Genomic DNA, 110,310 nt, shown 5'->3' with positions numbered 1-110,310 from the left:
GATCACAGTGAGCAGGGCCATGGACAGGTTGCCATCCAGCGCGCCGCGCTCTGGGTCAGCTTCGCCGGTGATGTCGCCAACGGTGAAGACCGGATTGCCTGCCTCGTCACAGATGCTCACAGCGATGCGGCCGGCCACACCATCCTGCTTGCCCACACCCGACATCAGATCGCTTACGGCAGATTGATAGCCCAGCGGCCGGACATACACGGTGGCCGTATGCTCGGTATCACCCTGCTTCCAGGTGATTTCCTTCATGACGGGGCGGCCCGTGAACGAGCCTTGCTCCATCAGAGATTTGATACTCAGCTGCATGATTGATCCTTACGGAGTGATGGTCTTGCGGATCCAGGCGGAACCGCCCGAACGCTGAATGGTTGCCGAGGTAACCACCACCGTGTTTGCCGCGAAGTCGAACGGGAAGTCGCTGACATAGCCGTCGAACAAAAACCAGGTGCGCGTGGTAGGCAATTGGAAATCATCACCAGCGACGTTGAGCGTCGGTGGTGCGGTGCCATCAGACCAGCCCACTACCCAACTGACATTGCCGATGTCGTCGTCTTCCGACAGCTGATGCAGGCGCACGTGAGAAGCGTTGCGCGGGTCGGCGTTCAGCGTCAGGGTTGCCTGGCCCGGGGTACGCAAGCCGCGCAAGTACTTGCGAACCTTGTCGCTGAGGCAGGTATCTTCAATTTGGTCAGCGGGGTTACCGCCTGGATTGAATGCTGTCGCGCACTGGATCTCGATTACTTCGAGATCAGATGGGTCGGCAACAGATGGCACCAGTGCAAAGATCTGCGTGCCTTGGGTCAAAATCGACATGGCATGTCTCCAAGTTTCGGGAAAAAGAAAGCCCGCACAAGGCGGGCTGGGGTGAATCAGCGCTGGACTATCCAGTCAACGTCGAAGCTGTAGCGGTAGATCTTGGTGGTTGGGTCTTTCGACTCGCCGCCCCAGCGCAYGATGTTCGCCTTTAGCTCAATCGCGTTACGCAGAGCCTTGGCGATGTCCCGCACGGCCGTACCCGTCGCTGCGTAAACGTCGACCTGCAGCGTGAAACCATCAATGTCCGGACGTCCCGCCAAGTAATTCTCGGGACTACCGGTGATCATCTGCCAAACCGCGTATGGCTTGACCGTGTCCTGCGGGGCTTCGCCAAACGGATAAAGCCTGGTCGGGTTCGTGCCGAGCAGCGCGACGACTCCCGCGTCAGCAGCACATACCGCGAAAATGGGTGCAAACATCAACCACCTCCGGAGGCGCGGGCCGCACGCTTGATCGCACGATCAATAGTTTTTTCGTACCCAGTCACGAAAACGTTGGTCGCTTCGCTGATGCTTTCTTCCAATGCTGGACGCATGAATGGATCAGCGGCCATGTACTGGGTGCCGAATTCCAGAAGACGCCAGTGAGGAGTTGGGGAGTTGGCCGATAACTCACCGCCATCCTTGAGGACCGCGCCGTGTTTAACACCAATGCGAAACCCGAGGTCACCGGTTCGTTTGAACAGCCGACCATTCCATCGCAACACAATGTTGTCCGCGATCGAGCGCCCCGTCTCAGCGTCGTCCAGAAGCATGGCACGGGCCTTTGCATTCTCTGCAATTACGGCAGCAGCACGGCGCAACGCCGAGCGACCACCTTTTCGCTTCATGTCATAGGTGACCGACTCAAGCTTTGCCGTCAGCGAGTCAAGGCCAAGGATGCTGAACTCCACTGTCTCAGCCATCATTCAACCCCTTCGCCACCAAAATGGTGAGGTACTCAAGGCCCGATACCGGATCCGGCATCGGCGGCCCCTGAATGTTGTAGATGTCGCCACGGTGCAGAATGCGCATCGTCGGCAGAACGCCCGCGCGGTAGCGGATCACCATGCGGCCTGAGGCTTCTGACTGGCCCGCCTGAGCTGCGATCAAATCGCGAGCGCTGAGCGGCTCAACCGAGGCTGGCACCTTCTCCCAGACGGTTTCCCATCCCGGCAACATCTCGCCCGTTTCGGGATCTTGAGTCAGGCCCGGGGCCTGGAACGTGATGCGATGCCGCAGTGCGCCGGCTCTCACGGTGCCACCACTGGATCAGGTGGACCTGACCAATTACGAGAGGACCACAACAATGACTCAACGGCCATCGGCACTTCCGCAGTAATCGTACCGATCACGACTGCCTCCCGATTAGCGTAGGAATGCCCAATCAGCAGCAACAGTGCCGCTTTGAAACTTGCCGGGAAGTCGTCGACGGCAACGAGCTTTGGGTTGTCACAAAACCAGAGAGCCCACGCCAGTGCTGACTCGGCGTACAGGTCTATGAGTTCGTCTTCGTCCTCATAGTCCAGACGCAAGTGCTTGCGAATCAGCTCGATGGGGAGCAGATCAGCAGCGGCGATAGTCATTTTTTAGCGCCTTTCTTTTGGCCTGGCTCTGGCTCTGGCTCCTGGATTGGCTCAACCTTTTCTGCCAAGTCCATTCCGATCAATGCTTCGGCATATTCTTCCCTTACCTCGCGAACTTCGTACTGGTCAAAGCTACCAGCGTGATAGTGGGAGAACTGCCGTAATGCGCGAATTTTGATCATGACGACGTTGAAGGGGCAGTTGCCTGCCCCAGCCCTTTTATGGAGTAGGTACGGTGAAGGTGCCTTTGATGATTGCGGTCGGACGGTAGTGAGTCACCGCCAGTCGCTCTTCGCAGAGGATGGTCAGCATGTTCTTCACGAAGTTGTCGCGGTCCTGGTTGCTGATTTCAATGGTCGCATCCATGCGGTCCCAGATCTGCGAGGCCAGGTCGAAACCACCTACGGTGAAGGTGCCCTGAGCCTGAGCCTTGGTGGCCACTACTGGCAGGCCCCACATGACCTTGGCGGCAAATGCTGCAGGACCGCCGAAGATGTAGCGACCTTCTGCGTCCTTCAACAGAGCAATGGCATGCCAGTCACGCGGGTTGAGGATCAGGCCAGATGCCTCGAACTCGGACTCGCTGGTCTGAAAGATCGCGTGAGCAATCTGGTCGGCGCGGGTATCGCCGGTAGCGTTGAGCCCTGTGTCATAGGCGCTCGCCACATGGTTGAGACCGATCAGGTTGTCGCCGGTACCGTCACCGTTGAGCAGCTGACCTTCTTCTACCAGGTCCAGACCGAACAGCAGGCGACCATTCACGTACGACTCCAGCATCGGCGCGTCGTCCATGATCTGGCGAGAAGCCTGAATCCAGTGCGCGATGGTTCTGACGTTGGCTGTTTCCTTGGTGAAGGTCAGTTGCGACTCAGGTTTTTGCGCACCCTCGGCGACTGGAGCCGCGCTGTTGGTGAACACGTTCTCGCGCACGTATTCGATGGCGTTCGATGTGGTCCGGCCTTGGGCGAGCAGGTCGCGAATAGTCAAGCGACGCAGGCCGGGCATCAGGATGCCGGGATTCTGTTGAGGCTGAACCAGAGTGCCAGCTGAAGCCGCACCGGACCCCAGGGCCTTGCTGAAACTTTTCACGTCAACCTTGCCAGTGCTGGAACCGTTCCAACCTTTCTTCAGGTCTTCGGCGGCGCGCTCAGCAAAGGTTTTTTTGGTTTCTGGGTTGTCGAGACCGCCGGCGGCAAGTTTCGATTCCAGGTCAAACAGTCGGGTGCCGGCTGTCTTCAGTTCATCCTGGACGGTCTGCAGATCAGATTGCAGCTTTTTGCTGACCTCACCGGTGCTGGTGATTTCTTTCTTCTGCGCATCGAACAGATCGGTCATGTTCTTTTGCGCGTCTTCGATCGCCTTTTGGATCTGGGCCAATTCGGACATGGTTTATTTTCCTACAGATGGGAAGGACTTGATGCGCTCCAGGAGCGCGGTGATTTCGCCACCTTCGGAATCACTCCGAACTGCGGACTTGAACCGGGCAATGAAGCCCAGTGCTTGCGACTTAGAAAGGCCAGCCGAATCCCTCAGCCAGTGTTCTACATCGCGAATTGTTGCGATCGACTCCATGCTTTTCATGGACTCAATGGTCGCCTGCTCATTGGCGGGGAAGGTGCAGATGCTGATCTCGCGGAGCGCTTGTACGTTCTTGAAGGCGCGCCCGGTGTCGATAAGTGCGTAATCGTCCTTCGTCACCGTGAACCCAACCGACATCCCCTCGACCGTCTTGTGCTCCATAGCGGCGCGAAGGTCATTGGACACTGACAAGCCGGGAGTCAACTCACCGATAACGATGAGCCCCTTGCTGTCCTCTTCAAGGTTCTGCCACTTCCCTACTGGTAACTCCCAGGTCTGGTGATTGAAGAACATGCCGACCTGTCGGCTTTGCGTGGCCAGGGCCTTCTTGTAAGCGCCAGGCAGGATGATGTCGCCGTCCGAATCGATGACGTCAAAGACACTGGCGTATCCCTCGAAAACCCCAACCTTGCCGTCAGAGGAAAACTTGATTTCGGTCTCGGTAAAGGCCAGGGTCTTTTGGATGTTTGACATTGGGTGGCTCCATAAAAACTAAACCCCGCTCGGGGCGGGGTTCGTTTTGCCAAGTTGATCAAGCGGCACGTTCTGTGACTGTCGCGTCGCGACATCGCCACCAGGCAGCTTGGGCCGGTTGTTGACGCGGCGGCCTTCGTTCGGCGTCAGCAGGCCTGTATCGATCAGAGTTTTCAGGTAGTTCGCCCGGGCAGTTGAATCGCCACTCAATAGGCCATCGCGATTGTGCTCTGCGTGGATTCGGCCAAGGTCTGCGGGCTTCACAAGCCAGCGCAGGATGCACCCCTCCCAAATCTCTAGGTACGGATCAAGCGCGTACTGAAGAAACCCCAGGTTCTGCTGCTCGATGCCGGAACCCCAACTGGTGGACTTCTCAACGTCTCCCACCAGGTGCGGCGGTACACCAAAGAAACGGGACAACTCACTGACCTGGAACTTTCGGGCAGCCATTGTTTCTGCGTCCTGCGGGCTCACGCCGATGGCTTGAGTGGTGAAGCCTCCCTCAAGAATCCACAAGCGCTTCTTCACCGGGCCGCCGGAGATCTCCTTGAAGTTCTCCTCCACCTGGGCGCGCTGCTCCTTGTTAAGGACCTTGCCCTCGCCAGTCATAAGTAGCTGGGGAGACTTCGCACCGTTGGCATAGAAGTCGCGCTGCTGGTCCTCCATGGCGACAGCAACGCTCGCTGTTTTAGCAGCGAAGGCGATCGGGGAAAGCCCGACAAGCCCGTTGAAGCCGAAGCCTTTGAGGTGGAATATTTCGCTTTGCTTAAAATCTGCGTACTCGGTGTCTCGGCGATATCGGTAGATTATTCGCTTCCCTTCGAGGCGAACGTCCATGTTGACCGACATCAGTGGCACAAGACTGATGACATCGCCGGCGCTGTTGCGCTCAATGAGGGCGTAGGCGTTTCCGTAGTAACAAAGCTGCATCGTCATCGCGACGCGGAAGTCAAAGGCCGTCATGAAGTCGTTTGGCCGATACTTCAAGAGCCGGGCCAGCGGGTTGTCCAGCCCAACCTTTGACCGGTCCTCACCCTTTGTTTCGAACACGTCCAGTGGCATGCAGGCCGTTACGCTCGAGATAAGCCGCACGCAAGCGAACACCGTGGAGATTTGCAATGAGCGCTCGTCTGTTACAACCGAGTCGCCAACCTGGCCGGTGGCGGAGACCGGCCCCGTCTGCGACCCATTGTTTGGCGTCGACAAGCGTCCGCCGACAAAGAAGCTCGCCATACGCGCCCAGAAGGGACTGCGCGTGCGCAGGTCGATGCTGTAGTCGGTATCTGCCATTACATGCTCATCGGTCTGGATAGGAAGTCGTCAACAGAACCTTGCACCTCAGCATTCGCCAGGACTCGGCCTATTGCCATAATCAGCGCAACAGCGCCGTCGATCTTGTTGTCATCGCCCTGCTTGATCGGGCGCACCACGTCATCGTTGCCCGGCAAGTTCTTGCCAATCACGTTACCGATACACCAGGTCATGATTGGGTTTCCGTCATGATGGAACCGGCCAGCCTCAATGGCGGCTTCGAGCTCTTTCATTGGGTCCGACATGTTGGTGTAGTTCTGCGTGATCGTAATGGGGTTGAACCCTTGGTCATCCAGGTCATGACTGAGACCAGTTGCGCCGTGGGGGTCAATCGGACACTCGCGCACAGGGGCGTGATGGTTCGCCTCCTTGGTGTCTTCGAGGATCTCGCGGTAATCGATCTCAGCACCATCAGTTACTTCCAGGTGCTTGGAGTGAATCCAGGCCTGATACCGCTCAGCCATCCGCTTGTTGTCGGTGTTGAAGGCGGTGTCGTATGGCACCCAAAACTTGGGGGCCACGCTGTAGTAATGGATCTTTCCGTCGATCTCACGCCAGAACAGACGAGACCTTGAGTTCATGTCGAGCTTGCGCGCCAAGTCAAAGCCCGCGTTCCATTCTTGGCCTTCGAACTGTTCGAGGGTCAGCGTGGTGTCCTCGCAGGCCTTCCAGCTTTCCATGTTGTAGTAGCCAGACTTGGCGCTCACCCACAGATTCAAGTGCTTTGTCTTGAACGTGTTGGTGAACCTGGCCGAACGAATCGCCCGGGCCTGCTGGCTTTCCAGGTACTCCTGGAATACTGAGACCCCGTGGTTCGGGTTGGCCTTGGCCAACATCTTCGGATCTGTCCAGTCGTCACCCTCATCGAGCGTCCAGATCCAGCCGAACAATTCCTCGTCGGGCACGGTGCCCTCGAGCATCTCGATCACCTGACGGCGCTTGTCGTAGCAAGGGCCCTCGATGTCGGCACCGGCGGTGGTGATGATGAACATCAACGGCTGACGCCGGGCGCCCATACCGGTCAGCATGGTGTCGTACTGAGCTGAGGTTGGGTGCTCGTGATATTCATCGACGATCGCGCAGCTCGGTGACGCGCCGTCGCCCGGGTTACCTATCAGCGGCTCGAAGCGGCTGAAGTCGGACGGGATGTTCATGTTCGAGGCATTGACCTCGATRCCAGCCGCCTCAATGAGGTGAGGCGACTTGCTGACCATCAGCTTCGCCGGTCGGAAAACCTCCCACGCCTGTTTCTCCGTGGTCGCGCCGGAATAGACCTCTGCGCCGAACTCACCGTCGGCAACGAACATGCTGATGCCCACACCGCCCGCGACCACGGACTTACCGTTCTTGCGCGGCACTTCCCAGTAGCTTTCGCGGAACCGGCGGTGCCCGCCCTTCTTCTTGACCCAACCAAAGGTGACGGCGAGGCCGAACAACTGCCACGGTTCCAAGGTGATGAGCTGACGTTTAAAGGCCCACTCACCTTTTGTGTGCGGCAGCAACTGGATCAGCTTTAACTTTTTCTCGGCTTTGACCGGGTCGAACTTGAAACGAAAGCCGCGCTTACGACTGGCGGCCAGGTCGTCGAAGTGCCGCTGCACTGCCTGATGGATGTAGCGGCACGCGGGCACCTTCCCGCGCAACACGGAACGCCCCCAAGCCATTGCCTTATCGACATTGGCGTGCAGGGCTTTAGTCATCAGGAACTCAGTAGTTTGGCGAATTCGTTGGTGGACGATTGTTTGTTGCCGCCAATGATCCGCGTCCGGCTGGCCGGATCGAGGCCCAGCAGTGAGCCAAAGGTGACCAACTGGCGCATGGACTCATTCGCCGCGGTGAGTGCGGGGTTCTTCATCGGGCTGCCCTGGGACGACTCGACAACGATGCCGAACTTCTGGACCGCTTCTTCGGACATCCGCCACTTGTCATAGGCGGTGCAGAACGCTTCGACGTTGTGCAGATCAGTCAGCGCAACAACTTTTTCCCGGAGTAATTCAGGGATAAGCATCTTCCACATGGTGGCTGCGCGCTCGCTCAACCACTCCGGCGGATCAATATTTGTGACGGTGGTGAACTGAGGCTCATCGTTGTTCAGTGCCCGCTTTCCGGGGTTCCCAGCAAGTTTCTTCTGAGCCGTCGGCTTGGGTTTGCGACCACGGCCGGCGACCGTGGCGGTGCCTCCCATCGCGCAACTCCTGATTTTTTAATTTCGCGGGCGTAAGAAAACGATTGAGGGCGCGGTCTAGAAGCAAAAAGGCCCAGACTTTCGACCCTCCCCCTCCCATAGACGCGAATCCGTCTCATTTGGTCCGTTTTTTCTGCTTTTTCCGGGGTTTTTCTGCTTTCAGCGCCTCGCATTGCCGAATCCGCCGTCTTCGGCGGCCGTTTTGGCCGAATGGCACGGACCGCACAGGCTCTGCCAGTTGGTCTTGTCCCAGAACAGGGCCATGTCGTTCTTGTGAGGGATGATGTGGTCGACATCGGTGGCCACGACCACAAGCCCGCGGGCCGAGCAATGAAGGCAGAGCGGATGCTTGGCAAGGAACCCCGCACGCGCCTGCTGCCACTTGTAGTTGTAGTGTCGCTTGGTGCTGCTCTCCCGTGGCTTGGCCCGGGCTGCGCTCTTCAGTAGGTGAGCATGGTCATCACAGTAGCGAGGGTTGCGGGTGAGCACATTGCAACCCTGGGCATTGCACGGCTTCTGCGGCCTCAGCGGCATGGTGTGCCATCCATATAGGTCGATGGCATGGCATCAGGGTCTTCATCATCCTCATCGGCCAGCGCCTGAATCAGGAGCAGTTGCTGCTCGGCCATCCTGTTGAGAATCGCTGTCTGCTGCTTCTGCTCGGTCAGGACTTGGGTCAGGAGGCTTTCCAAGTAACTGAGCTGCTCGCTCATACGCAATGCCACTCCACTTCTTGAGCCACTCACGCCGTGCGGTACATCCACCGCAAGACATCAGCCCGTTCGCTCGACGGTGACAGCGCCGCGAAGTCGTCGGGTGTAGACCTTCATGGTCAGCCCGCAACCACGAATACGGCTACGATCAGCACAACCAGAACAAGGCCGACAACGCCCAGCACGGATACCGCGTTCGATGAATTGGTGTTCGATGACATGTCCGTTGCTCCTTGTATCAGTTGAGGTTTCGTTATTTGCTCAGCTTCGGCTGAAGGATCACCCGGGCAACCATCACCAGGAGGCCCAGCACGCCATAGGCAATCGGTGGCAACACTGCCTGAAGCGAGGGCATCAGTTGTTCAGCCACGCCAAGGGCAGCGATTGCACCACCAGCCTGAACGCTGGTCATGCTCAGCGCCTGTTTCCAGTTGTCGATCAGTTGCATGGTCGTACCCTCAGATGCTTTCGGATTTACGTTTGGCCCAGCTCGTACCCAGTTGCCGAACCTGCTCAACGCCCAGCACGCCGACGAAGCCCGCGGTGGCGAATGACCAGGCAATGCTTAAGCCGAACTCCTTCACGGTCAGGCCGACCACCATAACGATCAGGGCGCCGAGACTGGCCTCGATGAGCTTTCGCCACGGACTCGGCTCTTTGCCGTCGTACTGCACGCGCAGCCAGGTCAGGGCGAAGGTCAGCGTCATGGCGAGGCCGTTCTCTTTCAGGGCGAGCAGGACCAATGCCCAAAACGTCGGGTCTTTTTCGGGCATCTTCATGTCTCGTTGTCCCGGTGTCGGGCAGTTGAACAGGTCCGGCAATCCACGCCTTCCTCATCCGCTCGGAGCAAAGACGGGGGCATGGGTGCCAGATACGAAAAAGCCCCAGCGAATGCAGAGGCCTGAATAAAAAGGCCGTCAGGTGGCGGCCAAAGGAGCAGCGAGGGGAAATCTGCACATCCGGGAAAGCATCCACTCGGGTAGCTGCTTTCCTCGGTGGTACAAAAAAGCCCGCGGCATGTGCGCGGGCTTTTCCCATTGCAACCAGGCGTATTCAGCAGGGGGACAGACCGACACCGTCAGGGGCAGGCTTGGCCGAGGTCATCACGAAGTGGTTGCTGGATGCGCGCAGGTTACTTTTCAGGCCCTGTTCATCGGACTGACTGCCCGTTCGCCACATGGCCAGGGTCAGATCCAGTCGCTGCATGGCGACACCTTGCGGCTCGGACATGGCAGTCAGGTATCGCTCGACCATGCGGATCGGCTCAGCGATCGCGCCAATCGAGAAACAGGACAGGCAGGCGGCGAACGCCAACCCCAGGTACATCGTGAGTCGCTTCATCATTCGGTATTCCTCGTGGGCTGGCTTTTCTTCGGGCAATAAAAAACCCCGCAACGGTGGCGGGGTTTCTGGTGTCTCTCTCATAACGCGCAAGATCGACATGATGGGGTTAATTTACGGCCAGTCGGCCATCACGGTCAAGCGGCATCTAGAAAGATTTGTTCCTGATCGAAGATCTCGGTCGCGTGTATCACAGCGGCCTCTTCCAGCTGCTCAAGACGCTTGTGGATTCCCCCGCGCCAGTTACGACGGGTGCGCTCTGGCGAACCCTCAAGGTCCCAGGTGTTCATGTCGTAGAACTCGGCAGGCAACACGATCATGTCGGTGGAGCGCTTGTCGGTCTGGACTCCCTTGAGCTTCGGTATCGCCCAGGCAGTGAGCGCCTTATAGATGAACAGTTGTGGGGCCGGGGAAACCATACGAGCCACCAGGCGGCCGATGGCGGCGACCTTGTTGGCCTTGTGCGTGGAGTACTTGGCGACCAGCACATCCCACTGTGCCGGTTCAAGCTGGCGATGCAGGAGCGCATACAGGCAGCAGTCGTAATCGAACTTGTCGCGCACGGACAGCGAACTGCCCGTGCCGCCTTGGCGAAGGTCGGCGTCGATCAGCTTCTGCCATGACTGCTTGGTGCTGTTGTCGATGTTGTCGGCGGCCAGTACGCGCACCAAGGTGCCCATCACGTCTTTATAGATGCCCATCGCTCAATCCCCTGTGTAGTTCGATCCGCCGGCGCCGCGGCGGTTGTTCCGTTCGTATTGGTCCTGGGCCCCACCAACGGCCGGCGAACTGCTCAGTCGGTTCCGTGCTCGGCGGATCTCCAGCCCAAGCTGAATCACCAGGTCTTGCATTGGCAACGGCTCGAGCGTTTCGGAATGGACGAACCCAGACGAGTGACAGCCGATGCATTCAAGCTGATGAAACACGCCCTGTATGAGACCGGCGCCACAGCAGGATGGGCACTCGGTGAGCGGTATCAAGCAACGCACAAAGGCGGGGCCACTGCTCTTTTTCATCATTTTTAAACCTCGCCTATGGTTGATTCTTGAATGGCCTTGCAGGCCTTGTCCTGCGTGGCTTCCAGCGGATTACCGGAATCTTCAAATCTAAAGCCGGTCAATCCGTGAATGACTGCAAACCCTTTCTGATCTAGATGCGCGTGCCACTGCTCCAGCGCGTCACGCTTGCGAGCCATGACGTCGGACTGGATGTACACCTTCACGTTGTGGCCCATCGCGTGGTTGATCAGCAGCTCGCCAATGAGGTGGTCAACGCCGAGGTCTGCCCAGCCGGTGCGGGCCACCTTGCGCAGGTCGTGGCTGGTCCACTCGCCCTGCCCCAACCGACGGAACACGGCGCAACCCTGAGCCTCACCGAGTGCCTTGCCGTTGCGCGCCGGGAACAGGAACTGACCGTCATAGCCTCGGGCATACTGACCATCGCGGTACTTGATCAGCAGCGCACAGACCTGCTCGGTCAGTGGCAGGTGATGCTCGACGCCGGTCTTGGTGTGCTCGGCCGGGATGAACCACTCGCGCTCGGCCAGGCTGATGTGCGACCAACGCGCCATGCGGGTTTCGCCGATCCGCGTGCCGTGGCACAGCATCATCAGGGCCAGCATCGAATCCAGCGGCGCAGCGGCCATGACCTCAGCCAATTGCGCCAGCAGGCCCTCCAGTTGAACGCCGCGCAGACGAGCCGGTTTGATCCCGACCTTCGCCTTGGAGAAGTCGTTGAACTTGATCGCCGCCATTGGATTGGCAGTGATCAGGCCCAACTTGAAGGCCTGCCGGAAAGCCAGGGCCAGCAGCTGGAACACCGACCGCACATAGTCGATGGAGATGCTTTCTTGCAGCGGCCACATGAGCAGGTTGTCCAGCGCGGCCTTGTCGAGACTGATCAGCGGCAGGTCGCCAAGGCGCGGCGCCAGGTGGCATTTGATCATCGAGGCGCCGGTCTTCTTGCGCTTGGCCGACAGGTTGCGGTCACGCGACATGCGATCGGCGTACCAGTCCAGCAGCTCGCCGACGGTGTCCCACTTCGACAGACTCGCACCTTCACCGGCCGCCAGGCGCAAGCGGATCGACGGCAGCGCCGCAACCACCTGCGTGTGAAAGAGCTCTGGGTATTTGCCGATGGGGTTCCATTTGCCCTTGAGCACCAGGAACCACGAACCACCGGTGCGCGCCTTGTTGAATCGCAGATACAGGCCCTTGTTCTCAAGGTCGCGCAGGTCCTGCACAGTGCCCGCGGCCTGCCGTTTGATTTCGGCCTGGCTGATCTTCACGGCAGCGGTACTGGTCATGCCGGTACCGCCTTGGACTTCTGCCCTGTGGGAGCGAAACCGTCTCGCAGTGGCATCAGGTGCCGCGGCTCGTGGATACCAAAGCCAAGTTGCACGACTTCATCCTCAACAACCGCAACGAGACCGTCACCGACAAGCGTCCAGCAGGGGACATCATCGTGCCGGTACACCACGCCATTCGGCGCCACGTAACAGTCACCGCTCACTACGTACTCGCGAAGCTCGCACTGCTTGCCGATATTCTGTGTTAGCGAGTTGGCCCCAACGATGATTGCCAGATCACCCGGTTTGAATTGATGGGTCATGCGGCCACCACTGTGGGAGCGAGCCGAAGGTAGGCGCGGATCTGCTCCATCGCGTCGAAGTGCCCACGGCAGACCACCGCGAGGTAGCCCTGCTCATTCAGGCGCCGAATACAGGCCGCCTGGCTAGCCGACACGGCCGCAGGATCGATAGTGGCCTTGAATTCGATGTACAGGCCGAAGTAACCCCCGCGAGCCATTGGCAGAACTAGATCAGGAATACCCGCCTTCACGCCTTGCTGCTTCAACTTCAAGGCCACCAACTTGTGACGGTGACCGCCATTCGGAACGTGGTAGATCAGCTCGAACACTTGCGGATAACGCAGCTCGATCTCGGACAGCAACGCGGCTTGCTCCTGGCCTTCACGGTCGACTGACTTGGCGCGCACCGGCTTCTGCTTGAACTGCTTCATGGCGACCGGCGTCAGCAGAATGTCGTTCATGCCTTCTCTCCTGTGGTGATGTCGATTACTTCGAAAGTGCTAGGCCACATCAGGCTGCCGAACTTCTCGGCGGCCGAGTGATGCTCGAACAGCGCTACAGCGCGATCTGGTTTATCGGTGAGATCCCACTTGTAGGCGCAGCAATGCACTGCGTACCGGTACTCGGCCGGGTCAGTTGGTGCGAGATACGGGTTAGGCACGGGCACCTCCCAGCGTGGCGCGCAGTTGAGCAAGTGCGCCCTTGCCGATTTCCGGCGTCACCCTCGCTTCGGCCCGCGCCGGTAGCGCCTTGGGCATCGACTGAAGCGGCAGGCCGGCCAGCAATCGGCGAATGGTGATGGTGTAATTGCGATCGAACAGTTTCAGGCTGAGCGCCGTGTCCAGCTTGTTCAGGCTCTCGAACCCGCACTCCTTGGCGGTGTGCCACACCGCGTCATGCGACCACTTGCCTTGCCCAGCCATGCCCGGGTGCGCGTTACGGCAAGCCTCCCGGTGGGCGGCGGCAAGCGGGGGTAATCCCAGCATTTCGGGGGTTGGCTTGCACCATTCGATGAACTGGCCAGGGCTTGGAATGAAGTCGCCGGKCTGTTTGCGAACCTGGGTCATGCCGAAATCGATCTGACCCTGAGTGCAGACGCCTTCCTCGAGAAAGGCTTGAAACCATTGACGCTTCGACGCCTGGTAGGTTTCTTTGTCTGGCCACGCTTGGCGCCAGGCCGAGCGGATCGAGCGCAGCTCCTTGAACAGTTCGTTGATGGCCGTGACCAGTGTGTTGTTGGTTTCAGTGGCTACTGGTGAAGCGTCTTCGGCGGCGATGAACTCACCGGACTGGGCTTTGGTCCACAGGCCTTGGGCAATCACGGAAACGGCTTTCATGGCTTCACCCCGTTCTGCCATTCGGTGTCGGTATCGTCGAAGTCAGAGGCCGGAGCCTGTTTCGGCTTGATCGGCGTCACATTCGAAGCCGCTGCCCGTGCTTTGTCATTCGCAACCCACTTGACCAACATGCTCACCCACTCTGCCTGGGTGTTGACCTGGCGCTGAGGCTCGTAATGACCCGTGAATGCAACACGAACCTCTTCGGTGAACAGATCCAGTGACAGACCGCGATGGAGCGCATAGGTCTTCAGGGTCTTTTCGTCCGGCACCCAGTCGAGGGTCATTTCGCTGGGCATTCGAGGGTCAACCGACTCACGCGCAGAGAGAGGTTCTTTATTCTTCTCTAAATCTTCTTTAGGTAACGCACCGCTAACGTTCGCAGCGTTACTTTTACCGTTACCGGCCTTATGGTTTGCCACGCGCTTTGCCGTGAGAAGCCTGTTTTTAGCGGTCTTGCCGTTGTGACGGTCGAAGTGCGGCAGGCTGATCACACCCTCAGCCTCGATCATCCATGCCACTGATTTCATGTGTTCGCAAAAACCGGTAACGCCGACAAGACGATCCAGTAACTTTTTGCTAACGCTCGGAGCGTTACCTTTTTCGGTCTGCTGATCGAACCACCCCCACACGCGCATCAACTTGCCGACCACTGCGTCGGGATCGATATCGGCCAAGTCCGCGATCTGGCAGACCTCGGGCTTGTCCAGGGTGGTGAGTTCAAACTTGATCCAATCGCCGGCCATTACGCGGCCTCCTGCAGAAGTTCAGCAAGGCGGGTAAGGCCTTTCGGGGTGACCATTGGGTCGAATGCAGCTCGCTCGATGCCGGTTTCCGGATCAGGCTTCAGGGCTGTTACTTTGTGGGTCATGTGACCGGAGGAAATGCGCGGCTGATAGGCAACCCAGCGCTTGCAGCCGTGGCGGCGGAAGATCCACCGATGCTGCTCCAGCCATGCAAACAAACGTGCCGGAGCCATTCCAAGCTGCTTCGCTGCGTCTGAGATGCAGATGGCACCACCGGCAGCTGCGAGCCGATTGATGGCGGCGACCTTCGGGGCCTGAACAGAAATCAGACGCTGTAGCTCACCGTTCTTGTCTGCGAGATCGGCGGCAAGTCGGAGGGCTTCGGGAAGGGATTGCGGAATCGAGACAACCTGTCGTGACACGTTTTCTAGTTCGCTCAAACGTGTCACGACACGATGACGAAGCGGGATGCTGTAGCCGGTCAAAAGGGTTTCGGTCAGGATCCGGTCGAGGCGAAACTCGGCCGTGTAATCCCGTCCATCCTTGACCTCGTGGAGATGGCGCAGATCTGCGCCATCATCAGCCAGGGCCTTGCACATCACACGGATATCGCGAATGACATCCTTGTGTTGCTTGCCGGTGAGTTCGGCAATCTCCCGGCTCGACATGGTGACCGTATTGCTTGGAGCGACGATCGTGTTCATAATGGTCCCTCAAGTGTTTTGTGTTTTGAAGAAGCCGGGTTGCAGCCCGGTTTTTTTGTGCCTGCGATTCAGGCTGCCTTGAGCGACTCGCGCAGTACCTGCAGCGCTTCAATCGCTTCAAGAATTGCTTTCTCGCCCTGGGCTTTTTCGTGCTGGCTAATGTGGTTGTCCGCCGTGGCATCGAAGATCAAACGGCCTACGTCACCGCACTCAGCCGAAAGGTGACCGAGCGCTACCATCAGCGGCTTGGCGTTAGGTTTCTCGCGAGCAACCAGGTCGAACCCGAACGGATCAGCCAGCGCCGACAGAGGGCGCATGTCACCGGTGTGCAACAAGATCCCGAACAGATGTTCGATGGTCAGGTGGTGAGCGTCGTTATCCGGGTTTGAGCGTTGGAGCAGGCTCACATGCGGAACACCCATCTTGGCGCTCAGCGACTTAGCTTCGTTGTCCTTGACCGCGTCGTGGCAGGCCCGCAAGAACTTGTCCATTCGTAAAACCTCGTTTCTGTTTCCGTGGTGGCGTTATGCCAACCAGGAGATCATTCGTTCATCAACTGATCAGGGACGAGCCCATGACCATTTCTTCTTCCAGTCCCGAAACAGGGACCAGCGCCAATCTTGAAATCTGCAACCTGCCTACCTTCCCTGCCGTGCGGTCCCTAATGAGGGCCGTTGCTCATCGCTTGGGAGCGAAGGCAATCACGTTGCTGTCGAGCGGGATGTTGTCGCTTGCCGCCTTCTTGAGCCCCGGCATAGCCAGTCGCAAAATCTGCGAGGCCAGCTCGTCCGGGGTAATGCCGATCTCCGACGCCCATCGCGCCAGGTCTTCCGTGTCGCCCTTCCGTAAGTCAACTACTGCACTGGGCATGAATCCCTCCTCTGCGGCCTGCTCAGGCCCGCCTTTTCTCCAGCTCAAACGGCAGCTCTCCGAGCGTTCGCTTGACCTCAAGCGCGGCCTCGATGATTTCTCGGCTAAGCACGCTGTGTTGCAGCTTCATGTCGCGGGCAACGTCCTTCAGCTCCTGAAATACTTCATCATCAAGGCGCACCTTCACCTGGTGCTCGTGCCGGTGGGCTTTATCGTCGTAGGCCATAGGGTTACTTCCGCATTCGGTCTTGTATCGGGAGTCAGGGTTAAGCGGCGTGACTTGCATTTCGGGGACGCGCCGGAATCGGGCGGATTTCATTCGCCTCGATGCGACCGTTATCAAGCAGCGAGATTTCGATGTTTCTTCCCGACCTAACCATCTGGGAAATCGCGCTCTGATTAACCCCGAGAGCAGCAGCCAGCGCCGCTTGGGTGCCGTGCTTTTCGAGATATTCATTCAAAGGAATTTTTTTCATGGAATTTCCACGGTTCGGTATCTGCCATGGATAGTAGCAGTGCTACTTATCGCGAGCAACAAAATACTAGCACCGCTATTTGTGATTTAAGCAGCGGTGCTAATACTCTTATCGGTATGAATAAACGACGCCCTTTGACCCCCGAAGAAAGTGCTGAGAGCGCCAGGCTCAAGGCTATCTACGAAGAACGAAAATCTGCAGCAAAGGCATCTGGAAGAAGCCTTACACAGGCCGATGTTGCCGAGGCGTGCGGCTGGTCAGGGCAAAGCGCCTTTAGTCAGTACGCGACTGGCAAGGTGCCGCTGAATGTTGAGGCGCTGCTGAAGCTGGCGAAGGTCCTTGAATTCAATCCAGAGCAAGTCAGCCCACGCCTTCTCTCTCTTGTGAGTCTCAATTCGGCACCGAGTGATGCTGTTGTCGGCAGATCTGCCGAGCTCGTCCCAATGAGTATTTGGGATGAAAGCACACCGCTTGACGACGATGAGGTTGAGGTTCCGTACTTTGCTGAAGTCCAATTAGCCGCCGGAAGTGGTATGACACATGTTGTAGAGGTTCCAGGAAGGAAGCTGCGCTTCTCCAAATCAACGCTGCGTGAGGCTGGGGTCAACATCAATGACGCCATGTGTGCAAGGGTTCACGGCCGAAGCATGGAGAGGATGATTTTAGATGGGGCGGCGGTCGGCGTTGATCGTGGCCAAACAGACATCATTGATGGCGAAATTTATGCCTTTGACCACGAAGGCATGCTGCGAACTAAGTATCTCTACAAGCTCCCAGGCGGCAATGTTAGAGCTCGCAGCGAGAACCATGAGGAGTATCCGGACGAGATATTCACCGCGGAGCAAATGGCAGAAATCCGGATTCTAGGGCGCGTTTTCTGGTGGTCTACAGTCCGGCGAGCGCCTCGAAGGAGCTAGTACCAATTCCGGTGATCCGCAGGCTTTACCGCATTCGCGATAAGCCACGTCTGCCGGGATGGCCAATGGTGGCCGCGTGCCGCAAATGGTAGATTTGTGGCTAAATTTTGGAGGGATACCATGAAGCTAAAAAGCATTGGACTGTTCTTGCTTGCCGCCACAGCACTATCAGGTTGCGTTTCGCAGCCCGTGGAACCGCCGCCAAAAATTCTCCCTGTGCCTACATGCTCTTCAAAAGATCAGTGTGATGCAATGTGGACAAAAGCCATCGAAGAGGTTCAAAACCTTAGCGGGATGAAAGCTCAGATTGCGACAGACTCCTTTGTGCAAACGTTTAACGGAACTGGCAGCAGGCTAACCGGGACAGTAAAGCGAGTGCCTCAGCCTGATGGAACAACTGCTATCGAAGCGAGCTTTTCGTGCCGCTATACCTGCGGAAACCTACCTTATTCCGCACTGAATCTGTTTATTGTCAACGTCAACAGCGCAGGCGCGGGGTTCAAAAACTCCAAACCCGACGCTCGTGACAACCCAGCCATTGCGGAGGCGCCCATGACAAAAGAGGCGTACCAAAAGGCACAGATTCAAAAGCTTACTGATCTTAATCTTCCCTATGCGGAGTACCAGAAAAGGTACAAAAAGATTATGAGCGAATAACCGTTCATTTCAGAGCGAGCCCGCCGAGTGCGGGCTTTTTTACGCCTCAACAAAAATATATTAGCAGTGCTATTTACATCAAATAGCAGCAGTGCTACTTTTGCTTCGTCGCAACGCAGTCCCCACATCGGGACCAGCGAGCAGACAGGGTCAAGTGGCCTGCCGCTCTTTAACAGCCAGCGCAATAAACAACAGACCGCACTGCCTCTACCGGCGACCGGCGAGCAGACAGGCCCGAAAGCCTGCCAACGACAGGAACAACCTGGACGGCTGCTCGATGGTGAAACGCCTTAACCGAGTGAATGACCCGGCAAGCAATGCGCCCCGCCCCTCCGGCGGCAGTAGGACGGACAGCATCACTGAGCAGCCTTCTCGCGAGGGCTGCTTGGGATGACAACCGACAGGTAACAAACCATGAAGCACCCATCTGCAGTGTCCCTGCTCGAAAGCTGCGCCACCAACTACGAACGCAACGCGGTCATTCAGGAAAAGGAAGGACGGTACGACGACGCGTCAAACAGCAGGACGATCGCTGCCGATTACCGGCAGGCAATCGAAGCGCTCCAGGCTGAATAAGCATCACTGCTGCACCTTGGCGACAGGGTGCATCGGGATGTAACCCAACCCAGAGGAATCACCATGTTCGGCAAACTGTTTGGCAAGAAATCCGGCGAAGCCCGCCAGGCCCTGGCGGTGATGACTAACCGCGATCTGATGCAGGCTTCGGTCTACGGCGTGTTCTACGTCGCTTCCGCCGATGGCGACATCGAAAAGGACGAGCTGGAGAAGATCGAGAAGCTGATCAACAACTCCCCCGCCTTGAAAGGCTTCGGCGCCGAGCTGAGCAATACCATCGACCGCGCCAAGGCCGACTTCAACGACGGCGGCCCACGCATCATTCGCCAGAACGCCGAGAAGGAACTGAAGGACCTGGCCCACAGCGTCGATGACGCGGCCACGGTGCTGAACTTCATGCTGACCGTGGCCGAGGCTGATGGTGACATCGAGGACGCCGAAATGGTGGTGCTGGAGAAGGCCGCCAAGATCATGAACCTCAACCTCAAAGACTACCTGTAGTCATGTTCGCCAGGCTCAGCAACAAAGCGCGCTCGCTGGCTGCCTACGGGCTCGCCGGTGGGGTCGTCTTCGTCGACTCGGCCAGTCGCATCCTTTCAATGGTTGGCGACCTGGTACTGGTCGCGCTGCTCTTGATGGTGCTGATGGTCGGCAAGGCGAAAGACAAACCGTAGGCATCACTTCTGCCCATTCACTGAGTGGGCAGCGGGATGCGGACGAACACCCGGCAACGTGCCGGCCACCTGCATCGCAGATGAACCGCCGAGCGCGGGAATTGCCCATTCGTCCCCGGATACCTGATCGCGGCTGTAGAGCTGAAAGCGCGGCGAGGTGATAACGCCGGGAGCAGGAACGGTTCGCCTATCCTGCCATCTGCAACAACCCTTGAGAGCGGTGGCCACTGCCAACCCAGTGAGTGAACAAATGGAGGTTTGGCAGCCATGTAACCGACAGATATCGAAGCCCGCCCAATGGCGGCACCTGCGATCACGTAGGGAGGTCTTCGTGACGCAAACAAAAGCCCGGTTCCGATCGGGCTTTTTTACGCCTGCCTTTATCCGTCAGCACTCTCCCCTGCGCCCAACGGCAACCAGCAGGCGGCCGAGTGCTGACGAATACACGCAACCCACACCGAGGGATCAGCCATGCAAATGCACCCACTGATGCAAGCGCGAGTCGACGGCAACATTGCCCTGCACATACGCGCCACGGCGGCCACCGCCGAGTTCTACGCAATGATCGGCAAGGAAGCACCGGTAAGTGCGGTTCGCTTCCAGGTCGTCACCAAGGGCGACAACGCCTACCACGTCATTGAGCGCGCCACCGGCAAAGTGAAGGGTTTCCGCTTCACCTGGAAGGCAGCGATTAACCTGGCCCAAGTACTGGAAGCACGCGCTGACGGCAAGAAAGTGAACATCGATGGGTGGGATAAATGATCGGCGTACCAATGCCCAACCCGAGAGACTCGATCATCGAGGACCTCAACCGAAAGCTGGATCAGTTCTTCGGCTCTGGCAAGACAGCGCAGCAGATCGCCTCAGGCGTCAGCGCTGAAGCGCCCCACTTCGGCACCACGCCGCACAGCAACAAGCTGCGCGCCGAGCGGGACAAGATCGCGCCCAGGCTAAAGGAGTTGGCCGAGGCCGGCACGCCCGTCGCCAAGGCCGCCAGAGAGTGCGGCATGGAAGCCAAGCGCGCCCGCCTGATCGCCCGGGAAAACAACTTCAAGTTCGCCTCGTGAGGCGCATCAGCAACCAGGTGCGCCAGCGCCGACGACAGACATGGCTGGATCTACCGGCCCACGAAATTGAAGAGGCAGGCCATGGCCGAAGAACAGGAGCTGACGGCGGAAGCCAAGAAGCAGCTCAGGAAGCGCGAGAAGGCGGCAGCCAAGAACGCTGCGCTGGGCGTCGAGAAGTTTACGGTTGAGGTGGCCGGTGTGTTCAAGCCAGACCTCAAGCGGGTCATGGCCGCCCACGGAATAAACAATCAGCAAGAGGTTTACCAGCTGCTGCTGATGAACCTGATCGCCGCCGACTTTGAAGCCCAAGCCAAGATGCTTAGCTGTGTCACGACACCTTTTGTTGTTAGTGAAAAGGTGTCGCGACTCATCAGGGCGGCCGGCATGAAGTCGCTCGCCGACGACCCGCCAGAGTCTGACGACGAAATCGACATCCCGAAATAAACCCCTACCCACGATGTCGCATCCGGTCACGGAGGGCGGCGCCTACCCGAGGTAACCGCAATGCCTGTTCTCCACAGCATCATCCACAGGATCGACAAGAAACCCGACGGCAGCCCGGCCATTCTGCATTACGGTAACGCTGAGCTGGCCGAAAGCCAGGCTAGGGACGATCTGATGCACCAGCTCAACGAAAGCTACAACGCCAAGCAAGGTAAGGCCTGGGGCTTTTTCCACGCTGAATCTGGCGCCTTCCCTCTCAGTGGCTGGCTCAGTAAGTACATGGCCGGCACCGATAACTTTGTGAGTTTCAGCGGCGACGCCGTCGAGCATCTGACAAGGCTCATGGAAGAATCCAATCTGTCGATTGGCGGGAGCGCCCTCTTCTGCCACTACTTGCAAGGCATGACCGACTATTTGGTCATTGCTCTGCTGCAGGAAACCGAAGCGGTGATCATGACCGAAGGGCTGACACTGATGCCTATTCGACGCTTGGATCTCGATCACATCCATCTGGCCGCGCGGATCAACCTAAGTGAGTGGAAGAGCAATCCGGCATCACGCCAGTACATCTCGTTCATCAAGGGCAAGAACGGCCGAAAGGCAACCGATTACTTCCGCGACTTCATTGGCTGCCAGGAAGGTGTCGACGGCCCGGGCGAGACCCGCACCTTGCTCAAGGCGTTCAGCGACTTCATTGAAAGCGAAGATCTGGCTGAAGATTCTGCCCGCGAGAAGACCAACACGCTGGTCAGTTACGCGATGGCCCAGGCAAAGATGGGCGAGGCGATCACCCTCGACGAGTTGTCGGAACTGATCGATGAAGATCAGCCGAAAAACTTCGCAGACTTCATCCAGGCCAAAGACTACGGGCTTTCCGCCTCTCTGCCGCCGGACAAGAAGACCCTCAACAAATTCCGGCGCTTCACTGGTCGCATCGATGGTTTGTCGATCAGCTTCGAACAGCACCTGCTTGGTTCGAAGATCGAGTTCGACGAAGCCGGCGGAACGCTGACGCTTCGCAGCCTGCCGACCCAGCTAACCGAGCAACTCAAGCGCGCAGCCGCCTAAAGGACACTGTAACGCCGCACTTCCAGCAGAGGGCGGCGCCTGACTGGAGACAACCCATGCAAGCAGTCATCTATGCGGGCCTGCGTAATGGCGCCCGAGATCAGCAGATCCACGATGCGCTCATTTACAAGCACGTTGCCGAGGTCGCACAGGACTTCAAACTCTCGCCGAATACCATTCGGGCTGCCGCAAAGCGCATTCAAAAAGCTGTTGTGTTTGAACTCAGTCTGCTAGGGGGGGGGGGGGCAGCCAATGCCGATCGGCAAAGTCGCGGCTGACTGCTTCCGCAAGGCCGCCCTCGGCGCGTACCGCAACTATCACGGCACCTTCCGCAATCTTGAGCTGTCCTGCTGGGTGATCACCGACGGCATCCAGAAAATCGAGGTAACTGAGCTTCGCAAGATCGATACCGGCGAAGCATCTCTGTAGTCAACTTCGAATCACCTACAACTCCATCGAATCACGCCAGTCGGCGAGGATCAGCCATGCTCATAGAACATCCAACGGCCTCCCGCGACGAGCGACTGGTCACCCTCCCAATGTGGATCATCGAGGCCGTGCGCGCAGAGGTTAGACTCGAGCTGCACGTCTGGTCAGAGATGGCGCGGCACGTTGAAGAGTCGCTGGCCAGTGGCGAACAGGCACTGCCCTGCGACGTGAAGCTGCCGCCGGCCTCGCTGTTCCGCAAAGGCACCAAGGCAAGCACGCTGATGCTTGGCATTCAGCAGCGACTGACCTTCCCTGCGCACGCTCGTGAATTCGAGAAAATCTGAGCCCACCCTCCACCTCCCACCGGGCATGACCCGGCATAGGACGCCCCATGCCCACAGAAAACAAACCGGCAGGCACGTTCATCGTGCTCAGCCTGAAGCATACGCACCGCCGCCACAAAGCAATCACCCTCTGGCGGTCAGATGACAGCGGCTATTGCTGGATGCTGCGCAGCGCCGGCCACTACGAAGAGCCTCGAGTGCTCGAACACCTTGGCTACTACAACAGCGGCTGCTCAAACGTCGCGGTGCCTACTGACCTAGTGGAACGGCTTTCCTGTGAAGTCGAGTACGACACCAAGGAGTTCGGGATTTGCCTGCCGAACAACGCCGACACCTGGGCGCAACTGCTGGCCTGCCTGATCCGCCCCACCGATTACGAGCCGAAACCGGAGTATCGCGGCTGCCGCTATTCGGAAAACAGCATGTGGATGAAGCGTAAGCGTTGCGATGAGGTCAACCAGGCGATCCGCATCATCGCCGACCACGGCCGCCGGTTCTTCTACAGCCAGACGGTGAATCGCTACGCCAGCATGGAAGTCGACGCCCGCGGCAAGGTCTGGTTCATCGACGACTACAGCGACAAGCGTGTATTCACCCATGAAACGGTGTGGGGTGGCCGGTGGCGCGGCTTCACCCATGGCGGCACGCTGAAGGATGTGGTTAAAGCATTCCGGGATTACATCTGCACCGGCAAGCAGCTGCACCCAGGCTATCTGGGGCCTGAACGGTTCAACGACAGCAACATCTGGGGTTACGACGAGGAAGGCATGCGCGCTGTGCGCGAGCAGGCAGGTGCCCTCCCGGTATTTCGCCAGCCAGTTGCGGAGGCAGCATGAAGCGCATCTACCTCAGCGGGCCGATGACTGGCCTTCCCGCCCTTAACTTCCCCGCCTTCGCCGCAATGACCGCCAACCTTCGCGCCGACGGCCACACCGTCACCAACCCCGCCGAGCTCAACCCTGACGGCGGTTCCTGGAACGACTGCATGCGCCGCGACATCGCCGCCCTGATGTACTGCGACACGGTGGCCACGCTCCCTGGCTGGGAGCATTCAAAGGGCGCCCGCCTCGAAGTGCTGATCGCTGAACGCCTCGGTATGACGGTTGTGAATGCCCATGATCTGGTATCGATGGAGAGAGCAGGATGAGCGAGTTCAAGAGAGAGGACCGTTACATCGTCATCAAGCGCAGCGACGTCGACAACTTCTGGCGTGACGATGTGCGGGAACAGTTCATGTCAGCGCTTGAGCGCCTGAACGAACATCACGTACGTGTCCCGCAACGCCAGTTTTTGGTCATCGAAAGCGACTGGCCCGAATACGAGCCGGCCTGGCACATGATCGAGCGGCGTGTAAACGGTGTCACTGGCAGGCTTCCTGAAGTGGTCGCCGTGATCAATGAGGAAGGCGAGCACTTCAAGGAAACAGTTGTTGAGCATCGGCCGGGAATTGACCGGCTTCCCGTGGGAACTGAGCTGGTGGACCGCGCCCACGTCAATCGGTTGGAAGCCGAGCGTGACGCCCTGCAGCTGCGCCTGAACGCAGCGGATCAGCGGATTGATGAGTTGACCCAGCACCAGGGCGAGCCGGTGAGTTGGGGTGCACCGAAGACGGTGCACCAATTGATTCGGCAACTCCAGACCCTGGACCCGGAACTCGAAACCCACGCAATGCTCCGCATTCCAGACTTCAAGGATGGCAAACAGGTCCGTTCATGCCCGCTCAGCATTTCGTATGAGCGTATGGAAGGCCCATGGCTTTCGAGCTACAAGGGCGACGGCCGCAAGGTCATTGCCTTCTGGGCGAAGCCTGACCCGCGAGAGTTGCAGGACCAGGGTGAAACGCTGACCGAGTTTGCCAAATTCTGACAGGAGTACATCTGTACTCCACCCTCAAAATTACTCCCTCCCCCTTCAAAGTCAGCCGTTATAGCGGCAAGGACGAAGTCATGCCTGAAGAAATTGCAATCAGCCTCAATAGTGCGGCGCGGGATGTCATCGCCGAGCGCCAGCGCCAAGTATCAGCCGAAGGATATTCGCTGCATCGTGATGACCTCTATGTGAAGGGCGAGCTCGCCGAGGCTGGTGCGACTTACGCAAGTCTTGCCGGGAGGCCGCGCAGCCTGAGCACGGCATGGTCCTGGGGCAGCGGGACGTTTAAGCCAAGTGCCGATCGACGCCGTGACATGGTCAAGGCTGCCGCGCTGCTTCTGGCAGAGATAGAGCGTCTGGATCGTGTCGGCCTGATAAATTCCTGGCCGGTCAGGCGGGATGAAAACGGAATGTTCCAACACCCCGACATGCCGGATTTCGAAGAGGGTGACGGCGACAAGTGCAAGGCCTGGATCGCTGAACAGGGCCTAGCCGTGGCAATGGTTAGCCTTGAATATGCAGACGAAGCGATTGCCAACCGCTACTTCGAATCCAACGACCCTGATTGCAGCTACTGGGAGCCGGATCGCCCCGATGGTGAGGGCTGGTTCTGCCTTGCAATTCACGATGCCGATGACGGGCCAGTCTGCTGGTGGGCCCGACGCGAGGTGACGCCATGATCTTCGCCCCGTTCTACATGCTCTGGCTCATTTACAAGGGGCCGCGGCGATGAGAGCTGTCCGCCGGTTCGTTGATGACTCCTCAGCCAAATACGGCTTTCGCTCGGTGCCCGCCACCTACGAAGAGGCCGAGAAGATCACCGGCTTCCGGYTTGACCGCCGTGTCAACTATTCCATCAGCCTCGAAGGGGAAGTTGAGCAGGAAAGCTGGTGCACCCTGGATTGCTCCGGGTGCGGCTGTGGTTGCGAAGGTGGCTGTGGCTGTGGTCCGTCCACCGGATGCAGCGAGTGCGGCTACACCGGCAAACGGAGGCATCACTTCGGCTTCCCGCCAGCGCCGCCTACCCGCAAGAAACCCTAATCCCATCTTCCACCTACCAGCCTGCCGGTGAGCGGCGGGCGAGGAATCGTTATGTCCGATTTTCAAACGGAATCCACGCCCACCGCGCGCAAGCAACATCAATGCGGCGAGTGTTATGGCGTCATTGAGTCCGGCCGGCAATACCAACTTGTGTCGGGTAGTTGGGATGGTTGCATGGGCTCATTCAAAACCTGCATGCCCTGCGTCGAAGCTCGTACCTGGGCCATTGCTCAGCCTGAATGGATGGGTGATGGCGAACATCTCTATTACTTCGGGCGACTCGATGAGGACCTGGCAGACCTTGCTCCAGAGATCAGGTCGCAGGATGGCCGCCGATTCCACACGTACCGCGTGCAGTCGCTCATGGCGCGGCGCCGGAAGTCAGCTCAGGCTCTGCGAAAAGCCGCATAACCCCATTACCACCTTCTGCCGCCACGCGGCGCGGAGCATCATCATGGCAAAAGTCACCCTGGATGAATGGGCGGCGGCCGAGTTCAAGACGCCGCCAAGTCCCAACACCCTGCGCAAATGGGCGCGAGAAGGCCGTATCGCTCCGGTACCGGTCAAGCACGGGCGCAACTACTATGTAGAGTCTGACGCCCACTACCAAGAACCTGACCAGCAGCCCGTCCGGATCGTCGGCGGCAGCCTGATCAACAGAATAGAGAGAGCACGCAATGGCGCCCAGGCCGCGTAATACCGGGTCAAAGGATCTTCCGCCCAATCTCTACCGCAAGACTGACGCCCGCAATGGCGTCACCTATTACACCTACCGCGACCCGATCAGTGGTCGCGTGTTCGGTCTGGGCAAGGACAAGGAGGCGGCCATTCGCGAGGCCGTCGCCGCCAACCATGCCGAAGCACTCAAGCCAACCCTAACGGAACGCATCAGCACCCCGGCGCCATCGCCGGGCAAGCTGTTCTCGGATTGGCTGGTGGAATACCGTGAGCTGTTTGCCGAGCGCAAGCTGTCCGCCAGCAGCAACAAAAACGTGGGCATGCGGATCAACCGCCTTGATGCGGTATTCGGTTCGAAGGGAATCAAGGACATCACAACGATGGATGTGGCCGATTACCTGACAGGCATGGCCAAAGAAGGAAAGGCGCAGATGGCCCGAGCGATGCGCTCGCTTTTGCGAGACGTGTTCGCCGAGGCCATGGCCAGGGGATGGGTCGGCGCCAACCCGGTCGAAGTGACGAAGGCAGCTCGAGTGAATATCAAGCGCGAGCGGCTGACACTGGATCTGTGGAAGGCAATATACGAAGAAGCCGAGAAGCCGTGGCTGCGCCGTGCAATGGAACTGGCGGTACTAACCGGCCAGCGCCGCGACGACATTGCATCGATGCTGTTCAAGGACGTTCACGACGGTTTCCTGCACGTTGTGCAGTCAAAGACCGGCGCCCGTCTTCGAATCAGTACCGAGATTCGCCTGGAGTCTGTCGGTCTGGACTTGAACCAAGTGGTCAAGCAGTGCCGCGATCGCGTTCTGTCACAACACCTGGTGCATCATGCCCAGGCACCGGGCCGGGCTAAGGCTGGCCAGCCAGTGGTGCTGGACACCTTGAGCTCTGCGTTTGCGGAAGCTCGCGACAAGGCAGGCGTTAAGCTGGGGATAACTTTCGGGCGGCAGCCACCATCCTTTCATGAACAGCGCTCGCTGGCAGCACGCCTCCATGAGGCTGAAGGCCGGGACGCCCAGAAACTGCTCGGTCACCGCTCAGCCACAATGACCGACCTGTACCGCGACAGTCGAGGCGCTGAGTGGATCGACGTGGCATAATCGATGGCTGAATTTTTGGGCGATATTGGGGAAGTTTTGGGGAAGAATTTATGCCCAATGAAATCAAGCACTTAGAGCTTTTCGGCATCAAAGCCTGCGACACCATGAAAAAGGCGCGCACCTGGCTCGATGAACACGCTGTCAGCTATGACTTTCATGATTACAAGGCGGTCGGTATCGACCGTGAACACCTGACCCAATGGTGCAGCGAGCACGGCTGGGAAGTGGTGTTGAACCGTGCAGGCACGACCTTTCGCAAGCTCGACGACGAACGCAAAGCCGATCTCGACCAGACGAAAGCCATCGAACTGATGCTCGCACAACCCTCGATGATCAAGCGCCCGGTGCTCGATCTCGGTGACCGAACCCTGATTGGCTTCAAGCCAGATATCTACGCGGCCGCGCTCAAGTAAGCAGCCCGTTCAATTTTGTTAGAGGTAAACACATGTCCACTACCCTGTTCAGCCTGGCCTTCGGCGTCGGCACTCAAAACCGTCAAGGCGCATGGCTGGAAGTGTTCTACGCCGCCCCGGTACTCAAGCCATCGGCTGAAGTCCTCGCCGCTATCGCACCGATCCTGGGCTACACCGAAGGCAATCAGGCCATCGCGTTCAGCACCGCCCAGGCCTCGCAATTGGCTGAAGCGCTGAAAAGCGTCGACGCTGCCCAGGCTGCCCTGCTGACCCGCCTGGCCGAGAGCCACAAGCCGCTGGTTGCCACCTTGCTGGCTGAAGACGCCCAACTGTCGTCCACCCCTGAGGCCTACCTCAAGCTGCACCTGCTGAGCCATCGCCTGGTCAAGCCACACGGCCTTAACCTGGCCGGGATCTTCCCGTTGCTGCCAAACGTGGCCTGGACCAGCCAGGGCGCGGTCGACCTGAGCGAACTGGCCGAACTGCAACTCGAAGCCCGCCTGCGCGGCGAGCTGCTGGAAGTGTTCTCGGTGGACAAGTTCCCGAAAATGACCGACTACGTGGTTCCGGCCGGCGTGCGTATCGCTGACGCTGCGCGTCTGCGCCTGGGCGCTTACGTGGGCGAAGGCACCACCGTGATGCACGAAGGCTTCATCAACTTCAACGCCGGCACCGAAGGCCCGGGCATGATCGAAGGCCGCGTATCCGCTGGCGTATTCGTCGGCAAGGGTTCGGACCTGGGCGGCGGTTGCTCGACCATGGGCACCCTGTCGGGCGGCGGCAACATCGTGATCAAGGTCGGCGAAGGCTGCCTGATCGGCGCCAACGCCGGTATCGGCATTCCGTTGGGCGACCGCAACACCGTCGAGTCGGGCCTGTACGTGACTGCCGGCACCAAGGTCGCACTGCTGGACGAAAACAATCAACTGGTCAAAGTGGTCAAGGCCCGTGAACTGGCTGGCCAGCCGGACCTGCTGTTCCGTCGCAATTCGGAAACCGGTGCCGTGGAATGCAAAACCCACAAATCGGCCATCGAACTGAACGAAGCGCTGCACGCTCATAACTAAGTGCCGCACATCCACCTGTAGGAGCGAGCCTGCTCGCGAAAAACGTAAGGGCAACGCGGTTATTCAGACAATGCGCGTTATCGTTCACGTCCATCGCGAGCAAGCTCGCGCCTACAGGGGTCAGGCGTAAACCCTCCAGGGCCCGATAGCATGATGATCCTCTCTCCCTGGCGCGCCGATTTTCCGGCCATCGCCGCCCTGCAACGGCAAGGCCAGACCTATCTGGACAACGCCGCCACCACGCAAAAACCTCAAGCCCTGCTGGATGCCCTGGCGCATTACTACGCCAACGGCGCGGCCAACGTGCATCGGGCGCAGCATTTGCCCGGCGCCCACGCCACCCAGGCGTTCGAGGACAGCCGCCGCAAAATCGCGCAATGGCTCAATACTGGCGATTGCGGGCAGATCATCTTTACCCACGGCGCGACGTCCGCGCTGAATCTCCTGGCCTACGGCCTGGAACATCTTTTCAATCCGGGCGACGAGATTGTCATCAGCGCCCTGGAGCATCACGCCAACCTGCTGCCGTGGCAGCAACTGGCGCACCGTCGCGAGCTGAAACTGGTGATCCTGCCGCTGGATGCCGACGGTGTGATCGACCTTGAAGCCGCGACCGGTTTGATAGGCTCGCGCACACGTCTGTTGGCGGTCAGCCAATTGTCCAATGTGATTGGCGCGTGGCAGCCGCTGCCTGAATTACTGGCACTGGCCAAGGCGCACAACGCCATGACGGTGATCGACGGCGCCCAGGGCGTGGTCCATGGCCGCCACGACGTGCAAGCGCTGGGCTGCGATTTTTATGTGTTCTCCAGCCATAAACTCTACGGCCCCGATGGCCTGGGCGTGCTGTTCGGGCGCAATACAGCGCTGCAACAACTGCGTCCCTGGCAGTTCGGCGGCGAAATGGTGCTGGATGCCAATTATCACGACGCACGCTTTCGCCCGGCACCGCTGGGTTTCGAGGCCGGGACGCCGCCGATTGCCGGTGTGATCGGCCTGGGAGCGACCCTGGATTACCTCGCCGGGCTCGATCAGAACGCCCTGTCCGCCCATGAAGCAGCGCTGCATGCCTGTCTGCTCAAGGGCCTGGAGGCGCGCAATGGCATTCGCCTGTTAGGCAAACCGCAAGTGGCGCTGGCCAGTTTCACCGTCGACGGTGTGCATAACTCCGATCTCGCGCATTTGCTGACCGAACAAGGGATAGCGGTGCGGGCCGGCCATCACTGCGCCATGCCGCTGCTTAAACGCTTTGAACTGGCCGGGGCGATTCGGGTGTCGTTGGCGCTGTACAACGATTCCGAAGACCTGGAGCGGTTCTTTGAAGCCCTGGATCAGGCGCTGGAGCTATTGCGATGAACCTGCCCGCCGATGCCGTAACGGCACTCGAGACCTTTCAGAAAACGGCCGGCTGGGAACAACGCGCACGCCTGCTGATGCAATGGGGCGAGCGTCTGCCGGCCTTGAGTGATGCGCAGATGTGCGATGCCAACCGGGTGCACGGCTGTGAAAGCCAGGTGTGGCTGGTGGGCGAATTGCGCGATGATCATTGGCTGTTCAGCGCCAACAGCGACGCGCGTTTGATTCGCGGGTTGGTGGCGTTGCTGCTGGCGCGGGTCAATGGATTATCGGCGGCCGAGTTGCAGCAGGTGGATTTGCCGGACTGGTTCAATCAGTTGGGGTTGGGGCGGYAGTTGTCCGAGTCGCGCAGTAATGGTTTGAATGCGGTGCTTCAGCGGATGCGGGAGTTGGCACAGTAAAGGACTGCTGCGCAGTCCATCGCGGGCAAGCCCGCTCCCACAGGGATTGGCGGTGAATCCGGATTTTGCATCCGACACTCACTCCTGTGGGAGCGGGCTTGCTCCGGGCGGCGTTCCGACGAAGAGGCCATCAGCCTTACAGATCAGGCTTCAGGCTTGACCCGATCCGCCGGCCGCCGCACACCCGCCACGATCTTGTCCACAGCCTTGGTCGCCGCGACCATGCCGAATGTCGCCGTCACCATCATCACTGCGCCAAACCCACCGGCACAGTCGAGCTTCACCCCATCACCGACAAAACTTTTCTGCAGGCAAATACTGCCATCCGGTTTCGGGTAACGCAGTTGTTCGGTGGAAAACACGCACGGCACGCTGTAATGGCGGGTCACGGTACGTGAGAAGCCGTAGTCGCGGCGCAGTGTGGAGCGCACTTTCGACGCCAACGGATCGTTGAACGTGCGATTCAGGTCGCAGACCTGGATCAACGTCGGGTCAATCTGTCCGCCCGCGCCGCCGGTGGTGATGATCTGGATCTTGCGGCGCTTGCACCAGGCGATCAGCGCAGCCTTGGCGTTGACGCTGTCGATGCAGTCGATCACGCAGTCGATGTTCGGCGTGATGTACTCGGCCATGGTGTCGCGGGTAACGAAGTCAGGCACCGCGTGCACCGTGCAGTCCGGGTTGATCCCGCGCAGACGCTCGGCCATCACCTCGACCTTGGGCTTGCCCACCGTGCTGTCCAGCGCATGCAGCTGGCGGTTGGCGTTGCTGACGCAGACGTCGTCCAGGTCGAACAGCGATATCTCGCCGACACCACAACGGGCCATGGCTTCCGCCGCCCAGGAACCGACGCCGCCGACGCCGACGATCGCCACATGGGCCGCGCGCAGGCGCTCAAGGCCTTCGATGCCATACAAACGGGCGATGCCGGCAAACCGCGGATCTTCTGTACTCATGACCATTACCCCAAAAACCGGCGCGCATTATAGGGCTGTCGGCGCCCAAGATCATCATTGCGCTATGAACTGGCAACATCCATGAAAACCACATCGAACAAAGATTTGCCCTACAGGCTCTAACGAAAGAACTTAAACCGACTTGGATTGCCCAATGTCCGGCAATTCCCTGTCCGCTGTACGACCAGAGAATGCCCGGTGTAGGATGCGCGCCCCTTGGCGACCGCCAACCGTTCCTTCGTTCCACAGTCTTTGGAACCCGAAATAGCTATGTCATCGCGTAAATTTGGACTCAACCTGGTCGTGGTGCTCGCCATCGCAGCCTTGTTTACCGGCTTCTGGGCGCTGATCAACCGCCCGGTCACCGCCCCCAACTGGCCAGAACAGATCTCCGGCTTCTCCTACTCGCCATTCCAGCAGGGCCAATTCCCGCAGAAAGACCAGTACCCGACCGACGATCAAATGCGTCGCGACCTGGAGATCATGAGCAAGCTGACGGACAACATCCGCATCTACTCGGTCGATGGCACCCTGCAAAACATCCCGAAACTGGCGGAAGAGTTCGGCTTGCGGGTGACCCTGGGGATCTGGATCAGCCCGGACCAGGAGCGCAACGAACGGGAAATTACCCGCGCCATCGAAATCGCCAACGCCTCGCGCAGCGTGGTTCGTGTGGTAGTCGGCAACGAAGCGATTTTCCGCAAGGAAATCACCGCCCAGGAACTCGGCGTCATGCTCGATCGCGTGCGTGCCGCCGTGAAGGTGCCGGTAACCACGTCCGAGCAGTGGCACGTGTGGGAGGAACACCCGGAACTGGCCAAACACGTCGACCTGATTGCCGCGCACATCCTGCCTTACTGGGAATTCATCCCGATGGACAAGGCCGGGCAGTTCGTCCTCGACCGCGCCCGCGACCTGAAGAAGATGTTCCCGAAAAAGCCGCTGCTGCTGTCCGAAGTGGGCTGGCCGAGCAACGGCCGCATGCGCGGTGGCGCCGATGCCTCCCCGGCGGACCAGGCGATCTACCTGCGAACCCTGGTCAACAAACTCAACCGTCAGGGCTTCAACTACTTCGTGATCGAAGCGTTTGACCAGCCGTGGAAAGCCAGCGACGAAGGTTCCGTCGGCGCCTACTGGGGCGTGTTCAACGCCGCGCGCCAGCAGAAGTTCAACTTCGAAGGCCCGGTGGTGGCGATTCCGCAATGGCGCGTGTTGGCCATTGGTTCGGTGGTATTGGCACTGTTGTCGCTGACCCTGCTGATGATCGACGGCTCGGCCCTGCGCCAGCGTGGCCGTACCTTCCTGACCTTCATTGCGTTCCTGTGTGGTTCGGTGCTGGTGTGGATCGGTTACGACTACAGCCAGCAATACAGCACCTGGTTCAGCCTGACAGTGGGCTTCTTGCTCGCCCTCGGCGCGCTCGGGGTGTTTATCGTACTGCTGACCGAAGCCCATGAACTGGCCGAAGCGGTGTGGGTGCACAAGCGCCGGCGCGAGTTCCTGCCGGTGGAAGGCGATTCCAGCTACCGCCCGAAAGTGTCGATTCACGTGCCCTGCTACAACGAGCCGCCGGAGATGGTCAAACAGACCCTCAACGCCCTGGCCAACCTCGACTATCCGGACTTCGAAGTCCTGATCATCGACAACAACACCAAGGACCCGGCGGTCTGGGAACCGGTGCGTGACTACTGCACAACCCTCGGCCCGCGCTTCAAATTCTTCCACGTGGCACCGCTGGCCGGCTTCAAGGGCGGCGCGCTGAACTACCTGATCCCGCACACCGCCAAGGATGCCGAAGTCATTGCCGTGATCGACTCGGACTACTGCGTCGACCGCAACTGGCTCAAGCACATGGTGCCGCACTTCGCCGATCCGAAAATCGCCGTGGTGCAGTCGCCGCAGGATTACCGCGACCAGAACGAAAGCACCTTCAAGAAGCTCTGCTACGCGGAATACAAAGGTTTCTTCCACATCGGCATGGTCACCCGCAACGACCGTGACGCGATCATCCAGCACGGCACCATGACCATGACCCGTCGCTCGGTGCTCGAAGAACTGGGCTGGGCCGACTGGTGCATCTGTGAAGACGCCGAACTGGGCCTGCGCGTGTTCGAAAAAGGCCTGTCGGCGGCGTATTACCACACCAGCTACGGTAAAGGCCTGATGCCCGATACCTTCATCGACTTCAAGAAACAGCGTTTCCGCTGGGCTTACGGAGCGATACAGATCATCAAGCGTCACACCGCCAGCCTGCTGCGCGGCAAGGACACCGAGCTGACCCGTGGCCAGCGTTATCACTTCCTCGCGGGCTGGTTGCCGTGGGTGGCGGACGGCATGAACATCTTCTTCACCGTCGGCGCGCTGTTGTGGTCGGCGGCAATGATCATCGTGCCGCAACGGGTCGATCCGCCGCTGCTGATCTTCGCAATCCCGCCATTGGCGCTGTTCGTGTTCAAGGTCGCCAAGATCATCTTCCTCTACCGCCGAGCGGTCGGGGTCAACTTGAAGGATGCCTTCTGCGCGGCGCTGGCCGGCCTGGCGTTGTCCCACACCATCGCCAAAGCGGTGCTGTACGGTTTCTTCACCAGCAGCATTCCGTTCTTCCGTACGCCGAAAAACGCCGATAACCACGGCTTCTGGGTGGCGATTTCGGAAGCCCGGGAAGAGATGTTCATCATGCTGCTGCTGTGGGGTGCTGCCTTGGGGATCTTCCTGGTGAACGGCATGCCGAGCAACGATATGCGCTTCTGGGTGACCATGCTGCTGGTGCAGTCGCTGCCGTACCTGGCGGCGTTGATCATGGCATTCCTGTCGTCGCTGCCGAAACCGACCGCCGAACCTGAAACGGCACCTGTCGTCTAAATCTGCGCAGATGCACTAAACGGCGGCCAATGGTCGCCGTTTTGCTTTAAGATAAGCGCCATTTTGCGGGGCTTGGCCCTTGATGGCCTACCCCATACCTGTGGGAGCGAGCTTGCTCGCGATGAGGCCGTCACATTCAACCTTTATGTTGGCTGTGATTGCGCTATCGCGAGCAAGCTCGCTCCCACATTAAGATCTTCCGGAGTTTTCCATGACGGCCCACGCCGACCTTTCGCCGACCCTCCAACTCGCCATCGACCTGATCCGCCGTCCGTCCGTGACGCCGATCGACGCCGATTGCCAGAAGCAGATGATGCAGCGCCTGGGCGATGCCGGTTTCACCCTGGAACCGATGCGCATCGAAGATGTGGATAACTTCTGGGCCACCCACGGCCAGGACGACGGTCCGGTGCTGTGCTTCGCCGGCCACACCGACGTGGTCCCGACCGGTCCGGTGTCGGCCTGGCAGATCGAGCCGTTCAACGCGCTGATCGACGAACACGGCATGCTCTGCGGCCGTGGCGCCGCCGACATGAAAGGCAGCCTCGCCGCCATGACCGTCGCGTCCGAGCGTTTTGTCGCCGACTACCCGAATCACAAGGGCAAAGTCGCGTTTCTGATCACCAGCGACGAAGAAGGCCCGGCGCACCACGGCACCAAGGCCGTGGTTGAACGCCTGGCCGCGCGCAAGGAGCGTCTGGACTGGTGCATCGTCGGCGAACCGTCGAGCACCACCCTGGTGGGTGACGTGGTCAAGAACGGCCGTCGCGGCTCCCTCGGCGCCAAGCTGACCGTGCGCGGTGTACAAGGCCACGTGGCTTACCCGCACCTGGCGAAGAACCCGATCCACCTCGCCGCCCCGGCCCTGGCGGAACTTGCCGCCGAGCACTGGGACCACGGTAACGATTTCTTCCCGCCGACCAGTTTCCAGATTTCCAACGTCAACTCCGGCACCGGTGCGACCAACGTGATCCCGGGTGATCTGGTGGCGGTGTTCAACTTCCGTTTCTCCACCGAGTCCACCGTCGAAGGCCTGCAAAAGCGCGTCGCCGACATCCTCGACAAGCATGGCCTGGACTGGCACATCGACTGGGCGCTGTCCGGCCTGCCATTCCTCACCGAACCGGGCGCGCTGCTCGACGCGGTATCGGCGAGCATCAAGGACATCACCGGTCGCGAAACCAAGGCGTCCACCAGCGGTGGCACCTCAGACGGGCGCTTCATCGCAACCATGGGCACCCAAGTGGTTGAGCTGGGCCCGGTCAACGCGACCATCCACCAGGTCAACGAGCGCGTGCTGGCCGCCGATCTCGACGTGCTTACCGAAATCTACTACCAGACCCTGATCAAGTTGCTCGCCTGATGCTGGCGTGTCCGATCTGCAGTGAACCGCTGAACGCGGTGGAAAACGGCGTGGCCTGCCCAGCCGGGCATCGTTTCGACCGTGCGCGCCAGGGTTATTTGAACTTGCTACCGGTGCAACACAAGAACAGTCGCGACCCTGGGGATAACCAGGCGATGGTCGAAGCCCGCCGCGACTTTTTGAACGCCGGGCACTACGCCCCGGTGGCCAAGCGTCTGGCGGAGCTGGCTGCCAGTTATGCACCGCAGCACTGGCTGGACATCGGTTGTGGCGAGGGTTACTACACCGCGCAAATCGCCGAGGCTTTGCCAGATGCCGAAGGTTATGCCTTGGACATCTCCCGCGAAGCGGTCAAACGCGCCTGCAAACGCAACCCGAAGCTCACCTGGTTGATCGCCAGCATGGCGCGGGTGCCGTTGGCTTCCGGCAGTTGCCAGTTCCTGGCCAGTGTCTTCAGCCCGCTGGATTGGGAAGAAGCCAAGCGCCTGCTCAGTGTTGGCGGCGGCCTGATGAAAGTCGGGCCAACCAGCGGCCACCTGATGGAACTGCGTGAACGGCTGTATGACGAAGTCCGCGAGTACATTGACGACAAGCATCTGGACCTGGTGCCGGAAGGCATGGCATTGGCGCACAGCGAGACGCTGACGTTCAAGCTGACGCTGGACAAGCCGCAGGACCGTGCCAACCTGCTAGCGATGACGCCCCACGGCTGGCGTGCCAGTGCCGAGCGCCGGACAGCGGTTATCGAACAGGCCGAGCCGTTCGAGACCACCGTATCAATGCGCTACGATTATTTCGTTCTTCAATAACTTTTGGTTCCGGGCGAGTGCCCGAGACCGGCTAAATCCGCGAATGGATTTTTCAGACCCGCAGTGAGGACATCCATGCGCCAACCCGATATCGAGATTTACCTGAAAGACGCCGACGTCGACCACAAAGCCATTTCCGCTTGGCTCGGTGCGGCATTGGGCCCGTGCACGGATTGGGTCCAGAAGGGCCAGACCTACAAGTGCAAGGCTGGCAACGTGCCGGTGACCTGGTTGCCAAAAGCCGTCGGTAAATGGAACAGCCTGTATCTGGAAAGTGACCAGACCCCATGGGACGACGACATCGCCTGCGCCCGCGCCGCGTTTGCCGCGCTGAACGTCGAAGTGCGTTGCGCGCCGGGCACCTGGGTCGAGGAGGAAGGTGAGGAGACGGCGGATCGCTGGATTCGCATCAGCGCCGATGGTGAAGAAGAAATCACCTGGAAAACCGCGTAATAGCCTACACACCAAACCTGTGGGAGCGAGCTTGCTCGCGATAGCGGACTTACATTCAACATCTACGTTGGCTGAAAGGACCTCATCGCGAGCAAGCTCGCTCCCACAGTGTTTTTGGGTGTTCTGAAGATTTTGGTTACAGACCTACAACATCCTCAGCCTGCAACCCCTTCTGCCCTTCCACCACCGCGTATTCAACCTGCTGGCCTTCGGTCAGCGAACGGTGCCCTTCGCCGCGAATCGCGCGGTAGTGCACGAACACGTCCACCCCGTCCTCGCGCTGAATGAAGCCGTAGCCCTTGGCGTCGTTGAACCACTTCACATTGCCGGTTTCGCGTGTTGCCATTTGTTCATACTCCCTTTTTATTATTGATCGGGCTTTTCGCAGGAAAGCCTCGGGAACGTCAGCCTGCGCATACCGGTCCCATGAGGGCAACGGCGACAGAGCGCCGAGTATATGACAGACGTTAAAACTCTCAACAGGAGTTTACTTCGCCGCTTTTTTGCCGATTTTAAGCGAATCCGGCACACTATCGCCCTCCCGAGCAAACGCTTGGTTTTATTCACTCACGCAGAAGCCGTATGACCCGCTCCCCGTTCCGCCGTCTTGTGTTTGGCACCCTGCGCCGACTGTTGTACCTCTGGGTTCGCTCGGAGACGATCAACCAGTCGTCGCTCACCCTCAACCTCGACCGCAGTCGTCCGGTGTTCTACGTCCTGCAAAACCCTTCGCTGACCGACCTCGCCGTGGTCGACACCGAGTGCAGCAAGGCTGGCCTGCCACGTCCGGTGCTGCCGGTGTCGGTGGATAACCTGCTGGAGCCTGCCGCGTTCTTCTACCTGACACCGGAACCGGACTGGCTCGGCCGCCAGGACAAGCGCGGCGCGCCGCCGACCCTGACCCGCCTGGTCAGCGCCCTGAGCCAGAACGCCGCCGAAGATGCGCAGATCATCCCGGTCAGCGTGTTCTGGGGCCAGTCGCCAGACAGCGAAAACAGCCCATGGAAACTCCTGTTCGCCGATAGCTGGGCGGTCACCGGGCGCTTGCGCCGATTGCTGAGCGTCATCGTGCTGGGACGCAAGACCCGCGTGCAGTTCTCCGCGCCGATCCACCTGCGCGAACTGATCGAGCACAACAAGGGCCACGAGCGCACCGTGCGCATGGCTCAGCGGATCCTGCGGGTGCACTTCCGCAACCTGAAGGCGGCGGTGATCGGCCCGGACATTTCCCACCGCCGTAATCTGGTCAAAGGCCTGCTCAACGAGCCACAGGTCAAACAAGCGATCCTCGACGAAACCGAACGCGAGAACATTTCACCGGAGAAGGCCAAAGCTCAAGCGCTACGCTACGGCAACGAAATCGCCTCGGACTACACCTACACTGCGATCCGTTTTATGGAAGTGGTGCTGAGCTGGTTCTGGAACAAGATCTACGACGGTATCAAGGTCAACCACATCGAGGGCGTGCAGAAGGTCGCCCAGGGTCACGAAGTGATCTACGTGCCGTGCCACCGCAGCCACATCGACTACCTGCTGCTGTCATACCTGCTGTTCCGCAACGGCCTGACCCCGCCGCACATTGCCGCCGGCATCAACCTGAACATGCCGGTGATTGGCGGCCTGCTGCGTCGCGGCGGTGCGTTTTTCATGCGCCGCACCTTCAAGGGCAACCCGCTGTACACCTCGGTGTTCAACGAATACCTGCACACCCTGTTCACCAAGGGCTTCCCGGTGGAGTACTTCGTCGAGGGCGGCCGTTCGCGCACCGGGCGCATGCTGCAACCGAAGACCGGGATGCTGGCGATCACCCTGCGCAGCTTCCTGCGTTCGTCGCGCATGCCCATCGTCTTCGTGCCGGTCTACATCGGCTACGAGCGCGTGCTGGAAGGCCGGACCTACCTCGGCGAGTTGCGCGGTGCGGCCAAGAAAAAAGAATCGATCTTCGATATTTTCAAAGTCATCGGCGCACTCAAGCAGTGCTTCGGCCAGGTGGCGGTGAACTTCGGCGAGCCGATCAAGCTGGCGGAATTCCTCGACGGCGAACAGCCGGACTGGCGCCAACAGGAACTCGGCCCGCAGTTCAGACCCGCCTGGCTCAACGAAACCACCAATCGTCTCGGCGAGAAAGTCGCCCGGCATCTGAACGAAGCGGCAGCGATCAACCCGGTCAACCTGGTGGCACTGGCGCTGCTGTCGACCACCCGACTGGCGCTGGATGATCGGGCCATGGCGCGGGTGCTGGACCTGTACCTGGCGCTGCTGCGCAAGGTCCCGTATTCGCCGCACACCACCTTGCCGGAAGGCGATGGCCGGGCGCTGATCGAGCATGTGAAGGACATGGACCTGCTCTCGGAGCAGAGCGATGCGCTGGGCAAGATCCTGTATCTGGACGAGCAGAACGCCGTCCTGATGACCTACTACCGCAACAACGTGCTGCACATCTTCGCCCTGCCGGCGCTGCTGGCGAGCTTCTTCCAGAGCGCCTCGCGCATGAGCCGCGAACAGATCCTGCGCTATACCCGCGCGTTGTATCCCTACCTGCAAGCGGAACTGTTCATTCGCTGGTCGCTGGACGAACTGGATGCGGTGATCGATCAATGGCTGGAAGCCTTCGTCGAACAAGGCCTGCTGCGTTTCGAGAACAACGTGTTCCTGCGTCCGGCTCCAAGCTCGCGGCATTTCGTGCTGCTGACCTTACTGTCGAAAAGCATCGCCCAGACGTTGCAGCGCTTCTACATGACCGTGTCCCTGCTGCTCAACAGCGGCCAGAACAGCATCAGCGCCGAAGAACTGGAGGACCTGTGCACGGTCATGGCCCAGCGCCTGTCGATCCTGCATGGCCTGAACGCCCCGGAATTCTTCGACAAGAGCCTGTTTCGCCACTTCATCCAGACCATGCTCGACCTCGATGTGCTCAAGCGCGATGAAGCGGGCAAGCTGAGCTACCACGAACTGCTCGGTGAACTGGCCGAAGGCGCGGCCAAGCGGGTGTTGCCGGCGGAGATTCGTTTGTCGATCCGTCAGGTGGCGTTGCATCGCAGTGAAGATGCGGCGGATCAACCCGCACCACCGGTCGAAACCGTCTAGATTGATCAGGGCGCCAGTCAGTTCTGGTGCCCTCGATACGGAGATCTTTCAATGAAAAAACTGCCCCTGATCGCAGCCGCCTTGCTGTTGACTGCCTGCCAGCATCCGACACCGGCGCCCAAGGCATCCCTCGATGGTGAAGTCTTCTACCTGCAACGCAGCGCACTGCCACCGAACGCGGTCCTCAGCGTCAGCCTGCAAGACATCTCACTGGCCGACGCCCCGGCAAAGGTCATCGACGAGCAACGCGGCCCGGTCAAAGGCCAGGTGCCGCTGCCCTTCCATCTCAGCTACGACCCGCTGACGGTAGAGTCCAATCACCGTTACTCGGTGAATGCACGCATTGAAGTCGACGGCAAACTGCTGTTCATCACCACCGAAAATCACGCCGTGCGCCTGGACGGCTCCGATCCCAAACCCGTGAAGGTCCGTGTCGACGCGGCCCGCTGAGTGTTTTTTTGAAAAAGGAAGTTGCCATGCTCCGCCCTACCCTCCGTTTTGCCGGCCTGTGCGCAGGTTTAATGTTCTGCGCCAGCGCGATGGCGCTGTCCCTCACCGACCTGTCGCAAAAAGACGCCACCGGCGGGCTCAAGGACGCACTGACCCAAGGCGCGCAACTGGCCGTCAAACAACTCGGCACCCCGGGGGGCTTCAGCAACAACCCCGACGTGAAAATCGAACTGCCGGGCAAGCTGGGCAAAGTCGCCAGCAAAATGAAACAGTTCGGCATGGGTGATCAGGTCGATGAGCTGGAAGCCAGCATGAACAAAGCGGCCGAAACCGCCGTCACCCAGGCCCAGCCCATCCTCGTCGATGCCGTGAAGAAAATGACCGTGGAAGATGCCAAGGGTATCCTCAGCGGTGGCAACGACTCGGCTACCCAATACCTGAACAAGACCAGTCGCGAACAGATTCGCGCCAAGTTCCTGCCCATCGTCAAGCAAGCCACCGACAAGGTTGGCCTGGCCCAGCAGTACAATTCCTTCGCCGGACAAGCGGCGACAATGGGTGTAGTGGATGCGAAGAATGCCAACGTCGAAAACTACGTCACCGAGCAAGCGTTGAATGGCTTGTTCGAGATGATTGGCAAACAGGAAGAAACCATCCGCCAGAACCCGGCGGCTGCGGCGACCAGTTTGGCGAAGAAGGTGTTTGGAACCTTGTAATTTTTAGCTGGCGACAACACCAGAAAAGCCCGCTGAACCTTGTGAAGGTCAGCGGGCTTTTTCGTTCTCTATTGCTGCGGGTCAAGGTGATCCAGCACCTCGCTCACCGATAGCTGTGCAAGTACAATCATCTGCTGAATACCGAGCACCAGATTGCACGTCGGGCCAATCAGGTTGGATGACAACTCGGTCGCCATCACGTTGGCTGAGGCGAGGGTTTCGTAGGCGTGGACCAGCAGGGTTTCGGAATTAATGCCTGGGCGGATAGTGAAAATTGGACAGGGGCGACTTGAAGTGCCGATATGTTCTTCGGGCTCTGAAGCCGGGGGGTTGGGACTGTGTTTGACCATTGTGAAACTCCTAACGAAAATTGGAGCAGCCAGCATCACTTGCAGATGATGGGTGGCAGCTGTGTGCAGGTCTGCAAGACCGAGTCGTTAGGCAACCTCGGCAGACCCGAAGATCTCCCGCACACAGCCACCATAAATCGGTGGTCGCTAAAAAGCGCCACGATTATAGGTGCGCTTATGGGCGCCTAACAAACTATTGGCGGGCTTGCAGTCCCGGTCGCTGAATTGGCAGCGACGGTCAAAGGCTAAAGACCGTGCTTCCGACGGGCAACCTGAAAGTCTTGTGGGAATGGTCTGAATGTTTGATCAGGCGATAAACACTTTTGACTGATAAGCCGTCATCGCGAGCAGGCTCGCTCCTACAATTGGATCGGGTACATCTGTGAGGGATTGGTCGGCTGGCAGGCCGCCATCGCAGGCAAGCCAGCTCCCACAATTTGACCGAGTACATCCGAGAGAGACAGATCGGCTGGCAGGCCGCCATGCTCAAACCCTCAAACCGACTCTTTGCGAACCCGAAACCAGGCAGCATAAAGGGCAGGCAAAAACAGCAGCGTCAACGCCGTCGCCACAATCAACCCCCCCATGATCGCCACCGCCATCGGCCCGAAAAACACACTGCGCGACAACGGAATCATCGCCAAAACGGCGGCAAGTGCCGTCAACACAATCGGCCGAAACCGCCGCACCGTAGCCTCGATAATCGCCTGCCAAGGCTTAAGCCCCGCAGCAATATCCTGCTCGATCTGGTCCACCAGAATCACCGAGTTACGCATGATCATCCCGGACAACGCGATGGTCCCCAGCATGGCCACGAAACCGAACGGCTGGCGGAACACCAACAGAAACAGCGTCACCCCGATCAACCCCAGCGGCGCCGTCAGAAACACCATCGCCGTACGCGAAAAACTTCGCAGTTGCAGCATCAGCAAGGTCAACACCACCACGATGAACAACGGCACCCCGGCCTTCACCGAATTTTGTCCGCGCGCGGAGTCTTCCACCGTGCCGCCGACATCCAGCAAGTAGCCGTCCGGCAATTCAGCGCGAATCGGATCGAGGGTCGGCATGATTTGCTGCACCAGCGTCGCCGGTTGCTCCTTGTCATAGATGTCGGCGCGTACCGTCACATTGGGCAGGCGATTGCGGTGCCAGATGACGCCCTCTTCGAAGCCGTACTCCAGGGTCGCGATCTGCGACAGCGCGACGCTGCGACCGTTATCGGTCGGTACCGCCAGGCTCGGCAGCAATGACAACTCGGTGCGCTCATGCAAGGTGCCGCGCAACAGGATCTCGATCAACTCGTTGTCTTCGCGGTACTGGCTGACACTGGAACCGGTCAGGGAGCTTTGCAGGAACCTCGACAGGTTCGCCGTGCTCACGCCCAGCGCCCGCGCACGGTCCTGATCGATGTTCAGGTACACCACCTTGCTCGGTTCTTCCCAGTCCAGGTGGACGTTGACCACATGCGGGTTCTCGCGAACCTTGGCCGCGACTTTACGTGCCAGCGCCCGCACCTCCTCGATGTGCTCCCCGGTCACGCGGAACTGTACCGGATAGCCAACTGGCGGACCGTTTTCCAGACGCGTGACCCGCGAGCGCAGGGCCGGGAATTGCTCGTTGAGGGTTGAGATCAACCAGGTGCGCAGGGTTTCCCGCTCTTCAATGGTTTTCGCCAGGACAACAAACTGGGCGAAGCTCGCCGCCGGCAGTTGCTGATCCAGCGGCAGGTAGAAACGTGGCGAACCGGTGCCGACGTAGGCCACGTAATTGTCGATCCCGGTATTGTCCTTGAGCAGCGCTTCGAGGCGTTTGACCTCGTCGGCGGTGTTGCTCAGCGAAGCGCCTTCGGCCAGTTTCAGGTCGATCATCAACTCCAGGCGACCCGATGCCGGGAAGAACTGCTGCGGCACAAACTTGAACAATACGATGGAGGCGATGAACAACACCACGGTCGCCGTGATCACGGTTTTACGCCAGCGCACGCACCACTCCACCAGACGCCGGACGCGCTGATAGAACGGTGTGCCATACGGATCGGGTTGGCCGGCGCCATGCTTGGCTGCATGGATTTTCGCCAGGTCTGGCAGGAGTTTTTCCCCCAGATACGGCACGAAGACCACCGCGGCCACCCACGACGCCAACAGCGCGATGGTGACCACCTCGAAGATCGATCGGGTGTATTCGCCCGTGCCCGATTGCGCCGTGGCGATCGGCAGGAAGCCGGCCGCGGTGATCAGCGTACCGGTGAGCATCGGGAACGCGGTGCTGGTCCAGGCATAACTCGCCGCTTTGACCCGGTCGAAGCCCTGCTCCATTTTGATCGCCATCATTTCCACGGCGATGATCGCGTCGTCCACCAGCAAACCCAGGGCCAGTACCAAAGCGCCGAGAGAAATCTTGTGCAGGCCGATGCCGAGGTAATACATGCAGGCAAAAGTCATCGCCAGCACCAGCGGAATCGCCAGGGCCACCACCATGCCGGTGCGTACGCCCAGGGAGAAGAAGCTCACCAGCAACACAATGGCCAGCGCCTCGACCAGCACTTGCACGAACTCGCCAACACCGGTTTTCACCGCAGCCGGTTGGTCGGAGACTTTGCGCAGTTCCATACCGGTCGGGAGGTTTTTCTGGATGCGGGCGAACTCGACTTCCAGCGCCTTGCCCAGCACCAGAATGTCACCGCCGTCCTTCATCGCCACCGCCAGGCCGATGGCGTCTTGCGCCATGAAGCGCATGCGCGGCGCCGGTGGATCGTTGAAACCACGGCGCACGTCGGCCACGTCGGAGATGCGGAAGGTGCGATCACCGACGCGGATCGGAAAGCTCTTGATCTCGTCGACCGTCTGAAAATTCCCCGTTACCCGTAGCTGCAATCGCTCGCTGCTGGTCTCGAAGAAACCTGCCGTGGACACCGCGTTCTGTTCTTCAAGGGCTTGCTGGACAGCCGCCAGCGGCAAGCCGAGGGTGGCGAGTTTGACGTTGGAGAGTTCGATCCAGATTTTCTCGTCCTGCAAGCCCAGCAGTTCGACCTTGCCCACATCCTTGACCCGTTGCAGCTGGATCTGGATGCGGTCGGCGTAATCCTTGAGCACGGCGTAGTCGAAACCGTCACCGGTCAGGGCGTAGATATTGCCGAAAGTGGTGCCGAACTCATCGTTGAAAAACGGCCCCTGAATCCCCGGCGGCAGGGTATGACGGATGTCGCTGACTTTCTTGCGCACCTGATACCAGAGCTCCGGGATCTCCACCGAGTGCATGGAGTCGCGGGCGATGAAGGTCACCTGGGATTCACCGGGGCGGGAGAACGACACGATGCGCTCATACTCGCCGGTTTCCATCAGTTTCTTTTCGATACGTTCGGTGACCTGGCGCGAGACTTCCTCGGCGGTCGCTCCCGGCCAGTTGGTGCGAATCACCATGGCCTTGAAGGTGAACGGCGGGTCCTCACTCTGGCCGAGCTTGGTGTAGGAAAGTGCGCCGACAATGGCCAGTAACAGCATCAGGAACAGTACGATCTGGCGATTACGCAGCGCCCATTCGGAAACGTTGAAGCGCATCGGGGCTTACTCCTTGTCCGCCAGATTGACCACGCGATTGGAGCGGTCCACCGGGCGCACCTGCTGCCCTTCGAGAAGCACATGGACACCGGCGGCCACCACCCAGTCGCTGGCGTTGAGCCCTTCAAGTACCGGTACGGTTTTTTCGCCAAAGGCACCGATTCGCACCGGGGTTCTCTTCAAGGTGTTGTTGGCGCTGACGACCCAGACATAGGTCACGCCGTTTTCCGCCGTCAGCGCAGACAGCGGAACGGACAGTGGGACCACGTCGGCGGCCTGCACGAACACTCGGGCGCTCTGGCCCAGCTCGACAGGAACCTTGCCGGAACTGAAGGCAATGCGGGCCGCGAAGGTGCGGGATTTTGGATCAGCCGACGGCGACAGCTCACGGATACGCCCTTCAAATCGCTGATCGGGTTGAGTCCAGAGTTCCACCGACACCGGCTCACCGACCTTGAAGCGACCGAAATTCTGCTCTGGCAGGCTGATCAAGACTTCACGCTCGCCATCGGTAGCCAGTGTGAACACCGTTTGCCCGGCGGCCACGACTTGCCCGACTTCCACCAGACGCTTGGCCACGACACCGTCCTGCGGCGCACGCAACACGGCATAACTGGCCTGGTTATTGGAAACGTTGAATTCGGCTTTGATTTGCTTGAGGCGCGCTTCGCCGGAGCGGTAGAGGTTTTCGGCGTTGTCGTACTGCGAGCGGCTGACCAGCTGGCGTTCCATCAGGGTCTTGTAGCGATCACGCTCGGAACGCACCAGATTCAGATTGGCTTCGGCGGCGGCGACCTGGGCGCGAGTGGCCTCCAGTTGCAGGCGCACATCCTGGGGGTCGAGCTCCGCCAAGGGTTGATCGGCCTTGACCCGCTGCCCCTCCTCGACCAGTCGTCGGCTGACTTTGCCGCCGATACGGAACGCCAGGTCCGGCTCATAACGCGCGCGAACTTCACCGGGATAGCTTTCCATCGACTGCGCCGAAGGCTCTGGCTGGACCACCATGGCCGGACGCACACTAACCTGCGGCGCCTCTTCGTGACCGCACGCAGACAATAAAAAAGCCAGGGTGATTGGCAACGCGAGGGGCAAGGCATAGCGGAACATGGTGAAGGACCTTTCGCTAATGGTGCTTTGAATAATTATACTGAGCAGTATGTTATTAATAGCAAACTCACCAGTCCAGTAATAAAAACGAATATGCCAAACAATCTTTCAGCACCCAGTGGCCCAGGCAGACCCAAGGATTTGGTCAAGCGCCAGGCGATTCTCGATGCGGCCAAAGCGCTGTTTCTGAGTAAGGGTTATGCCAATACCAGCATGGATGCCGTCGCAGCCGAGGCCGGTGTGTCAAAGCTGACGGTCTACAGCCACTTCAACGACAAGGAGACGCTGTTCTCCGCCGCCGTGATGGCCAAGTGCGAGGAGCAGTTACCACCGCTGTTTTTCGAATTGCCGGAAGGCGCGGCGGTGGAAACCGTGCTGCTGAACATCGCGCGCGGTTTTCATCAACTGATCAACAGTGATGAATCAGTGAACCTGCACCGCTTGATGATGACCCTGGGCAGCCAGGACCCAAAGCTGTCGCAGATATTCTTCGAAGCCGGGCCGGAGCGCATGCTGCATGGCATGGAACGCCTGCTGAGCAAGATCGATGAAAGCGGTGTGCTGCGCATCGACAAGCCGCACAACGCGGCCGAGCACTTCTTCTGCCTGCTCAAGGGCGCCGGGAATTTCCGCTTGCTGTATGGCTGCGGCGAGCCGCCGGTTGGCGAGGCGGCGGAGAGCCATGTGCGGGAAGTGGTGGGGTTGTTTATGCGGGCTTATCGGCCTGAGCATGCCTGATGGATTTGCAGTGTCCGGGCTAAAGCTATCGCGAGCAGGCTCGCTCCTACACTGGCTCTATGCAACACCATAGATCCCTGTAGGAGCGAGCCTGCTCGCGATTGGGGCGACTCGGTCCTACGGCTTGAGCGCCTTCTTCGGATAAATGTCATACCGACTGGACTTGCCATCCAGCGCATGGCTCGGCTTCGGCCCGTCGATGCACGGTGCCTTGCGCGGGCGCTTGACCACCACCCGGTGGCTGGCCAGGGCCAAGGCGGCTTCGAGCAATGCCGGCGCATCCGGGTCATCGCCCACCAGCGGCCGGAACAGGCGCATTTCCTTCTTCACCAGCGCAGTTTTCTCACGATGCGGGAACATCGGGTCGAGATAGATCACCTGCGGCGGCTCGCCTTCCCAGTTACGCATCACCTCGATCGAATTGCCCTTGAGCAAGTGCATGCGCGCCACGATCGGCGCCACGTCGAAATCTTCCGCGCCACGGGCCAGACCGTCTTCCAGCAAGGCACCAATCAGCGGCTGACGCTCGATCAGGCTCATCTCGCAACCGAGGCTGGCCAGCACGAACGCGTCTTTACCCAGCCCCGCCGTGGCATCCAGCACCCGCGGACGCACGCCTTGAGCGATGCCAACAGCCTTGGCGATCATCTGCCCGCTGCCGCCGCCGTACAACCGGCGATGGGCCGCACCGCCCTCGACGAAGTCCACCCGCACCGGGCCTGGCGCATCCGGCCCCAGCTGTTGCAACTGCAAACCCTGATCGCCCACCTGCAAGGCGAATTCGCCGTCCACCACTTGCATCGGCAAGCCCAGGCGCTCGGCCCATTGCTCGGCTTGTGGCTCAAAAGCCGCGTCCAGGGCCTGGACATGGATGCGGCAGGCCGCAGGTTGATCAATCATCGGAAAACACGCTCAAAAAATTAATGATCGGCAAAAACGGCCGATAACAAAACTATCGAGCATTTTGCCAGAGCTGAGCGTCGACCGAGAGAAATGTCAGACATTCAACCCACATTCACAGGTTTTATCTCGCCCTACGGCGACTACAACCTGCGAAACACCCAGGCACTGAGCGGCGTCAGCCACATCTGGCAGGATTTCTTTGCCCGGGCGCTGGCTGAACAGTCGGGTGAAGTGCTGCCGCAATCGCTGAACTTTCCACCGGTCGATCTCGAAAGCCCTGTCGAGCCGACCGTCGGCAGCGAGCTGCTGGAGCACATCCTGTCCCAGCGCGAATGCGAGGTGAAAGACAATGTAATCCGCCCGCCCGAGCCACTGTTCCTGCCGATTGCCGAATTCGAAATGGACCTGGCAGACAAACCACGTCCACCGTTCCCGACGGATGAAATCGTCGCCCAGCAAAAACAGCAGGACTTCGAAAGCGGCTGGGTTCGCCCGATCGTGCTGAAAGCCGGTCAGCCGGTATACGAAGCAGGCCCTGCCCCGCAACCGCGTCCGCTGCACTTGCCTATTGCCAAATTCGAACTCGACCTGCTCGACAAGCCGTTCCCGCCGTTCTCGCCGCAAGAACTGATGGAGCAGCAGAAACAACTCGATTTCGATAATGGCTGGGCCCGCCCGATCATCTTGCAGAACCTGCGTATCGCCGCCTGACCTTCAGCCTTTGAAGAATTGATTGGCCTTCTGGTACGGCATCGACCGGGAGGTGAAACCGAACGTGCCTGACGTCTGGATTTCTTCGGCGGCGCGAAAGAATTCGCCATAGGCCGCCAGTGCCAGCGCCGAACCGACGCTGATGCGCTTGACGCCCATCTCACCCAACTGCGCGACCGTCAGCTTCAAGCCCCCCGACATCAACACATTCACCGGTTTGGGCGCCATGGCGCGCACCACCGCCAACACATCCTCGGCGCTGCGCAGGCCCGGCGCGTAGAGCACGTCGGCACCGGCCTCGGCGAATGCCTGCAAGCGGCGGATGGTGTCGGCCAGATCGGGATTGCCGTGCAGGAAGTTTTCCGCCCGGGCAGTCAACGTAAAGTGGAACGGCAAACTGCGAGCGGCAGCCACAGCGGCCTCGATTCGCGCCACGGCGTGTTCGAAACAGTAGATCGGGCCTTCTTCGCGGCCGGTGGCATCTTCGATCGAACCACCGACGGCACCGGCCCCTGCTGCGCGCAAGATGCTTTTCGCGCAGTCGGCCGGGTTGTCGGCAAAGCCGTTTTCCAGGTCCACGGCAACCGGCAAATCGGTGGCGGCGACAATCGCCTGAACGTTCAGCAGGGTATCGTCGAGGGTCAATCCGCCATCGGCACGGCCCTGGGAAAAGGCATAACCGGCACTGGTGGTCGCCAGCGCCTCGAAGCCGAGGCTGGCAAGCATTTTCGCCGAGCCGGCGTCCCACGGATTGGGAATCACAAAAGCCCCGGGGCGTTCGTGAAGGGCTTTGAACGCTTGGGCTCGAAGGGTTTGCGCATCCATTGGGCAGGCTCCTGAAGAGGGGAAAGAATCCGCCTCAGAGCAGGCCAAGTTGCTCGATGGCGGGTTCTCTGTATAGCTCAGGCAGCGCCGGCAAGCCAGGCAAACGCAGCATAAGCCGGGCATGAAAACGCTGCGCCAGCTTCGCGGCCAGCAGGTTGTCGGCGGTGTGCAGGAAAATATACGGCGTGCGGCCTTCTTCGATCCACACCGCGATTTTTTCGACCCACGGTTCCAGGAACGTGTCGTTGGCCTCAAGCGTCGGATGGCCGATAAAACGCACCTGCGGGCATTGCGTGAATGCCGCCGGACGCGGTGGCACACGGGGTTTCTTCGATTGAGCGTGGAGCACCGAAGGTTCGGTCGAGGTGCAACTGAACAGCGCACGGGGATCGAGACAGATGCGTTCGACTCCACGATCCAGCAGCAGACGGTTGAGCATTCGCTCGCTGTCACCCTTGGCGAAAAACTCGTCATGCCGCACTTCCACGGCCAGCGGCCGCTGCATGGCATCAATAAATCCGGCCAGTTCGGGCAAACGTTGGGGCGTGAAGCTTTTCGACAGCTGTAACCACAGTGGCGAGACCCGCTCGCCGAGAGGGCTGAGCAATTGCACGAAGGTTTCGGCGGCGGTCAGCTGCTCGCGCAGGTCTCCACCGTGGCTGATCTCGCCGGGAAACTTGGCGGTGAAACGAAAATGTTCGGGCATGGTATCGGCCCAACGCTGCACGGTGCTGGCAGCCGGGCTCGCATAGAAGGTCGTGTTGCCTTCCACGGCATTGAAAACCTGGGAATAGAGATCAAGAAAATCGGCGGGTTTGGCGTCCGGCGGATACAGGTAGTCGCGCCAGGCGTTCTCGCTCCAGGACGGACAACCGAGGTAATACGGCAGCAACATCAGATGTACAGGTCGAGACCCAGCACATCCGCTTCCCAATCGACAAAACCGGCGGTGCTCAGGTAGCTGGCCAGGGCTGTCGCCACGCTTTTGCTCATGGCACGGTGGTAAATCATGTCTTGCTGACGGGCGGGAAGATTGCTCAGTTTTTGCGCAGAGGCTCTGGCGGCGCGGGCAGCCAGTTGCTCTTCAGTCGGGAATTCCAGCTCGCCGTCGATATCAATGACGTCGTCTTCCACCACGCGGCCTTGGCGAGGTTTGCGCTTGATGGGGTAGGACTGAGAAGAGGCGCCGTCTATACGCATGCGTGCATACTCGGAATCAGTGATGGCAGTTTAGTGGCGCATTTTCCACTTCGCAAACCGCCGAGTGATAACTAGAACACATAAAAGGCAAAAGGTTTAAAAGCTGGGGTTAGAAACTGATGATTGGCTATAACTGGTAGATCGCATCGCGAGCAAGCTCGCTCCCACAGGGGACAGATGTGTTCACAAATCCTGTGGACAACCCCAATCACTGTGGGAGCGAGCTTGCTCGCGATAGGTACAACTCGGTATAGGATCTATCGCGCTTTAGGCGTCGCCACCTTGTCACGCAGATAAACCGGCTGCGCCTCATCGGCCACGATCCCCTCACCACGTTCCCAGGCAAACCGCGCCAGGGTCAGCAAGTCTTGAGCGTGGGGCAACATGCCCGCATCCTGCCCGCTCAGGCTGACGGCGATACGCTCGCCATAACCCCAACCGGTGCCTGCGCCGAACCACTCGCCGTCGGCATCGGCCGGCAATGCAGCGGACTCCGGCGGCAGTACCGCTTCAGCACCCACAAGGCGCATCTCCCCGGCCGTTTCGCGGTAGCAACCCCAATACACTTCATCCATGCGCGCATCGATGGCAGCGGCCACCTGAGTGGCGCCGTGTTCGCGCAACGCACGTTGCGCCAGCACGGCCAGGTTCGACACCGGCAACACCGGGCGATCCAGGGCAAACGCCAGGCCTTGCACCACGCCGATGGCGATGCGTACGCCGGTGAAGGCGCCCGGGCCACGGCCAAACGCGATGGCATCGACCGCTTGCAGGGTGGTCCCGGCATCGGCCAGCAATTGCTTGATCATCGGCAACAGCTTCTGCGCATGCAGGCGCGGGATCACCTCGTAATGGCTCGTGACCTTGCCGTCATGCAGCAAGGCAACGGAGCAAGCTTCAGTCGCGGTGTCCAGGGCCAGCAAGGTGCTCATCAATGTTTCCACAAGAGAGGTCAGAAAAAGTGCGTCAGTATAAACAACTACGGCCCGCAAGCGGGCCGTGGATGATGCTGCGGATCAGACTTTTCAGCTCAGGGCCGCAAGTACCTTGGTGGTGATTGCTTCAACCGAACCGACGCCTTCGATATGGCTGTACTGCGGCTTGCCGTTGGCAGCCGCCAGCTTCTGGTAGAAATCCACCAGCGGCTTGGTCTGGGAGTGGTAGACCGACAGGCGATGACGCACGGTTTCTTCGGTGTCGTCCTTGCGCTGCACCAGATCTTCACCGGTGACGTCGTCTTTACCGGCCACTTTCGGCGGATTGTAGACGATGTGGTACACGCGGCCGCTGGCCTCGTGAACGCGGCGACCGGCGATACGCTGGACGATTTCTTCGTCTTCGACGGCGATTTCAACCACTGCATCCAGCTCGACGCCGGCCGTCACCAGGGCTTCAGCCTGGGGAATGGTGCGCGGGAAGCCGTCGAACAGGAAACCGTTGGCGCAGTCGGACTGGGCGATGCGGTCCTTGACCAGTGCGATGATCAGGTCATCGGACACCAGGCCACCGGCATCCATGATGCCCTTGGCCTTGATGCCCAGCTCGGTGCCGGCCTTGACCGCTGCACGCAGCATGTCGCCGGTGGAGATTTGCGGAATGCCGAATTTTTCGGTGATGAACTTAGCCTGAGTACCTTTACCGGCCCCGGGAGCTCCCAGCAGAATGACGCGCATCGATGTGCTCCTCAATTTTTTATATGGATAACGTCAGATTCGCCTCATTGGGCCAATCTCAAAAATAGGGTCGTGACCGCCCAAACGGCCAAAGGCTGATCAAGATACACAGCAGGCTGCGCCCACACAAGACGCCAAAAGTCGGAGAAACCGCTGCCTCTTGCGACCATTGCGCGCGGTTTGCCAAGTCGCAACCCCATCATTAACTGTCGCCTGACAGCACTTTTCAACCCGTCATACGGCGGCACCCGGCTCACCTGCCGGATGCCTGACCCACGGCAAAAATCTTAGCCGGTGTTTCGCAAACCGGCGGCAATCCCTGCCACAGACACCAGCAAGGCCTGTTCTACCGGGCTGCCCTGCGCTACGTCCTGTTGTCGCGAACGGGCCAGCAACTCGGCCTGCAATAGATGAAGCGGGTCAAGGTAGGTGTTGCGCAAGCGGATGAACTCAAGGGTCGCCGGGCTATGTGCCAGCAGCTGCGACTGCCCGGTCAGGCCGAGAACGATGGCGCACGCCTGCGACAATAGGTCGCGTAAGTGCGCACCCAATGGCAACAGATTCGGCTCCACCAGACGCTCATCGTAGGACCGCGCAATGTCGGCATCGGCCTTGGCCAGGACCATTTCCAGCATGTCGATGCGGGTGCGGAAGAACGGCCACTGCTCACGCATCTGCCCCAGCAGTTCGCCTTCGCCACGCTCCAGGGCCTTGCTCAGGGCCGCTTCCCAACCCAGCCAGGCCGGCAGCATCAGGCGCGTTTGGGTCCAGCCGAAAATCCACGGAATCGCCCGCAGGCTTTCGATCCCCCCGGCCCGGCGCTTGGCCGGACGACTGCCCAGTGGCAAACGACCGAGCTCCTGTTCCGGCGTGGACTGGCGGAAATACTCAACGAACTGTGGATTTTCCCGCACCACGGCGCGGTAAGCACTGACACCGTCTGCGGCCAGTTCGTCCATCAAATGGCGCCACTCGGGCGTAGGTGGCGGCGGAGGCAGCAAGGTCGCCTCCAGCACGGCGGCCAGGTACAGGTTGAGGTTCTGTTCGGCGATGTCCGGCAAGCCAAATTTGAATCGAATCATTTCGCCCTGTTCGGTGGTGCGGAAACGCCCCGCCACCGAACCCGGTGGCTGCGACAGGATCGCCGCATGGGCCGGGCCGCCGCCTCGCCCCACGGTGCCACCGCGACCGTGGAACAACAGCAGTTCCACTTGCTGCGCACGACAGATGTCCACCAAACGTTCCTGTGCCCGGTACTGCGCCCAGGCCGCCGCCGTGGTGCCGGCGTCCTTGGCCGAGTCGGAGTAGCCGATCATCACTTCCTGCGGCCCTTGCAGGCGCGCGCGATAGCCGGGCAACAGCAGCAGCTTTTCGATCACCGGGCCGGCATTGTCGAGGTCGGCCAGGGTTTCAAACAGCGGCACCACGCGCATCGGCCGCAACACGCCGGACTCTTTGAGCAATAACTGCACGGCCAGTACATCGGAAGCCGCACCGGCCATGGAAATCACGTAGGACCCGAGGGATGCCTCAGGCGCAGCGGCGACTTCCCGGCAGGTCGCCAAGACCTCGGCGGTGTCGGCGCCAGGTTTGAAGTACGCCGGCAACAAGGGACGACGATTGCTCAATTCGCGCATCAGAAAGGCGATGCGCTCTTCCTCGCTCCAGTCCTCGTAGCTTCCCAGGCCAAGGTAGTCGGTGATTTCGGTCATCGCCGCGGTGTGCCGCGACGAGTCCTGGCGCACATCCAGACGAACCAGGAACAGTCCGAACGTCACTGCCCGGCGCAGGCAATCGAGCAACGGCCCGTCGGCGATCACGCCCATGCCGCACTCGTGCAAAGAGTGGTAGCAAAGCTCCAGCGGATCGAGCAGTTCGCGGTTGTTTTGCAGCACGTCGACCGGTGCCGGCGTTGGCGTCGACAAGGCGGCGTGTGCCCAGTTGCGCGTCGCCCGCAGGCGTTCGCGCAGCTGTTTGAGCACTGCCCGGTAAGGTTCGGCGCTGTCTCCCGCCTTGGCCTTCAATTCCTCGCTGGCCTGCTGCATCGACAGCTCAGCGGCCAGGCGATCGACATCGCGCAGGTACAAATCGGCTGCCATCCAGCGCGCCAACAGTAAAACCTCTCGGGTCACCGCTGCCGTCACGTTCGGGTTGCCGTCGCGGTCGCCGCCCATCCACGAGGCAAAGCGAATCGGCGCGGCCTCCAATGGCAAGCGCAGGCCGGTGGCGGCGTGCAGGGCCTGATCGGCCTTGCGCAGATAATTGGGAATGGCCTGCCACAGCGAATGCTCGATCACCGCGAAACCCCACTTGGCTTCGTCCACCGGCGTGGGGCGCGTGCGGCGGATTTCCTCGGTGTGCCAGGCTTCGGCGATCAGGCGTTGCAAGGTGGTCTTGATCTGCTCGCGCTCGGCACCGGTCAGATCGCGGTGATCCTGAGCCGCCAGTTGCGCGGCGATGGCGTCGTACTTCTGGATCAGCGTGCGGCGTGCAACTTCGGTGGGATGCGCCGTAAGTACCAGTTCGATCTCCAGCCGACCCAGTTGCCGGGCCAGCGCGTCGGCGCCATGCCCCTCGGCGCGCAGACGCGCGAGCAACTCCGGCAGTACCCGGGCTTCGAACGGCGCCTCTTGGGATTCCTCGCGGCGGTGAATCAACTGATATTGCTCGGCGATATTGGCCAGGTTGAGAAACTGGTTGAACGCCCGCGCCACCGGCAGCAATTCGTCTTCGGTCAACTGGTTGAGGCTGGCGCTGAGCTCGGCGTCCATGGAGCCGCGCCGGTCAGCCTTGGCGCCCTTGCGGATCTGCTCGATCTTGTCGAGAAAACCGTCGCCATATTGCTCACGAATGGTATTGCCCAACAGCTCACCCAGCAGGTGAACATCCTCGCGCAAGCGTGCATCAATATCGGTCATCAGCAGGTCTCCAGCAAAAATCCGGGCGGCTAAGAACCTAGAGAGTGCCGCCCCAGACGGGTTCTTACAAGCAAGACGACGAAGGGACTTTAAACCTTGCCTGTTGAAGCTAGTCTGAAGATAAGCCGCACAATGGCTGTCGCCGGCCAATGCCGGACACTCACCCTGCCTGCCACGAGCGGGAGCGCAATGAGGTCAATATGAAAATCCGCGAGCTTGCCCACCACTGGGAAGAAAACGCCAAAGGTCGCCTGACCGACACCGGCTACTCGATTCATCTGGACGTGGAGTCTGCCGCACGGCTGGCCGCGCTCGTCGAGATGTACCCCAAGCGGCATCCCGAAGAACTGCTCGGCGACCTGATCGGCGCCGCGCTGGAAGAGCTGGAAAGAAGCTTCCCGTACGTCAAAGGCTCGACCGTGGTCGCCACCGATGAAGAAGGCGATCCACTGTACGAAGACATTGGACCGACCCCGCGCTTTCTGGCGCTGTCACGTCGGCATTTGCACGATTTGTCGATGCCTGACGACAAACAGAAGCACTGATTTTCAGCTGTACCTGTGGGAGCGAGCTCGCTCCCACATTGGCCTGTATTTCACTTCGAAAATTGCGCTTCTACGGACCTGTAAAAGGTCCTGCATAGCGCTTCGCGTCATGTAAATCCCCGCCTTAGAGCCCTGTCCATTCGATCACGGCTTTTTCAATGGCTGACTAATTTCTCTGAACTTTCAAAAAAAGCCTCGGGTCAACCCAAGTAACCACGCCTGGGACGAGCGTTTCAAAATACCCCGCAATCGATGGTTTCAGTACCTTGCCCAGGGTGGACTTCGACGTTTTTCAGGAATTGGCCCAATGGAGTTGAAGACCATGAAAACCCGAACCGGAACCCCCTCATTTACCTGTTCGCAAAGCCTGAAACTGGCGGCATTGGCCCTGGGCAGCTGCCTGGTCCTGGCCGGCTGCGCCGGTAACCCGCCGACCGAGCAGTACGCGGTCACCCAATCGGCCGTCAACGACGCCGTCAGCGCCGGCGGCACCGAGTTCGCCGCCGTGGAAATGAAATCTGCCCAGGACAAGCTCAAGCAAGCCGAAATCGCCATGCACGACAAGAAATATGACCAGGCCCGGATGCTCGCCGAACAGGCCGAGTGGGACGCTCGCGTGGCCGAGCGTAAGGCCCAGGCGATGAAGGCCGAACAATCAGTGAAGGACGCGCAGAAAGGCGTTCAGGAATTGCGTCAGGAAAGCCAGCGCACCGTTCAGTAAGCGGCGCGGCACCCCCGCATTCCCACTCGACTAAAAGGACGAAATCATGAAACCCAATCAATTGATGATCCCTGCCCTGCTGGCTGTCACCGTAGCCCTGGCGGCCTGCTCCACACCACCGAACGCCAACCTCGAACAGGCCCGCAGCAACTACACCGGCCTGCAAGCCGATCCGCAGGCCAGCAAAGTCGCGGCGCTGGAAACCAAGGAAGCCAGCGACTATCTGGACAAGGCCGATAAGGCCTACATGGACAAGGAGGACGCCGCCAAGGTCGACCAGCTTGCCTATTTGTCCAACCAGCGCGTCGAAGTGGCCAAGCAGACCATCGCCCTGCGCACCGCAGAGGCCAGTCTGAAAGATGCCTCGGCGCAACGGGCTCAGGCCCGCCTCGACGCCCGGGACCAGCAGATAAAACAGTTGAAGGACAGCCTCAACGCCAGGCAAACCGATCGCGGGACGCTGGTGACCTTCGGGGATGTACTGTTCGCCACCGACAAGGCCGAGCTGAAAGCCAACGGCCTGGCGAACATCAACAAACTGGCGCAGTACCTACAGGAAAACCCCGAGCGCAAAGTGATTGTCGAGGGCTATACCGACAGCACCGGTACGGCGTCGCACAACCAGTCGCTGTCGGAACGTCGCGCAGGCTCCGTACGTGCTGCGCTGGTGAAGATGGGCGTTGATCCGGCGCGGATCGTCGCCCAGGGTTACGGCAAAGAGTACCCAGTGGCGGATAACAGCAGTACCTCGGGTCGGGCGATGAACCGTCGGGTGGAGGTGACCATTTCCAATGACAGTCAGCCAGTGATGCCGCGTTCGGCGGTGAGTTCTTACACCCAATAATCAGCCACAACACAATACCTGTGGGAGCGAGCTTGCTCGCGATGGCGGAGTGTCAGACAACACATGTGTTGAATGTCAGGCCATCATCGCGAGCAAGCTCGCTCCCACAAAGGGATTTTGATAGCCACAGATTTAGCTTACGGCTCCAGCTTCTGCGGCGTTTCCTGCCCCATGCAGCGCACGGCTTTTTTCTTGCCATCGACCAGCACGCCGGTCAGGCCTTTCTGTTCCATGTCGAACAGCACCAGCACCCCATCAATGCACTGCGCCACTTGGGCGGCCGGTTCCAGGGAGACTTTGTAGTCTTCGCCCGGAATGGTCTTGAGCATGGTGAATTCGTTGAGCAGCAACGCATCCTCAGGCTTGGCAAAGTGCAGGTAGCCGTACCACCACAGGGCGCCGACGGTGCCGAGGATGCTGCAGATACCGGTGATGATCAGCGGGATGGCGTTACGTTCTTCACTCATTGCGGACTCTCTGGTGGTTCGGTTTCTGAATTCGGGGGTGCCGGGTAGTTGGGGATTTCACCCAACCGGCGCAGGCCGTTGAAATGCTGCGGGTCATCGAGATAACGCAGCATGACCTTGCGCCAGACCGGGTTGGCGAACGTCTGCACATGACCACCACGGGTCAGTTGCAGCACCCGCGGCGGCGGCGCAGCTTGATACAGTCGGATGCCGTTGGAAAGAGGCACGATCGGATCATCGATGCTGTGGTAGAGCAGTTTCGGCACATCCTTGAGTTGCGCCATGGAGTTGATCGCGCTGTCGCCGTCGGGCACCAGCCACGACAACGGCACCTGGAATGGCCAGGTCAACCACGAGGTGCTCAGGGCAAACCGGCCCACGCTGCGGTAACTGGCGGGGACACCATCGAGGACGATGGCCTTGAGTTGTTTCTGCCGTTCCGGGTGCTGGACCAGGTAATGCACGGCCATCGAGCCACCAAGGCTCTGGCCGAGCAGGATCAACGGCTTGCCCTTGACCTGCGGCGCCTTGTCCAGCCAGGCGAATGCGGCGTCGATGTCCTGATAGATCGCCGGCAAGCTCGGTTCGCCTTCGGACAAGCCGTAACCGCGATAGTCCACAAGCAACACCTGGTAACCATTTTTCGGCAACCAGAAACTGCCGCCGAGGTGCATGGGCAGGTTGCCGCCGTTGCCGTGCAGGTGCAGCACCGTGCCTTTGACCTCGACACCCTTCTTCGCCGGCAGCCACCACGCATTCAGCTTGAGGCTATCGGCGGTGGTCAGGGTGATGGTGCGGTATTCGAGCCCGGCCTTTTCCGGAGTGAACAACTGGCCGGGTTCGGGGTAGAACAACAGCGAGCTGCAACCGTTCAAGACCAGGAGAAGGCAGAGGATGCCGAGGGTTCTCATCCGGTGAAACCTCGCAAAAAATGGATTGGAACACAATCCCCTGTGGGAGCGAGCTTGCTCGCGATAGCGATCTGTCAGCTTGCACCCATGTTGAATGTTATGCCGCCATCGCGAGCAAGCTCGCTCCCACAGGGGGACCCGTTGCTCACAAAATATTGGAGTAATCCGCCTCGATCCGGTCCAGGCTCAGGTGGTTGAGGAAGTTGGAGAAGCACATCCACGCCGACAGCGCGTTCATGTCGCGGAACTGTTCCGGCAGGTACTTGGGCGGCACTACCAGGCCTTCGTCCACCAACTGACGCAAGGTGCGCATGTCTTCCAGGGTGGTCTTGCCGCAGAACAACAGCGGTATCTGCTCCAGCTTGCCTTTGCGCACGGCCAGTTGAATGTAGTTGTAAATCATGATGAAGCCCTTGAGGTAGGACAAGTCTTTGGTAAATGGCAGACCTGTCGGCACCGAGCCACGGAAAACGCGACTGGCGTTGCTGTAGCTCTCGGGCATCTCGAAACCTTGCTCGCGGAAGAACTCGAACACCTGCAAAAAGTCCGCGCCCTCCTCAACCATGTGAATGGCGCGGGTACGGTTGGTGAGCTTGCGCAGGCGACTCGGGTACGAGGCGAAGGTGATGATTTCCATCAGGATCGCCAGGCCTTCCTGGGTCACCGTCGACGAGGGCGGGCCCTTGGAGAGGAAGGTGCAGATCGGCTGGTTCAGGCCGTTGAGGGTGGTGCCGACGTGCACCAGCCCTTCGTGGACTTCCAGGGCGCGCACATCGCGGTCGTTGAACATCGCGTCGGCGCGGATCTTGATGTAGTCGGCGCCCGCCGCCGCATCGGCGACGATGCCGTCGGACTCGAACACCCGGATTGTTTCCTCGGCCTCGCCGAACACCTTGTTCAAGCGGTGTTGCAGCAGGCTGACGGCCTCCTTGGCGGTCAATGTCTTCGGTTCATCCTTGAGGTCACCACGACCGTCGATGTTGTTCAGGTATTCGGACAGCATCATGCCCAGGTCAGACAGCGTCGGATCGCCGGCGTGGAATGCGTCCGACGCGGCGCCGTACAACTCCTGGGAAATCAGGCCGAAATCCTCGGTGCCACGCGCTTCGAGCATACGCACCACCATGCGGTATTCCTTGCACATGCGCCGCATGATCTGGCCGACCGGGTTGAACTGACCGAGCTGGCGGGTAATGTCGCGCTCGATGTTCTGGAACTCCAGCTTCACTTTGCTGGAATCGAACGCCAGCGGCCGGTTGAGGTAGTAGTCGCGGTCAACCGCCGGCATTTCCTTGCCCTGGGCCTTGAGGAAGCCCTTGCGAATGTTGTCGTCCCATTTGACCGCATCGAGGACGCGGATCGGCGTCTGCGCCACCACAATGCGATCGGACAAAATGCGTATCGACTGTTGGTAATCGTCCACGCGAAACTCCTGTAGAAACCTGTTGGTGCCGGTTATTTGGCTTTGGCCTGACGCTGATAGCGCACCGCTTCGACGAACACATCGGAGTTGGCCGGGTCGTCGAGGTAGGCGGCGACTTGATCCATGTGGCTGTCGATCAATACGCCATCGCCGTCGTTGGTCTGGAAGCTTTCACCGCTCAGGGCTTTTTGCTTCATGGCCTGGTTGATCTGGTCGAGGTCGAGGTTGTAGACCACCAGTTCATGCTTGTCGGTCAGCTCAAACCCGCCGATGGTGAAATGCCCGCCGAATTGCGCCGGCACCTTCGCCGACAGGTACCAGCGGTTGCCATGGCGCGACAGGGTGAACGGGTAGGCTTCACGTTCCCTGGGCCTGGCCCGGTAGTAGCTGACGGCCTGATAGCGGTTGTCGCCGATGCGGGTCAGTTCGAGGTTGAGCGGCTCGCCCCAGGCATTGGTGCTGGTCCATTTGCCGAGCAATCCTTTGGGCGCGGGGTCGCTGGCAGGCAGCGGTTCCTTGAAGGCCACCAGACAGCCACTGAGCAGCAGGAACGACAAGGCGATCACAACGACACGCCAGGCTTTCATTCAATACTCCCTATGAATACACCGCTGACCTGTAGGAGCGAGCCTGCTCGCGATGAGGGTGTGCCAGACAACATCAATGTTGAATGTTAAGCCGCCTTCGCGAGCAGGCTCGCTCCTACAGAGGTAACTCCCGCCCGGAACTACACCGACGCCAGCACCAGGTGCATGTAGCGCGTCAGGATGCCGAGCATTTCCTCTTCGGCGGCAGGCTCGTCTACGTTGAGCAGCCCCTGATATTCCATCCGGCCGATAATCGCCGTCAACACCTTGGCATCCTGATGCGGCTCGCGCGAGCCCAGCACCTGGAACAGCTGGCAAGAGCCCTGCAGGAGGATTTGCTGATGCGAGCGCACCAGCTCGGCCAGGCGCGGGTTGAGCAATGCTTCCTGACGAAACGCCTGCTCGGCCATCAAATGTTCACGGCGATTGACCAGTTGCCGGTGAACGTAATCGGTCATCAGTCGCGCAATATCGTCCGCCAGTTTCGAGCGCGCCTGCGGGCTGCCATCGCCACTGGCGATCATGTCGCGCAACAGGCCTTCGTTGTTCACCCACAGTTTGCCCATGTACGCCGCACTGCGTTCCACGTATTGGGCGAAGGTATCGGTGAGCAAGTCATCGATATCCTTGAAATAGTAAGTGGTCGCCGACAACGGCACTTGCGCCTCGGCGGCCACCGCACGGTGCCTTACGGCCCGTACACCGTCACGCACGACAATGCGCATGGCAGCATCCAGGATTTCCTGTCGTCGCTGCTCGCTGCCCTGTCGGCTGGCCTTGCGGCCCTGGTACTGAACACTTTCAGCGACCGCAGTGGCGACACCCGCTGCACCTTCTTGAGCTATTGCACGAATCACGACAGGTATTTCCTCTCAGATGAAAGTAACAAGTTGATACGTTTGTACCAGACAGGCAATAAAAAACCGCCTGAAAAGGCGGTTTTTTAATTGAAACACTTACGCTTGCGGCCGCATGTGCGGGAACAGGATCACGTCGCGGATCGACGGGGAGTTGGTCAGCAGCATCACCAGACGGTCGATACCGATGCCTTCACCGGCCGTTGGCGGCATGCCGTACTCCAGCGCACGAACGAAGTCAGCGTCGTAGTGCATGGCTTCGTCGTCACCGGCGTCCTTGTCGGCCACCTGGGCCATGAAGCGCTCGGCCTGGTCTTCCGCGTCGTTCAACTCGGAATAGGCGTTGGCGATTTCACGACCACCGATGAACAGCTCGAAACGGTCGGTGACGTTCGGGTTGTCGTCGTTACGACGGGCCAGCGGCGACACTTCGAACGGGTACTGGGTAATGAAGTGCGGCTGCTCAAGCTTGTGCTCGACCAGTTCTTCGAAAATCATCACCTGCAGCTTGCCAAGGCCTTCGAAGCCCAGCACCTTGGCGCCGGCTTTCTTGGCGATGGCGCGGGCCTTGTCGATGTCGTTCAGGTCGTCAGCGGTCAGCTCGGGGTTGTACTTGAGGATCGAGTCGAACACCGACAGACGCACGAACGGCTCGCCGAAGTGGAACACCTTGTCGCCGTACGGCACGTCGGTGCTGCCCAGAACCAGCTGCGCCAGTTCGCGGAACAGTTCTTCGGTCAGGTCCATGTTGTCTTCGTAGTCGGCGTACGCCTGGTAGAACTCCAACATGGTGAATTCAGGGTTGTGACGAGTCGAAACGCCTTCGTTACGGAAGTTGCGGTTGATCTCGAACACTTTCTCGAAGCCGCCAACAACAAGGCGCTTGAGGTACAGCTCCGGCGCGATACGCAGGAACATGCCCATGTCCAGCGCGTTGTGGTGGGTTTCGAACGGCTTGGCTGCCGCGCCGCCCGGAATGGTTTGCAGCATCGGCGTTTCCACTTCCAGGAAGTCACGTTTCATCAGGAAGCTGCGGATGTGGGCGATGACTTGCGAACGCACGCGGAAGGTCTGGCGCACGTCTTCGTTGACGATCAGGTCAACGTAGCGCTGGCGGTAGCGCTGTTCGGTGTCGGTCAGGCCGTGGTGCTTGTCCGGCAGCGGGCGCAGGGATTTGGTCAGCAGGCGCACGCTGGTCATTTCAACGTACAGGTCGCCCTTGCCGGAACGGGCCAGGGTGCCTTCGGCGGCAATGATGTCGCCCATGTCCCAGGTTTTCACCGCGGCCAGGGTTTCTTCGGACAGGGTCTTGCGGTTGACATAGACCTGGATGCGCCCGGTCATGTCCTGGATCACCATGAACGAACCACGGTTGAGCATGATGCGACCGGCAACCTTGACCGGGATCGCAGCCTCTGCCAGCTCTTCCTTGGTCTTGTCCGCGTACTGTTTCTGCAGTTGCTCGCAGTAGTTTTCGCGGCGGAAGTCGTTCGGGAAGGCATTGCCCTTGGCGCGCTCGGCAGCAAGCTTTTCCTTGCGCAGGGCGATCAGGGAGTTTTCTTCCTGTTGCAGGGCTTGCGGGTCGAGTTCTAGGTCGCTCATGTCTTTAAAAATTCCATCACAGGTTCGTTGCCCCCGGGCCCTTCGGCCCGGGGATCGCCAGCAGGGCTGGCTCCTACAGGGATCGAGTTGAATCAGCCGATCCTGTATTGCGTCTTTTACAGCCCTGATTTCAGGCTGGCTTCCAGGTATTCGTCGATGTCGCCATCGAGCACCTTGTCACAGTCGCTGCGTTCGATGTTGGTGCGCAGATCCTTGATCCGCGAAGCATCGAGCACGTACGAACGGATCTGATGACCCCAGCCGATATCGGACTTGGTGTCTTCCAGCGCCTGGGACGCCGCGTTGCGCTTCTGTATTTCCTGCTCGTACAACCTGGCCCGCAGCATTTTCATGGCGGTGTCTTTGTTGGCGTGCTGGGAACGTTCGTTCTGGCAGCTGACCACGGTGTTGGTCGGTACGTGGGTGATACGTACGGCCGAGTCGGTGGTGTTTACGTGCTGACCACCGGCACCGGAGGAGCGATAGGTGTCGATCCGCAAGTCTGCCGGGTTGATTTCGATTTCCACCTTGTCATCGATCTCGGGGGAAACGAACACCGCCGAGAAAGAAGTGTGGCGACGGTTGCCGGAGTCGAACGGGCTCTTGCGCACCAGACGGTGCACGCCGATCTCGGTCCGCAACCAGCCAAACGCGTATTCGCCCTTGATGTGCACGGTCGCGCCCTTGATCCCGGCGACTTCACCGGCCGACAGCTCCATGATGGTCGCGTCGAAACCGCGTTTGTCGGCCCAGCGCAGGTACATGCGCAGCAGGATGTTGGCCCAGTCCTGGGCTTCGGTGCCGCCGGAACCGGCCTGGATGTCCAGGTACGCGTTGTTCGGGTCCATTTCATGGCTGAACATGCGCCGGAATTCCAGCTTGGCGAGGCTTTCCTCGAGACGGGCCAGCTCGGCGACGACATCGCCCACTGCGCCTTCGTCGTTCTCTTCAACGGCCATGTCCAGCAGGTCACGGCAATCGGCCAGACCGGTGTTCAGTTCGTCGAGGGTATCGACGATCTGCGCCAGCGCAGCGCGCTCGCGGCCCAGTTCCTGGGCGTATTCAGGTTTGTTCCAGACACTCGGATCTTCAAGCTCGCGATTGACCTCGGTCAGACGCTCATGCTTTTGATCGTAGTCAAAGATACCCCCGAATAGTTTCGGAGCGCTCGGACAGGTCCTTGATGGTGTTCAGGATCGGGTTGATTTCCATGACGGGCAGCACTCGTTGGCGAACTTTTGAAAGCCGGCGAGTATACCGGGAAACGGCCGATAACGGCAGTCCGCTTGGCCGAAAAGACGGGTTTACAGACGTTCTTTACAGCGATTGAGGCCATTGTGGGAGCGAGCTTGCTCGCGATGACGGAGTGTCAGTCCATGGAACTATCGACTGACACAACGCCATCGCGAGCAAGCTCGCTCCCACAGGGCTTTGCGTCGCTCAGGAAATAGGGTAGATCACTCCACGCCCACCTGATTACGCCCATTGTTCTTCGCCGAATACAGCCCCTTGTCCGCCGCCAGGATCAGGTCGCGGCAATTGCTGCCCGCTTTCGGGGTGATGGTCGACAGGCCGATGCTTATGGTCAGGCTCGAACCTTCGGTGGGCGAGTTATGCGGGATCTTCAGGGCGGCCACGGTCTGGCGCAGCTTCTCGGCCACCAGCCGTGCCCCGCCCTGGGAGGTGTTGGGCAGCACCAGGGCGAACTCTTCGCCGCCGTAGCGGGCCGGCAAGTCCGAAGGCCGGGCACTGGCGTCCTTGATCGCCGCGGCGACCTTGCGCAGGGCTTCATCGCCCTCCAGGTGACCGAAGCTGTCGTTGTAGGCCTTGAAGTAGTCCACGTCGATCATCAGCAACGACAACTGGCTCTGCTCACGCAGCGAACGGCGCCATTCCAGTTCCATGTATTCATCGAAGTGCCGACGGTTCGACAACCCGGTCAGGCCGTCGGAATTCATCAGGCGTTGCAGCACCAGGTTGGTGTCGAGCAGTTGCTGCTGGCTGACCCGCAGCGCGCGGTACGCCGCGTCCCGTTGCAGCAGGGTCATGTAGGAGCGTGAGTGATAGCGGATACGTGCGACCAGTTCGATGTTGTCCGGCAGCTTGACCAGATAATCGTTGGCTCCGGCCGCAAAGGCCGCGCTCTTGATCAACGGGTCTTCCTTGGTCGACAGGACGATGATCGGAATGTCCTTGGTCGCCGGGTGATTGCGGTATTCACGTACCAGGCTCAGACCGTCCAGTCCCGGCATCACCAGGTCTTGAAGAATCACCGTCGGCTTGATGCGCACCGCGTGGGCGATGGCCTGGTGCGGGTCGGCGCAGAAGTGGAAATCGATATTCTCTTCATTCGCCAGGCCGCGGCGCACGGCTTCGCCGATCATGGCCTGATCGTCCACCAGCAACACCATGGCGGCGTTTTCGTCGGTCTTGAAGTCGTCGAGCTGTAATTCATTCATGTGCGGTCACCTGAGTACTACCTGAGCCAGGGATGAGGGAAAAGGTGCTCATTTGGCGAATATCTCCAGCAATCGTGGTGCTATCTTGTCCAGCGGGCGAATCTCCACGGCAGCGTCGATGGCCGCGGCCGCCTTCGGCATGCCATACACCGCACTGCTGCGCTGGTCTTGTGCGATGGTCAGGTAGCCCTGTTGGCGCATGAGTTTAAGCCCCTGGGCGCCATCACGCCCCATGCCGGTGAGCAAAACCCCCACGGCGTCACCATTCCAGTAACTGGCCACGCTTTCGAAGAACACATCGATGGAGGGCCGGTAGATCTCGTTGACCGGTTCGGCGGTGTAGGCCAGCGTGCCGTTTTTCAGCAGGCGAATATGGTGATTGGTGCCGGCCAGCAATACCGTGCCGCTTTGCGGCGGCTCGCCTTCCTCGGCCAGGCGGACGTTGAGACCGCTGGCGCTACTGAGCCATTCAGCCATGCCGGCGGCAAACACCTGGTCAACGTGCTGCACCAGCACGATGGCCGGAGAAAAATTGTGCGGCAGTCCCTTGAGCAAGACTTCCAGCGCTGCCGGCCCACCGGCGGATGAGCCAATGGCGATCAGGCTCTGGCGTGAGCCCGTACTGCGCAACGGTGCCGGCGTCGGACGCGGGCGGTTGCCCTTGTCGCCGATCAGCCAGCTGATGTTCAAGATTTTGCGCAACAACGGCGCGGCCGCTTCCTGGGCATTGCCGGCGCCGAGGGCCGGGGTATCGACCACGTCCAGCGCACCGTAGCCCATGGCCTCGAATACCCGGTGCACGTTCTGCTGGCGATCCACGGTGACGATGACGATGGCACACGGAGTCTCGGCCATGATCCGCCGCGTGGCCTCGACGCCATCCATCACCGGCATGATCAGGTCCATCAGAATCAGGTCCGGTGTGTCCTGCGCGCACTGGCGCACCGCCTCGGCGCCATTGCCGGCGACCCAGACCACCTCGTGGGCCGGCTCGAATGCCAGGGCGCGGCGCAGGGCCTCCACCGCCATGGGCATGTCATTGACGATTGCGATCCTCATGCCCGCGCTCCTCCGATGAGCTCGACCACTGCATCGAGCAAGGCGTCGTCATGAAAACTGGCCTTGGCTAGATAATAGTCGGCCCCGGCATCCAGTCCACGGCGCCGGTCCTCTTCACGATCCTTGTAGGACACCACCATCACCGGCAACGATTGCAGGCGATTGTCCCGACGCAGCAGCGTGACCAGTTCGATGCCATCCATGCGCGGCATATCGATGTCGGTGATCAGCAGATCGAAATCCTCCGAACGCAGCGCGTTCCAGCCGTCCATGCCGTCCACCGCAACCGCCACGTCATATCCGCGATTGAGCAACAGCTTGCGCTGCAACTCTCGCACGGTCAGGGAATCGTCCACCACCAGAATTCGTTTGCGGGCCGCCTCGACCACCTGATCGCTGCGACGGGCAATGCGCTCCAGACGCCCAGTGTCGAGCAATTTATCCACCGAACGCAGCATGTCTTCGACATCGACGATCAGCACCACCGAACCGTCATCGAGCAAGGCCCCGGCGGAAATGTCCTGCACCTTGCCCAGACGCTCATCCAGTGGCAACACCACCAATGTCCGCTCACCGATAAACCGTTCCACTGCCACGCCGTAGATCGCATCGCGCTCGCGAATCACCACGACGCTCAGGGTTTGCCCGCTGTTCTGGCAGGCCGGACGTTGCAGCAACTGACTGGCCGCCACCAGGCCGACATGCCGGCCTTCGTGCCAGAAATGCTGGCGGCCTTCGACCTGCACGATCTCCGCCGGCTCCAGGTCGCACATGCGCTCGATATGCGCCAGCGGGAAGGCATAGGCTTCGTCGCCGACTTCCACCACGAGGCTGCGCACCACCGACAGGGTCAGCGGCACCTCAAGGTGGAAACGACTGCCCTCGCCCGCCGTCTGCTCCAGCACCACCGCGCCGCGCAACTGCCGGACCATGTGCTGCACCGCATCCAGGCCAACGCCGCGACCGGACACCTCGGTGACCGTGTCGCGCAAACTGAAACCGGGCAGGAACAGGAATGTCAGCAACTCCTCTTCGCTCAACTGAGCGGCGGTTTGCGCGGGCGACAAACTTCGTTCAACGATGCTGCGACGGACCTTTTCCAGGTCCACGCCATTGCCGTCATCGCTCAATTCAAGCACCAGCAAACCGGCCTGATGGGACGCGCGCAGGCGAATCAAACCTTCAGCCGGCTTGCCCGCCAGCAGCCTTTGTTCCGGGGTTTCGATGCCGTGGTCGACCGCATTGCGCAACAAGTGAGTCAACGGCGCTTCGAGCTTTTCCAGTACGTCGCGATCAACCTGAGTCTTCTCGCCTTCAATCTCAAGTCGCACCTGTTTGCCCAGATCACGCCCCAGATCACGGACCATACGCACCTGACCGGTCAGCACATCGGCAAACGGCCGCATGCGACAGGCCAGCGCCGTGTCGTACAACACCTGTGCCCGCTGGCTGGCATGCCAGGCGAACTCATCGAGTTCGGCGTTCTTTTCCATAAGCAACTGCTGGGATTGCGCGAGCAAGCGCCGGGCATCCTCAAGGGTTTCCTGGGCCTCCAGGCTCAAGGCGTGATCCTTGAGATGCACGTTGAGACTCTCCAGTGCACGCAAGCTGTTGCTCTGCATGCGCTTGAGCCGCTGCATGGTCGCAAGGTGCGGTTTGAGCCGCTGGGTTTCCACCAGGGATTTGCTCGACAGATCGAGCAAGCTGTTCAGGCGCTCGGCGGTGACACGCAGCACACGTTCGCCGTTTTCGGTGGTGCGTGTGGTCTTGCGCGGGGCTGGCGCCGATGGCGGTTCGGCGGCAGTCATGGGCGGCTCGACCTTGGGCGCGGGTGCTTCGGGTTGAAGTTCGGCCATCACCGGTTCTGCTGGCGCAATCAACGGCGCCGTCGGGTCCAGTAACCGCGCCATCAATGCCACGTAGGCGTCGATGTCCACGTCCCCCGGCGTGCTGCCTGGCGTGGCAATGCGCATCAGCAAATCGGTGCCTTGCAACAACGCATCGATGTGCCCGGGACGCAGCACCAGGCGCCCTTCCTGGGCACTGACCAGGCAATCCTCCATCACATGGGCAACGCTGACCCCGGCATCGACGCCAACGATCCGCGCCGCCCCCTTGAGTGAGTGCGCCGCACGCATGCACGATTCAAGTTGATCGGCCAGGGTCGGGTCGCGCTCAAGCGCCAGCAGGCCGACACTCAAGACCAGGGTCTGGGCTTCGGCCTCCAGGCTGAACAGCTCCAGCAAAGAAGCGTCGCGCATTTGCTCGGGGGTCATGTGAGGCTCCGGGTCACGGCGGACAGCAGCTGTTCTTCATCCAGCCAACGCAGGCTGCGACCTTTGAATTGCAACACGCCACGGGTGTATTTGGCGCTGGCCTGAGCACCCGAGCGCGATGCGGTATCGAGGATGATTTCGTCAATGGCGTGAATCCCGTCGACTTCGTCCACCGGCACCACCACTGGCCCGCCGTGGGCCGCGATGATCAGCATGCGCGGCATGACCCGCGTGCCGGACACAGCGCTGCCAGTGTCGTCGAGCCCGAGCAACTCCACCAACGACAGGCAGGCGACCAGCGCACCGCGCACATTCGCCACGCCGAGCAAGGCCCGGGAGCGCTGGTGCGGCAAGGAGTGAATCGCCTGCAGCGGCGCCACCTCGACCAGACTGCGCGTGGCCAGGCCCAGCCATTCTTCACCCAGACGGAACATCAACAACGAGCGGGTTTTCACCTCGCTCTCGACCGTGACGGACACTGGCCCGCGATCCTCCTGCTGCAACGCATAGCGATCGAGCAAGCGTGTGGCGGCCGCCGAATACACCGCACAATTGCGGCAATGAATATGCTCGGCCAGCAACGGGCAAGACTTGTCGCCATGGATACCGATACGGTTCCAGCAGTCGTCGATGGCCTGGGCATCCCGGGTGACGCTAAAGGTGTCGGAGGCGATCATCGTTTACGCTCACTGTCGGTGGTGCGTGCGCTACGGGCGGCACGTACCTGCAATCGCCTGGCTCCCGCCACGTCGCCCTGGGCCTGCAGCAATGCAGCCAGGTGCATCAACGCTTCGGGATGTTGCGGTTCGAGGTACAACGCCTTGCGATAAAAGCCCTGGGCTTCGAGGACGTTTCCGACGACATCACTGAGCAGTCCCAGCCAATAGAACACCTGGGCTACCGGTTCATGACTGCGCAAATAGCTTTCGCAAGCGGCCCTCGCCTCGGCGCTTTTGCCTTCGTTGGCTAGCGCGGCGATGTTCGCCAGCAGCACGACCGTATCGACGCCAGACGTTTTCGGCGCAGAAGCCAGCGGCACAACACTGGCGAATGGACGACTGCGCGCTGGCGCAGGCGGTGGATTACGCAGCGGTTGCGGCACTGGCAATGGAGCAGGCACGAATGCCGGCAAGGGATCAGGGTCCGGAGCCCCCTGTCGACTGAACGCGAAGGACTGCGCGATACCGATCGAGCGCATCCCCAAACGCCCCAGCAGACTGCCTTCGGCCGGCCCGATAAACAGCACGCCGTCAACGTGGGTCAGGCCCTTGAGCACTTCGAAGACTTGCTTCTGGGTCGGCTGGTCGAAGTAGATCAGCAGGTTGCGACAAAACACGAAATCGAATGGCGGTTCACCAGCCAGCAAGGCCGGATCCAGCAGATTGCCGACCTGCAAGCGCACCTGCTCCTGCACACACGGGTTCAGGCGATAGTTGTCACCCTCGGCAATGAAATGGCGATCGCGAAACGCAATGTCGTCACCCCGAAAGGAATTCTTGCTGTACAAGGCGCGCCTGGCTTTTTCCACCGACAACGGGCTGACGTCCATGCCGTCGACCTTGAACTGGTGCGGCTTGAGCCCGGCATCGAGCAACGCCATGGCGATCGAGTACGGTTCTTCGCCAGTGGAACACGGCAAACTGAGAATCCGCAGTGCGCGCAGGTTGTTGATCCCGGCCAGACGCTTGCTCGCCAGCTTCGCCAGGGTGGCGAAGGATTCCGGATAACGGAAGAACCAGGTTTCCGGAACGATCACCGCTTCGATCAACGCCTGCTGCTCGTCCCGCGAGCCCTGCAAGGTGTGCCAATACTCATCGGCCGAAGGTGCTTGCGACGCTATGCTGCGTTGGCGCACCGCTCGCTCGATGATTGCCGGTCCCACCGAGGTCACGTCGAGTCCGATACGCTCTTTGAGGAAGTCGAAAAAGCGCTGATCGCTGCTCATGACCGCTCCTCCAGCAGTGCCGGATCCAGTGGCGGCGAGGGAAACAACAAGGAGCGAACCTGTTCGTCCAGCAGATCGCTGACCCGTACCCATTGCAGCAAGCCCTGCTCGTCCTTGCGCACCGGCCCCAGGTAAGGCGTGTGCCGATTTTCCAGGCCGTAGGGCTGAAAATCCGCTGGATCGCAGCGCAAGGTGTCGGTCGCCTGTTCCAGAATCAATCCGAGCAGCTGTGCTTCGGTAGTTTCATCCGGGCGATAGTTGACCAGCACCAATCGCGTGCTGGTACGGGCCTGTGCAGGCGTACCGAACGTCAGTGCGCTCAAGTCGATCACCGGCACCACGGCGCCCCGATAGGCGAACACCCCGGCGACCCAGGCGGGGACATGGGGAATGGGCTTCAAGGGCAGGCGCGGCAGCACTTCCGCCACCTCGACGGCCTGCAACGCATAGCGCTCGCTGCCGATGCGGAACACCAGAAACAATGCATGCAGCGCCCGCTTCACGGCAGAGCGTTTGGCCGTGATTTCGCTCATCAGACTTTGAATCGCGAAACGCCGCTGCGCAGCCCGACGGCCACCTGGCTCAGCTCATCGATGGCGAAACTGGCCTGACGCAGAGACTCGACGGTCTGGCTGCTGGCATCGCCCAACTGTACCAGCGCATGGTTGATCTGCTCGGCGCCGGTGGCCTGGGCCTGCATGCCTTCGTTGACCATCAGCACCCGCGGCGCCAGCGCCTGAACCTGATGGATGATCTGCGACAACTGCTCGCCGACCTGCTGCACCTCGGACATGCCGCGACGCACTTCCTCGGAGAACTTGTCCATGYCCATGACCCCGGCCGATACCGCCGACTGGATCTCGCGCACCATTTGTTCGATGTCGTAAGTGGCCACCGCCGTCTGGTCCGCCAGGCGCCGCACTTCGGTGGCGACCACGGCAAACCCGCGCCCGTACTCCCCGGCCTTCTCGGCCTCGATGGCGGCGTTGAGCGACAACAGGTTGGTCTGGTCGGCGACCTTGACGATGGTCACCACCACCTGATTGATGTTGCCGGCCTTCTCGTTGAGGATCGCCAGTTTGGCGTTGACCAGATCGGCCGCGCCCATCACCGAGTGCATGGTTTCCTCCATGCGCGCCAGGCCCTGTTGCCCGGAGCCGGCGGCCACGGAAGCCTGATCGGCGGCGGTGGAGACCTCGGTCATGGTGCGCACCAGATCCCGGGAAGTGGCGGCGATCTCACGGGAGGTCGCACCGATTTCCGTGGTGGTAGCGGCGGTTTCAGTGGCGGTCGCTTGCTGCTGCTTGGAAGTGGCTGCAATTTCAGTGACCGACGTGGTCACCTGCACCGACGAACGCTGGGCCTGGGACACCAGAGATGTGAGCTCGGTCATCATGTCGTTGAAGCCGGTCTCTACCGCGCCGAACTCGTCCTTGCGCTCCAGATTCAGGCGGCTGCTGAGGTCGCCAGTGCGCATGATTTCGAGGATTTTCACGATGCGGTTCATCGGCGCCATGATGGCGCGCATCAACAACAGGCCGCAGAGGGCGGCGGCCAGCACCGCGATCACCAGGGAAATGCCCATGATGGCTTTGGCGGTGACCACCGCATCATCAATGGCCGCGATTTCTGTGTCCGCCACGGTCTTGTTATGCTGCAGGATGTCATTGACTTTCATTCGACCCGCTATCCAGGTCGGGGTCAGCTCACTGTGGAACATGTTGACGGCCTCGGCGTTCTGGTTACGTTTATGCAACTCGATCACCGCGGCCAGAATCCGGTGGTAGTCCTCATGAAGTTTTTCGAACGCTGCGTAATCGACCCTGTCTTCTTCGTCGGCCATCGTTGCACGGTAGAGGTCCATCTGCTCCTTCAACCGCTCGGCGAAGCCCTTGAAGTTCGCGGCATCCTCGGCAGTGAAGCCCTGCCCTTCCTCCAGGCCGAGCATGGCCTGCATGCGTACATAACTGTCGGACCACGCGCCACGAATCATCGAACTGTAATACACCCCTGGCAGAGCGTCCTCACGCACGCTGGCCTCGCTGTTTTCGATCGTCAACAGCCGGGAATACGAGACGACCACCATCAGCAACATGATGGTGATAATTACCGCAAAGCTCGCCAAGATGCGTTGGCGCAACGTCCAGTTCTTCACAGTCATTCCTCGGGGCTGATACGAAATGCGGGGGAGTATAGCTGAGGGCGGTGTTTCATTTATAAGACGCTTGCACACCACCGCTCATCCCACGGGCAAGCCGGGGGGCTCGGGATTGGGACTGTCCGCTAATTGAGGGGGCGGGTGCCAGGGATGATTGGGCAGAAAGAGACCGTGGAATGGTCATTGGATATGTGGTGCGACTGAAAACGCCATCGCGAGCAGGCTCGCTCCCACATTGAATCTCTGGCGTACACAAAATCTGTGATCACTGAAGATCCCCTGTGGGAGCAGCCGGTCGACGCTCGATTGCTCGCGATGGCGGGCTGAAGGTTTACAGGGAGGCCTGGCGAACCTGCTTCTCCAGTTCAGCTTTCAACCCCGGCTCCAGCTTGAGCTGCCGCGCCAGCTCATCGAGGTAGGCCTTCTCCATGAAGTTTTCCTCGTCCACCATCATCACGCTGGCGATGTACATTTCGGCGGCGATTTCCGGGGAGCGGGCGGCGCGGGAGACATCGCTCGGGTCCAGCGGCTTGTTGAGCTCGGCGTGCAGCCAGCGTTGCAGTTCCTGGTCGCTATCGAGCCGGGTGAATTCGCCTTCGATCAAGGCTCGCTCACGCTCATCGACATGACCGTCGGCCTTGGCCGCCGCCACCAGCGCCTTGAGAATCGCCTGACTGTGCAGCTCCACTTGCGCGGCCGGTACGCGGTCCAGGGTTTGCGGCTCCGTAGCGGCCACACCGCCCTGCTGCGCCTGCCAGTTACCCAAGGTTTTATAGGCCAGCACGCCCAACGCGGCGAGACCGCCGTAGACCGCAACCTTGCCCCCGACTTTACGGGCCTTTTTGCTGCCGAGCAGCAAACCCATGGCGCCGGCCGCCAATGCCCCGCCACTCGCGCCGGAGAGCAAGCTGCCGAGGGCACTGGTGCCACCGCTCGCACCCTTTTGCTGTGAGCTGCCGGCCTTGTTCTGCAACAGGTCCTGGCCGGACTTGAGTAGTTGATCGAGCAATCCACGGGTGTTCATTTGCCGCCTCCACAAGACGTTTAACCTGAAACCAAGGCCACCAGCCTAGATCGAAAGTACCCACGTCCCGTGCGCGAGAGTGCTTCCAGATGTTGCATCGCCAAGTCACCTGGCGCTGCCCATCGAAAAAAAAGATATACACTCCAAAAAATCGATAAAAACAGCCCACCGGGTGCTTTCCCATGATGACCTTGCGTCAGATCCGTCATTTCATCGCCGTGGCCGAGACCGGCTCGATCTCGGCCGCCGCGCAAACCGCGTTCATTTCCCAGTCGACCCTGACCCTGGCGATCCAGCAACTGGAGGAGGAAATCGGCGTCAGCCTGTTCAGCCGCCACGCCAAGGGCATGACCCTGACCCACCAGGGCCATCAATTCCTGCGTCAGGCGCACTTGATCCTGGCCACTGTGGATAACGCCAAGCGCAGCCTGCAACAGAGCACCGATCAGGTCGCCGGACAGTTGATCGTCGGCGTGACCAGCCTGGTCGCCGGTTATTACCTGGCGGATTTGCTCACCCGTTTCCAGCGTGCCTACCCCAACGTGGAAATTCGCGTGATGGAAGACGAGCGCCCCTACATCGAGCATTTGCTGGTCAGCGGCGAGATCGATGTCGGCGTGTTGATCCTGTCCAACCTCGAAGACCGCCACGCCCTGCAGACCGAAGTGCTGACCCATTCGCCGCACCGACTATGGCTGCCGGCTCAGCACCCGCTGCTGGAACACGACAGCATCAACCTCGCCGACGTGGCTCGCGAGCCATTGATTCAGCTTAACGTCGATGAAATGGACCGCAACGCCCAGCGCATGTGGTCGGCAGCCTCGCTGCAACCGCGCATCACCCTGCGCACGGCCTCGACCGAAGCGGTGCGAAGCCTGGTGGCCGCCGGATTAGGTGTGTCGATCCAGCCCGACATGACGTATCGCCCGTGGTCACTGGAAGGCGACATCATTGAAGCCCGGCCGATAGCCGACCTCAGCCAGACCCTCGATGTCGGCCTCGCGTGGCGTCGTGGCACCGCGCGGCCGGCGCTGGTGGACCCCTTCCTCACGGTCGCCCGCGAACAACCCCACGGCGGGCGCAAGCCATCTATTTAATCGAACGCCACCTTCGGTATTTAGTATTTGTTGTCCTCGGGCCCGCGAACTAGTCTTGTTGCATCCAATAAAGACGGCCGGGCCCCAGTCACAGGGAGCACTGCCATGTCTACACAACAAGCCACACAAAAAAAGAGAACCCGAAAAATGGCTGGCGCGCAGACCCCGTTGTTCACCGCCCTGTTGATCGATGGAGAACTGGTCTCTGGGCAAGGCATTGTCGAGCCAATCCTCAACCCGGCCACCGGCGAAGTCCTGACGCAGATCGCCGAAGCCAGCATCGAACAAGTCGAAGCTGCCATCCTCGCCGCCCACCACGCGTTTGCCGGTTGGTCGCGGACCACACCGCAGCAACGCTCGAACCTGTTGCTCGACATCGCCAACGCCATCGAAAAAAACGCTGACCAACTCGCCCGCCTCGAAGCCCTGAACTGCGGTAAACCGTTGCACCTGGCCCGCCAGGATGACCTGAATGCCACGATCGACGTGTTCCGCTTCTTCGCCGGTGCCGTGCGTTGTCAGACCGGCCAGCTCAGCGGCGAATACCTGCCGGGCTACACCAGCATGGTGCGCCGCGATCCTATCGGGGTCGTGGCGTCGATTGCGCCGTGGAACTACCCGATCATGATGGCCGCATGGAAAATCGCCCCGGCCCTCGCCGCCGGCAACACCCTGGTGTTCAAGCCGTCGGAACACACGCCGCTGTCGATCCTCGCCCTGGCGCCAGCGCTGGCCGAGATCCTGCCACGGGGTGTGATCAACATCGTTTGCGGTGGTGGCGAAGGCGTTGGCAGCCACCTGGTGAGCCACCCTAAAGTGCGCATGGTGTCGCTGACAGGCGATATCGTCACCGGGCAAAAAATCCTCCAGGCCGCATCGAAAACCCTCAAACGCACCCACCTCGAACTCGGCGGCAAGGCCCCGGTGATCGTCTGCAACGATGCCGACATTCAGGCCGTGGTCGAAGGCGTGCGTACCTACGGCTATTACAACGCTGGTCAGGATTGCACCGCCGCCTGCCGGATTTACGCCCAGGCCGGGATTCATGACCGTTTGGTGGCCGAACTCGGTGCCGCCGTCAGCAGCCTGCGCTTCGCCGGCAAGCGCGACGCCGACAATGAAATCGGCCCGCTGATCAGCACCCGCCAGCGTGACCGCGTGGCCAGTTTTGTCGAACGCGCCCTCGGTCAGCCGCACATCGAACGGGTGACCGGTGCAGCCGTGCATTCCGGCGCCGGCTTCTATTACCAGCCGACCCTGTTGGCCGGATGCAAGCAAGGCGATGAAATCGTCCAGCGCGAAGTGTTCGGGCCGGTGGTCACCGTGACCCGTTTCGACGGACTGGAACAAGCGGTGGACTGGGCCAACGATTCGGAATACGGCCTGGCCTCGTCGGTCTGGACCCAGAACCTCGACAAGGCCATGCAGGTCGCAGCGCGCCTGCAGTACGGCTGCACCTGGATCAACAGCCATTTCATGCTGGTCAGCGAAATGCCCCATGGCGGCCTGAAGCGTTCGGGCTACGGCAAAGACCTGTCCAGCGATTCGCTTCAGGACTACAGCGTGGTGCGGCACATCATGGCCCGCCATGGCGAGCATCTCTGACTACGCTAATAACAAGCCACCAACGGCATGCTTCACCACGCTCAAGACACTGCCCCGACCATAATTAAAGAAGAGGGAATTCCCATGTTCGTGCACAAGACCGCACTGCTCAGTGCAATCACCACCGCACTGCTCGCCAGCGCCAGCGTCCAGGCCGCCGAGCCGCTCAAAGCTGTCGGGGCGGGCGAGGGCCAACTGGATATCGTGGCCTGGCCTGGCTACATCGAACGTGGCGAGAGCGACAAGGCCTACGACTGGGTGACCGGTTTCGAGAAGGAAACCGGCTGCAAGGTCAACGTCAAGACAGCGGCCACCTCCGATGAAATGGTCAGTCTGATGGCCAAGGGCGGTTACGATCTGGTCACCGCGTCCGGCGACGCTTCCCTGCGCCTGATCGTCGGCAAGCGTGTACAGCCGATCAACACCGCGTTGATCCCGAACTGGAAAAACCTCGACCCGCGCCTCAAGGATGGACCCTGGTACGTGGTCAACAAGCAGACCTACGGCGCCCCGTATCAGTGGGGCCCGAACGTGTTGATGTACAACACCAACGTGTTCAAGACCGCGCCCACCAGCTGGGGCGTGCTGTTCAATGCCGAAGACCTGCCGGACGGCAAGCCGAACAAGGGTCGCGTGCAGGCCTATGACGGCCCGATCTACATCGCCGACGCTGCGCTGTACCTGAAGACCGCCAAGCCGGAACTGGGCATCCAGAACCCCTACGAACTGACCGAAGCCCAATACAAGGCCGTGCTCGACCTGCTGCGCGCCCAGCAGCCGTTGATCCACCGCTACTGGCACGACACCACTGTGCAAATGAGCGACTTCAAGAACGAGGGCGTGGTCGCTTCTGGCGCGTGGCCGTATCAGGTCAACGGCCTGATGAACGAAAAACAGCCAATCGCCTCGACCATCCCGAAAGAAGGCGCCACCGGTTGGGCCGACACCACCATGATGCACGCCGAGGCCAAGCACCCGAACTGCGCCTACAAGTGGATGGACTGGTCGCTGCAACCGAAAGTCCAGGGCGACGTAGCGGCGTGGTTCGGCTCGCTGCCAGCGGTTCCGGCGGCGTGCAAGGAGAGCGAACTGCTCGGTGCCGAAGGCTGCAAGACCAACGGTTTCGACCAGTTCGACAAGATCGCCTTCTGGAAAACCCCGCAGGCTGAAGGCGGCAAGTTCGTTCCGTACAGCCGCTGGACCCAGGACTACATCGCGATCATGGGCGGCCGATAACCCGCCCTCCCCTGTGGGAGCGAGCTTGCTCGCGATGGCGGTGTGTCAGTCGACAGAGATACTGACTGTTCTGCCCTCATCGCGAGCAAGCTCGCTCCCACAGTAGATCAGCGCCATTGCCGCTAACGCGCACGGCTTACAGATAGAAGATGTTCGTTTTTTCAGAAGTCCAGGCAGGGCCGCTGCGACGGCCTTCGTCTTTTTGGAGCACCGCACCATGACGCTTGCAGTCCAGTTCACCAACGTTTCCCGTCAATTCGGCGAAGTGAAAGCCGTAGACCGGGTTTCCATCGACATCCAGGACGGCGAGTTCTTCTCCATGCTGGGGCCTTCCGGCTCGGGCAAAACCACCTGTTTGCGCCTGATCGCCGGCTTTGAACAACCGAGCGCCGGTTCCATCCGTATTCATGGCGAAGAGGCCGCCGGCCTGCCGCCCTACCAGCGCGACGTGAACACCGTGTTCCAGGATTACGCGCTGTTCCCGCACATGAACGTTCGCGACAACGTCGCCTATGGTTTGAAAGTCAAAGGTGTCGCCAAGGATCAACGCCTCAAGCGCGCCGCAGAAGCCCTCGACATGGTCGCCCTCGGCGGCTACGGCGAGCGCAAGCCGGTGCAGCTCTCCGGCGGTCAACGCCAGCGCGTGGCCCTGGCCCGCGCCCTGGTCAACCGTCCACGGGTGTTGCTGCTCGACGAACCCCTCGGTGCCCTCGACCTGAAACTGCGCGAGCAAATGCAGGGCGAGCTGAAAAAGCTGCAACGCCAGCTCGGCATCACGTTCATCTTCGTCACCCATGACCAGACCGAAGCACTGTCGATGTCCGACCGCGTGGCCGTGTTCAACAAAGGCCGCATCGAGCAAGTCGACAGCCCGCGCAACCTGTACATGAAACCGGCCACCACCTTCGTCGCGGAATTCGTTGGCACCTCCAATGTGATTCGCGGTGACCTGGCCAGGCAGCTCAGTGGCAATCCGCAGCCGTTCTCGATTCGCCCGGAACACGTGCGATTCGCCGAAGGCCCGCTGGCCAGCCACGAAATCGAAGTCACTGGCTTGCTCCACGATATCCAGTATCAGGGCAGTGCCACCCGCTACGAGCTGAAACTGGAAAACGGCCAAACCCTGAACATCAGCAAGGCCAACAACCAATGGCTGGACACCAGTGCACAGCACCAGACCGGCCAGCGCATCAGCGCTCGTTGGGCGCGTGAAGCCATGATCGCATTGCACGACACCGTTGCGGGCGGGGTGTGACATGAACACCCTGGCTATCTCTCAAACCCGATCGGGCAGCTCGCCGTTGCGCCGGTTCTCCAACCTGCTGTATCGCCGGCCAAACCTGTACCTGTCGATGCTGCTGGTGCCACCGCTGCTGTGGTTCGGCGCGATCTACCTGGGCTCGTTGCTGGTGCTGCTGTGGCAAGGTTTCTACACCTTCGATGACTTCACCATGGCGGTCACACCCGACCTGACCCTGGCCAACTTCACCGCGCTGTTCCAGCCGTCGAACTTCGACATCATCCTGCGCACCCTGGGCATGGCGGTCGTCGTGTCGATGGCCAGCGCCGTCGTCGCGTTCCCGATTGCCTACTACATGGCGCGCTACACCACGGGCAAGACCAAGGCGTTTTTCTACATCGCGGTGATGATGCCGATGTGGGCCAGTTACATCGTCAAGGCGTACGCCTGGACGCTGCTGCTGGCCAAGGGTGGCGTGGCGCAGTGGTTCGTGCAGCACCTGGGGCTGGAACCGGTTCTGCAGTTCGTGCTGGGCATTCCGGGGGTTGGCGGCAGCACCTTGTCGACCTCGCACCTGGGGCGCTTCATGGTGTTCGTCTACATCTGGCTGCCGTTCATGATCCTGCCGATCCAGGCCTCGCTGGAACGCCTGCCGCCATCGTTGCTGCAAGCCTCCGCCGACCTCGGTGCCAAGCCGCGCCAGACCTTCACGCAAGTGATTCTGCCACTGTCGATCCCGGGCATTGCCGCAGGTTCGATCTTTACCTTCTCGCTGACCCTGGGCGACTTCATCGTGCCGCAACTGGTCGGCCCGCCCGGCTACTTCGTTGGCAGCATGGTGTACGCCCAGCAAGGTGCTATCGGCAACATGCCGATGGCGGCCGCCTTCACCCTGGTGCCGATCGTACTGATCGCCATTTACCTGTCCATCGTCAAACGACTGGGGGCCTTCGATGCACTCTGAGAAAGCTTCCATAGGTCTGCGCATTGCAGCCTGGGGCGGGTTGCTGTTCCTGCACTTCCCGATCCTGATCATCTTCCTGTACGCCTTCAACACCGAAGACGCGGCGTTCAGCTTTCCGCCCAAGGGCTTCACCCTCAAGTGGCTCAGCGTGGCGTTCTCGCGGCCGGACGTACTCGAAGCCATCAAGCTGTCGTTGCAGATCGCCTCGATTGCCACCCTGATCGCCATGGTCCTCGGCACACTGGCATCCGCCGCGTTGTACCGCCGGGACTTCTTCGGCAAGCAAGGCATCTCGCTGATGCTGATCCTGCCGATTGCCCTGCCGGGGATCATCACCGGGATCGCGCTGCTGGCGACCTTCAAGACGCTGGGCATTGAACCTGGGATGTTCACCATCATCGTCGGCCACGCGACCTTCTGCGTGGTGATCGTCTACAACAACGTCATCGCCCGCTTGCGCCGCACGTCCCATAGCCTGATCGAAGCCTCGATGGACCTTGGCGCCGACGGCTGGCAAACCTTCCGCTACATCATCCTGCCGAACCTCGGCTCTGCGTTACTGGCCGGCGGCATGCTGGCGTTTGCCCTGTCGTTCGACGAAATCATCGTCACTACCTTCACCGCTGGCCATGAACGCACCCTGCCGCTGTGGCTGCTCAACCAGCTCAGCCGCCCACGGGACGTGCCGGTAACCAACGTCGTGGCGATGCTGGTGATGATCGTGACCATGCTGCCGATTCTTGGTGCCTATTACCTGACGCGCGGTGGTGAGAGCGTTGCGGGGAGTGGTGGGAAATAACTGACAACTCAATTCCCAATGTGGAAACCGGCCCTTGTGGGAGCGAGCTTGCTCGCGATGGCTGGCGGACATTCAACATTGATGTCGCCTGAGTGTCAGGCGACATCAATGTTGAATGTCCGCCAGCCATCGCGAGCAAGCTCGCTCCCACAGGGGGCCGGTTTCTGCAGAAGAACAACAACTGCTTCGAAGAGGACAATGCCATGCAAACCAAACTCTTGATCAACGGCCAACTGCTCAATGGCGAAGGCCCCGCCCAACCCGTATTCAACCCGGCGCTGGGACGGGTGCTGGTGGAAATCAACGAAGCCAGCGAAGCCCAGGTCGATGCCGCCGTGCGCGCCGCCGATGCCGCGTTCGACAGCTGGTCGCAGACCCCGCCGAAAGCGCGTTCGCTGCTGCTGCTCAAACTCGCCGATGCCATCGAGGCCCACGGCGAAGAGCTGGCCAAACTGGAATCGGACAATTGCGGCAAGCCTTACAGCGCCGCGCTGAACGACGAGATTCCGGCAATTGCCGACGTGTTCCGCTTCTTCGCCGGCGCCAGCCGCTGCATGAGCGGTTCGGCCGGTGGCGAGTACCTGCCGGGCCACACCTCGATGATCCGCCGCGACCCGGTGGGCGTGATCGCCTCCATCGCGCCGTGGAACTACCCGCTGATGATGGTCGCCTGGAAAATCGCCCCGGCCCTGGCCGCCGGTAACACCGTGGTGCTCAAGCCGTCGGAACAAACCCCGCTGACCGCCTTGCGCCTGGCCGAACTGGCGTCGGACATCTTCCCGGCCGGCGTGCTCAACCTGGTGTTCGGCCGTGGTCCTACCGTCGGCAGCCCGCTGGTCACTCACCCGAAAGTGCGCATGGTGTCGTTGACCGGTTCGATCGCCACCGGTTCGAACATCATTTCCAGCACTGCCGACAGCGTCAAACGCATGCACATGGAACTGGGCGGCAAAGCCCCGGTGATCATCTTCGACGATGCCGACATCGACGCCGCCGTGGAAGGCATCCGTACCTTCGGCTTCTACAACGCAGGGCAGGACTGCACCGCCGCTTGCCGCATCTATGCGCAGGCAGGGATCTACGAGAAGTTCGTCGAGAAACTCGGCGTCGCCGTCAGCAGCATCAAGTACGGCCTGCAGGATGATCCGTCAACCGAACTCGGCCCGCTGATCACCGCGCAACACCGTGACCGCGTTACCGGTTTCGTCGAGCGCGCCATCGCCCAGCCGCACATTCGGTTGATCACCGGTGGCAAGGCGGTCGAGGGCAACGGCTACTTTTTCGAACCGACGGTACTGGCCGATGCGCAACAGGACGACGAAATCGTCCGCCGTGAAGTGTTCGGGCCGGTCGTCTCGGTGACTAAATTCAGCGACGAAGCGCAAGTGCTGGGTTGGGCCAACGATTCGGACTACGGCCTGGCGTCCTCCGTGTGGACCGCCGACGTCGGCCGCGCCCATCGCCTGTCCGCCCGTTTGCAGTACGGCTGCACCTGGGTCAACACGCACTTCATGCTGGTCAGTGAAATGCCCCACGGCGGTCAGAAACTGTCCGGGTATGGCAAGGACATGTCCATGTACGGATTGGAGGACTACACAGTCGTGCGGCATGTGATGTTCAAGCACTAGAAAAAGCATCGTCGGATCGCCGCCCGGAGCGAGCTTGCTCGCGATGGCGTCACCGCAACCTCAAGGAAGAAACCGGCACCAGCACCACCAGGCCCCACCCCAAAGAAGACAAAACAATAACCACCGATCCGGGCGGCGCCCCCAAGGCCCCGCCACGGTTTCGGACATCCGAAATCTGCCGATTTTCCGGAGCAAACACACATGAGTGCATCACCCGATCTCTCTGCAGCCCTTGCCGACAGCGATGCCGAGCAACTACGCAAGCTGGGTTACACCTCCAACTTCAATCGCAGCATGAGCCTGTGGGAAAACTTCGCCCTGGGCTTCACCTACCTGTCCCCGGTCGTCGGGGTGTATACCCTGTTCGGCCTGTGCCTGGCCGCGGGCGGGCCACCGATGTTCTGGGCCTACTTGCTGGTCGGTTGCGGGCAGTTGCTGGTGTGCCTGATCTTCGGCGAAGTGGTTTCGCAGTTCCCGATTTCCGGCGGCGTATACCCGTGGGCTCGTCGCTTGGTGGGCAAGCGCTGGGCGTGGATGGTCGGCTGGATCTACTCCATCGCCCTGTGCGTGACCATCGCGGCGGTTGCCGTGGGTGCCGGTCCGTACCTCGCCGCCATGATGGGCTTTGAACCGAGCAACAACACCAACATCATCATCGCCCTGTTCCTGACGCTGTTCGCCACCCTGGTCAACCTCAGCGGCACCAAAGTGCTGGCGCGGATCGCCATGTTCGGCTTCCTCTGCGAGCTGGTCGGCGCGGTGATCGTCGGTGTTTACCTGCTGATTTTCGAGCGTCATCAACCCATCAGCGTGTTGTTCAACACCTTCGATATCAGCGTCGACGGCTCGTACCTGCCGGCGTTCCTCACCGCTTCGCTGGCGGGGATGTTCCTGTACTACGGCTTCGAGGCCTGCGGCGACGTGGCCGAAGAAACCCCGAACCCGAGCAAGCAGATCCCGGTGGCCATGCGCATGACCATCTACATCGGCGGCATCGCGGCGATGTTCGCCTGCCTGGCGCTGATCCTGGCCGTGCCGGACATGCAGGCGGTGATCAACGGTACCGACAAGGATCCAGTCACCACCATTCTCAACAACGCGTTCGGCCCGGTGGGTTCGAAAGTGGTAATGGGCGTGGTGATGATTTCCTTTATCTCCTGCGTGATCAGCCTGCAAGCGGCGGCCAGTCGTCTGCTGTACTCCTACGCCCGTGATGAAATGGTCGTCGGCAGCCGACTGCTGAAGAAGATCTCCCCTACGACTCAGGTACCAGTTGCCGCACTGTTCGTGTCCGGCGTCCTGCCGGCACTGATCATCATCCTCGGCTTCTTCCTGCAAGACGCGGTAGCCACCATCGTCAGCTTCGCGGCCATTGGCATCTACCTGGCGTTTCAGATGATCGTGCTCGCGGCCCTGTACGCCCGCATGAAGGGCTGGAAACCGAGCGGCAAATTCACCCTCGGCGCCTGGGGCTGGGCGGTGAACATCGGCGCGCTGGTCTATGGTGTCGGTGCCATCATCAACATGGCCTGGCCACGCACCCCGGATGCCGCGTGGTACATCAACTACGCGATGGTGCTGAGTACCGCCATCGTGATTGGTCTGGGCCTGCTCTACATGTGGATCGCCAGGCCGTATGACCATGGCATGGCGCCTGCTGGGGATGCCTGGAAAGTCAGCCGGTAACGGCATTCGCACCGGTGCCGTCGTGGTGCCGGGGCAAAACTTCTCCAACAGCCTGTACGACGATGCCGACGAAAGCGAAAAGCTGATGAACCTGGCCCGGCAACCTGTTGGACGGGTGAGCATCGCCAACTCGGATGCAGCGTTGAGCGCTTGTGCCCATGCGGCGATTGATGAGGCGTATCGGGCGGTGGGGGGAGTGGGTTAAGCAACGGTAATTGAGCTCCACGGATGGCTATTCCCAACGATCCGTGGAGCAAAAAAATTCAGACGGGCACTATCAATTCAACCGAAGGAAAATAGCTGCGATAGCGTTTGGCATCTCGAGTCAGCAATGGCAGCTGTTTTACAGCAGCATGTGCCCCGATGAAAAAATCCGCCAAGACATTACTTTTACCGCCACCTACTTTCCGATACCGAATGAAAGCCTTCCCAGCCAAAAACAAAGCTGGCCGCGGGACTTCGCACATTGCGAGACCGAGCTGGTGAATTACATCATCCAGTGCCTCAAAGGTTGAGAACGCCTGGGATAGCTCAGCGTAGATAATTGGATTAATAGCCAATTCATGAATCTGTGACTGGGCACGAAGCTGCTTGATGGACCAATCAGCCCAGACAGGGTCGTCTTCCAGAACATCGATCAACACATTCGTGTCGACCAATATCATCAGTCCTCACCCCGTAGTAACGCCATCAATTCATCTGTACGCCATTTGATATCGGCCTTGCCCCGCATAGCCTCAAATCGGTCTGAAACAATCGACTTGTCTGTTTTTTTGGGGTTACCACTGTGCAGCACCACCTCGCCATTGGCGTTGACACTGAATTCAACCGCCGAACCCGGCATCAGATGCAGAGCGTCACGAATTGGCTTCGGAATAGTGACCTGCCCCTTGCTGGTCATCGTTGTCGACATAACTCCGCCCTCAAGTATTACCCTCGATAAAAAAGTAATACTTTGCTTAAAACTCCGCAACCTCCGCTCATCGTAGGTAAGTGTGGAGTGAACTGAAGAAAACTGCCCGCCTATCTCATGCACTCGGATCAGTGAAGATTTACCGGAGGAGTTAGACCTGTAAATTGCAGCATTCTCCAGTAAATCAGGAAGCCTTTCTGTGCACTTCGAAGGCTTGAGCACATTTCGCGCTTTGCTCAGGTAAGGAGCGGCCGCCTTAGACAACGTTTGCCTGTCCCGGAAAGAGCGGTAATTGGAAACCGGAAATTCGATCAGCATGGAGAAAACCTGCAGTTCATTCACTGGATGCGAATAAATAAAGGAAAAACTGCGGCTCAGGTGCTGACTCTCAGCACCTCATGCAAAAACAGGAAAATCCTACAGATCGAACCTTCGAATACCGGCGCCGATTCCTACAACAAGCGTCGCCAGAGTAGACTTGGCGCCGCGAACGCCTGACCGATAGGCTTTCCTCCGTCGCTGCCAAATCAGCGGCCCGGAGTCGAAGCCGGAACATATCAACATGGCGCATCCGCGCCCCCATATGAGCTGGGGCATTTTTTTGCCTTTCAGTTTCGCGTTATGGCGGGCCGTGTGGCGCGGGCCTCTCGGCTTCCATGTTGATCGAGAATGTTCCGACTTCGAACGCCCCACGGTCCGCCACCCAAATCTTTCGAAGGATTAGTGGCGGCTCCTTTCTTCAACATGGAGTCGAGAAATGCACAAGCACACATCACATCCGACTGAAACGCCTTCCTGCTTCATTCCTAAAGTCTTCACCCGCCACAACCGCTTCCTCCACGCTTTCATGCAACACAACCAAGCCTGGTTTTGTGTTCAGGACCTTGGGCGCCTGATGGGCAAACCCCTGAATGAACGGCTCACCCTGAAACTCGACCCCGACCAACGTCGCAGCATCTGGCTGCGCAAGGACGGCAAAACGGTCGATGCCCTGATGGTCAGCGAATCAGGCATGTACGCCTTGCTGGTTCACCACTTCGTTCCGGAAAACCGCAACCTGCGCCAGTGGTTGAGCAACGAAGTCATACCCTCGCTGCGCGACGCCAAATCAGCGCCTGTGGAAAACCGGCCAAGCTTGAGTTCCTTGAATTGGGCCGGAATCTCCGTGCCCTTGCTGCATTACCAACATCACGCCTGGATCAAGTGGCGTGACATGCCTGAGTTGATGCAGGTGCAGCGACCCTTCCCAATCGCCGGCACTTGCCGTTGAAGGGATAAATCGGGCTGATCAAAAAGGGACAGACTCACAGTCCGTCCCTTTGGTTTGAGTCCTCTCAATTAATTGTCCTGCTGAATGAGTTATTTCCACATGAACGAGACTCGCAGCATCAAACGAAACGTCATCGAAATGATTCCATGTGATAGCTCGTTTGCAGAGGCGTATCTCCATAAGCTCGACCAGCAATCAGTCCGACAGCAAGCAATCGACGCCGGCCTAGCCGACGCTGATGCAGGCAGGTTAACCGGCCTGGCCACCGTGAAGGCCAAATGGCTCCCACGGTAACCAGCCTGGCTCAAAACCTCGAAACACTCCTCATCGCATCCACCAGATACCTCATCGCAATCCTGTCGCTCTCCGACAGCTCCCGATAGCGTTCCACCAGTTTCATTTCCTCGCTGTTGAGCCGGCGTCTTCGCCGCCCGCTGGCCAGGCACGGAAAGATTCCCAACAACTCAGTGATGTTCTGTACTTTCGACATGGACGATGTCCTTCTCTAGACGTCAAAGAAACTGCAAAAAACCGCATCGCCCTATCCCTTTTTCAGCAGCCGCTGGGTGCCCACTGAACCGCACCGGTCCGAAGGGCATAAACCGGTCATGTGCACAGAATAGAAATATTCCGGGCGCTGAAAAGCGATTTTTAGAGTAATTAGTCGAAAAAAGCAGAAATGCCCTTTAAATCAGAAACCACTGTCGGAATTATTTCCCGACATGTCTTGTTTCATTGCCGGGCTAGCGCCGTGCCATCAATCAATTTTGCTCTGCAATCGAACGGTTTAAGCTAGCCGGCCTCTGTATAAAAGTCCGTTGCGTTTGGCCGAAGGCATGTCCGAACCGATATTTCTGATCCAGCACGTGCCAGGAACGGCGCGGGATTGTTCACGACAGGTTGTATTTATGCACCGCAGGAACTTGCTCAAAGCCTCCATGGCCATCGCGGCCTACACCGGTTTGTCCGCCACGGGCCTGTTGGCCGCCAAGGCCTGGGCCGCCAGCGGCGGCACCGCTGATGGCGAAGCCACCGCGTTCGATTTCGAGGCACTGAAGCTCCAGGCCAAACAGCTCGCCAGCAATCGCTACCAGGACACCAAGCAACAGTTGCCGCCGACCCTGGCGACCATGACACCGCAGAACTTCAATGCGATCCGCTACGACGGCAATCATTCGTTGTGGAAGGAGCTCAAGGGTCAGCTGGACGTGCAGTTCTTCCACGTCGGCATGGGATTCAAGCAGCCGGTGCGCATGTACAGCGTCGATCCGAAAACCCGGATGGCCCGCGAGGTGCATTTCCACCCGTCGCTGTTCAACTATGAAAACACCACGGTCGACACCGCACAGCTCAAGGGCGACCTGGGCTTCTCCGGCTTCAAGTTGTTCAAGGCCCCGGAACTGGACAAGCACGATGTGGTGTCCTTCCTGGGCGCGAGCTACTTCCGTGCGGTGGATGCCACCGGCCAGTACGGCCTGTCGGCCCGCGGGCTGGCCATCGACACCTACGCCAAAAAGCGCGAAGAATTCCCCGACTTCACCAAGTTCTGGTTCGAGACGCCGGACAAGGACAGCACTCGCTTCGTGGTCTACGCCCTGCTCGACTCGCCGAGCGCCACCGGTGCCTACCGCTTCGATATAGACTGCCAGGCCGAGCGCGTGGTGATGGAGATCGATGCCCACGTCAACGCACGCACCGCCATCGACCAGTTGGGCATCGCGCCGATGACCAGCATGTTCAGTTGCGGCACCCACGAGCGCCGGATGTGCGACACCATTCACCCGCAAATCCATGACTCCGACCGCCTGGCCATGTGGCGCGGCAACGGCGAGTGGATCTGCCGCCCGCTGAATAACCCGGCGACCCTGCAATTCAATGCCTTCGCCGATACCGACCCGAAGGGCTTCGGCCTGGTACAGACCGACCACGAGTTCGCCAGTTATCAGGACACCGTCGACTGGTACAGCCGCCGCCCGAGCCTGTGGGTCGAACCGACCACCGCATGGGGCGAAGGCTCGATCGATCTGCTGGAGATTCCGACCACCGGCGAAACCATGGACAACATCGTCGCCTTCTGGACCCCGAAGAAACCGGTAGCGGCCGGCGATTCGCTGAACTACGGCTACAAACTCTACTGGAGCGCACTGCCCCCGGTCGGTACGCCACTGGCGCGGGTCAATGCGACCCGTTCAGGCATGGGCGGATTCACCGAAGGCTGGGCGCCGGGCGAGCATTACCCGCCAGTCTGGGCGCGGCGGTTTGCCGTGGACTTCACCGGCGGCGGTCTGGACCGTTTGCCCGAAGGCGCCGGTATCGAGCCGGTGGTCACTTGCTCGAACGGCGAGGTCAAGGATTTCAGCGTTCTCAAGCTCGATGACATCAAGGGCTACCGCATCCTGTTTGACTGGTACCCGACCAATGACAGCGTGGAGCCTGTCGAGCTGCGCCTGTTCATCCGCACCAACGACCGCACGCTGAGCGAAACCTGGTTGTATCAGTACTTCCCGCCCGCCCCGGACAAGCGCAAATATCCCTGACAGCCAAGTAGCACCCAACTACCATTCGGTTTTCCGAACGCGACCTGCGGGTCAGTTCGGTTAACCGGATCATCCAACCTCAATATTCGCGCCATAAATATTTAATTTCCTTATAAATCAATAACATGACCTATTGTCACTGGTCTGGCACGAGTCATGCTCTACACTTCTTCGACGAATGTCCTTTGCGCCCTCTCTCAGTAGCGCTCAGGCGATTTGCAGCACAAAAGGGCCGATGAACTGGCTCCATAAAAAAAACAATGTCGAGGAAAATTTGATGCGCATCGTTCCCCACATCCTGGGCGCAGCCATTGCTGCCGCTCTGATCAGCACGCCAGTTTTCGCCGCCGAACTGACCGGCACCCTGAAGAAGATCAAAGAGTCCGGCGTCATCACCCTCGGGCATCGTGACGCTTCCATTCCGTTCTCCTACATCGCGGATGCTTCCGGCAAACCGGTCGGCTACTCCCACGACATCCAGCTGAAAGTCGTCGAAGCGCTGAAAAAAGACCTCGATATGCCGAACCTCCAGGTCAAGTACAACCTGGTGACTTCGCAAACCCGCATCCCGCTGGTGCAGAACGGCACCGTGGACCTGGAGTGCGGCTCCACCACCAACAACGTCGAGCGTCAGCAGCAAGTTGACTTCTCCGTTGGCATCTTCGAAATCGGTACTCGTCTGCTGTCCAAGGCAGACTCCAAGTACAAGGATTTCCCTGACCTGGCCGGCAAGAACGTCGTGACCACCGCCGGCACCACCTCCGAGCGCATCCTCAAGGCGATGAACGCCGACAAGCAGATGGGCATGAACGTCATCTCCGCCAAAGACCATGGCGAATCCTTCCAGATGCTGGAAACCGGCCGTGCCGTGGCTTTCATGATGGACGACGCCCTGCTGGCAGGTGAAGCAGCCAAGGCCAAGAATGCGAAAGACTGGGCAGTGACCGGTACTCCGCAGTCCTACGAAATCTACGGTTGCATGGTGCGCAAAGGCGACGAGCCGTTCAAAAAGGCTGTGGATGACGCCATCAAGGCCACCTACGCATCGGGCGAGATCAACAAGATCTACGAAAAATGGTTCATGCAGCCAATCCCGCCAAAAGGCCTGAACCTGAATTTCCCGATGAGCAACGAGCTCAAGGCCCTGATCGCCAATCCGACCGATAAAGCGGCTGACGACAAGAAATCCTGATTTCTGACTAACCTTATCTCCTGACAGGGCGCATGCCCTTTCAGGAGATGGTCACTCCCTGCTGGCATTTTTTGGAAACACTCGAACCGGTGGCTGTCGAGCCGGGCGCGTGTGCCTGTCCCTCAAGGACAGGCGGGAACGGAGCTTCCCCCAAGCGGGTATTTGTACATCGATCGAATCCGAGGGGAGACCCTAATGAATTACAACTGGGACTGGGGCGTGTTCTTCAAGTCCACCGGCGTGGGCAGCGAGACCTATTTCGACTGGTACGTGACCGGTTTGGGCTGGACCATCGGCATCGCCATCGCGGCCTGGATCATCGCCCTGACACTGGGCTCGATCCTGGGCGTCATGCGTACTGTGCCGAACCGCATCGTATCGGGCATCGCCACCTGCTACGTCGAACTCTTCCGTAACGTGCCGCTACTGGTTCAGCTGTTCATCTGGTACTTCCTGGTACCTGACCTGCTGCCGCCGGACCTGCAAGAGTGGTACAAGCAGGATCTGAACCCGACCACCTCGGCCTTCCTCAGCGTCGTGGTGTGCCTGGGCCTGTTCACTACCGCCCGGGTTTGCGAACAGGTGCGCACCGGTATCCAGGCCCTGCCCAAGGGCCAGGAATCCGCGGCCCGCGCCATGGGTTTCAAGCTGCCGCAGATCTACTGGAACGTGCTGCTGCCCCAGGCCTACCGGATCATCATTCCGCCGCTCACCTCGGAATTTTTGAACGTATTCAAGAACACGTCCGTGGCCTCGCTGATCGGCCTGATGGAACTGCTGGCGCAGACCAAACAGACTGCCGAGTTTTCCGCCAACCTGTTCGAGGCCTTCACCCTGGCAACGCTGATCTACTTCACCCTGAACATGAGCCTGATGCTGCTGATGCGCATGGTCGAGAAGAAAGTCGCCGTACCGGGCCTGATTTCCGTAGGGGGTAAATGATGGAATTCGACTTCTCGGGCATCATCCCGTCCCTGCCGGGCCTGTGGAACGGCATGATCATGACCCTCAAGCTGATGGCCATGGGCGTGGTCGGCGGGATCATCCTCGGCACCATCCTGGCATTGATGCGTCTGTCCCACAGCAAAGTGCTGTCGAACATCGCGGGCGCCTACGTCAACTATTTCCGTTCGATCCCGTTGCTGCTGGTCATCACCTGGTTCTACCTGGCGGTGCCGTTCGTGCTGCGCTGGATCACCGGCGAAGACACGCCGATCGGCGCGTTCGCCTCCTGCATCGTGGCCTTCATGATGTTCGAAGCGGCATACTTCTGCGAAATCGTCCGCGCCGGTGTGCAGTCGATTCCCAAGGGCCAGATGGGCGCTGCCCAGGCGCTGGGCATGACTTATGGCCAGATGATGCGCCTGATCATCCTGCCGCAGGCATTCCGCAAGATGACCCCACTGTTGCTGCAACAGAGCATCATCCTGTTTCAGGACACCTCGCTGGTCTACGCCGTCGGCCTGGTGGACTTCCTCAATGCTTCGCGCGCCAGTGGCGACATCATTGGCCGCTCCAATGAGTTCCTGGTTTTCGCCGGCCTCGTGTACTTCACCATCAGCTTTGCCGCCTCGCGGCTGGTCAAGCGTCTGCAAAAAAGGTTCGCCGTATGATCTCTATCAAAAGCATCAACAAGTGGTATGGGGACTTCCAGGTACTGACTGATTGCAGCACCGAGGTCAAAAAAGGCGAAGTGATCGTGGTGTGCGGGCCGTCCGGTTCCGGCAAATCGACCCTGATCAAGTGCGTCAACGCCCTGGAGCCGTTTCAGAAAGGCGACATCGTGGTCGACGGCACCTCCATCGCCGACCCGAAGACCAACCTGCCGAAACTGCGTTCCCGCGTGGGCATGGTGTTCCAGCACTTCGAGCTGTTCCCGCACCTGACCATTACAGAAAACCTGACCATCGCGCAGATCAAGGTGCTGGGCCGCAGCAAGGAAGAAGCCACCAAAAAAGGCCTGCAACTGCTCGAGCGCGTCGGTCTCTCGGCCCATGCCCACAAGCACCCGGGCCAACTGTCGGGTGGCCAGCAACAGCGCGTGGCGATTGCCCGTGCGCTGGCGATGGACCCGATCGTCATGCTGTTCGACGAACCGACCTCGGCGCTGGACCCGGAAATGGTCAACGAAGTGCTCGACGTGATGGTGCAACTGGCCCACGAAGGCATGACCATGATGTGCGTGACCCACGAAATGGGCTTCGCCCGTAAAGTGGCGGACCGGGTGATCTTCATGGACGCCGGCAAGATCATCGAAGACTGCAAGAAAGAGGAGTTCTTCGGCGACATCAACGCCCGTGCGGATCGTACGCAGCACTTCCTCAACAAGATTCTGCAGCACTAAAAGCACTGGGCAATAGCCAGAAGCCGCACCGCCCCCCTGTGGGAGCGAGCTTGCTCGCGATAGCGGACTGACATTCAACATCAATGTTGACTGTGATGAAGTCATCGCGAGCAAGCTCGCTCCCACGGGGGGCGGCGGAGGCTTGCAGATTTGTGTGGTGGTTGACCCAAGGCATCTGTGATGAAATGCGACTCCAATCTTTATCGCGCAGCAATGCCATCACTCGCCGTGAAACCCCGTCTGGTTCGTCATTTGTTCCTGCCACCGCTGATCATCGCCATGATGATCGGCCTGGGCTATATCGGCTTCTGGGTCAGTGAGCACTATGGCATTCGCAGCCTTGGCGAGAACGGCCAGCGACAGCTGGAACTGCACGCCCGTGCCGTCGAAAGCGAAATCAGCAAATACACCTACCTGCCCAGCCTGCTGGAGCTCGAAACCAGCGTTTCGCAGTTGCTGGCCGACCCGACCCCGGAACACCGGCAAACGGTCAACGATTACCTCGAAGGCCTGAACCGGCGCAGCCGCAGTCGGGCCATCTACGTGATGGACACCACCGGCCGCGTCATGGCCACCAGCAACTGGCGCGACGTCGACAGTTACCTGGGTGAAGACCTGTCCTTTCGCGCCTATTTCCAGAACGCCGTACGTGGTCAGCCCGGGCGCTTCTACGGCATCGGCAGTACCAACGGCGAACCCGGCTACTACCTGGCCCATGGACTGGAAGAACACGGCAAGATCATCGGCGTCGCGGTGGTCAAGGTACGCCTGGAAGCCATGGAAGAACGCTGGCAGCGGGCGCGCCTGGAAGCCTTCGTCAGCGACGAGAACGGCATCATCATTCTGTCCAGCGATCCGGCTCGGCGTTTGAAATCGGTGGTGCCGCTGAGCGAAGAAACCAAGGAAAAACTCGCCCGCAGCCTGCAGTACTACTGGTTCCCGCTCAACGAACTGCAACCGCTGGCCCGGGAAACCCTGTCCGAAGGCGTGGAAAAACTCACGTTCCCGGCCAACAGCGAACTGGCGTCCGACGATGAAAACATCAGTTACCTGGCGCAAACCCGGCCGCTCGGCGATACGCCGTGGAACTTCACCCTGCTCACGCCGCTCCAGGATTTGCGTCGCGAAGCGATCAACCAGGGGATCCTGGTGGCCGTGGCGTTTGCCCTCTGTGCCTTTCTGTTGATCGCCTGGAACGAGCGGCGCAAGGTGATCGCCACCCGTCTTGCGGCCCGGGAAGCCTTGCAGGAAGCCAACAACCAGCTGGAGCGTCGGATTACCGAACGCACCACCGACCTGCGAGCCAGCAACGAACGGCTCAAGGGGCAGATCCGCGAGCGCCGGCTCGCCGAAGAGACTTTGCGCCGCGCCCAGGATGAACTGGTGCAGGCCGGAAAACTCGCGGCCATCGGCCAGATGTCCACCAGTATCGCCCACGAACTGAACCAGCCGCTGGCGGCGCTGCGCACCTTGTCCGGCAATACCGTGCGCTTCCTCGAACGTGGCCAGCTCGACGTGGCCAGCACCAACCTCAAGACCATCAACGAACTGATCGACCGCATGGGCCGGATTACCGCCAGCCTGCGCTCGTTCGCCCGGCGCGGTGACGACAAGGGCCAGGCCTGCCTCGGCAAAGCGGTGGACGCGGCCCTGCAATTGCACGGTGCACGGGTGGAAAACACCCCTCTGCAATTGCACCGCCATTTCGAAGCCGTGCAGGTGCAGATCGACCAGACCCGCCTGGAGCAGATTCTGGTCAACCTCATCGGCAACGCCCTCGACGCCATGCAAGCGCAGCCGCAACCCGAACTGTGGCTCGAAGGCGAAGCGTTCGATGGCAAATACCGCCTGCGCGTGCGAGACAACGGCCATGGCATCGACGCCGAAGCGCGCAAGCACCTGTTCGAACCCTTCTTCACCACCAAACCCGGCGAACAGGGCCTGGGCCTTGGCCTGACCCTTTCCGCCAGCCTGGCCGCCGCCACCGGCGGGCATCTGGGTGTCGAGCACCCGGCCAGCGGTGGTACTACATTCGTCCTCAGTTTACCGTTGGTAAGCCCCACTCCCGCCGAGCCAATATGAATAACGACCTTAGTGTATTGATCGTCGAAGACGACCCCCATGTGCTGCTCGGCTGCCAACAGGCGCTGACCCTGGAAGACATTCCCTGCATTGGCGTGGGCAGCGCCGAAGAAGCCCTGGAGCAGGTCGGCGACAATTTTGCCGGCATCGTCGTCAGCGACATTCGCCTGCCGGGCATCGACGGCCTGGAATTGCTGACCCGGCTCAAGGCCCGCGACCGCAGCCTGCCGGTGGTGCTGATCACCGGGCACGGTGACATCTCCATGGCCGTCGGCGCGATGCAGAAAGGCGCCTACGACTTCATGGAAAAGCCGTTCTCCCCGGAGCGCCTGGTGGACGTGGCCCGCCGCGCCCTGGAGCAACGCAGCCTGGCACGGGAAGTGTCGTCGCTGCGCCGGCAACTGGCCGAGCGCGACTCCCTCGAAGGGCGGATCATCGGACGCTCGCCGGCCATGCAGAACCTGCGGGAACTGATTGCCAACGTCGCCGATACCTCGGCCAACGTGCTGATCGAAGGCGAGACCGGCACCGGCAAGGAGTTGGTCGCGCGCTGCCTGCATGATTTCAGCCGGCGGCACACCAAGCAGTTCGTCGCGCTGAACTGCGGTGGCCTGCCGGAGAACCTGTTCGAAAGCGAAATCTTCGGCCACGAAGCCAACGCCTTTACCGGCGCGGGCAAACGGCGGATCGGCAAGATCGAACACGCCGACGGCGGCACGCTGTTCCTCGACGAAGTGGAAAGCATGCCCCTGCCCTTGCAGATCAAACTGCTGCGGGTGTTGCAGGAACGCACCCTCGAACGCCTCGGTTCGAACCAGAGCGTAGCGGTGGATTGCCGGGTGATCGCGGCGACCAAATCCGACCTCGTCGCGTCGAGCAAGGCCGGTGAATTCCGCAGCGACCTGTACTACCGCCTCAACGTGGTGACCCTGGAACTGCCGCCATTGCGCGAGCGCCGTGAGGACATCCTGCAACTGTTCGAACACTTTTTGCAGCAGTCGTCCCTGCGCTTCGACCGCGCGGTGCCGGAGCTGGACAACCAGACCGTTTCGAACCTGATGAGCCACGACTGGCCGGGCAACGTGCGTGAACTGCGCAACGTTGCCGAGCGCTTTGCCCTGGGCCTGCCGGCGTTCAAGAAAACCGGTGCCGGCGGTGGCAATCAGGGCCTGGCCTTTGCCGAAGCGGTGGAAGCGTTCGAACGCAACCTGCTCAGCGATGCCTTGCAACGCAGCGGCGGCAACCTGACCCAGGCCAGCCAGGAACTGGGCATGGCCAAGACCACGCTGTTCGACAAAGTGAAAAAATACGGGTTGAGCCACTGATGGACCATGCATTCTGTGGGAGCGAGCTTGCTCGCGATAGCGCCGGATCAGTCGACATCATCGTTGGCTGAAACACCGCTATCGCGAGCAGGCTCGCTCCTACAGGTGATCGGGGGGGGTTAGAGGAGGTTACGATCGGCCACCGGCTCGATCTGCGCCCAGTGCGAAGTGTCTTCACGGTGCTCGCGCAAGTACGGCAACACCGCCGCCAGCAACGGCGCCTTGAACGCCTCCTGGAAGCGATGGGCCAGGCCCGGAATCAGGATCAATTGGCTGCCTCGCAGATGCGCCGCCAGATGCACCCCGTGCATCACCGGCAACAACGGGTCGGCCGTGCCATGCACCACCAGCGCCGGCACCCGCAACTGATTGAGCAGGGTCACCCGGCTCGGTTCGGCGAGAATGGCCATGATCTGGCGTTTTACGCCTTCGGGATTGAACGCCCGGTCATAGGACAGCGCCGCCTGATGCAGCAGCACCTGGCGATCATCGGTGACCATCGGGCTGCCCAGCGCCGCCAGCAAGTCGGCCTGTTGCTCCAGGGCCACTTCGCGGCTCGGCGCACCGCGCCGGGACAACAACTGCACCAGCGCCGCACTCGGTGCCGGCAAGCCTTCGGCGCCGGAGGTAGTCATGATCAGGGTCAGGCTCTCGACCCGTTGCGGCGCCATGGCCGCCATGTGCTGGGCGATCATCCCGCCCATGCTGGCGCCCAACACGTGGAATTGATCGATGTGCAGGGCGTCCATCAAGCCCAGGCCATCGTCAGCCATGTCCGTCAGCGAGTACGGCGACGACACCGGCAATCCGAGTTTGTAGCGCAGCACTTCGAAGGTCAGGTTGGCTTCGGCCGGTGCTTGCCGCCAAGTCGACAGGCCGACATCGCGATTGTCATAACGAATCACCCGGAACCCCTGCTGGCACAGGGCGACCACCACCTCGTCCGGCCAGTGAATCAACTGCCCGCCCAGGCCCATCACCAGCAGCAATGCCGGATCGGACGCACGGCCGATGCTCTGGTACGCCAGGCTTACCTGGGCCAGATCCACCCGTTCGGTCGGAACATTGACGTCGCAACGAGAAGCCGCCAAGGACGGCAGGCCGAACAACAACGCGGCCAAAAATACGATTCGTGAAAAGAATGAAGCGCCCATGAAAAAACACCAAAACGCAGAACCCCAGTAGAGCGCGAGTCTGATGAAGTTTGTTCAAGCGCGCTGCCACAGTTGCGTGACAGTTTGATGAATGTCGCTGAATGGTCGGTGCGGTAACTATGTAGTGCCAATGGCCCGCTGGAGTTTCCTTAAATGGCTCAACCAAGGAGTAGATCCACTGCTCCCCGTACACCGAGCCATACTGCCATGACCGATAGACTGCTCTTCGACCTGCCCTTCCCGGCGCAGGCTGTCATACCACCCTTTTCCCCGTTGCCGTCCCTCCCCGACGAAAGCCTGTTTCTGAAAGCCTCGGCACGCTGGCGGGACAGCAGCCAGGGCTTGCGCGAGCTGATGGCCGACAGTCCGGGAATCCGCGACACGCTCGATCAACTGCTCAAACAGGAACTGGATCTGGACGGGCAACAGGCCGGCTTGCTCTTCGTCGCCACGGATGAACAGCCGGAACATTTTGTCAGCTTTACCCAGGCCTGCGCCTTCGTCCTGCAACACCCGACGCTGGAGACAACACTGGATCAGGGCTGCACAGTGACCGGCCTGGATCAAGCCCACACCTTGTCGTCCCTGACCCCGCTGCAAATGCTCGAACGACTCAAGACGCTTGACCCGGTACAGGCACACAGCGAACGCTGGGTAACCTTCTGGGACAAGCGTGCTGCCGGCACTGCGGTGTCGCGAAAAGAACGGGCCACGCAGCTGTACCGTCAACATTTCGAGGCGGCCGCTCACTTGGCATTGGCCCGAAAAACCCTGACGGCAGAACAGTTCAAACCCCTGCAACTGCTCATCGACCCGCCCGCCGGAGCGCTGACACTGGACAACCAGCCCGTCCACACCGAGCAACTGGCGCTGATCTTGAGCAACGGCAGCAAAATCAAACCCAAAGGTGCGTGGGTCATCAGCGTGGGGGACCCGGCAACGGTCGCCCAATGGCTGTATCTGCCCAGCCGGCCCGTCGCCATCCAGCGATTCAATACCCGCAGCGACATGGAAACCTGGCTGTCCCTGCAGACACTCGTTCCCACCGGCTTGCCCACCGACAACATTCGTTATGAATACACCGCCCAGACAGACCCTATGGTCGTGGGTGCCAGCGGGCTGTTTGCGGACCTGTCGCAGTCCCAGGTCACCGCCCTGCGTCATGGAACGCCCGGTAAATCCGGGCTGGCGGCGCATGGCGCGCAATCGCTGGTCCAGGCTGACCGGACCGATCAGCAGCGCAGCCACCTCACCGTCTTCGCCTCACCCCCCAAGCTGGAAGGGGTCGATGACGCTGCCGAGACCGATCAAACATCACTGTTCGGCAGCCTCTATCCCGATATCCCCTGGTCCTTGCGCCAGTCGACACTGAAAAAACAGCGCGATGCACTCGAAACACTGATCGAAGAGGCTGGCGAGGGTGAGGGCCTGAAACCGTTCAAGGACTCGCTCAAAGCCCTGGAAACCGCTGAACAAGCGGCCGACAAGGCTGCTTCTGGCTTGCTGAATCGGTCGCGAGTAGCGGATCTGGTCACCTTCCAGAGTGAGTTCACCGCCCTGCACAGCGCCCATAAGGCTGGATTGCACGCCGAGGCTGCGCTGCAATCAACCCTCAAGCAAATGGACGACTATGATTGCAGTCTGCTCAAGGCCCTGCTGGATACTCCCGACGATCCCGGCCCCGACGCAGTGGCGGCCAGCATAACTCTGTCAATGAGCCAACAGGACGGCGACAAGACCACGGTCAACACTCAGGCACTCAACGGCGCATTTATCGTGACCCGAGCGGATGCGCTGACCGAAGCCGACTCACCGCACAGCGTGCTGCTCTACTGGATCGGCACCGGTGGTGGCCTGCAACGGTTCGCCAACCGTCGCGAGCTGGAACGCCAGGTATTCAAGATTCACGATCGAAATACCGGGCTGACGGTGCTGCTAAAAAAAATCACCGGCGACGCGCTCTTGTATGGCCTGGATCAATTGACCAGCGGCTTCGAAGAACAGGCCGGTGCAATTCGCCAGCGTCACGTCGGAGCGGCCGCGGACGCTCAAAGGGACGAACAGCTGGAGATATTGCGTAAAAAAACACTCGCCACCTTGCAGGTTCCAGTGCACGCCGCCAGAAACCTGGCCTTCGCCCATCTGCAGGAGCAACGCCAAAGCGCGACCCTGGCATCCAACCTGCCCGGCTGGCTCAGCAAACTGACCGAGGACGATCGTAACGGACTCAGGAGCCTGATCGAGACCTATATCCCGGCGATGAAACGCAGCCACGCGCTGATGACCATCGCCCTGGAATCGCGCGATGACTTCACGCGCAAACACTTGCATGCCCGTCTGCGCAAGGATTTCTCGATCGAGGGCAGTTTCGATGTGCAGATCGATTTGCCTGATTCGGTGAAATGGGAAAAGCGATTCGATCCCGCGCCTGGACATTCCGGCTACAAACTCGCACTGATTCCCAGCACCACACGCAGCAAAATGGCCCTGGATGAGTTGGCTCAACTCAACATCGACAACACCCCGTCGATGAACCTGGAGCCGCTTTCACTGCAACTGGGCTTCATGCGGGTGGAGGTCACGACGGCGGATGCAACCGAGCGTCAGACCCTGACCAGCGGCATTACCCGTGACTATCTGAAACGCGTCCTGCCGGAACTCGATTTGCCCAAGACCTATGAACAACTGATCCACGACGCTTTCATGGGGGCGACCACCGAGCCCGTTTTCGTCAGGGAGCATCGCCGTGAAAGCCTGATCGAACCTTGGGCACTGATGCTGAAGCTGCAAGGCGAATTCGCCCGCCTGCAACAACACATCAACCAGAACGACCTGAATATCCTGAAGATCGCCATCGACGCAAGCACCTCCCAAGCGTGGAAAGCCGATGGCAAGCGCATCGTATTGCTGCCGGCCTGCTTGACCCCGGGTGGCAAGGACACGCCCAATGAAGGCTCCGTCACCTTGTCGGGCGTGACCTTCATCGAAGAACAGATCAGCGGCGTAACGTTGCTGTACCTGCCCGACAGCCCCGACGACCAATTCCTGCGTCACTACGACAGCCTGGAAGCGGCGCGCAAGGCCCTGTTCAATCTGTGCCTGCATGACAAATGGGTCACCTACCTGGCGGGCCGGGCCTTGCAGGGCAGCGTGCCGGCTCATGAAAGCCGCATCAAACAGGCCATGCTGAAAAACTTCGACGCAATGATCGGTGTTGGCGTGAGCTGGCCGGCGACCACCTCACTGGCCGCCCATCTGCTCAATGCGCATATGGGGCGCCTGATCGAGGCCCATCGCGGCACATCCCGCTCCAACGATGCACTGTACATGGAGCGTCACGCCTTGAAAGGCCCGCGCGCCTTCAATTACATAAAAATGGCGATGGGAATGCTGCCTTTCATTGGCAGCGCTTTCGCCCTCTACGATGCCTGGACCAGCGCGAACCAGGCGGTGGCGGCCTTTTTGCGCGGAGAGGTGGGAGATGGCCTGGCGGAAGTCGAATCGATGCTGGTGTCGCTGATCGACGCCGCCATGGATCTGTTGCCCGGTGAAGCAGCATTCTCGGTCGGCTCCAAGGCGGCTCGCTCACTGACGCGCACTCGCCAGCTGCATAAGTTAGCCAGGCATGGAGCCGCGATGCATGGCATCTCGCAGCGCCAGGCCCGACATGTCGTGGCACGCTTCGCCGGTTACGACTATGAAAAACCGATCTCGCTCAGCGGTTTGCAGCCAGCCGCTCACGGCCTCTACCGTGGCATTTACCGGCATGTCGACGGCGACTTCATCGTGCGCCAAGGGCGCATCTTTCAGGTTGAACTCAGCAAGGACTCACGCAATTGGCGCTTGTTCGGTAACGCCCAAAAAACCTACAAACAGCCGATTGCCCTGGATGAAACAGGTCATTGGGATACCTGGTTCGGGGTCTACGGGACGACCTTCGAAGGCGGCGGGCTTGGTGGAGGTCAAGTGTTCGGGCTGCTGGCAGATTCGCTCGATCAGGTCTGGCCGCAGGTCATTCGCGAACGGTTGCCGCGCTGGTGGGCCGATCAAAGATTTCGCCGCCAACATCAGTTGACCGAGACAGCCGATGATCTTGCTTACCAACTTGATGCCCGAATCAAGAAAAACAATGAAACGATCGACCAATACCACGAAGCCGCGGCAGAAAATCGCCCGGCATTGATGCCCGCTGTCGAAGCCGTGTGTATCAGCGATATTGAAACAGCCACCCGCCGATACGACGCGCTGGTTGAGTTGGAACCGCTGACTCAAGCAAGAAAAGAGCGCACCGTGATCGAGGGGCAAAGCAGCACCGCCTGGTTGATAGCGGATCGCTACAGACAACGAGCGATTTTTGCCTCCCACAGTAGCATCCCGTTGACGCAACGGATTTCCGTGCTGAGCGCGAAACTGGACGAGTTACCAAGGGAGGCACTCAGCCAGCGTTTGAGCTTACTGGAGGAAATCCGCAAATTGCGCATGGAGTTCGTACGCAAGCTGGATCAAATGGAGGTATTCAAGGGCGATGTCAACCGTTGGTACGATCGCATCCGCATCAAAAAAGACAAAGACTGCATAAGGCGCGATGTCGAGCATTTGAACGCAAAGCTCAGTGAAAGCAATGTGGTTTATCTGAGAACCGCCAACTACCTGGAAATTGTCAAACACTACGCCAGGACCAGCGATACCTCCTGGCTTTACCTGCAAGGACAGACGCAGGAGCTTCGTGCCAAGGTCGATCGCGCCTTGTATACGCAAGACAGCCTCCCGGAAGTGAGCGTCACGCGGGAACAACGTAACCAGATCCTCCAGGACTGCATTACGCTGTACACGCAATTTCGTCGCGAAATGAAAATCTGGACCACCAGCTACCCGCAACATTTCCATATGGAGGCGGTTGAACCGTTGCTGAGCGGAATCGAAAAGATGACTGAGTGGGCCCGCAAGGGTATTGATCAACCCGCCCCGGCGGCACCTGCGGGGAAAATCGAGAAGAAGGTCTTCCCCACCGAAGACAACCAGTGGCTGATCGGAGTTGAAAAGTGGGACAAGAAAAAGACAAAGCGGCATTTCGAAGTAAACGAGGGGGAAGTCTGGGAACCAACCGGTGATGGCAAGTTCCGCCAGTTGAATCCGACGGTCGAAACACCGGCACCGGTTCCAATGGATCTTGCAACGCTGGTGGACGAAGCCCAAAAGCGCCTGGATTTTCAGCCAACGTATCAGTCCAGGGTTGATACCTATGCCGATCAAGACATGCTCCCGGTTGACCTGGAACACATGATGGTCAGCGAAGCAGGCGAACTCAGCCGCCGCGCCGATCGCATCCAGGCGATAGATGCTCAAAACCCACTCATTCGACAGCTGCGCGACAAGGCCGGAGCACTTACAAATACCGGACGGGAAATGCGCACCCGGCAGTCGCTGACCACCAAAAAACCCACGGATGGGATGCTCGAAGATCTGCTCGATCAGAACGCCGTCGACATCCGTAAAACCAGCCAGCTCAAGAACCTCGGTAAACGCAAGGACGGTCGCAACGACTACATGCAGGAATACGAAATCTGGGATCTTACGCTCGAGCCTGCCGCAATACTGTGGTATGCGCACTTTCATTACTCCAGCGCAACGCCGGCGCTGCGACAATTCGAGAAAGCTCACTTGAAGCTGCCTGCGCACCGGTTTCTGACTCATGCTGACAACGCGGACCTACCCTACGCGGATATCGGTAAACGGTCAGGTGTCGTTGCTCACTTCGAAGGGCTTTGAGTCCTGCGTCCAGTCATCCTGGAATGTTCGCTGATCTAAAAAACCGTTGAGCAGGAAAGCTCAACGGTTTTTTGTCCATGATGAATGTTTGCTCCATAAAAGTTGCTGTAAAACATGGCGACATTGTCGACACTCAAGCCAACATGAGACAAACTCAACCTTTTCGTATTGATCACAAGTTTCACTCATGGAGCCACCGGTGCTTGAAATCCGTCACCTGAAGACCCTGCACGCCTTGCGCGAAGCTGACAGCCTGGTGGATGCGGCCGATCGCCTGCACCTGACCCAGTCGGCCCTGTCTCACCAGTTCAAAGAACTGGAAGAGCGCATGGGCATGCCGTTGTTCGTGCGCAAGACCAAACCGGTGCGGTTCACCAGCGCCGGTCTGCGCCTGCTGCAATTGGCCGACGCCACCCTGCCGCTGTTGCGCGCTGCCGAGCGCGACATCAGTCGCCTGGCCGGGGGCACCGCTGGTCGCCTGCACATGGCCATCGAATGCCACAGTTGCTTCCAGTGGCTGATGCCGACCATCGACCAGTTCCGCGATGCCTGGCCGGAAGTCGAGCTGGACCTGGCCTCGGGCTTCTCTTTCGCCCCGCTGCCGGCCTTGGCCCGTGGCGATCTGGACCTGGTGGTGACCTCCGACCCGCTGGATCTGGCCGGGATCACCTATGTACCGCTGTTCACTTATGAAGCGATGCTCGCGGTGGCCAATCAGCACCGCCTGGCCAGCAAGGCCTATATCGTCCCGGAAGACCTGCTCCCGGAAACCTTGATCACCTACCCGGTGGAACGGGATCGGCTGGACATCTTCACCCGCTTCCTCGAACCCGCCGACATCGAACCGGCCCAGGTCCGCACCTCGGAGCTGACGGTGATGATGATGCAACTGGTGGCCAGCGGTCGCGGCGTGTGCGGCATGCCCCATTGGGCACTGCATGAGTACAGCTCACGGGGCTACGTGAAAGCCAAGCGGCTGGGTGAGAAAGGTTTGTTCGCGACGTTGTATGCGGCAATCCGTGCCGACATGCTGGATGCACCGTACATGCGCGACTTCTTGCTGACGGCCAAGGACACGTCGTTTTCGACATTGGATGGGGTTAGCGCAGTTCGATAGAGCGACACATATCCCTGTGGGAGCGAGCTTGCTCGCGATCGCGGTCTGACATTCAACATCTGCATTGACTGACACGCCGCCATCGCGAGCAAGCTCGCTCCCACAGGGTATTGTGGTGTTCTTAGAGCTCGCGCCACATGTGGATCTTGTCGAAATAATCCTCCCCTACCCGCACAGCCATCGGTTCCAGGCCGAACTGGACGAAGCCGCAGCGCTGGTAGAGGTTGAACGCGGCATCATTGCCGGCGGTGACGGTCAACTGGATCAGGCGCAAACCCGCATGGCTCTGCGCCTCGGCCAAGGCAGCCTGAACCAGCAGATAGCCGAGCCCGCGCTGGCGGACCGTCGGCGAGACGTACATGCCAAATAGCGTCACCTTGTGCAGGGCCTTTTCCCTTGGCTCGAACGCGAGGCCGACGATGCCGGCCAACCGGCCTTCCTCAAACGCCCCGAGCACCACGTCCAGCTTGCCGCTCAGGCGCGACTCCCACCAGCTCAGCGGCATCACCGCTCGCTCGCGCACACTCGAGGTGAAGGCCTGCGGGTGCAAGTCGTAGGCTTCGAGCATCAGCGCCCGGTAGTCCAGGGCATGGCTGACATCCAGGCGTTCGATCCACATGCTCAAGCCATCCGTTTTTGCTCAAGCATCAGCCGCAGCGCCAGTGCCGACAATACGAAGCCCATGAAATAGCGCTGCATCGCCAGCCAGGACGGATTGTTGACGAACCAGGATGCAACGCGGCAGCGGCAAAAATCAGTAGGTCCTGAAGGCGGGATCATGGGCGAGGTCCTTTGCGTGATGATCAGGCGATCGCGGTCAGCGATGCCCGATAAAACGGCAGGATCAGGTCCCGTGTCAATGGCGCCAGGCTGACACCGCCATCGGTGGCGGGGTCGATCCAGATCACTTCTTCGATCTCTGCTTCCGGGGTGACATCTGAATCAATATTCAGCTGAAAGAGTTCGGCGTGTACGACAAAACCCGGCTCGTTGGCGGCCGGTGCCGAGAAGTGACCGAGGTAAACGGCCTGCGCCGGGTCGATGTCCAGACCCAGTTCTTCTTCCAGTTCCCGGGCCAGGGCGTGGACCGGCAATTCATGAGGCTCGATCTTGCCACCCGGCTGCATGAACGCCGTGGTGCCGCGCTTGCGCACCAACAGTGTGCGGCCATCAGGGCCGATCAGCAGGGCGGCGGCAATGCGGATGAGCCTGGAATGATTGAGTGAAACATTTATAGAAGAAGACATCGCTGACCACAGGTCCATGTTGAGGGATGCACAGAATCCCATGCCTTCAAAACTCGGCCAAGAGTGAATCCGGAACTCTCCGCCAACAAGCCCGGAAATTTCCCACGAGCGACTTTGGTAGCGTGTTCTGCCGATCTTCACCGGTCAATCGCCCTCCGCCGCCACTGGAACGCCTCGCATGTCTGACATTTCTACGCTGAAAGAAAAAATCAACACCAAGACGTTTACTCTCCTTCTACTGGGACTATTGTCTGGTGGGCTCTATATAAATGTCTGGATGTACAAAACCTTCACGGCACTTGAGGAGGTCACTCACATCAAGACGATGAGCCCGGCTTTATTTGCCTTCTATCTGATCATCATGGGTTTTATCGGAACTCTCGGCCCGGTACCTCACGACGATGCATCCGTCCTTATAGGTGTTCTGTTCATACTATATTTACTGCTGACCCTGCTCTGGTGTTTCCGTGTACGAAGGGTGTTAAAGGCATATGCCTTGGCTGAACACAACTTCGAACTGCGCATGAACCTGGTCTATATCGGACTTTTCACCTTCTACTACGTCAACTACTGCATCAACACCCTTCCCCGTGACAAGCAAAAACACGAACAACAACAAGCCACTCATGCTTGAGACAAAAAAGGCGAACATCCTTGAGGATGTTCGCCTTTTTTTTGCACTTCGCTGCGTGATCAGCTCATAAGCTGTTCGCTTACGCCGCTTCCTGGAAATCCATCTCCGGCGGCTGCCGACGGAAACCACCGGTCAACACTGCCAGGTACACCACGCCAATCGCCAGCCAGGTCAACCCCAGGTACACCGCCAGATGATCGAGGCTGACCATCAGCCACAAATCCGCCGCCAGGCCGATGAACGGAAACAGCAGGAACAGCACGAATTCGCGCGCACCTTTTTTCTCGCCACCGATCCAGTAATGGAAGATCACCGACAGGTTGACCAGGCTGAACGCCAGGAACGCACCGAAGTTGATGAACGAGGTCGAGGTGGTGACGTCCAGTTTCAGTGCCAGCAACGCCACCACTGCGCACAGCAGGATGCTGTTGATGGGCGTGCCGAAGCGTTCGTGTAAGGTGCCGAAAAACGCTTTTGGCAACACGCCGTCGCGGCCCATGGCATACAGCAGCCGCGAACCGCTGGCTTGGGCCGACAGGCCCGAGGCGAACTGGCCGACGATCAGGCCGATCAGGAAGATCGATACGAACAGGTCGCCACCGATGTTGCGGGCAATTTCGTAGGCCGCCGAGTCGACGTTGTCGAACTGGAACGACGGATGAGCAATCTGCACAAAGTACGAGACACCGACGAAAATCAGCCCGCCGATCAGGGTGATCAGCATAATCGCCCGGGGAATGGTGCGGCGTGGATCGCGGGTTTCTTCGGTCAGGGTGCTGACCGCGTCGAAGCCGAGGAACGAGTAGCAGGCGATGGCCGCGCCGCTCATGATCAACGGCATCTGCATGTCACCATTGAAGAACGGTTTGATCGACCACAACGGCGTGCTCGCATCGCCGCCGACGTAATGCACGCACAACGCGACGAAGGCGATCAGCACCAAAAACTGCACCAGCATCAGCAAGGCGTTGATGCCGTTGGCCAGTTTCAGGCCGACGATGTTGATCGCGCTGGTGATGCCGATGAACGCCAGCACCCAGACCCACTGCGGCACGGCCGGGAATGCGGAGTTGAGGTAGGCCGCACCGATCAGCCAGATCGCCATCGGCAGGAACAGGTAATCGAGCAGCACCGCCCAACCGGCGATGAACCCGAGTTTCGGGCTGATGGCCTTGCGCACATAGCTGTAGGCCGAGCCGGCCACCGGGAACGCCGAGGCCATGCGCCCGTAGCTCATGGCGGTGAAGAACATCGCCACCAGCGCCGCGAGGTACGCGGCCGGCACCATGCCGGCGGTGGATTGGGCGAGGATGCCAAAGGTGCCGAGTACAATGATCGGCGTCATGTAGGCGATGCCAAACAGCACCACCGACCCTAATGACAGGGTGCGTTGCAAACGAGCCATGAGCGACTACTCCGGATTTTATTGGATTTATGGCAGAGCCGAGTTCGGCGCAAGTTACGGGTGTTGCGTTGTTGTTCTAGGGTGAATGGTCAAACAGGTGTGTCGTCTGTCAGGCCCCCATCGCGAGCAAGCTCGCTCCCACAGGGGTCTCCTGTGGATTCAGATTTTGTTAATGACACAAATCCTGTGGGAGCGAGCCTGCTCGCGATGGCGGCAGCCCGGTCGACAAGTAATCCGGATCAGCGCGCTGGAATCAGCAGCTCGCGCAATCCGGATGCATGCTCAACCACCTCCCCCGGCAATCTCAGCCGCTGATCATCCAGATAGCGATAATCCTGGCGCGCCGCCGTCAACCGGTTCAGGTCCAGTTCGACCGCAAACTGCCCTTCCTCGCGTCCGGCTTCGAACAACAAGGTGCCCAGCGGATCGACCAATGCGCTGCCGCCGGCAAACAACAAACCACCGTCACCCTCTTGCACCCGGTTGACCATCAGCGCAAACGCCTGGTTTTCCTGGGCGCGGGCCATGATCGCGGTGCGGTGGGTCGGGCCGTACGGGTCCATGTTGCCGTTGGTGACGATCAACAGTTCGGCACCCAATTGCGCCAGGGCGCGGGCGCTTTCGGGGAATTCGATGTCGTAGCAAATCAGCAGGCCCACACGCACGCCGTTGAACAGGCAAGTGGCGTAGCGATCGCCCGCCTCGTAGACACCGCGATCCGAAGCCCACAAGTGAGTCTTGCGGTATTTCAGCGCGATGCCCTCTGGGGTGATCAGCAACGTGGTGTTGTAGAAACGGCCGTTGTCGTTTTCGGCCATGCCGATGGCCACGGCGATATTGCGCTGGCGGGCGGCGGCGATCACCGCACTGACAGACGGGCCGTCCAGCGCCTCGGCCACCTCGGCCACGGACTCCGCCGAAGGGAAGCCCATCAAGTGGCCTTCGGGGAACAGGATCAGTTGCGTGTCGGCTGCGCACGCAGCCATCGCCGCCAGGGTGCGTTCGAGGTTGTAGGCCGTATCGTTGTCACGGCCTGCCAATTGGGCGAGTTCGACCTTCATGGGTATTCCTTGTCATGGGCCGGGCGGCAGAAAGATTGCCCGGTCGGTGTCTGTGCGCCAGTATGCGCAGCAAGCAACCGGGCGGGGAATTACGCCGCTGGGGTAACACGATAGGGGTAGATGCATGACACTCTCGTTGGACGACATCGCCTGGCACCGCTCGGTGGGGCAACTGATCGACGCCCTGGACAAGCCCAATTTCTGGACCCAGCTTGTACGCCTGCTGGACCAGTACGTGTCCTTCGACAGCTGGGTGGCCCTGCTTTTCAGTGCCGATCAGCGCCCGCAGGTGTTCGCCGAGTGCCCCGGCGAGGATGGCAGCCCTGATCAACTGTTCCAGGATTACCTACGCGGCCTGTACCTGCTCGACCCGTTCTACATCGCCTGCCGCGAGCAATCACGCACCGGGCTGTATCGCCTTTCGGAAGTGGCCCCGGAGCACTTCGAGCTGACCGAGTATTACCAACGCTACTTTCGTCTTAATGTGGTGGCCGACGAAATCCAGTTCAATTGTCAGCTCGAAGGCGACCGCACGCTGTGCCTGTCGCTGGGCAGCACCCAGCGCTTCAGCGGCCAGCAGATCGCCTTGTTGTCGTTGATCCAGCCGTGGGTGCTCGGCCTGTTGCGCCAGCGTCTACCCTATGAAATCAACGAAGTCGTGGCCCTGGCCCCCGCACCGCCGCAAGCTGATTGGCGGGTACAACTGGAGGCCTCGGTGCAGCAGCTCAAAGGTGCGCAGTTGACGGCCCGGGAGCTGGATGTCGGGCGCTTGATGCTCAGCGGTTGCTCCAGTAAAGAAATCGCCCGTAAGCTGGAAATCTCGGTCGAAACCGTGAAAGTCCACAAGAAACACATGTACAGCAAGCTGGGGATCAAGTCCCAGTCCGAGCTGTTTTCGATTTTTCTGCAGGCACAAAATGCCTGAATGACCTGTGGAGCACTTTGCTTTTATGTGGGAGCGAGCTTGCTCGCGATRGCGGTGGTTCAGTCGCTATCAATACTGAATGAAAGACCGCCATCGCGAGCAAGCTCGCTCCCACAGTGTTTTGTGTTTAGCCAAATTTATTGAGTCCGAACCCAAGGAAACCGTATGAGCCTGTCACTCCTGAGCCGCTACGCCTTCTTTGCCGTCTGCGTGATTTTCACCCTCGCCAGCCTGCCGTTTCTTGAATATGAATGGCTCTGGCCGATAACCGCCGTCACCGCCGTCCTCAGTCTGATCGGCCTGTTCGATCTGCTGCAAAGTCCCCACGCGGTGCGCCGAAATTACCCGATCCTCGGCAATATCCGCTACCTGGTCGAAGGCATCCGCCCGGAAATCCGTCAGTACCTGCTCGAATCCGACAGCGACGCCCTGCCCTTCTCCCGGGCCCAGCGCTCGCTGGTCTACTCCCGGGCCAAGAATGAAACCGCCGACAAACCCTTCGGCACGCTGATTGACGTGTATCAGTCGGGTTTCGAATTCATCGGCCATTCCATGCGCCCCGCGCCGTTGAGCGACCCGAGCAGTTTCCGGGTCACCGTCGGCGGGCCGCAGTGCACCCAGCCGTATTCGGCGTCGGTGTTCAATATCTCGGCCATGAGTTTCGGCTCGCTCAGCGCCAACGCCATCCGCGCGTTGAACCAGGG

Annotated in this window: 122 protein-coding genes and 1 pseudogene (2 of these 123 running past the window's edge); 59 read left to right on the top strand and 64 right to left on the bottom strand. The window is 60.0% G+C overall.

Annotation, left to right across the window (positions count from 1 at the left end; all coding sequences use genetic code 11):
• The 19 genes from AC1DU9_RS04630 to AC1DU9_RS04540 all read right to left on the bottom strand — a co-directional run.
• A protein-coding gene (locus AC1DU9_RS04630) for a phage tail assembly chaperone family protein, TAC (RefSeq protein WP_477809807.1) crosses the window boundary here: on the bottom strand, positions 1 to 315 show its 5' portion. It extends 111 nt beyond the left edge of the window; only the first 315 of its 426 coding nucleotides appear in the window; its start codon is at positions 313 to 315; the stop codon falls past the left edge of the window.
• Positions 316 to 324: 9 nt separating this feature from the next.
• Complete coding sequence (locus tag AC1DU9_RS04625; RefSeq protein ID WP_477809806.1) at positions 325 to 822, bottom strand: phage tail tube protein; 498 nt, start codon at positions 820 to 822, stop codon at positions 325 to 327.
• A 56-nt stretch (positions 823 to 878) separates the two neighbouring features.
• Positions 879 to 1,244, bottom strand: a complete 366-nt coding sequence (locus tag AC1DU9_RS04620; RefSeq protein ID WP_477809805.1) for a DUF3168 domain-containing protein — start codon at positions 1,242 to 1,244, stop codon at positions 879 to 881.
• Entirely contained in the window at positions 1,244 to 1,729 is a 486-nt protein-coding gene (locus tag AC1DU9_RS04615; RefSeq protein ID WP_477809804.1) for an HK97-gp10 family putative phage morphogenesis protein, read from the bottom strand. The genes AC1DU9_RS04620 and AC1DU9_RS04615 overlap by 1 nt, the downstream gene beginning before the upstream one ends.
• Entirely contained in the window at positions 1,722 to 2,060 is a 339-nt protein-coding gene (locus tag AC1DU9_RS04610) for a phage head closure protein (RefSeq protein ID WP_150727707.1), read from the bottom strand. Before AC1DU9_RS04610 ends, AC1DU9_RS04615 begins: the two co-directional genes overlap by 8 nt.
• The gene (locus AC1DU9_RS04605) at positions 2,057 to 2,389 is read right to left on the bottom strand and encodes a head-tail connector protein (protein ID WP_477809803.1); all 333 of its coding nucleotides are present in this window, start codon (positions 2,387 to 2,389) and stop codon (positions 2,057 to 2,059) included. Before AC1DU9_RS04605 ends, AC1DU9_RS04610 begins: the two co-directional genes overlap by 4 nt.
• Entirely contained in the window at positions 2,386 to 2,571 is a 186-nt protein-coding gene (locus AC1DU9_RS04600) for a hypothetical protein (RefSeq protein WP_477809802.1), read from the bottom strand. The genes AC1DU9_RS04605 and AC1DU9_RS04600 overlap by 4 nt, the downstream gene beginning before the upstream one ends.
• A gap of 37 nt (positions 2,572 to 2,608) precedes the next feature.
• The gene (locus AC1DU9_RS04595) at positions 2,609 to 3,775 is read right to left on the bottom strand and encodes a phage major capsid protein (protein ID WP_477809801.1); all 1,167 of its coding nucleotides are present in this window, start codon (positions 3,773 to 3,775) and stop codon (positions 2,609 to 2,611) included.
• A 3-nt stretch (positions 3,776 to 3,778) separates the two neighbouring features.
• On the bottom strand, positions 3,779 to 4,441 hold the full coding sequence (locus tag AC1DU9_RS04590; RefSeq protein WP_477809800.1) for an HK97 family phage prohead protease: 663 nt from the start codon (positions 4,439 to 4,441) through the stop codon (positions 3,779 to 3,781).
• An 18-nt stretch (positions 4,442 to 4,459) separates the two neighbouring features.
• On the bottom strand, positions 4,460 to 5,731 hold the full coding sequence (locus AC1DU9_RS04585) for a phage portal protein (protein ID WP_477809799.1): 1,272 nt from the start codon (positions 5,729 to 5,731) through the stop codon (positions 4,460 to 4,462).
• Positions 5,731 to 7,452, bottom strand: a complete 1,722-nt coding sequence (locus AC1DU9_RS04580; RefSeq protein WP_477809798.1) for a terminase large subunit — start codon at positions 7,450 to 7,452, stop codon at positions 5,731 to 5,733. The genes AC1DU9_RS04585 and AC1DU9_RS04580 overlap by 1 nt, the downstream gene beginning before the upstream one ends.
• On the bottom strand, positions 7,452 to 7,937 hold the full coding sequence (locus AC1DU9_RS04575; RefSeq protein ID WP_477809797.1) for a phage terminase small subunit P27 family: 486 nt from the start codon (positions 7,935 to 7,937) through the stop codon (positions 7,452 to 7,454). The genes AC1DU9_RS04580 and AC1DU9_RS04575 overlap by 1 nt, the downstream gene beginning before the upstream one ends.
• Positions 7,938 to 8,096: 159 nt before the next feature.
• The gene (locus AC1DU9_RS04570) at positions 8,097 to 8,471 is read right to left on the bottom strand and encodes an HNH endonuclease (protein WP_477809796.1); all 375 of its coding nucleotides are present in this window, start codon (positions 8,469 to 8,471) and stop codon (positions 8,097 to 8,099) included.
• The gene (locus tag AC1DU9_RS04565) at positions 8,462 to 8,650 is read right to left on the bottom strand and encodes a YebO family protein (RefSeq protein WP_477809795.1); all 189 of its coding nucleotides are present in this window, start codon (positions 8,648 to 8,650) and stop codon (positions 8,462 to 8,464) included. Before AC1DU9_RS04565 ends, AC1DU9_RS04570 begins: the two co-directional genes overlap by 10 nt.
• A 253-nt stretch (positions 8,651 to 8,903) precedes the next feature.
• The gene (locus AC1DU9_RS04560; protein ID WP_477809794.1) at positions 8,904 to 9,098 is read right to left on the bottom strand and encodes a DUF7940 domain-containing protein; all 195 of its coding nucleotides are present in this window, start codon (positions 9,096 to 9,098) and stop codon (positions 8,904 to 8,906) included.
• Positions 9,099 to 9,108: 10 nt separating this feature from the next.
• Positions 9,109 to 9,429: a phage holin, lambda family gene (locus tag AC1DU9_RS04555; protein ID WP_477809793.1), complete on the bottom strand. Its 321-nt coding sequence runs from the start codon at positions 9,427 to 9,429 to the stop codon at positions 9,109 to 9,111.
• A 274-nt stretch (positions 9,430 to 9,703) separates the two neighbouring features.
• Positions 9,704 to 9,994 carry a hypothetical protein gene (locus tag AC1DU9_RS04550; protein ID WP_477809792.1) on the bottom strand — a complete coding sequence of 97 codons (291 nt, stop codon included), beginning with the start codon at positions 9,992 to 9,994 and terminating at the stop codon, positions 9,704 to 9,706.
• 134 nt (positions 9,995 to 10,128) lie between these two features.
• Positions 10,129 to 10,692: a hypothetical protein gene (locus AC1DU9_RS04545; protein WP_477809791.1), complete on the bottom strand. Its 564-nt coding sequence runs from the start codon at positions 10,690 to 10,692 to the stop codon at positions 10,129 to 10,131.
• A 320-nt stretch (positions 10,693 to 11,012) separates the two neighbouring features.
• Positions 11,013 to 12,296, bottom strand: coding sequence for a tyrosine-type recombinase/integrase (locus AC1DU9_RS04540; protein WP_477809790.1), 1,284 nt, complete (start codon positions 12,294 to 12,296; stop codon positions 11,013 to 11,015).
• A 71-nt stretch (positions 12,297 to 12,367) separates the two neighbouring features.
• Here AC1DU9_RS04540 and AC1DU9_RS04535 point away from each other — a divergent pair, with 71 nt between their 5' ends.
• Positions 12,368 to 12,547 (top strand): hypothetical protein, encoded by a 180-nt coding sequence (locus AC1DU9_RS04535; protein ID WP_477809789.1) that lies wholly within the window; start codon positions 12,368 to 12,370, stop codon positions 12,545 to 12,547.
• 50 nt (positions 12,548 to 12,597) lie between these two features.
• Here the strand turns inward: AC1DU9_RS04535 and AC1DU9_RS04530 are convergent, their stop codons facing one another.
• The 9 genes from AC1DU9_RS04530 to AC1DU9_RS04490 all read right to left on the bottom strand — a co-directional run bounded on the left by AC1DU9_RS04530 (position 12,598) and on the right by AC1DU9_RS04490 (position 16,713).
• Positions 12,598 to 13,041: a VRR-NUC domain-containing protein gene (locus AC1DU9_RS04530; RefSeq protein WP_477809788.1), complete on the bottom strand. Its 444-nt coding sequence runs from the start codon at positions 13,039 to 13,041 to the stop codon at positions 12,598 to 12,600.
• Complete coding sequence (locus AC1DU9_RS04525; protein ID WP_442072278.1) at positions 13,038 to 13,241, bottom strand: hypothetical protein; 204 nt, start codon at positions 13,239 to 13,241, stop codon at positions 13,038 to 13,040. The genes AC1DU9_RS04530 and AC1DU9_RS04525 overlap by 4 nt, the downstream gene beginning before the upstream one ends.
• Positions 13,234 to 13,917, bottom strand: coding sequence for a replication protein P (locus AC1DU9_RS04520; protein WP_477809787.1), 684 nt, complete (start codon positions 13,915 to 13,917; stop codon positions 13,234 to 13,236). Before AC1DU9_RS04520 ends, AC1DU9_RS04525 begins: the two co-directional genes overlap by 8 nt.
• Positions 13,914 to 14,663, bottom strand: a complete 750-nt coding sequence (locus AC1DU9_RS04515; RefSeq protein WP_477809786.1) for a DnaT-like ssDNA-binding domain-containing protein — start codon at positions 14,661 to 14,663, stop codon at positions 13,914 to 13,916. Before AC1DU9_RS04515 ends, AC1DU9_RS04520 begins: the two co-directional genes overlap by 4 nt.
• Positions 14,663 to 15,367: a phage antirepressor KilAC domain-containing protein gene (locus AC1DU9_RS04510; RefSeq protein ID WP_477809785.1), complete on the bottom strand. Its 705-nt coding sequence runs from the start codon at positions 15,365 to 15,367 to the stop codon at positions 14,663 to 14,665. Before AC1DU9_RS04510 ends, AC1DU9_RS04515 begins: the two co-directional genes overlap by 1 nt.
• A gap of 68 nt (positions 15,368 to 15,435) precedes the next feature.
• Complete coding sequence (locus tag AC1DU9_RS04505; protein ID WP_477809784.1) at positions 15,436 to 15,858, bottom strand: phage regulatory CII family protein; 423 nt, start codon at positions 15,856 to 15,858, stop codon at positions 15,436 to 15,438.
• Between the two features lie 187 nt (positions 15,859 to 16,045).
• A complete protein-coding gene (locus AC1DU9_RS04500) occupies positions 16,046 to 16,237 on the bottom strand; it encodes a hypothetical protein (protein ID WP_477809783.1) in 192 nt (63 codons plus the stop codon).
• A gap of 22 nt (positions 16,238 to 16,259) precedes the next feature.
• Positions 16,260 to 16,463, bottom strand: coding sequence for a hypothetical protein (locus AC1DU9_RS04495; RefSeq protein ID WP_020799051.1), 204 nt, complete (start codon positions 16,461 to 16,463; stop codon positions 16,260 to 16,262).
• A 40-nt stretch (positions 16,464 to 16,503) separates the two neighbouring features.
• Positions 16,504 to 16,713 carry a Cro/CI family transcriptional regulator gene (locus AC1DU9_RS04490; protein ID WP_477809782.1) on the bottom strand — a complete coding sequence of 70 codons (210 nt, stop codon included), beginning with the start codon at positions 16,711 to 16,713 and terminating at the stop codon, positions 16,504 to 16,506.
• A 26-nt stretch (positions 16,714 to 16,739) separates the two neighbouring features.
• Here AC1DU9_RS04490 and AC1DU9_RS04485 point away from each other — a divergent pair, with 26 nt between their 5' ends.
• The 24 genes from AC1DU9_RS04485 to AC1DU9_RS04370 all read left to right on the top strand — a co-directional run bounded on the left by AC1DU9_RS04485 (position 16,740) and on the right by AC1DU9_RS04370 (position 30,817).
• Positions 16,740 to 17,630 carry a LexA family transcriptional regulator gene (locus AC1DU9_RS04485; RefSeq protein WP_477809781.1) on the top strand — a complete coding sequence of 297 codons (891 nt, stop codon included), beginning with the start codon at positions 16,740 to 16,742 and terminating at the stop codon, positions 17,628 to 17,630.
• 120 nt (positions 17,631 to 17,750) lie between these two features.
• Positions 17,751 to 18,287 carry a hypothetical protein gene (locus AC1DU9_RS04480; protein WP_477809780.1) on the top strand — a complete coding sequence of 179 codons (537 nt, stop codon included), beginning with the start codon at positions 17,751 to 17,753 and terminating at the stop codon, positions 18,285 to 18,287.
• Between the two features lie 414 nt (positions 18,288 to 18,701).
• The gene (locus AC1DU9_RS04475) at positions 18,702 to 18,863 is read left to right on the top strand and encodes a hypothetical protein (protein ID WP_477809779.1); all 162 of its coding nucleotides are present in this window, start codon (positions 18,702 to 18,704) and stop codon (positions 18,861 to 18,863) included.
• A gap of 63 nt (positions 18,864 to 18,926) precedes the next feature.
• The gene (locus AC1DU9_RS04470; RefSeq protein ID WP_150727729.1) at positions 18,927 to 19,364 is read left to right on the top strand and encodes a tellurite resistance TerB family protein; all 438 of its coding nucleotides are present in this window, start codon (positions 18,927 to 18,929) and stop codon (positions 19,362 to 19,364) included.
• A 2-nt stretch (positions 19,365 to 19,366) separates the two neighbouring features.
• Positions 19,367 to 19,537, top strand: coding sequence for a hypothetical protein (locus tag AC1DU9_RS04465; RefSeq protein WP_458944597.1), 171 nt, complete (start codon positions 19,367 to 19,369; stop codon positions 19,535 to 19,537).
• Between the two features lie 471 nt (positions 19,538 to 20,008).
• Positions 20,009 to 20,299, top strand: coding sequence for a hypothetical protein (locus tag AC1DU9_RS04460; protein ID WP_477809778.1), 291 nt, complete (start codon positions 20,009 to 20,011; stop codon positions 20,297 to 20,299).
• The gene (locus AC1DU9_RS04455; protein WP_150727730.1) at positions 20,296 to 20,604 is read left to right on the top strand and encodes a hypothetical protein; all 309 of its coding nucleotides are present in this window, start codon (positions 20,296 to 20,298) and stop codon (positions 20,602 to 20,604) included. Before AC1DU9_RS04460 ends, AC1DU9_RS04455 begins: the two co-directional genes overlap by 4 nt.
• An 81-nt stretch (positions 20,605 to 20,685) precedes the next feature.
• A complete protein-coding gene (locus AC1DU9_RS04450; RefSeq protein ID WP_477809777.1) occupies positions 20,686 to 21,048 on the top strand; it encodes a hypothetical protein in 363 nt (120 codons plus the stop codon).
• Positions 21,049 to 21,108: 60 nt separating this feature from the next.
• The gene (gene yejK / locus AC1DU9_RS04445; RefSeq protein WP_477809776.1) at positions 21,109 to 22,116 is read left to right on the top strand and encodes a nucleoid-associated protein YejK; all 1,008 of its coding nucleotides are present in this window, start codon (positions 21,109 to 21,111) and stop codon (positions 22,114 to 22,116) included.
• A 56-nt stretch (positions 22,117 to 22,172) separates the two neighbouring features.
• Positions 22,173 to 22,394, top strand: a complete 222-nt coding sequence (locus tag AC1DU9_RS04440) for a hypothetical protein (RefSeq protein ID WP_477809775.1) — start codon at positions 22,173 to 22,175, stop codon at positions 22,392 to 22,394.
• Positions 22,369 to 22,545, top strand: a complete 177-nt coding sequence (locus AC1DU9_RS04435) for a hypothetical protein (RefSeq protein ID WP_477809774.1) — start codon at positions 22,369 to 22,371, stop codon at positions 22,543 to 22,545. Before AC1DU9_RS04440 ends, AC1DU9_RS04435 begins: the two co-directional genes overlap by 26 nt.
• A 56-nt stretch (positions 22,546 to 22,601) precedes the next feature.
• Positions 22,602 to 22,889: a hypothetical protein gene (locus tag AC1DU9_RS04430; protein WP_477809773.1), complete on the top strand. Its 288-nt coding sequence runs from the start codon at positions 22,602 to 22,604 to the stop codon at positions 22,887 to 22,889.
• A gap of 47 nt (positions 22,890 to 22,936) precedes the next feature.
• Positions 22,937 to 23,725 carry a hypothetical protein gene (locus tag AC1DU9_RS04425; protein ID WP_477809772.1) on the top strand — a complete coding sequence of 263 codons (789 nt, stop codon included), beginning with the start codon at positions 22,937 to 22,939 and terminating at the stop codon, positions 23,723 to 23,725.
• Entirely contained in the window at positions 23,722 to 24,036 is a 315-nt protein-coding gene (locus AC1DU9_RS04420; protein ID WP_477809771.1) for a DUF4406 domain-containing protein, read from the top strand. The genes AC1DU9_RS04425 and AC1DU9_RS04420 overlap by 4 nt, the downstream gene beginning before the upstream one ends.
• Entirely contained in the window at positions 24,033 to 24,755 is a 723-nt protein-coding gene (locus tag AC1DU9_RS04415) for a hypothetical protein (RefSeq protein WP_477809770.1), read from the top strand. The genes AC1DU9_RS04420 and AC1DU9_RS04415 overlap by 4 nt, the downstream gene beginning before the upstream one ends.
• 413 nt (positions 24,756 to 25,168) lie before the next feature.
• Entirely contained in the window at positions 25,169 to 25,438 is a 270-nt protein-coding gene (locus tag AC1DU9_RS04410; RefSeq protein WP_477809866.1) for a hypothetical protein, read from the top strand.
• Between the two features lie 49 nt (positions 25,439 to 25,487).
• Positions 25,488 to 25,799, top strand: coding sequence for a hypothetical protein (locus AC1DU9_RS04405; protein ID WP_477809769.1), 312 nt, complete (start codon positions 25,488 to 25,490; stop codon positions 25,797 to 25,799).
• Between the two features lie 51 nt (positions 25,800 to 25,850).
• On the top strand, positions 25,851 to 26,210 hold the full coding sequence (locus tag AC1DU9_RS04400) for a hypothetical protein (RefSeq protein WP_477809768.1): 360 nt from the start codon (positions 25,851 to 25,853) through the stop codon (positions 26,208 to 26,210).
• Positions 26,211 to 26,253: 43 nt separating this feature from the next.
• Complete coding sequence (locus tag AC1DU9_RS04395) at positions 26,254 to 26,496, top strand: excisionase (protein ID WP_477809767.1); 243 nt, start codon at positions 26,254 to 26,256, stop codon at positions 26,494 to 26,496.
• On the top strand, positions 26,477 to 27,580 hold the full coding sequence (locus tag AC1DU9_RS04390; RefSeq protein WP_477809766.1) for a phage integrase Arm DNA-binding domain-containing protein: 1,104 nt from the start codon (positions 26,477 to 26,479) through the stop codon (positions 27,578 to 27,580). Before AC1DU9_RS04395 ends, AC1DU9_RS04390 begins: the two co-directional genes overlap by 20 nt.
• 50 nt (positions 27,581 to 27,630) lie before the next feature.
• Positions 27,631 to 27,993, top strand: a complete 363-nt coding sequence (locus AC1DU9_RS04385; RefSeq protein WP_477809765.1) for an ArsC family reductase — start codon at positions 27,631 to 27,633, stop codon at positions 27,991 to 27,993.
• A 32-nt stretch (positions 27,994 to 28,025) separates the two neighbouring features.
• Positions 28,026 to 29,060 (top strand): 2,3,4,5-tetrahydropyridine-2,6-dicarboxylate N-succinyltransferase, encoded by a 1,035-nt coding sequence (gene dapD, locus AC1DU9_RS04380; RefSeq protein ID WP_223458364.1) that lies wholly within the window; start codon positions 28,026 to 28,028, stop codon positions 29,058 to 29,060.
• A 150-nt stretch (positions 29,061 to 29,210) separates the two neighbouring features.
• The gene (locus tag AC1DU9_RS04375; protein ID WP_223458361.1) at positions 29,211 to 30,416 is read left to right on the top strand and encodes an aminotransferase class V-fold PLP-dependent enzyme; all 1,206 of its coding nucleotides are present in this window, start codon (positions 29,211 to 29,213) and stop codon (positions 30,414 to 30,416) included.
• On the top strand, positions 30,413 to 30,817 hold the full coding sequence (locus tag AC1DU9_RS04370; RefSeq protein ID WP_477809764.1) for a SufE family protein: 405 nt from the start codon (positions 30,413 to 30,415) through the stop codon (positions 30,815 to 30,817). Before AC1DU9_RS04375 ends, AC1DU9_RS04370 begins: the two co-directional genes overlap by 4 nt.
• 143 nt (positions 30,818 to 30,960) lie before the next feature.
• On the opposite strand, the gene tcdA is transcribed toward AC1DU9_RS04370, so the two are convergent.
• On the bottom strand, positions 30,961 to 31,779 hold the full coding sequence (tcdA, locus tag AC1DU9_RS04365; protein ID WP_008019563.1) for a tRNA cyclic N6-threonylcarbamoyladenosine(37) synthase TcdA: 819 nt from the start codon (positions 31,777 to 31,779) through the stop codon (positions 30,961 to 30,963).
• Positions 31,780 to 32,043: 264 nt separating this feature from the next.
• Here tcdA and AC1DU9_RS04360 point away from each other — a divergent pair, with 264 nt between their 5' ends.
• The 4 genes from AC1DU9_RS04360 to AC1DU9_RS04345 all read left to right on the top strand — a co-directional run bounded on the left by AC1DU9_RS04360 (position 32,044) and on the right by AC1DU9_RS04345 (position 37,260).
• Complete coding sequence (locus tag AC1DU9_RS04360; RefSeq protein ID WP_223458358.1) at positions 32,044 to 34,635, top strand: glycosyltransferase; 2,592 nt, start codon at positions 32,044 to 32,046, stop codon at positions 34,633 to 34,635.
• Between the two features lie 211 nt (positions 34,636 to 34,846).
• On the top strand, positions 34,847 to 35,998 hold the full coding sequence (dapE, locus tag AC1DU9_RS04355; protein WP_223458356.1) for a succinyl-diaminopimelate desuccinylase: 1,152 nt from the start codon (positions 34,847 to 34,849) through the stop codon (positions 35,996 to 35,998).
• Entirely contained in the window at positions 35,998 to 36,807 is an 810-nt protein-coding gene (locus AC1DU9_RS04350; RefSeq protein WP_223458354.1) for a putative RNA methyltransferase, read from the top strand. The genes dapE and AC1DU9_RS04350 overlap by 1 nt, the downstream gene beginning before the upstream one ends.
• 75 nt (positions 36,808 to 36,882) lie before the next feature.
• On the top strand, positions 36,883 to 37,260 hold the full coding sequence (locus AC1DU9_RS04345; RefSeq protein ID WP_046041100.1) for a hypothetical protein: 378 nt from the start codon (positions 36,883 to 36,885) through the stop codon (positions 37,258 to 37,260).
• Between the two features lie 136 nt (positions 37,261 to 37,396).
• Here AC1DU9_RS04345 and AC1DU9_RS04340 read toward each other — a convergent pair whose 3' ends face one another.
• Positions 37,397 to 37,606, bottom strand: a complete 210-nt coding sequence (locus AC1DU9_RS04340) for a cold shock domain-containing protein (RefSeq protein WP_007954750.1) — start codon at positions 37,604 to 37,606, stop codon at positions 37,397 to 37,399.
• 236 nt (positions 37,607 to 37,842) lie between these two features.
• On the opposite strand from AC1DU9_RS04340, the gene plsB reads away from it, so the two are divergent.
• From plsB to AC1DU9_RS04325, 3 genes are read left to right on the top strand one after another with little or no spacing between them, the layout of a single operon-like run.
• The gene (gene plsB / locus AC1DU9_RS04335) at positions 37,843 to 40,347 is read left to right on the top strand and encodes a glycerol-3-phosphate 1-O-acyltransferase PlsB (RefSeq protein ID WP_477809763.1); all 2,505 of its coding nucleotides are present in this window, start codon (positions 37,843 to 37,845) and stop codon (positions 40,345 to 40,347) included.
• Between the two features lie 51 nt (positions 40,348 to 40,398).
• Positions 40,399 to 40,797 carry a YbaY family lipoprotein gene (locus AC1DU9_RS04330; protein ID WP_223458350.1) on the top strand — a complete coding sequence of 133 codons (399 nt, stop codon included), beginning with the start codon at positions 40,399 to 40,401 and terminating at the stop codon, positions 40,795 to 40,797.
• Between the two features lie 26 nt (positions 40,798 to 40,823).
• The gene (locus AC1DU9_RS04325) at positions 40,824 to 41,513 is read left to right on the top strand and encodes a DUF4197 domain-containing protein (RefSeq protein WP_223458348.1); all 690 of its coding nucleotides are present in this window, start codon (positions 40,824 to 40,826) and stop codon (positions 41,511 to 41,513) included.
• 68 nt (positions 41,514 to 41,581) lie between these two features.
• On the opposite strand, the gene AC1DU9_RS04320 is transcribed toward AC1DU9_RS04325, so the two are convergent.
• The 3 genes from AC1DU9_RS04320 to AC1DU9_RS04310 form a co-directional block, all read right to left on the bottom strand.
• Positions 41,582 to 41,863, bottom strand: coding sequence for a DUF6124 family protein (locus tag AC1DU9_RS04320; protein ID WP_223458345.1), 282 nt, complete (start codon positions 41,861 to 41,863; stop codon positions 41,582 to 41,584).
• A 494-nt stretch (positions 41,864 to 42,357) separates the two neighbouring features.
• Complete coding sequence (locus tag AC1DU9_RS04315; RefSeq protein WP_223458343.1) at positions 42,358 to 45,423, bottom strand: efflux RND transporter permease subunit; 3,066 nt, start codon at positions 45,421 to 45,423, stop codon at positions 42,358 to 42,360.
• Positions 45,424 to 45,429: 6 nt separating this feature from the next.
• A complete protein-coding gene (locus AC1DU9_RS04310; protein WP_223458341.1) occupies positions 45,430 to 46,530 on the bottom strand; it encodes an efflux RND transporter periplasmic adaptor subunit in 1,101 nt (366 codons plus the stop codon).
• Positions 46,531 to 46,623: 93 nt separating this feature from the next.
• Between AC1DU9_RS04310 and AC1DU9_RS04305 the strand changes: the two genes are divergently transcribed.
• Positions 46,624 to 47,268 carry a TetR/AcrR family transcriptional regulator gene (locus AC1DU9_RS04305; protein WP_223458338.1) on the top strand — a complete coding sequence of 215 codons (645 nt, stop codon included), beginning with the start codon at positions 46,624 to 46,626 and terminating at the stop codon, positions 47,266 to 47,268.
• Between the two features lie 117 nt (positions 47,269 to 47,385).
• Here AC1DU9_RS04305 and AC1DU9_RS04300 read toward each other — a convergent pair whose 3' ends face one another.
• Positions 47,386 to 48,168 carry a class I SAM-dependent methyltransferase gene (locus tag AC1DU9_RS04300; protein WP_263289623.1) on the bottom strand — a complete coding sequence of 261 codons (783 nt, stop codon included), beginning with the start codon at positions 48,166 to 48,168 and terminating at the stop codon, positions 47,386 to 47,388.
• A gap of 93 nt (positions 48,169 to 48,261) precedes the next feature.
• Here AC1DU9_RS04300 and AC1DU9_RS04295 point away from each other — a divergent pair, with 93 nt between their 5' ends.
• The gene (locus tag AC1DU9_RS04295; protein ID WP_223458337.1) at positions 48,262 to 48,882 is read left to right on the top strand and encodes an energy transducer TonB; all 621 of its coding nucleotides are present in this window, start codon (positions 48,262 to 48,264) and stop codon (positions 48,880 to 48,882) included.
• Positions 48,883 to 48,885: 3 nt separating this feature from the next.
• On the opposite strand, the gene AC1DU9_RS04290 is transcribed toward AC1DU9_RS04295, so the two are convergent.
• The 6 genes from AC1DU9_RS04290 to ppc form a co-directional block, all read right to left on the bottom strand.
• Entirely contained in the window at positions 48,886 to 49,707 is an 822-nt protein-coding gene (locus AC1DU9_RS04290) for an isocitrate lyase/PEP mutase family protein (protein ID WP_223458335.1), read from the bottom strand.
• A gap of 34 nt (positions 49,708 to 49,741) precedes the next feature.
• Positions 49,742 to 50,602, bottom strand: coding sequence for a DUF72 domain-containing protein (locus AC1DU9_RS04285; protein ID WP_223458333.1), 861 nt, complete (start codon positions 50,600 to 50,602; stop codon positions 49,742 to 49,744).
• The gene (locus AC1DU9_RS04280) at positions 50,602 to 50,907 is read right to left on the bottom strand and encodes a hypothetical protein (RefSeq protein ID WP_223458331.1); all 306 of its coding nucleotides are present in this window, start codon (positions 50,905 to 50,907) and stop codon (positions 50,602 to 50,604) included. Before AC1DU9_RS04280 ends, AC1DU9_RS04285 begins: the two co-directional genes overlap by 1 nt.
• Before the next feature lie 257 nt (positions 50,908 to 51,164).
• Entirely contained in the window at positions 51,165 to 51,839 is a 675-nt protein-coding gene (gene tsaB, locus AC1DU9_RS04275; RefSeq protein WP_223458329.1) for a tRNA (adenosine(37)-N6)-threonylcarbamoyltransferase complex dimerization subunit type 1 TsaB, read from the bottom strand.
• A 93-nt stretch (positions 51,840 to 51,932) separates the two neighbouring features.
• Entirely contained in the window at positions 51,933 to 52,580 is a 648-nt protein-coding gene (adk, locus tag AC1DU9_RS04270; RefSeq protein WP_223458327.1) for an adenylate kinase, read from the bottom strand.
• A 287-nt stretch (positions 52,581 to 52,867) separates the two neighbouring features.
• Entirely contained in the window at positions 52,868 to 55,498 is a 2,631-nt protein-coding gene (gene ppc / locus AC1DU9_RS04265) for a phosphoenolpyruvate carboxylase (RefSeq protein WP_223458325.1), read from the bottom strand.
• Positions 55,499 to 55,698: 200 nt separating this feature from the next.
• On the opposite strand from ppc, the gene AC1DU9_RS04260 reads away from it, so the two are divergent.
• From AC1DU9_RS04260 to lptF, 3 genes are all read left to right on the top strand, one after another.
• Positions 55,699 to 56,043 carry a pilin assembly protein gene (locus AC1DU9_RS04260; RefSeq protein WP_104450704.1) on the top strand — a complete coding sequence of 115 codons (345 nt, stop codon included), beginning with the start codon at positions 55,699 to 55,701 and terminating at the stop codon, positions 56,041 to 56,043.
• Between the two features lie 307 nt (positions 56,044 to 56,350).
• A complete protein-coding gene (locus AC1DU9_RS04255; protein WP_223458323.1) occupies positions 56,351 to 56,764 on the top strand; it encodes a DUF4398 domain-containing protein in 414 nt (137 codons plus the stop codon).
• Positions 56,765 to 56,810: 46 nt separating this feature from the next.
• Entirely contained in the window at positions 56,811 to 57,608 is a 798-nt protein-coding gene (gene lptF / locus AC1DU9_RS04250; protein WP_223458320.1) for a lipotoxin F family OmpA-related lipoprotein LptF, read from the top strand.
• 137 nt (positions 57,609 to 57,745) lie between these two features.
• Here the strand turns inward: lptF and AC1DU9_RS04245 are convergent, their stop codons facing one another.
• The 15 genes from AC1DU9_RS04245 to AC1DU9_RS04175 form a co-directional block, all read right to left on the bottom strand.
• Positions 57,746 to 58,075, bottom strand: a complete 330-nt coding sequence (locus AC1DU9_RS04245) for a PA3694 family proteiin (RefSeq protein WP_223458318.1) — start codon at positions 58,073 to 58,075, stop codon at positions 57,746 to 57,748.
• Positions 58,072 to 58,986: an alpha/beta hydrolase gene (locus tag AC1DU9_RS04240; RefSeq protein WP_223458316.1), complete on the bottom strand. Its 915-nt coding sequence runs from the start codon at positions 58,984 to 58,986 to the stop codon at positions 58,072 to 58,074. The genes AC1DU9_RS04245 and AC1DU9_RS04240 overlap by 4 nt, the downstream gene beginning before the upstream one ends.
• A 145-nt stretch (positions 58,987 to 59,131) precedes the next feature.
• Positions 59,132 to 60,409 (bottom strand): flavohemoglobin expression-modulating QEGLA motif protein, encoded by a 1,278-nt coding sequence (locus tag AC1DU9_RS04235; RefSeq protein WP_223458314.1) that lies wholly within the window; start codon positions 60,407 to 60,409, stop codon positions 59,132 to 59,134.
• Positions 60,410 to 60,441: 32 nt separating this feature from the next.
• Positions 60,442 to 60,996 (bottom strand): hypothetical protein, encoded by a 555-nt coding sequence (locus tag AC1DU9_RS04230; protein WP_223458312.1) that lies wholly within the window; start codon positions 60,994 to 60,996, stop codon positions 60,442 to 60,444.
• A 140-nt stretch (positions 60,997 to 61,136) separates the two neighbouring features.
• Complete coding sequence (locus AC1DU9_RS04225) at positions 61,137 to 61,853, bottom strand: TetR/AcrR family transcriptional regulator (RefSeq protein ID WP_223458310.1); 717 nt, start codon at positions 61,851 to 61,853, stop codon at positions 61,137 to 61,139.
• 99 nt (positions 61,854 to 61,952) lie between these two features.
• The gene (lysS, locus tag AC1DU9_RS04220; RefSeq protein ID WP_057716207.1) at positions 61,953 to 63,455 is read right to left on the bottom strand and encodes a lysine--tRNA ligase; all 1,503 of its coding nucleotides are present in this window, start codon (positions 63,453 to 63,455) and stop codon (positions 61,953 to 61,955) included.
• Positions 63,456 to 63,571: 116 nt separating this feature from the next.
• A protein-coding gene (gene prfB, locus AC1DU9_RS04215) for a peptide chain release factor 2 (RefSeq protein WP_185754790.1) occupies positions 63,572 to 64,667 on the bottom strand; the annotation gives its coding sequence in 2 pieces (ribosomal slippage) (positions 63,572 to 64,594 and positions 64,596 to 64,667; 1,095 coding nt in all).
• A gap of 245 nt (positions 64,668 to 64,912) precedes the next feature.
• Positions 64,913 to 65,914 (bottom strand): response regulator, encoded by a 1,002-nt coding sequence (locus AC1DU9_RS04210; RefSeq protein ID WP_223458308.1) that lies wholly within the window; start codon positions 65,912 to 65,914, stop codon positions 64,913 to 64,915.
• A gap of 48 nt (positions 65,915 to 65,962) precedes the next feature.
• Positions 65,963 to 66,973 (bottom strand): chemotaxis response regulator protein-glutamate methylesterase, encoded by a 1,011-nt coding sequence (gene cheB, locus AC1DU9_RS04205; RefSeq protein ID WP_223458306.1) that lies wholly within the window; start codon positions 66,971 to 66,973, stop codon positions 65,963 to 65,965.
• Entirely contained in the window at positions 66,970 to 69,249 is a 2,280-nt protein-coding gene (locus AC1DU9_RS04200) for a hybrid sensor histidine kinase/response regulator (protein ID WP_223458303.1), read from the bottom strand. Before AC1DU9_RS04200 ends, cheB begins: the two co-directional genes overlap by 4 nt.
• Positions 69,246 to 69,926, bottom strand: a complete 681-nt coding sequence (locus AC1DU9_RS04195) for a chemotaxis protein CheW (protein WP_223458301.1) — start codon at positions 69,924 to 69,926, stop codon at positions 69,246 to 69,248. The genes AC1DU9_RS04200 and AC1DU9_RS04195 overlap by 4 nt, the downstream gene beginning before the upstream one ends.
• Positions 69,923 to 71,194: a CheR family methyltransferase gene (locus AC1DU9_RS04190; RefSeq protein ID WP_223458299.1), complete on the bottom strand. Its 1,272-nt coding sequence runs from the start codon at positions 71,192 to 71,194 to the stop codon at positions 69,923 to 69,925. Before AC1DU9_RS04190 ends, AC1DU9_RS04195 begins: the two co-directional genes overlap by 4 nt.
• Positions 71,191 to 71,727 (bottom strand): chemotaxis protein CheW, encoded by a 537-nt coding sequence (locus tag AC1DU9_RS04185; protein ID WP_223458297.1) that lies wholly within the window; start codon positions 71,725 to 71,727, stop codon positions 71,191 to 71,193. The genes AC1DU9_RS04190 and AC1DU9_RS04185 overlap by 4 nt, the downstream gene beginning before the upstream one ends.
• Complete coding sequence (locus tag AC1DU9_RS04180; RefSeq protein ID WP_477809762.1) at positions 71,727 to 73,349, bottom strand: methyl-accepting chemotaxis protein; 1,623 nt, start codon at positions 73,347 to 73,349, stop codon at positions 71,727 to 71,729. The genes AC1DU9_RS04185 and AC1DU9_RS04180 overlap by 1 nt, the downstream gene beginning before the upstream one ends.
• Positions 73,350 to 73,683: 334 nt before the next feature.
• A complete protein-coding gene (locus AC1DU9_RS04175; RefSeq protein ID WP_457266001.1) occupies positions 73,684 to 74,376 on the bottom strand; it encodes a tellurite resistance TerB family protein in 693 nt (230 codons plus the stop codon).
• 182 nt (positions 74,377 to 74,558) lie between these two features.
• Here AC1DU9_RS04175 and AC1DU9_RS04170 point away from each other — a divergent pair, with 182 nt between their 5' ends.
• From AC1DU9_RS04170 to AC1DU9_RS04130, 9 genes are all read left to right on the top strand, one after another.
• Positions 74,559 to 75,473 (top strand): LysR family transcriptional regulator, encoded by a 915-nt coding sequence (locus AC1DU9_RS04170; protein ID WP_007975056.1) that lies wholly within the window; start codon positions 74,559 to 74,561, stop codon positions 75,471 to 75,473.
• A 147-nt stretch (positions 75,474 to 75,620) separates the two neighbouring features.
• Positions 75,621 to 77,078, top strand: a complete 1,458-nt coding sequence (locus tag AC1DU9_RS04165; RefSeq protein WP_223458467.1) for a gamma-aminobutyraldehyde dehydrogenase — start codon at positions 75,621 to 75,623, stop codon at positions 77,076 to 77,078.
• 84 nt (positions 77,079 to 77,162) lie between these two features.
• Complete coding sequence (gene ydcS, locus AC1DU9_RS04160) at positions 77,163 to 78,314, top strand: putative ABC transporter substrate-binding protein YdcS (RefSeq protein WP_223458291.1); 1,152 nt, start codon at positions 77,163 to 77,165, stop codon at positions 78,312 to 78,314.
• A gap of 217 nt (positions 78,315 to 78,531) precedes the next feature.
• Positions 78,532 to 79,569, top strand: a complete 1,038-nt coding sequence (locus AC1DU9_RS04155) for an ABC transporter ATP-binding protein (RefSeq protein WP_223458289.1) — start codon at positions 78,532 to 78,534, stop codon at positions 79,567 to 79,569.
• A gap of 1 nt (position 79,570) precedes the next feature.
• Positions 79,571 to 80,518 (top strand): ABC transporter permease, encoded by a 948-nt coding sequence (locus AC1DU9_RS04150; protein ID WP_223458287.1) that lies wholly within the window; start codon positions 79,571 to 79,573, stop codon positions 80,516 to 80,518.
• Complete coding sequence (locus AC1DU9_RS04145) at positions 80,508 to 81,317, top strand: ABC transporter permease (RefSeq protein WP_223458285.1); 810 nt, start codon at positions 80,508 to 80,510, stop codon at positions 81,315 to 81,317. The genes AC1DU9_RS04150 and AC1DU9_RS04145 overlap by 11 nt, the downstream gene beginning before the upstream one ends.
• A gap of 203 nt (positions 81,318 to 81,520) precedes the next feature.
• Positions 81,521 to 82,945, top strand: coding sequence for a gamma-aminobutyraldehyde dehydrogenase (locus AC1DU9_RS04140; protein ID WP_223458283.1), 1,425 nt, complete (start codon positions 81,521 to 81,523; stop codon positions 82,943 to 82,945).
• Positions 82,946 to 83,146: 201 nt separating this feature from the next.
• Positions 83,147 to 84,631 carry an APC family permease gene (locus AC1DU9_RS04135; protein WP_223458281.1) on the top strand — a complete coding sequence of 495 codons (1,485 nt, stop codon included), beginning with the start codon at positions 83,147 to 83,149 and terminating at the stop codon, positions 84,629 to 84,631.
• Entirely contained in the window at positions 84,609 to 84,836 is a 228-nt protein-coding gene (locus AC1DU9_RS04130) for a hypothetical protein (RefSeq protein WP_411740697.1), read from the top strand. The genes AC1DU9_RS04135 and AC1DU9_RS04130 overlap by 23 nt, the downstream gene beginning before the upstream one ends.
• 58 nt (positions 84,837 to 84,894) lie before the next feature.
• On the opposite strand, the gene AC1DU9_RS04125 is transcribed toward AC1DU9_RS04130, so the two are convergent.
• On the bottom strand, positions 84,895 to 85,296 hold the full coding sequence (locus AC1DU9_RS04125) for a type II toxin-antitoxin system VapC family toxin (protein WP_223458279.1): 402 nt from the start codon (positions 85,294 to 85,296) through the stop codon (positions 84,895 to 84,897).
• The gene (locus AC1DU9_RS04120; RefSeq protein ID WP_411740696.1) at positions 85,296 to 85,862 is read right to left on the bottom strand and encodes an AbrB/MazE/SpoVT family DNA-binding domain-containing protein; all 567 of its coding nucleotides are present in this window, start codon (positions 85,860 to 85,862) and stop codon (positions 85,296 to 85,298) included. Before AC1DU9_RS04120 ends, AC1DU9_RS04125 begins: the two co-directional genes overlap by 1 nt.
• 439 nt (positions 85,863 to 86,301) lie before the next feature.
• On the opposite strand from AC1DU9_RS04120, the gene AC1DU9_RS04115 reads away from it, so the two are divergent.
• Positions 86,302 to 86,814: a BRO-N domain-containing protein gene (locus AC1DU9_RS04115; protein WP_223458277.1), complete on the top strand. Its 513-nt coding sequence runs from the start codon at positions 86,302 to 86,304 to the stop codon at positions 86,812 to 86,814.
• Positions 86,815 to 87,118: 304 nt separating this feature from the next.
• Here the strand turns inward: AC1DU9_RS04115 and AC1DU9_RS04110 are convergent, their stop codons facing one another.
• Positions 87,119 to 87,304, bottom strand: coding sequence for a hypothetical protein (locus AC1DU9_RS04110; protein WP_223458275.1), 186 nt, complete (start codon positions 87,302 to 87,304; stop codon positions 87,119 to 87,121).
• 418 nt (positions 87,305 to 87,722) lie between these two features.
• Between AC1DU9_RS04110 and AC1DU9_RS04105 the strand changes: the two genes are divergently transcribed.
• The 7 genes from AC1DU9_RS04105 to aauR all read left to right on the top strand — a co-directional run bounded on the left by AC1DU9_RS04105 (position 87,723) and on the right by aauR (position 96,294).
• Positions 87,723 to 89,351 (top strand): glucan biosynthesis protein D, encoded by a 1,629-nt coding sequence (locus tag AC1DU9_RS04105; RefSeq protein WP_223458273.1) that lies wholly within the window; start codon positions 87,723 to 87,725, stop codon positions 89,349 to 89,351.
• 277 nt (positions 89,352 to 89,628) lie between these two features.
• A complete protein-coding gene (locus AC1DU9_RS04100) occupies positions 89,629 to 90,543 on the top strand; it encodes a glutamate/aspartate ABC transporter substrate-binding protein (protein ID WP_223458271.1) in 915 nt (304 codons plus the stop codon).
• 195 nt (positions 90,544 to 90,738) lie between these two features.
• On the top strand, positions 90,739 to 91,485 hold the full coding sequence (locus AC1DU9_RS04095) for an amino acid ABC transporter permease (protein ID WP_223458269.1): 747 nt from the start codon (positions 90,739 to 90,741) through the stop codon (positions 91,483 to 91,485).
• The gene (locus AC1DU9_RS04090; protein WP_223458267.1) at positions 91,485 to 92,156 is read left to right on the top strand and encodes an amino acid ABC transporter permease; all 672 of its coding nucleotides are present in this window, start codon (positions 91,485 to 91,487) and stop codon (positions 92,154 to 92,156) included. The genes AC1DU9_RS04095 and AC1DU9_RS04090 overlap by 1 nt, the downstream gene beginning before the upstream one ends.
• Positions 92,153 to 92,887: an amino acid ABC transporter ATP-binding protein gene (locus tag AC1DU9_RS04085; protein WP_007985725.1), complete on the top strand. Its 735-nt coding sequence runs from the start codon at positions 92,153 to 92,155 to the stop codon at positions 92,885 to 92,887. Before AC1DU9_RS04090 ends, AC1DU9_RS04085 begins: the two co-directional genes overlap by 4 nt.
• A 180-nt stretch (positions 92,888 to 93,067) precedes the next feature.
• A complete protein-coding gene (gene aauS / locus AC1DU9_RS04080) occupies positions 93,068 to 94,969 on the top strand; it encodes a two-component sensor histidine kinase AauS (RefSeq protein WP_223458265.1) in 1,902 nt (633 codons plus the stop codon).
• Complete coding sequence (aauR, locus tag AC1DU9_RS04075) at positions 94,966 to 96,294, top strand: two-component response regulator AauR (RefSeq protein WP_223458263.1); 1,329 nt, start codon at positions 94,966 to 94,968, stop codon at positions 96,292 to 96,294. The genes aauS and aauR overlap by 4 nt, the downstream gene beginning before the upstream one ends.
• A 119-nt stretch (positions 96,295 to 96,413) precedes the next feature.
• Here the strand turns inward: aauR and AC1DU9_RS04070 are convergent, their stop codons facing one another.
• Positions 96,414 to 97,448, bottom strand: a complete 1,035-nt coding sequence (locus AC1DU9_RS04070) for an alpha/beta fold hydrolase (protein WP_223458261.1) — start codon at positions 97,446 to 97,448, stop codon at positions 96,414 to 96,416.
• A gap of 207 nt (positions 97,449 to 97,655) precedes the next feature.
• On the opposite strand from AC1DU9_RS04070, the gene AC1DU9_RS04065 reads away from it, so the two are divergent.
• Complete coding sequence (locus tag AC1DU9_RS04065; protein ID WP_223458259.1) at positions 97,656 to 103,217, top strand: dermonecrotic toxin domain-containing protein; 5,562 nt, start codon at positions 97,656 to 97,658, stop codon at positions 103,215 to 103,217.
• Between the two features lie 199 nt (positions 103,218 to 103,416).
• Entirely contained in the window at positions 103,417 to 104,334 is a 918-nt protein-coding gene (gene metR / locus AC1DU9_RS04060) for a transcriptional regulator MetR (RefSeq protein WP_223458257.1), read from the top strand.
• A gap of 121 nt (positions 104,335 to 104,455) precedes the next feature.
• Here metR and AC1DU9_RS04055 read toward each other — a convergent pair whose 3' ends face one another.
• The 3 genes and pseudogenes from AC1DU9_RS04055 to AC1DU9_RS04045 form a co-directional block, all read right to left on the bottom strand.
• Positions 104,456 to 104,953 (bottom strand): GNAT family N-acetyltransferase, encoded by a 498-nt coding sequence (locus tag AC1DU9_RS04055; RefSeq protein ID WP_223458255.1) that lies wholly within the window; start codon positions 104,951 to 104,953, stop codon positions 104,456 to 104,458.
• Between the two features lie 2 nt (positions 104,954 to 104,955).
• Positions 104,956 to 105,072: pseudogene (locus AC1DU9_RS04050) on the bottom strand (LysE family translocator); the annotation flags it as partial.
• Positions 105,073 to 105,137: 65 nt separating this feature from the next.
• A complete protein-coding gene (locus tag AC1DU9_RS04045) occupies positions 105,138 to 105,581 on the bottom strand; it encodes an NUDIX hydrolase (protein ID WP_223458253.1) in 444 nt (147 codons plus the stop codon).
• 178 nt (positions 105,582 to 105,759) lie between these two features.
• On the opposite strand from AC1DU9_RS04045, the gene AC1DU9_RS04040 reads away from it, so the two are divergent.
• Positions 105,760 to 106,215 carry a hypothetical protein gene (locus AC1DU9_RS04040; RefSeq protein ID WP_223458251.1) on the top strand — a complete coding sequence of 152 codons (456 nt, stop codon included), beginning with the start codon at positions 105,760 to 105,762 and terminating at the stop codon, positions 106,213 to 106,215.
• A gap of 79 nt (positions 106,216 to 106,294) precedes the next feature.
• Here the strand turns inward: AC1DU9_RS04040 and AC1DU9_RS04035 are convergent, their stop codons facing one another.
• Together AC1DU9_RS04035 and AC1DU9_RS04030 are read right to left on the bottom strand one after the other, a co-directional pair.
• Entirely contained in the window at positions 106,295 to 107,620 is a 1,326-nt protein-coding gene (locus AC1DU9_RS04035) for an APC family permease (RefSeq protein ID WP_223458248.1), read from the bottom strand.
• A gap of 239 nt (positions 107,621 to 107,859) precedes the next feature.
• The gene (locus AC1DU9_RS04030; RefSeq protein ID WP_223458246.1) at positions 107,860 to 108,681 is read right to left on the bottom strand and encodes a carbon-nitrogen hydrolase family protein; all 822 of its coding nucleotides are present in this window, start codon (positions 108,679 to 108,681) and stop codon (positions 107,860 to 107,862) included.
• 124 nt (positions 108,682 to 108,805) lie between these two features.
• On the opposite strand from AC1DU9_RS04030, the gene AC1DU9_RS04025 reads away from it, so the two are divergent.
• Both AC1DU9_RS04025 and AC1DU9_RS04020 read left to right on the top strand, forming a co-directional pair.
• Entirely contained in the window at positions 108,806 to 109,606 is an 801-nt protein-coding gene (locus tag AC1DU9_RS04025; RefSeq protein WP_007985741.1) for a helix-turn-helix transcriptional regulator, read from the top strand.
• Between the two features lie 165 nt (positions 109,607 to 109,771).
• Positions 109,772 to 110,310 carry the beginning of an FMN-binding glutamate synthase family protein gene (locus tag AC1DU9_RS04020; RefSeq protein WP_223458244.1) on the top strand. 1,081 nt of this gene lie beyond the right edge of the window, so only the first 539 of its 1,620 coding nucleotides appear in the window; it begins with the start codon at positions 109,772 to 109,774; its stop codon lies beyond the right edge, outside the window.

The sequence above is a fragment of the Pseudomonas sp. P4_C1 genome (assembly GCF_056402155.1).
The sequence above is the reverse complement of the archived record's forward strand: the minus strand, read 5'-3'. Positions and strand labels throughout refer to the sequence as shown.

Bases quoted from the DNA above. Each gene is read 5' to 3' on its own strand.
- AC1DU9_RS04245 (WP_223458318.1), bottom strand. From the start codon at position 58,075: ATGAGTGAAGAACGTAACGCCATCCCGCTGATCATCACCGGTATCTGC.
- AC1DU9_RS04465 (WP_458944597.1), top strand. From the start codon at position 19,367: ATGTTCGCCAGGCTCAGCAACAAAGCGCGCTCGCTGGCTGCCTACGGG.
- AC1DU9_RS04190 (WP_223458299.1), bottom strand. From the start codon at position 71,194: ATGAGCAGCGATCAGCGCTTTTTCGACTTCCTCAAAGAGCGTATCGGA.
- AC1DU9_RS04510 (WP_477809785.1), bottom strand. From the start codon at position 15,367: ATGAACACGATCGTCGCTCCAAGCAATACGGTCACCATGTCGAGCCGG.
- AC1DU9_RS04420 (WP_477809771.1), top strand. From the start codon at position 23,722: ATGAAGCGCATCTACCTCAGCGGGCCGATGACTGGCCTTCCCGCCCTT.
- AC1DU9_RS04625 (WP_477809806.1), bottom strand. From the start codon at position 822: ATGTCGATTTTGACCCAAGGCACGCAGATCTTTGCACTGGTGCCATCT.
- AC1DU9_RS04375 (WP_223458361.1), top strand. From the start codon at position 29,211: ATGATGATCCTCTCTCCCTGGCGCGCCGATTTTCCGGCCATCGCCGCC.
- AC1DU9_RS04325 (WP_223458348.1), top strand. From the start codon at position 40,824: ATGCTCCGCCCTACCCTCCGTTTTGCCGGCCTGTGCGCAGGTTTAATG.
- AC1DU9_RS04305 (WP_223458338.1), top strand. From the start codon at position 46,624: ATGCCAAACAATCTTTCAGCACCCAGTGGCCCAGGCAGACCCAAGGAT.
- AC1DU9_RS04430 (WP_477809773.1), top strand. From the start codon at position 22,602: ATGCTCATAGAACATCCAACGGCCTCCCGCGACGAGCGACTGGTCACC.
- AC1DU9_RS04200 (WP_223458303.1), bottom strand. From the start codon at position 69,249: ATGACCCCCGAGCAAATGCGCGACGCTTCTTTGCTGGAGCTGTTCAGC.
- AC1DU9_RS04500 (WP_477809783.1), bottom strand. From the start codon at position 16,237: ATGCCCAGTGCAGTAGTTGACTTACGGAAGGGCGACACGGAAGACCTG.
- AC1DU9_RS04150 (WP_223458287.1), top strand. From the start codon at position 79,571: ATGAACACCCTGGCTATCTCTCAAACCCGATCGGGCAGCTCGCCGTTG.
- dapD (WP_223458364.1), top strand. From the start codon at position 28,026: ATGTCCACTACCCTGTTCAGCCTGGCCTTCGGCGTCGGCACTCAAAAC.
- AC1DU9_RS04095 (WP_223458269.1), top strand. From the start codon at position 90,739: ATGAATTACAACTGGGACTGGGGCGTGTTCTTCAAGTCCACCGGCGTG.
- AC1DU9_RS04135 (WP_223458281.1), top strand. From the start codon at position 83,147: ATGAGTGCATCACCCGATCTCTCTGCAGCCCTTGCCGACAGCGATGCC.
- AC1DU9_RS04550 (WP_477809792.1), bottom strand. From the start codon at position 9,994: ATGATGAAGCGACTCACGATGTACCTGGGGTTGGCGTTCGCCGCCTGC.
- AC1DU9_RS04240 (WP_223458316.1), bottom strand. From the start codon at position 58,986: ATGAGAACCCTCGGCATCCTCTGCCTTCTCCTGGTCTTGAACGGTTGC.
- AC1DU9_RS04295 (WP_223458337.1), top strand. From the start codon at position 48,262: ATGTCAGACATTCAACCCACATTCACAGGTTTTATCTCGCCCTACGGC.
- AC1DU9_RS04515 (WP_477809786.1), bottom strand. From the start codon at position 14,663: ATGGCCGGCGATTGGATCAAGTTTGAACTCACCACCCTGGACAAGCCC.
- AC1DU9_RS04085 (WP_007985725.1), top strand. From the start codon at position 92,153: ATGATCTCTATCAAAAGCATCAACAAGTGGTATGGGGACTTCCAGGTA.
- AC1DU9_RS04145 (WP_223458285.1), top strand. From the start codon at position 80,508: ATGCACTCTGAGAAAGCTTCCATAGGTCTGCGCATTGCAGCCTGGGGC.
- AC1DU9_RS04565 (WP_477809795.1), bottom strand. From the start codon at position 8,650: ATGAGCGAGCAGCTCAGTTACTTGGAAAGCCTCCTGACCCAAGTCCTG.
- AC1DU9_RS04400 (WP_477809768.1), top strand. From the start codon at position 25,851: ATGTCCGATTTTCAAACGGAATCCACGCCCACCGCGCGCAAGCAACAT.
- AC1DU9_RS04435 (WP_477809774.1), top strand. From the start codon at position 22,369: ATGCCGATCGGCAAAGTCGCGGCTGACTGCTTCCGCAAGGCCGCCCTC.
- AC1DU9_RS04490 (WP_477809782.1), bottom strand. From the start codon at position 16,713: ATGAAAAAAATTCCTTTGAATGAATATCTCGAAAAGCACGGCACCCAA.
- AC1DU9_RS04425 (WP_477809772.1), top strand. From the start codon at position 22,937: ATGCCCACAGAAAACAAACCGGCAGGCACGTTCATCGTGCTCAGCCTG.
- AC1DU9_RS04105 (WP_223458273.1), top strand. From the start codon at position 87,723: ATGCACCGCAGGAACTTGCTCAAAGCCTCCATGGCCATCGCGGCCTAC.
- AC1DU9_RS04035 (WP_223458248.1), bottom strand. From the start codon at position 107,620: ATGGCTCGTTTGCAACGCACCCTGTCATTAGGGTCGGTGGTGCTGTTT.
- AC1DU9_RS04360 (WP_223458358.1), top strand. From the start codon at position 32,044: ATGTCATCGCGTAAATTTGGACTCAACCTGGTCGTGGTGCTCGCCATC.
- AC1DU9_RS04175 (WP_457266001.1), bottom strand. From the start codon at position 74,376: ATGAACACCCGTGGATTGCTCGATCAACTACTCAAGTCCGGCCAGGAC.
- AC1DU9_RS04410 (WP_477809866.1), top strand. From the start codon at position 25,169: ATGTTCCAACACCCCGACATGCCGGATTTCGAAGAGGGTGACGGCGAC.
- AC1DU9_RS04280 (WP_223458331.1), bottom strand. From the start codon at position 50,907: ATGCGTATAGACGGCGCCTCTTCTCAGTCCTACCCCATCAAGCGCAAA.
- AC1DU9_RS04460 (WP_477809778.1), top strand. From the start codon at position 20,009: ATGCAAATGCACCCACTGATGCAAGCGCGAGTCGACGGCAACATTGCC.
- AC1DU9_RS04340 (WP_007954750.1), bottom strand. From the start codon at position 37,606: ATGGCAACACGCGAAACCGGCAATGTGAAGTGGTTCAACGACGCCAAG.
- AC1DU9_RS04055 (WP_223458255.1), bottom strand. From the start codon at position 104,953: ATGTGGATCGAACGCCTGGATGTCAGCCATGCCCTGGACTACCGGGCG.
- AC1DU9_RS04210 (WP_223458308.1), bottom strand. From the start codon at position 65,914: ATGAATGAATTACAGCTCGACGACTTCAAGACCGACGAAAACGCCGCC.
- AC1DU9_RS04555 (WP_477809793.1), bottom strand. From the start codon at position 9,429: ATGAAGATGCCCGAAAAAGACCCGACGTTTTGGGCATTGGTCCTGCTC.
- AC1DU9_RS04575 (WP_477809797.1), bottom strand. From the start codon at position 7,937: ATGGGAGGCACCGCCACGGTCGCCGGCCGTGGTCGCAAACCCAAGCCG.
- AC1DU9_RS04415 (WP_477809770.1), top strand. From the start codon at position 24,033: ATGAGCGAGTTCAAGAGAGAGGACCGTTACATCGTCATCAAGCGCAGC.
- AC1DU9_RS04495 (WP_020799051.1), bottom strand. From the start codon at position 16,463: ATGGCCTACGACGATAAAGCCCACCGGCACGAGCACCAGGTGAAGGTG.
- AC1DU9_RS04450 (WP_477809777.1), top strand. From the start codon at position 20,686: ATGGCCGAAGAACAGGAGCTGACGGCGGAAGCCAAGAAGCAGCTCAGG.
- AC1DU9_RS04330 (WP_223458350.1), top strand. From the start codon at position 40,399: ATGAAAAAACTGCCCCTGATCGCAGCCGCCTTGCTGTTGACTGCCTGC.
- AC1DU9_RS04455 (WP_150727730.1), top strand. From the start codon at position 20,296: ATGATCGGCGTACCAATGCCCAACCCGAGAGACTCGATCATCGAGGAC.
- AC1DU9_RS04140 (WP_223458283.1), top strand. From the start codon at position 81,521: ATGCAAACCAAACTCTTGATCAACGGCCAACTGCTCAATGGCGAAGGC.
- AC1DU9_RS04590 (WP_477809800.1), bottom strand. From the start codon at position 4,441: ATGTCAAACATCCAAAAGACCCTGGCCTTTACCGAGACCGAAATCAAG.
- dapE (WP_223458356.1), top strand. From the start codon at position 34,847: ATGACGGCCCACGCCGACCTTTCGCCGACCCTCCAACTCGCCATCGAC.
- AC1DU9_RS04040 (WP_223458251.1), top strand. From the start codon at position 105,760: ATGTCTGACATTTCTACGCTGAAAGAAAAAATCAACACCAAGACGTTT.
- aauS (WP_223458265.1), top strand. From the start codon at position 93,068: ATGAAATGCGACTCCAATCTTTATCGCGCAGCAATGCCATCACTCGCC.
- aauR (WP_223458263.1), top strand. From the start codon at position 94,966: ATGAATAACGACCTTAGTGTATTGATCGTCGAAGACGACCCCCATGTG.
- adk (WP_223458327.1), bottom strand. From the start codon at position 52,580: ATGCGCGTCATTCTGCTGGGAGCTCCCGGGGCCGGTAAAGGTACTCAG.
- AC1DU9_RS04390 (WP_477809766.1), top strand. From the start codon at position 26,477: ATGGCGCCCAGGCCGCGTAATACCGGGTCAAAGGATCTTCCGCCCAAT.
- lptF (WP_223458320.1), top strand. From the start codon at position 56,811: ATGAAACCCAATCAATTGATGATCCCTGCCCTGCTGGCTGTCACCGTA.
- AC1DU9_RS04440 (WP_477809775.1), top strand. From the start codon at position 22,173: ATGCAAGCAGTCATCTATGCGGGCCTGCGTAATGGCGCCCGAGATCAG.
- AC1DU9_RS04255 (WP_223458323.1), top strand. From the start codon at position 56,351: ATGGAGTTGAAGACCATGAAAACCCGAACCGGAACCCCCTCATTTACC.
- AC1DU9_RS04090 (WP_223458267.1), top strand. From the start codon at position 91,485: ATGGAATTCGACTTCTCGGGCATCATCCCGTCCCTGCCGGGCCTGTGG.
- AC1DU9_RS04110 (WP_223458275.1), bottom strand. From the start codon at position 87,304: ATGTCGAAAGTACAGAACATCACTGAGTTGTTGGGAATCTTTCCGTGC.
- cheB (WP_223458306.1), bottom strand. From the start codon at position 66,973: ATGAGGATCGCAATCGTCAATGACATGCCCATGGCGGTGGAGGCCCTG.
- AC1DU9_RS04385 (WP_477809765.1), top strand. From the start codon at position 27,631: ATGCCCAATGAAATCAAGCACTTAGAGCTTTTCGGCATCAAAGCCTGC.
- AC1DU9_RS04605 (WP_477809803.1), bottom strand. From the start codon at position 2,389: ATGACTATCGCCGCTGCTGATCTGCTCCCCATCGAGCTGATTCGCAAG.
- AC1DU9_RS04470 (WP_150727729.1), top strand. From the start codon at position 18,927: ATGTTCGGCAAACTGTTTGGCAAGAAATCCGGCGAAGCCCGCCAGGCC.
- AC1DU9_RS04030 (WP_223458246.1), bottom strand. From the start codon at position 108,681: ATGAAGGTCGAACTCGCCCAATTGGCAGGCCGTGACAACGATACGGCC.
- AC1DU9_RS04530 (WP_477809788.1), bottom strand. From the start codon at position 13,041: ATGAACGACATTCTGCTGACGCCGGTCGCCATGAAGCAGTTCAAGCAG.
- AC1DU9_RS04570 (WP_477809796.1), bottom strand. From the start codon at position 8,471: ATGCCGCTGAGGCCGCAGAAGCCGTGCAATGCCCAGGGTTGCAATGTG.
- AC1DU9_RS04395 (WP_477809767.1), top strand. From the start codon at position 26,254: ATGGCAAAAGTCACCCTGGATGAATGGGCGGCGGCCGAGTTCAAGACG.
- AC1DU9_RS04585 (WP_477809799.1), bottom strand. From the start codon at position 5,731: ATGGCAGATACCGACTACAGCATCGACCTGCGCACGCGCAGTCCCTTC.
- ppc (WP_223458325.1), bottom strand. From the start codon at position 55,498: ATGACCGATATTGATGCACGCTTGCGCGAGGATGTTCACCTGCTGGGT.
- AC1DU9_RS04600 (WP_477809802.1), bottom strand. From the start codon at position 2,571: ATGATCAAAATTCGCGCATTACGGCAGTTCTCCCACTATCACGCTGGT.
- AC1DU9_RS04485 (WP_477809781.1), top strand. From the start codon at position 16,740: ATGGATAGTAGCAGTGCTACTTATCGCGAGCAACAAAATACTAGCACC.
- tsaB (WP_223458329.1), bottom strand. From the start codon at position 51,839: ATGAGCACCTTGCTGGCCCTGGACACCGCGACTGAAGCTTGCTCCGTT.
- AC1DU9_RS04155 (WP_223458289.1), top strand. From the start codon at position 78,532: ATGACGCTTGCAGTCCAGTTCACCAACGTTTCCCGTCAATTCGGCGAA.
- AC1DU9_RS04195 (WP_223458301.1), bottom strand. From the start codon at position 69,926: ATGATCGCCTCCGACACCTTTAGCGTCACCCGGGATGCCCAGGCCATC.
- AC1DU9_RS04315 (WP_223458343.1), bottom strand. From the start codon at position 45,423: ATGCGCTTCAACGTTTCCGAATGGGCGCTGCGTAATCGCCAGATCGTA.
- AC1DU9_RS04025 (WP_007985741.1), top strand. From the start codon at position 108,806: ATGACACTCTCGTTGGACGACATCGCCTGGCACCGCTCGGTGGGGCAA.
- AC1DU9_RS04545 (WP_477809791.1), bottom strand. From the start codon at position 10,692: ATGGGCATCTATAAAGACGTGATGGGCACCTTGGTGCGCGTACTGGCC.
- AC1DU9_RS04115 (WP_223458277.1), top strand. From the start codon at position 86,302: ATGCACAAGCACACATCACATCCGACTGAAACGCCTTCCTGCTTCATT.
- plsB (WP_477809763.1), top strand. From the start codon at position 37,843: ATGACCCGCTCCCCGTTCCGCCGTCTTGTGTTTGGCACCCTGCGCCGA.
- AC1DU9_RS04350 (WP_223458354.1), top strand. From the start codon at position 35,998: ATGCTGGCGTGTCCGATCTGCAGTGAACCGCTGAACGCGGTGGAAAAC.
- AC1DU9_RS04290 (WP_223458335.1), bottom strand. From the start codon at position 49,707: ATGGATGCGCAAACCCTTCGAGCCCAAGCGTTCAAAGCCCTTCACGAA.
- AC1DU9_RS04560 (WP_477809794.1), bottom strand. From the start codon at position 9,098: ATGCAACTGATCGACAACTGGAAACAGGCGCTGAGCATGACCAGCGTT.
- AC1DU9_RS04125 (WP_223458279.1), bottom strand. From the start codon at position 85,296: ATGATATTGGTCGACACGAATGTGTTGATCGATGTTCTGGAAGACGAC.
- ydcS (WP_223458291.1), top strand. From the start codon at position 77,163: ATGTTCGTGCACAAGACCGCACTGCTCAGTGCAATCACCACCGCACTG.
- AC1DU9_RS04065 (WP_223458259.1), top strand. From the start codon at position 97,656: ATGACCGATAGACTGCTCTTCGACCTGCCCTTCCCGGCGCAGGCTGTC.
- AC1DU9_RS04480 (WP_477809780.1), top strand. From the start codon at position 17,751: ATGAAGCTAAAAAGCATTGGACTGTTCTTGCTTGCCGCCACAGCACTA.
- AC1DU9_RS04285 (WP_223458333.1), bottom strand. From the start codon at position 50,602: ATGTTGCTGCCGTATTACCTCGGTTGTCCGTCCTGGAGCGAGAACGCC.
- AC1DU9_RS04475 (WP_477809779.1), top strand. From the start codon at position 18,702: ATGAAGCACCCATCTGCAGTGTCCCTGCTCGAAAGCTGCGCCACCAAC.
- AC1DU9_RS04070 (WP_223458261.1), bottom strand. From the start codon at position 97,448: ATGGGCGCTTCATTCTTTTCACGAATCGTATTTTTGGCCGCGTTGTTG.
- AC1DU9_RS04170 (WP_007975056.1), top strand. From the start codon at position 74,559: ATGATGACCTTGCGTCAGATCCGTCATTTCATCGCCGTGGCCGAGACC.
- AC1DU9_RS04540 (WP_477809790.1), bottom strand. From the start codon at position 12,296: ATGACCAGTACCGCTGCCGTGAAGATCAGCCAGGCCGAAATCAAACGG.
- AC1DU9_RS04130 (WP_411740697.1), top strand. From the start codon at position 84,609: ATGCCTGGAAAGTCAGCCGGTAACGGCATTCGCACCGGTGCCGTCGTG.
- yejK (WP_477809776.1), top strand. From the start codon at position 21,109: ATGCCTGTTCTCCACAGCATCATCCACAGGATCGACAAGAAACCCGAC.
- AC1DU9_RS04300 (WP_263289623.1), bottom strand. From the start codon at position 48,168: ATGATTGATCAACCTGCGGCCTGCCGCATCCATGTCCAGGCCCTGGAC.
- AC1DU9_RS04120 (WP_411740696.1), bottom strand. From the start codon at position 85,862: ATGCTGATCGAATTTCCGGTTTCCAATTACCGCTCTTTCCGGGACAGG.
- AC1DU9_RS04165 (WP_223458467.1), top strand. From the start codon at position 75,621: ATGGCTGGCGCGCAGACCCCGTTGTTCACCGCCCTGTTGATCGATGGA.
- AC1DU9_RS04615 (WP_477809804.1), bottom strand. From the start codon at position 1,729: ATGGCTGAGACAGTGGAGTTCAGCATCCTTGGCCTTGACTCGCTGACG.
- AC1DU9_RS04345 (WP_046041100.1), top strand. From the start codon at position 36,883: ATGCGCCAACCCGATATCGAGATTTACCTGAAAGACGCCGACGTCGAC.
- AC1DU9_RS04100 (WP_223458271.1), top strand. From the start codon at position 89,629: ATGCGCATCGTTCCCCACATCCTGGGCGCAGCCATTGCTGCCGCTCTG.
- AC1DU9_RS04320 (WP_223458345.1), bottom strand. From the start codon at position 41,863: ATGGTCAAACACAGTCCCAACCCCCCGGCTTCAGAGCCCGAAGAACAT.
- AC1DU9_RS04595 (WP_477809801.1), bottom strand. From the start codon at position 3,775: ATGTCCGAATTGGCCCAGATCCAAAAGGCGATCGAAGACGCGCAAAAG.
- AC1DU9_RS04230 (WP_223458312.1), bottom strand. From the start codon at position 60,996: ATGAAAGCCTGGCGTGTCGTTGTGATCGCCTTGTCGTTCCTGCTGCTC.
- lysS (WP_057716207.1), bottom strand. From the start codon at position 63,455: ATGAGCGACCTAGAACTCGACCCGCAAGCCCTGCAACAGGAAGAAAAC.
- AC1DU9_RS04310 (WP_223458341.1), bottom strand. From the start codon at position 46,530: ATGTTCCGCTATGCCTTGCCCCTCGCGTTGCCAATCACCCTGGCTTTT.
- AC1DU9_RS04185 (WP_223458297.1), bottom strand. From the start codon at position 71,727: ATGAGCGAAATCACGGCCAAACGCTCTGCCGTGAAGCGGGCGCTGCAT.
- AC1DU9_RS04505 (WP_477809784.1), bottom strand. From the start codon at position 15,858: ATGGACAAGTTCTTGCGGGCCTGCCACGACGCGGTCAAGGACAACGAA.
- tcdA (WP_008019563.1), bottom strand. From the start codon at position 31,779: ATGGTCATGAGTACAGAAGATCCGCGGTTTGCCGGCATCGCCCGTTTG.
- AC1DU9_RS04045 (WP_223458253.1), bottom strand. From the start codon at position 105,581: ATGTCTTCTTCTATAAATGTTTCACTCAATCATTCCAGGCTCATCCGC.
- AC1DU9_RS04260 (WP_104450704.1), top strand. From the start codon at position 55,699: ATGAAAATCCGCGAGCTTGCCCACCACTGGGAAGAAAACGCCAAAGGT.